The sequence below is a fragment of the Catellatospora coxensis genome, assembly GCF_016862635.1.
In the GTDB taxonomy this organism is placed as follows: domain Bacteria; phylum Actinomycetota; class Actinomycetes; order Mycobacteriales; family Micromonosporaceae; genus Catellatospora; species Catellatospora coxensis.
The window spans coordinates 1-95,122 of the sequence record NZ_BONI01000033.1 but is presented as its reverse complement, the minus strand read 5'-3'; the positions used below and the strand labels follow the sequence as shown (position 1 = coordinate 95,122).

At 71.8% G+C, this 95,122-nt stretch carries 90 protein-coding genes; 41 read left to right on the top strand and 49 right to left on the bottom strand.

What is annotated here, in order from left to right; genetic code table 11:
- Positions 1 to 91: 91 nt before the first annotated feature.
- From Cco03nite_RS20290 to Cco03nite_RS20275, 4 genes are read left to right on the top strand one after another with little or no spacing between them, the layout of a single operon-like run.
- Positions 92 to 775: a DUF6789 family protein gene (locus Cco03nite_RS20290; RefSeq protein ID WP_203693720.1), complete on the top strand. Its 684-nt coding sequence runs from the start codon at positions 92 to 94 to the stop codon at positions 773 to 775.
- On the top strand, positions 720 to 1,943 hold the full coding sequence (locus Cco03nite_RS20285; protein WP_203693719.1) for a hypothetical protein: 1,224 nt from the start codon (positions 720 to 722) through the stop codon (positions 1,941 to 1,943). The genes Cco03nite_RS20290 and Cco03nite_RS20285 overlap by 56 nt, the downstream gene beginning before the upstream one ends.
- Entirely contained in the window at positions 1,940 to 2,860 is a 921-nt protein-coding gene (locus Cco03nite_RS20280; RefSeq protein ID WP_203693718.1) for a pre-toxin TG domain-containing protein, read from the top strand. The genes Cco03nite_RS20285 and Cco03nite_RS20280 overlap by 4 nt, the downstream gene beginning before the upstream one ends.
- Entirely contained in the window at positions 2,860 to 3,174 is a 315-nt protein-coding gene (locus tag Cco03nite_RS20275) for a hypothetical protein (protein ID WP_203693717.1), read from the top strand. Before Cco03nite_RS20280 ends, Cco03nite_RS20275 begins: the two co-directional genes overlap by 1 nt.
- A 103-nt stretch (positions 3,175 to 3,277) precedes the next feature.
- Here the strand turns inward: Cco03nite_RS20275 and Cco03nite_RS20270 are convergent, their stop codons facing one another.
- Positions 3,278 to 3,931 carry a class I SAM-dependent methyltransferase gene (locus tag Cco03nite_RS20270; RefSeq protein ID WP_203693716.1) on the bottom strand — a complete coding sequence of 218 codons (654 nt, stop codon included), beginning with the start codon at positions 3,929 to 3,931 and terminating at the stop codon, positions 3,278 to 3,280.
- Positions 3,932 to 4,047: 116 nt separating this feature from the next.
- Here Cco03nite_RS20270 and Cco03nite_RS20265 point away from each other — a divergent pair, with 116 nt between their 5' ends.
- The gene (locus tag Cco03nite_RS20265; RefSeq protein WP_203693715.1) at positions 4,048 to 4,647 is read left to right on the top strand and encodes a helix-turn-helix domain-containing protein; all 600 of its coding nucleotides are present in this window, start codon (positions 4,048 to 4,050) and stop codon (positions 4,645 to 4,647) included.
- Positions 4,648 to 4,797: 150 nt separating this feature from the next.
- Complete coding sequence (locus Cco03nite_RS20260) at positions 4,798 to 5,265, top strand: RrF2 family transcriptional regulator (protein WP_203693714.1); 468 nt, start codon at positions 4,798 to 4,800, stop codon at positions 5,263 to 5,265.
- A gap of 92 nt (positions 5,266 to 5,357) precedes the next feature.
- Here the strand turns inward: Cco03nite_RS20260 and Cco03nite_RS20255 are convergent, their stop codons facing one another.
- The 4 genes from Cco03nite_RS20255 to Cco03nite_RS20240 are packed head-to-tail and all read right to left on the bottom strand — an operon-like array spanning position 5,358 to position 9,016.
- Positions 5,358 to 6,329, bottom strand: coding sequence for a sulfate/molybdate ABC transporter ATP-binding protein (locus Cco03nite_RS20255; protein WP_203693713.1), 972 nt, complete (start codon positions 6,327 to 6,329; stop codon positions 5,358 to 5,360).
- Positions 6,326 to 7,153, bottom strand: coding sequence for a sulfate ABC transporter permease (locus tag Cco03nite_RS20250; protein ID WP_203693712.1), 828 nt, complete (start codon positions 7,151 to 7,153; stop codon positions 6,326 to 6,328). The genes Cco03nite_RS20255 and Cco03nite_RS20250 overlap by 4 nt, the downstream gene beginning before the upstream one ends.
- A complete protein-coding gene (gene cysT, locus Cco03nite_RS20245) occupies positions 7,146 to 7,994 on the bottom strand; it encodes a sulfate ABC transporter permease subunit CysT (RefSeq protein ID WP_203693711.1) in 849 nt (282 codons plus the stop codon). The genes Cco03nite_RS20250 and cysT overlap by 8 nt, the downstream gene beginning before the upstream one ends.
- Entirely contained in the window at positions 7,991 to 9,016 is a 1,026-nt protein-coding gene (locus Cco03nite_RS20240) for a sulfate ABC transporter substrate-binding protein (RefSeq protein WP_203693710.1), read from the bottom strand. Before Cco03nite_RS20240 ends, cysT begins: the two co-directional genes overlap by 4 nt.
- Positions 9,017 to 9,439: 423 nt before the next feature.
- On the opposite strand from Cco03nite_RS20240, the gene Cco03nite_RS20235 reads away from it, so the two are divergent.
- The gene (locus Cco03nite_RS20235) at positions 9,440 to 10,267 is read left to right on the top strand and encodes an alpha/beta fold hydrolase (RefSeq protein WP_203693709.1); all 828 of its coding nucleotides are present in this window, start codon (positions 9,440 to 9,442) and stop codon (positions 10,265 to 10,267) included.
- A gap of 19 nt (positions 10,268 to 10,286) precedes the next feature.
- Positions 10,287 to 10,586 carry a putative quinol monooxygenase gene (locus tag Cco03nite_RS20230; RefSeq protein ID WP_203693708.1) on the top strand — a complete coding sequence of 100 codons (300 nt, stop codon included), beginning with the start codon at positions 10,287 to 10,289 and terminating at the stop codon, positions 10,584 to 10,586.
- Positions 10,587 to 10,630: 44 nt separating this feature from the next.
- On the opposite strand, the gene Cco03nite_RS20225 is transcribed toward Cco03nite_RS20230, so the two are convergent.
- Complete coding sequence (locus Cco03nite_RS20225; RefSeq protein WP_203693707.1) at positions 10,631 to 11,386, bottom strand: alpha/beta fold hydrolase; 756 nt, start codon at positions 11,384 to 11,386, stop codon at positions 10,631 to 10,633.
- A gap of 59 nt (positions 11,387 to 11,445) precedes the next feature.
- On the opposite strand from Cco03nite_RS20225, the gene Cco03nite_RS20220 reads away from it, so the two are divergent.
- Positions 11,446 to 14,496, top strand: a complete 3,051-nt coding sequence (locus Cco03nite_RS20220; RefSeq protein WP_239167503.1) for an AfsR/SARP family transcriptional regulator — start codon at positions 11,446 to 11,448, stop codon at positions 14,494 to 14,496.
- A 1-nt stretch (position 14,497) separates the two neighbouring features.
- On the opposite strand, the gene Cco03nite_RS20215 is transcribed toward Cco03nite_RS20220, so the two are convergent.
- The 5 genes from Cco03nite_RS20215 to Cco03nite_RS20195 form a co-directional block, all read right to left on the bottom strand.
- Entirely contained in the window at positions 14,498 to 15,052 is a 555-nt protein-coding gene (locus tag Cco03nite_RS20215) for a dihydrofolate reductase family protein (protein WP_203693706.1), read from the bottom strand.
- A gap of 96 nt (positions 15,053 to 15,148) precedes the next feature.
- Positions 15,149 to 15,988, bottom strand: coding sequence for an oxygenase MpaB family protein (locus Cco03nite_RS20210; RefSeq protein ID WP_203693705.1), 840 nt, complete (start codon positions 15,986 to 15,988; stop codon positions 15,149 to 15,151).
- A 2-nt stretch (positions 15,989 to 15,990) separates the two neighbouring features.
- On the bottom strand, positions 15,991 to 17,214 hold the full coding sequence (locus Cco03nite_RS20205) for an MAB_1171c family putative transporter (RefSeq protein ID WP_203693704.1): 1,224 nt from the start codon (positions 17,212 to 17,214) through the stop codon (positions 15,991 to 15,993).
- Positions 17,144 to 17,668 carry an ImmA/IrrE family metallo-endopeptidase gene (locus tag Cco03nite_RS20200; RefSeq protein ID WP_203693703.1) on the bottom strand — a complete coding sequence of 175 codons (525 nt, stop codon included), beginning with the start codon at positions 17,666 to 17,668 and terminating at the stop codon, positions 17,144 to 17,146. The genes Cco03nite_RS20205 and Cco03nite_RS20200 overlap by 71 nt, the downstream gene beginning before the upstream one ends.
- An 11-nt stretch (positions 17,669 to 17,679) precedes the next feature.
- The gene (locus tag Cco03nite_RS20195) at positions 17,680 to 18,084 is read right to left on the bottom strand and encodes a hypothetical protein (protein ID WP_203693702.1); all 405 of its coding nucleotides are present in this window, start codon (positions 18,082 to 18,084) and stop codon (positions 17,680 to 17,682) included.
- Positions 18,085 to 18,693: 609 nt separating this feature from the next.
- Between Cco03nite_RS20195 and rho the strand changes: the two genes are divergently transcribed.
- Entirely contained in the window at positions 18,694 to 20,010 is a 1,317-nt protein-coding gene (gene rho, locus Cco03nite_RS20190) for a transcription termination factor Rho (protein WP_203693701.1), read from the top strand.
- Positions 20,011 to 20,059: 49 nt separating this feature from the next.
- Here the strand turns inward: rho and Cco03nite_RS20185 are convergent, their stop codons facing one another.
- From Cco03nite_RS20185 to Cco03nite_RS20175, 3 genes are read right to left on the bottom strand one after another with little or no spacing between them, the layout of a single operon-like run.
- A complete protein-coding gene (locus Cco03nite_RS20185) occupies positions 20,060 to 21,526 on the bottom strand; it encodes a family 43 glycosylhydrolase (RefSeq protein WP_203693700.1) in 1,467 nt (488 codons plus the stop codon).
- 13 nt (positions 21,527 to 21,539) lie between these two features.
- Positions 21,540 to 23,003: a family 43 glycosylhydrolase gene (locus tag Cco03nite_RS20180; protein WP_203693699.1), complete on the bottom strand. Its 1,464-nt coding sequence runs from the start codon at positions 23,001 to 23,003 to the stop codon at positions 21,540 to 21,542.
- Between the two features lie 12 nt (positions 23,004 to 23,015).
- Positions 23,016 to 24,413 carry a glycoside hydrolase family 43 protein gene (locus Cco03nite_RS20175; RefSeq protein ID WP_203693698.1) on the bottom strand — a complete coding sequence of 466 codons (1,398 nt, stop codon included), beginning with the start codon at positions 24,411 to 24,413 and terminating at the stop codon, positions 23,016 to 23,018.
- A 545-nt stretch (positions 24,414 to 24,958) separates the two neighbouring features.
- Between Cco03nite_RS20175 and Cco03nite_RS20170 the strand changes: the two genes are divergently transcribed.
- The 5 genes from Cco03nite_RS20170 to Cco03nite_RS20150 all read left to right on the top strand — a co-directional run bounded on the left by Cco03nite_RS20170 (position 24,959) and on the right by Cco03nite_RS20150 (position 29,496).
- Positions 24,959 to 25,696, top strand: a complete 738-nt coding sequence (locus Cco03nite_RS20170) for a hypothetical protein (protein WP_203693697.1) — start codon at positions 24,959 to 24,961, stop codon at positions 25,694 to 25,696.
- Between the two features lie 218 nt (positions 25,697 to 25,914).
- Entirely contained in the window at positions 25,915 to 27,159 is a 1,245-nt protein-coding gene (locus Cco03nite_RS20165) for a cytochrome P450 family protein (protein WP_203693696.1), read from the top strand.
- A 183-nt stretch (positions 27,160 to 27,342) separates the two neighbouring features.
- On the top strand, positions 27,343 to 27,966 hold the full coding sequence (locus Cco03nite_RS20160) for an RNA polymerase sigma factor (protein WP_203693695.1): 624 nt from the start codon (positions 27,343 to 27,345) through the stop codon (positions 27,964 to 27,966).
- Positions 27,963 to 28,757, top strand: coding sequence for a hypothetical protein (locus tag Cco03nite_RS20155; protein WP_203693694.1), 795 nt, complete (start codon positions 27,963 to 27,965; stop codon positions 28,755 to 28,757). The genes Cco03nite_RS20160 and Cco03nite_RS20155 overlap by 4 nt, the downstream gene beginning before the upstream one ends.
- Positions 28,758 to 28,875: 118 nt before the next feature.
- Positions 28,876 to 29,496: a hypothetical protein gene (locus tag Cco03nite_RS20150; protein ID WP_203693693.1), complete on the top strand. Its 621-nt coding sequence runs from the start codon at positions 28,876 to 28,878 to the stop codon at positions 29,494 to 29,496.
- A gap of 56 nt (positions 29,497 to 29,552) precedes the next feature.
- On the opposite strand, the gene Cco03nite_RS20145 is transcribed toward Cco03nite_RS20150, so the two are convergent.
- From Cco03nite_RS20145 to Cco03nite_RS20135, 3 genes are all read right to left on the bottom strand, one after another.
- Complete coding sequence (locus tag Cco03nite_RS20145) at positions 29,553 to 30,320, bottom strand: metallophosphoesterase family protein (protein ID WP_239167502.1); 768 nt, start codon at positions 30,318 to 30,320, stop codon at positions 29,553 to 29,555.
- A gap of 86 nt (positions 30,321 to 30,406) precedes the next feature.
- The gene (locus Cco03nite_RS20140; protein ID WP_203693692.1) at positions 30,407 to 32,422 is read right to left on the bottom strand and encodes an FAD-dependent oxidoreductase; all 2,016 of its coding nucleotides are present in this window, start codon (positions 32,420 to 32,422) and stop codon (positions 30,407 to 30,409) included.
- A 233-nt stretch (positions 32,423 to 32,655) separates the two neighbouring features.
- Complete coding sequence (locus tag Cco03nite_RS20135; RefSeq protein WP_203693691.1) at positions 32,656 to 33,396, bottom strand: SAM-dependent methyltransferase; 741 nt, start codon at positions 33,394 to 33,396, stop codon at positions 32,656 to 32,658.
- A gap of 209 nt (positions 33,397 to 33,605) precedes the next feature.
- Between Cco03nite_RS20135 and Cco03nite_RS20130 the strand changes: the two genes are divergently transcribed.
- The gene (locus Cco03nite_RS20130) at positions 33,606 to 34,403 is read left to right on the top strand and encodes a methyltransferase domain-containing protein (RefSeq protein ID WP_203693690.1); all 798 of its coding nucleotides are present in this window, start codon (positions 33,606 to 33,608) and stop codon (positions 34,401 to 34,403) included.
- Here the strand turns inward: Cco03nite_RS20130 and Cco03nite_RS20125 are convergent.
- Complete coding sequence (locus Cco03nite_RS20125) at positions 34,390 to 35,508, bottom strand: substrate-binding domain-containing protein (protein WP_203693689.1); 1,119 nt, start codon at positions 35,506 to 35,508, stop codon at positions 34,390 to 34,392. The two genes, Cco03nite_RS20130 and Cco03nite_RS20125, sit on opposite strands and share 14 nt — an antisense overlap.
- Before the next feature lie 98 nt (positions 35,509 to 35,606).
- On the opposite strand from Cco03nite_RS20125, the gene Cco03nite_RS20120 reads away from it, so the two are divergent.
- Complete coding sequence (locus tag Cco03nite_RS20120; RefSeq protein WP_239167501.1) at positions 35,607 to 36,056, top strand: MarR family winged helix-turn-helix transcriptional regulator; 450 nt, start codon at positions 35,607 to 35,609, stop codon at positions 36,054 to 36,056.
- A 426-nt stretch (positions 36,057 to 36,482) separates the two neighbouring features.
- Here the strand turns inward: Cco03nite_RS20120 and Cco03nite_RS20115 are convergent, their stop codons facing one another.
- Positions 36,483 to 38,093 carry an ADP-ribosyltransferase domain-containing protein gene (locus tag Cco03nite_RS20115; RefSeq protein WP_203693688.1) on the bottom strand — a complete coding sequence of 537 codons (1,611 nt, stop codon included), beginning with the start codon at positions 38,091 to 38,093 and terminating at the stop codon, positions 36,483 to 36,485.
- 226 nt (positions 38,094 to 38,319) lie between these two features.
- Between Cco03nite_RS20115 and Cco03nite_RS20110 the strand changes: the two genes are divergently transcribed.
- Positions 38,320 to 38,994, top strand: a complete 675-nt coding sequence (locus tag Cco03nite_RS20110; RefSeq protein WP_203693687.1) for a macro domain-containing protein — start codon at positions 38,320 to 38,322, stop codon at positions 38,992 to 38,994.
- A gap of 71 nt (positions 38,995 to 39,065) precedes the next feature.
- Here the strand turns inward: Cco03nite_RS20110 and Cco03nite_RS20105 are convergent, their stop codons facing one another.
- Positions 39,066 to 40,328, bottom strand: a complete 1,263-nt coding sequence (locus Cco03nite_RS20105) for a D-alanyl-D-alanine carboxypeptidase family protein (RefSeq protein WP_203693686.1) — start codon at positions 40,326 to 40,328, stop codon at positions 39,066 to 39,068.
- Between the two features lie 247 nt (positions 40,329 to 40,575).
- On the opposite strand from Cco03nite_RS20105, the gene Cco03nite_RS20100 reads away from it, so the two are divergent.
- Positions 40,576 to 41,994 carry a hypothetical protein gene (locus Cco03nite_RS20100; protein ID WP_203693685.1) on the top strand — a complete coding sequence of 473 codons (1,419 nt, stop codon included), beginning with the start codon at positions 40,576 to 40,578 and terminating at the stop codon, positions 41,992 to 41,994.
- On the opposite strand, the gene Cco03nite_RS20095 is transcribed toward Cco03nite_RS20100, so the two are convergent.
- The 12 genes from Cco03nite_RS20095 to urtA all read right to left on the bottom strand — a co-directional run bounded on the left by Cco03nite_RS20095 (position 41,934) and on the right by urtA (position 52,613).
- Positions 41,934 to 43,133 (bottom strand): hypothetical protein, encoded by a 1,200-nt coding sequence (locus Cco03nite_RS20095; protein ID WP_203693684.1) that lies wholly within the window; start codon positions 43,131 to 43,133, stop codon positions 41,934 to 41,936. The two genes, Cco03nite_RS20100 and Cco03nite_RS20095, sit on opposite strands and share 61 nt — an antisense overlap.
- 68 nt (positions 43,134 to 43,201) lie before the next feature.
- Complete coding sequence (locus Cco03nite_RS20090; RefSeq protein WP_203693683.1) at positions 43,202 to 43,918, bottom strand: urease accessory protein UreD; 717 nt, start codon at positions 43,916 to 43,918, stop codon at positions 43,202 to 43,204.
- On the bottom strand, positions 43,918 to 44,655 hold the full coding sequence (ureG, locus tag Cco03nite_RS20085; RefSeq protein WP_203693682.1) for an urease accessory protein UreG: 738 nt from the start codon (positions 44,653 to 44,655) through the stop codon (positions 43,918 to 43,920). Before ureG ends, Cco03nite_RS20090 begins: the two co-directional genes overlap by 1 nt.
- Complete coding sequence (locus tag Cco03nite_RS20080) at positions 44,645 to 45,352, bottom strand: urease accessory protein UreF (protein ID WP_203693681.1); 708 nt, start codon at positions 45,350 to 45,352, stop codon at positions 44,645 to 44,647. The genes ureG and Cco03nite_RS20080 overlap by 11 nt, the downstream gene beginning before the upstream one ends.
- Entirely contained in the window at positions 45,352 to 47,058 is a 1,707-nt protein-coding gene (locus Cco03nite_RS20075; protein ID WP_275412062.1) for an urease subunit alpha, read from the bottom strand. Before Cco03nite_RS20075 ends, Cco03nite_RS20080 begins: the two co-directional genes overlap by 1 nt.
- A 160-nt stretch (positions 47,059 to 47,218) precedes the next feature.
- On the bottom strand, positions 47,219 to 47,488 hold the full coding sequence (locus Cco03nite_RS20070) for an urease subunit beta (protein WP_239167500.1): 270 nt from the start codon (positions 47,486 to 47,488) through the stop codon (positions 47,219 to 47,221).
- 32 nt (positions 47,489 to 47,520) lie between these two features.
- Positions 47,521 to 47,823 (bottom strand): urease subunit gamma, encoded by a 303-nt coding sequence (locus Cco03nite_RS20065; RefSeq protein ID WP_155375192.1) that lies wholly within the window; start codon positions 47,821 to 47,823, stop codon positions 47,521 to 47,523.
- Between the two features lie 11 nt (positions 47,824 to 47,834).
- Positions 47,835 to 48,527, bottom strand: coding sequence for an urea ABC transporter ATP-binding subunit UrtE (gene urtE / locus Cco03nite_RS20060; protein ID WP_203693724.1), 693 nt, complete (start codon positions 48,525 to 48,527; stop codon positions 47,835 to 47,837).
- On the bottom strand, positions 48,527 to 49,297 hold the full coding sequence (gene urtD / locus Cco03nite_RS20055) for an urea ABC transporter ATP-binding protein UrtD (RefSeq protein ID WP_203693679.1): 771 nt from the start codon (positions 49,295 to 49,297) through the stop codon (positions 48,527 to 48,529). The genes urtE and urtD overlap by 1 nt, the downstream gene beginning before the upstream one ends.
- A gap of 31 nt (positions 49,298 to 49,328) precedes the next feature.
- A complete protein-coding gene (gene urtC, locus Cco03nite_RS20050) occupies positions 49,329 to 50,420 on the bottom strand; it encodes an urea ABC transporter permease subunit UrtC (protein ID WP_239167499.1) in 1,092 nt (363 codons plus the stop codon).
- Positions 50,417 to 51,304 carry an urea ABC transporter permease subunit UrtB gene (urtB, locus tag Cco03nite_RS20045; protein WP_203693678.1) on the bottom strand — a complete coding sequence of 296 codons (888 nt, stop codon included), beginning with the start codon at positions 51,302 to 51,304 and terminating at the stop codon, positions 50,417 to 50,419. Before urtB ends, urtC begins: the two co-directional genes overlap by 4 nt.
- A gap of 64 nt (positions 51,305 to 51,368) precedes the next feature.
- Positions 51,369 to 52,613: an urea ABC transporter substrate-binding protein gene (urtA, locus tag Cco03nite_RS20040; RefSeq protein WP_203693677.1), complete on the bottom strand. Its 1,245-nt coding sequence runs from the start codon at positions 52,611 to 52,613 to the stop codon at positions 51,369 to 51,371.
- Between the two features lie 494 nt (positions 52,614 to 53,107).
- On the opposite strand from urtA, the gene Cco03nite_RS20035 reads away from it, so the two are divergent.
- The 9 genes from Cco03nite_RS20035 (at position 53,108) to Cco03nite_RS19995 (ending at position 59,851) form a co-directional block, all read left to right on the top strand.
- Positions 53,108 to 53,440: a PadR family transcriptional regulator gene (locus Cco03nite_RS20035; protein WP_203693676.1), complete on the top strand. Its 333-nt coding sequence runs from the start codon at positions 53,108 to 53,110 to the stop codon at positions 53,438 to 53,440.
- Positions 53,437 to 54,270 (top strand): hypothetical protein, encoded by an 834-nt coding sequence (locus Cco03nite_RS20030; protein WP_203693675.1) that lies wholly within the window; start codon positions 53,437 to 53,439, stop codon positions 54,268 to 54,270. The genes Cco03nite_RS20035 and Cco03nite_RS20030 overlap by 4 nt, the downstream gene beginning before the upstream one ends.
- A gap of 164 nt (positions 54,271 to 54,434) precedes the next feature.
- Positions 54,435 to 54,578, top strand: coding sequence for a hypothetical protein (locus Cco03nite_RS20025; protein WP_203693674.1), 144 nt, complete (start codon positions 54,435 to 54,437; stop codon positions 54,576 to 54,578).
- Positions 54,579 to 54,606: 28 nt separating this feature from the next.
- Positions 54,607 to 55,902, top strand: a complete 1,296-nt coding sequence (locus Cco03nite_RS20020; protein WP_373314279.1) for a sensor histidine kinase — start codon at positions 54,607 to 54,609, stop codon at positions 55,900 to 55,902.
- Positions 55,899 to 56,579 (top strand): response regulator, encoded by a 681-nt coding sequence (locus Cco03nite_RS20015; protein WP_203693673.1) that lies wholly within the window; start codon positions 55,899 to 55,901, stop codon positions 56,577 to 56,579. Before Cco03nite_RS20020 ends, Cco03nite_RS20015 begins: the two co-directional genes overlap by 4 nt.
- A gap of 81 nt (positions 56,580 to 56,660) precedes the next feature.
- Complete coding sequence (locus tag Cco03nite_RS20010; protein WP_203693672.1) at positions 56,661 to 57,554, top strand: ABC transporter ATP-binding protein; 894 nt, start codon at positions 56,661 to 56,663, stop codon at positions 57,552 to 57,554.
- Positions 57,551 to 58,642 carry an ABC transporter permease gene (locus tag Cco03nite_RS20005; protein WP_203693671.1) on the top strand — a complete coding sequence of 364 codons (1,092 nt, stop codon included), beginning with the start codon at positions 57,551 to 57,553 and terminating at the stop codon, positions 58,640 to 58,642. Before Cco03nite_RS20010 ends, Cco03nite_RS20005 begins: the two co-directional genes overlap by 4 nt.
- A 207-nt stretch (positions 58,643 to 58,849) precedes the next feature.
- Positions 58,850 to 59,107: a hypothetical protein gene (locus Cco03nite_RS20000; RefSeq protein WP_203693670.1), complete on the top strand. Its 258-nt coding sequence runs from the start codon at positions 58,850 to 58,852 to the stop codon at positions 59,105 to 59,107.
- Positions 59,108 to 59,131: 24 nt separating this feature from the next.
- Entirely contained in the window at positions 59,132 to 59,851 is a 720-nt protein-coding gene (locus Cco03nite_RS19995; RefSeq protein ID WP_203693669.1) for a hypothetical protein, read from the top strand.
- A 13-nt stretch (positions 59,852 to 59,864) separates the two neighbouring features.
- On the opposite strand, the gene Cco03nite_RS19990 is transcribed toward Cco03nite_RS19995, so the two are convergent.
- The gene (locus Cco03nite_RS19990) at positions 59,865 to 60,851 is read right to left on the bottom strand and encodes a hypothetical protein (RefSeq protein ID WP_203693668.1); all 987 of its coding nucleotides are present in this window, start codon (positions 60,849 to 60,851) and stop codon (positions 59,865 to 59,867) included.
- A gap of 162 nt (positions 60,852 to 61,013) precedes the next feature.
- On the opposite strand from Cco03nite_RS19990, the gene Cco03nite_RS19985 reads away from it, so the two are divergent.
- From Cco03nite_RS19985 to Cco03nite_RS19975, 3 genes are all read left to right on the top strand, one after another.
- Positions 61,014 to 61,586 (top strand): hypothetical protein, encoded by a 573-nt coding sequence (locus Cco03nite_RS19985; RefSeq protein WP_203693667.1) that lies wholly within the window; start codon positions 61,014 to 61,016, stop codon positions 61,584 to 61,586.
- 1,548 nt (positions 61,587 to 63,134) lie between these two features.
- Positions 63,135 to 64,025, top strand: a complete 891-nt coding sequence (locus tag Cco03nite_RS19980) for a S8 family peptidase (protein ID WP_203693666.1) — start codon at positions 63,135 to 63,137, stop codon at positions 64,023 to 64,025.
- Positions 64,026 to 64,224: 199 nt separating this feature from the next.
- Positions 64,225 to 65,112, top strand: a complete 888-nt coding sequence (locus tag Cco03nite_RS19975) for a cyanobactin maturation protease PatG family protein (RefSeq protein WP_203693665.1) — start codon at positions 64,225 to 64,227, stop codon at positions 65,110 to 65,112.
- Positions 65,113 to 65,521: 409 nt separating this feature from the next.
- On the opposite strand, the gene Cco03nite_RS19970 is transcribed toward Cco03nite_RS19975, so the two are convergent.
- Positions 65,522 to 66,517 (bottom strand): Vgb family protein, encoded by a 996-nt coding sequence (locus Cco03nite_RS19970; protein ID WP_425546893.1) that lies wholly within the window; start codon positions 66,515 to 66,517, stop codon positions 65,522 to 65,524.
- 628 nt (positions 66,518 to 67,145) lie between these two features.
- Here Cco03nite_RS19970 and Cco03nite_RS19965 point away from each other — a divergent pair.
- The 5 genes from Cco03nite_RS19965 to Cco03nite_RS19945 all read left to right on the top strand — a co-directional run bounded on the left by Cco03nite_RS19965 (position 67,146) and on the right by Cco03nite_RS19945 (position 72,841).
- Positions 67,146 to 67,718: a hypothetical protein gene (locus tag Cco03nite_RS19965; RefSeq protein ID WP_203693663.1), complete on the top strand. Its 573-nt coding sequence runs from the start codon at positions 67,146 to 67,148 to the stop codon at positions 67,716 to 67,718.
- A gap of 177 nt (positions 67,719 to 67,895) precedes the next feature.
- On the top strand, positions 67,896 to 70,781 hold the full coding sequence (locus Cco03nite_RS19960) for an AbfB domain-containing protein (protein WP_203693662.1): 2,886 nt from the start codon (positions 67,896 to 67,898) through the stop codon (positions 70,779 to 70,781).
- Positions 70,782 to 70,884: 103 nt separating this feature from the next.
- Positions 70,885 to 71,067, top strand: coding sequence for a hypothetical protein (locus Cco03nite_RS19955; RefSeq protein WP_203693661.1), 183 nt, complete (start codon positions 70,885 to 70,887; stop codon positions 71,065 to 71,067).
- Between the two features lie 141 nt (positions 71,068 to 71,208).
- The gene (locus Cco03nite_RS19950; protein WP_203693660.1) at positions 71,209 to 72,237 is read left to right on the top strand and encodes a beta-ketoacyl-ACP synthase III; all 1,029 of its coding nucleotides are present in this window, start codon (positions 71,209 to 71,211) and stop codon (positions 72,235 to 72,237) included.
- Between the two features lie 37 nt (positions 72,238 to 72,274).
- Complete coding sequence (locus Cco03nite_RS19945; protein ID WP_275412063.1) at positions 72,275 to 72,841, top strand: DUF6000 family protein; 567 nt, start codon at positions 72,275 to 72,277, stop codon at positions 72,839 to 72,841.
- Positions 72,842 to 72,866: 25 nt separating this feature from the next.
- Here Cco03nite_RS19945 and Cco03nite_RS19940 read toward each other — a convergent pair whose 3' ends face one another.
- The 8 genes from Cco03nite_RS19940 to Cco03nite_RS19905 form a co-directional block, all read right to left on the bottom strand.
- A complete protein-coding gene (locus Cco03nite_RS19940; RefSeq protein WP_203693658.1) occupies positions 72,867 to 74,069 on the bottom strand; it encodes a cytochrome P450 in 1,203 nt (400 codons plus the stop codon).
- 55 nt (positions 74,070 to 74,124) lie between these two features.
- On the bottom strand, positions 74,125 to 74,982 hold the full coding sequence (locus tag Cco03nite_RS19935; RefSeq protein WP_203693657.1) for a sulfotransferase family protein: 858 nt from the start codon (positions 74,980 to 74,982) through the stop codon (positions 74,125 to 74,127).
- A gap of 158 nt (positions 74,983 to 75,140) precedes the next feature.
- A complete protein-coding gene (locus Cco03nite_RS19930; RefSeq protein WP_203693656.1) occupies positions 75,141 to 76,529 on the bottom strand; it encodes an FAD-binding oxidoreductase in 1,389 nt (462 codons plus the stop codon).
- Between the two features lie 4 nt (positions 76,530 to 76,533).
- Positions 76,534 to 77,709, bottom strand: coding sequence for a hypothetical protein (locus tag Cco03nite_RS19925; protein ID WP_203693655.1), 1,176 nt, complete (start codon positions 77,707 to 77,709; stop codon positions 76,534 to 76,536).
- Positions 77,710 to 77,747: 38 nt separating this feature from the next.
- A complete protein-coding gene (locus Cco03nite_RS19920; protein WP_203693654.1) occupies positions 77,748 to 78,581 on the bottom strand; it encodes an ABC transporter permease in 834 nt (277 codons plus the stop codon).
- Positions 78,578 to 79,345, bottom strand: coding sequence for an ABC transporter ATP-binding protein (locus tag Cco03nite_RS19915; RefSeq protein WP_203693653.1), 768 nt, complete (start codon positions 79,343 to 79,345; stop codon positions 78,578 to 78,580). The genes Cco03nite_RS19920 and Cco03nite_RS19915 overlap by 4 nt, the downstream gene beginning before the upstream one ends.
- The gene (locus Cco03nite_RS19910; protein WP_203693652.1) at positions 79,342 to 80,616 is read right to left on the bottom strand and encodes an amidohydrolase family protein; all 1,275 of its coding nucleotides are present in this window, start codon (positions 80,614 to 80,616) and stop codon (positions 79,342 to 79,344) included. Before Cco03nite_RS19910 ends, Cco03nite_RS19915 begins: the two co-directional genes overlap by 4 nt.
- On the bottom strand, positions 80,613 to 81,854 hold the full coding sequence (locus Cco03nite_RS19905; RefSeq protein WP_203693651.1) for an ABC transporter substrate-binding protein: 1,242 nt from the start codon (positions 81,852 to 81,854) through the stop codon (positions 80,613 to 80,615). Before Cco03nite_RS19905 ends, Cco03nite_RS19910 begins: the two co-directional genes overlap by 4 nt.
- Positions 81,855 to 82,076: 222 nt before the next feature.
- Here Cco03nite_RS19905 and Cco03nite_RS19900 point away from each other — a divergent pair, with 222 nt between their 5' ends.
- Both Cco03nite_RS19900 and Cco03nite_RS19895 read left to right on the top strand, forming a co-directional pair.
- A complete protein-coding gene (locus Cco03nite_RS19900) occupies positions 82,077 to 84,596 on the top strand; it encodes a sensor histidine kinase (protein ID WP_203693650.1) in 2,520 nt (839 codons plus the stop codon).
- Positions 84,597 to 84,614: 18 nt separating this feature from the next.
- Complete coding sequence (locus Cco03nite_RS19895) at positions 84,615 to 85,049, top strand: roadblock/LC7 domain-containing protein (RefSeq protein ID WP_275412060.1); 435 nt, start codon at positions 84,615 to 84,617, stop codon at positions 85,047 to 85,049.
- Here the strand turns inward: Cco03nite_RS19895 and Cco03nite_RS19890 are convergent.
- On the bottom strand, positions 85,046 to 85,894 hold the full coding sequence (locus tag Cco03nite_RS19890; RefSeq protein WP_203693649.1) for a hypothetical protein: 849 nt from the start codon (positions 85,892 to 85,894) through the stop codon (positions 85,046 to 85,048). The genes Cco03nite_RS19895 and Cco03nite_RS19890 overlap by 4 nt on opposite strands.
- A gap of 177 nt (positions 85,895 to 86,071) precedes the next feature.
- Here Cco03nite_RS19890 and Cco03nite_RS19885 point away from each other — a divergent pair, with 177 nt between their 5' ends.
- The gene (locus Cco03nite_RS19885) at positions 86,072 to 86,266 is read left to right on the top strand and encodes a hypothetical protein (RefSeq protein ID WP_155375159.1); all 195 of its coding nucleotides are present in this window, start codon (positions 86,072 to 86,074) and stop codon (positions 86,264 to 86,266) included.
- Between the two features lie 113 nt (positions 86,267 to 86,379).
- Here the strand turns inward: Cco03nite_RS19885 and Cco03nite_RS19880 are convergent, their stop codons facing one another.
- Positions 86,380 to 87,966, bottom strand: a complete 1,587-nt coding sequence (locus Cco03nite_RS19880; protein WP_203693648.1) for a carbohydrate ABC transporter permease — start codon at positions 87,964 to 87,966, stop codon at positions 86,380 to 86,382.
- Between the two features lie 125 nt (positions 87,967 to 88,091).
- On the opposite strand from Cco03nite_RS19880, the gene Cco03nite_RS19875 reads away from it, so the two are divergent.
- Positions 88,092 to 88,649: an SMI1/KNR4 family protein gene (locus tag Cco03nite_RS19875; protein WP_203693647.1), complete on the top strand. Its 558-nt coding sequence runs from the start codon at positions 88,092 to 88,094 to the stop codon at positions 88,647 to 88,649.
- Between the two features lie 39 nt (positions 88,650 to 88,688).
- Here the strand turns inward: Cco03nite_RS19875 and Cco03nite_RS19870 are convergent, their stop codons facing one another.
- Together Cco03nite_RS19870 and Cco03nite_RS19865 are read right to left on the bottom strand one after the other, a co-directional pair.
- A complete protein-coding gene (locus Cco03nite_RS19870) occupies positions 88,689 to 89,294 on the bottom strand; it encodes a tyrosine-protein phosphatase (RefSeq protein WP_203693646.1) in 606 nt (201 codons plus the stop codon).
- Between the two features lie 177 nt (positions 89,295 to 89,471).
- Positions 89,472 to 90,893 carry an aldehyde dehydrogenase family protein gene (locus Cco03nite_RS19865; protein WP_203693645.1) on the bottom strand — a complete coding sequence of 474 codons (1,422 nt, stop codon included), beginning with the start codon at positions 90,891 to 90,893 and terminating at the stop codon, positions 89,472 to 89,474.
- Positions 90,894 to 91,059: 166 nt separating this feature from the next.
- On the opposite strand from Cco03nite_RS19865, the gene Cco03nite_RS19860 reads away from it, so the two are divergent.
- Entirely contained in the window at positions 91,060 to 91,893 is an 834-nt protein-coding gene (locus Cco03nite_RS19860; RefSeq protein ID WP_203693644.1) for a helix-turn-helix transcriptional regulator, read from the top strand.
- Positions 91,894 to 91,997: 104 nt separating this feature from the next.
- On the opposite strand, the gene Cco03nite_RS19855 is transcribed toward Cco03nite_RS19860, so the two are convergent.
- The 3 genes from Cco03nite_RS19855 to Cco03nite_RS19845 all read right to left on the bottom strand — a co-directional run.
- On the bottom strand, positions 91,998 to 92,873 hold the full coding sequence (locus tag Cco03nite_RS19855) for an alpha/beta fold hydrolase (RefSeq protein WP_203693643.1): 876 nt from the start codon (positions 92,871 to 92,873) through the stop codon (positions 91,998 to 92,000).
- Positions 92,874 to 92,875: 2 nt separating this feature from the next.
- A complete protein-coding gene (locus Cco03nite_RS19850) occupies positions 92,876 to 94,096 on the bottom strand; it encodes an acyl-CoA dehydrogenase family protein (RefSeq protein WP_203693642.1) in 1,221 nt (406 codons plus the stop codon).
- Positions 94,097 to 94,100: 4 nt separating this feature from the next.
- Positions 94,101 to 95,122, bottom strand: a 1,022-nt coding sequence (locus Cco03nite_RS19845; protein WP_239167498.1) for a phosphotransferase family protein, incomplete at its 5' end; no start/stop codon positions are given.

Below are 95,122 nucleotides of genomic sequence, written 5' to 3'. Positions count from 1 at the left end.
CTTAACTCCGCCCTGACCGCCTGCCGGGAGCTCGCTGTCGGCTCGCTGACACTGTGCCCCACTGATGGGCGTGAGTTCCTAACGTATCGGCGTGGCTGATCGCGGACCCCGGCTCCGACCAGAGTGGACAGTCGCCGCGGTCTTCCTGGCCAGCGGTGCGGCCCTGCTGGTGTACATCCTGTCGGGCGTCTCCCTGCGCTGGACCTTCCTGACCCTCGCCCTGGCCGCGGCCGCCGTGGCGACCGTCGTCATCCGGCGGCTGCCCGCCGAGCGCCGGGCCAAGGTGCTGCGCCGGATGGCGGTCGGCGCGGTCGCCGGGTTCGCGGCGACGATCGCCTACGACGCGGTCCGGATCGCCCTGGTCGAGTTCGCCGGTCTGCGGCTGCGCCCGTTCGAGGCGTGGCGGCTGTTCGGACTGGCTCTGGCCGAGACCGATCAGGACGCCACCTGGGTGTTCTGGCTCGGCGTCGCGTTCCACCTGTGCAACGGCGTCGCGTTCGGGGTCGCGTACACCGTCGCGTTCGGACGGCGCGGCATCTGGCCGGCCATCGTCTGGGCGCTGGTCCTGGAGACCTTCATGGTCTCGGTCTACCCGGGCTGGCTCGGGCTCAAGGCGCTTGACGAGTTCCTGTCGGTCAGCATCACCGGCCACCTCGTCTACGGCGTCGTGCTCGGCTGGCTCGCCAAACACCTGCTCGGCAGTTCCCGATGGGGAGAGAATGACCGCGATTCCGGGGCCGACGAGCCCGCCCGATCCGCTGACCCGGCTCGCTGACGGCATCTGGGTCGGCGTGCCGCTGACCCTGCGCAAGCTGTCGGCCGGCCTGGCGATGTCCACCGTGGACGGCCTGTACCTCGCCGCCCGCCCGGTCGTCGGCCTGATCACCGTGCCGGCCGTGTTCCTGACCGGCCTGGTCGTCGGCGTGTTCCACCCCGGTTTCGAGTACGTGTTCACCGAGTCGCTGGGGCTGCTGCTGCTCATCGCGCTCGTCGGGGCGGTCAGCGGCGCGCTCGGCTCCTACCTGACCCTCGGGTTCGCCCTCGGCGACCTGGCCCTCGGCGCGCACCCGCAGTGGGACACCTGGCGCACCGACACCCTGCTCGACATCCCCGCGCAGTACGGTTCCCAGCTGCTCACGTACGCGCTGTTCGCGATGCTGGCGGTCGGCGTGCCGATCGCCGCCAAGTCGTTCGCCGCCGAGTTCCTGCTGCCGCCGAGCGTGCCCCGGGCGGTGCGGGCGCTGGTCGGCCTCGGCGCGCTCGTGGTCATCTCGGGGCTGCTGGTCTGGGTGTGGACCCAGTCGGCGCCCCTGCTGGTGCGGCCCGTGTTCGTCTGGGCGGGGGCCCGCCCGACCGTCGAGGCCATGTCGACGACGCAGGAGAGCGGCGGCTGGATCGTGTTCCTCGCGGTCGCCGCCACCGCCGGCCGGGCCGTCGCGCAGGCGATCCTGGCGAGCCCGATCGGCAAGGGCGGCGGCCCCGACCGGATGACGCAGCTGGAGGACCGGTTCCGCACCGACGTCCCGGTGCAGCCGCTGGCCGGCCGCATCCCGCTGGTGCTGCGGCTGCTGATCCGCGCCGCGATCCTCACCGCGCTGCTGTCCGGCCTGTACGCCGCCTACTGGCAGGCCGGGCTCACCTTCGGTGTGCTGTTCGTCGCGCAGGTCATCGCCAGCCCGCTGCTGCCGCTCGACTTCGGGGCGTACGCCCGCTTCATCGCCAAGATCCCCCGGATCATCCGCCTGATCGTCGTGATGGTCCCGGTGTACCTGCTCGGCGCGGTCGTCGTGCCGATGTTCCTGGACCAGACCAGCTTCTTCCCGTTCCTGCTGCTGGCGATCGTGTCGGCGGTGCTGATGACCCTGCTCAGCCCGCACGCCCGGGAGGCGCCGCCCGCGCCGCCGCAGCCTGCCGCCGCGCCGGGCGCCGAGGAGCCGAAATGAGAACGACGACACGTGTGCTGGCCGGTGCCGCGCTCGGCGCGGGCGCGGCGGTGCTGCTGCTGCCCGGCGCGGCGTACGCCGACAACTGCGGGAGCATGTCCGACTGCTACTACACGGCACGGGCGGCGCTGGCCGCCCTGGTCGGCCTGTCCGTGCTGTTCGGCGTGCTGCTCAGCATCGGGCTGGACTTCGTCCCGGTGGTCGGCACGGTCAAGGGCGTCATCGAGGCGATCACCGGCAAGGATCTGATCACCGGCCAGGAGTTGGCCTGGTGGGAGCGCCTGCTCGGCATCGTGCCCGTGGTCGGCGGCATCGCCGGTGTCGCGGCCGGCATCTCCAAGGGCGCCCGGGCCATCGACGACGTCGCCGACCTCGGGCGGGCCGTGGACCGGGCCGCGGACGCGGCCGAAGCCGCCCGCGACGCCGAACGCGCCGCCGAGGCGGCCCGCGAAGCGGAACGTGCCGCCGAGGCCGCCCGCGAAGCCGATCGCGCGGCGGACGCGGCCCGGGAAGCCGAGCGTGCCCGGGAGGCCGAGCGGGCGGCGGAGGCGGCCCGCGACGCCCACCAGCGCGACCTGGGCATGGACCCGGCGACGGGACGGTATCGCGCAGCCGAGGGTGAGACGGCGCTGCGCGTCGAGGACGCCACCGGCGTGGAGCTGAGCCGCTCCACCGACCCGAAGGTGGACTGGGTCGACAACGCCACCGGCAAGACCTACGACGCCGTGGGCAACTTCCCCTCCCGGCACTTCGACCAGCAGTGGCCGAACCTGCAGACCAGGATCGTCGACCACCTGGCCAAGGCCGACTACGTGCCGGTCGACGTCTCGCAGTTCACGCCCGACCAGATCGCTAAGGTACAGAAGTTCATCACTGACAACGGCCTCGCGCCCCGAGCATTCCTGGTAGGCAACTGATGTCCGGAACGATCGCGGTCGCCCCCGACAAGCGCTGGTCGGCGGCCGGGTGGCTGTTCGAGTGGGCGGTCGAGGCGCTGGCCGAGGACCTCGACGACGACGCCGCGGTCGCGACACTGCGCGAGATCATCGACGACAACCTCGGCTGGCTGGGCCTGGACGACCTGTCCCCGGCCACCCGCGCCGAGGTGCTGCGCCGCATCAGGACCGAGCTGGTCGACCGCGCGGACCGGGAGCTGCCGCCGGCGCTGCCCAACCGGTCCGAAGCGGTCGACCTGCTGCGCGACCTCAGCCGCCTGGCCGAAACCGCCTGACCCCCACACCCCCGCCCCACCCGCCGCAACTCTTAAGGCGTCGCGGCCTTGAGCGCCCGTGAAGCCGCGAGTGTTTAAGAGTTGCGGCAGGTGGGGGCGGGTGTCAGGGGAGTCTGCGGGCGCGCAGCACGGTGTCGTGGAGGGTGTGCCCGTGGCCGTGGTGCCCGTGGTCGCCGTGGCCGTCGGGTCCGGTGGCCGGGCGGTGCCGGGATTCGGCGGCGACGATCTCCCACTGGTCGGGGTCGAGTACGGCTGCGACCTCGTCGGCGGTGAAGTGCACGTCGCGTACGGCGGCGTCCGAGACGCCGGGCCTCCGGTCCGACGGGTGGTGGCCGACGATCAGCAGGGTGCCGCCCGGGGCGACCGCCGCCGCGAGCCGGGCGGCCAGCGACTCGCGGGACGCGGCGGGGTGCACGTAGTGGGAGCAGACCAGGTCGTACCGCTGCGCGGGCGGCGTCCAGCCGGACAGGTCGGCCCGCCGCCACTCGATCCTTCCCGCGACCGTCTCACCGGCTGCCTGCGCATGCGAGCGTGCGTGACGCAGCGCGGACTCGGCGATGTCGACCGCCGTGACCTGCCAGCCCCGGGCGGCGAGCCAGATCGCCTCGGCTCCCTCGCCGCACCCGGCGTCCAGGGCCGTGCCGGGCGTCAGTGCCGAGGTCTCCGCGACCAGGTGCGGGTTCGGCGGCCTGCCGTGGCCCGCGGTGTGGCCGTGGTAGCGGTCCTCCCAGTACGCCTTGCTGAACTCCTCGGTCATGGCGATCCCTTCCGCGGTGCCGGTGCCTGGCCACGGATGGATCGTGGCCAGGTGACAACCATGCGAGACGATCGCCGAGTTCGCAAATTATGTTGCCGATCTGGCAAAGTGGGAGCATGGACGACGACCTTGATCAAGCCCTGGGTGCGGTCGGGCCGCGGCTGCGCGCGCTGCGCCAGCAGCGGGAGACCACGCTGGCCGACCTGTCGACGGCGACCGGGATCTCGGTGAGCACCCTGTCCCGGCTGGAGTCCGGCTCCCGGCGGCCGACCCTGGAGCTGCTGCTCCCGCTGGCCCGGGCGCACGGCGTCACGCTCGACGAGCTGGTCGACGCCCCGCCGACCGGCGACCCGCGCATCCACCTGCGCCCGGTCACCCGGCACGGGATGACCATGCTGCCGCTGACCCGCCGCGCGGGCGGGATCCAGGCGTACAAGCTGGTGATCCCCGCCGAGAGCCGCCGCCGGCATCCGGAGTTGAAGACGCACGAGGGCTACGAGTGGCTGTACGTGCTCAACGGCCGGCTGCGCATGGTCCTGGGTGAGCATGACCTGGTGCTGTCGCCGGGCGAGGCCGCCGAGTTCGACACGAGGGTGCCGCACTGGTTCGGGGCGGCCGGACCGGAGCCGGTCGAGTTCCTGAGCCTGTTCGGCACCCAGGGGGAGCGTGCCCACCTGCGCGCCGCGCCGAAACTCAAGGACTCCACCGAGCGCTGACGGCGGCCGCCGTCGAGATCGGATCGTGACCGCCATTGCCCCGTACGCGTAACGCCTATATTATCTATCGAAGTTATAGGAATATGCGGACACGCATGCAACGCGCGCCTGCTGCCGGTCGCGCCGTCACGAGCAGGAATCCATGGGGCCGTGCACATTTCAGCGCGACACGACTATGCGGTGCAGGCCATGCTCGCCATCGCCGCGGCCGGCGGCGGTCCGGTGAAGACCAGCGATCTGGCCGTCATGCAGGGCATCCCCGTCAGTTACCTGCCGTCGATCCTCGCCGACCTGCGCCGCGCCGAGCTGCTCAGCAGCCGCCCCGGCACCGACGGCGGCTTCAGCCTGGCCCGGCCGATCGCGCAGATCAGCGTCGGCGACATCATGCGGGCGGTCAGCGGGGCGCTGGCCAGCGTGCGCGGCCGACCGCCGCACACCATCACGTACACGGGGGCGGCCACCGCGCTGCCCGGCCTCTGGAGTTCGGTCCACACGTTCACCAGCGACCTGCTCGACAGGACCACCCTTGACCGGCTGCTCGATACCGACCGGGAGCTCGCCGCGGCGAGCCCCGATCCGGACCGGGCAAGCGGTGGCGCCGGCGGACACCGGCCGTGACGGGGCGGGCGGGGTCCGTGCAGAAGGGAGCCTCCGAGCGGGCGGCCGCCGGGTCGGCGTGTGCCGGCCCGCCCGGAGGTGCTCCCGTCGGCTCAGACCGCGTCGAGCAGCCGGACCGGGGCGATTTCGGGGGCGATCCGCACCTGCACCTCCGACCCGACCTCCACGCCCAGGGACAGGAACTCGTTGCGGGTGAGGGTGACGACGACGGGCTGCCCGCCCACGGCGACCTCCACCCTGATCTCGAAGCCGACCCGGGTGATCCGCGTGATGCGGCCCGCGACCGCGTCCGGCTCACCGCCGCCGGTGAGCAGTTGCAGGTCGTGTGGCCGGACCAGCCGGTCGCCCAGCTCGGTGACCGGGCCGAGGAAGCGCATGACGAAGTCGTTGGCGGGGGTGTCGTAGAGCGCGTCGGGCGAGCCGATCTGCTCCACGCGGCCCTCGTTGATGACCACGATCTCGTCGGCGACCTCCAGCGCCTCCTCCTGGTCGTGCGTGACGAACACCGTCGTCACGTGGACCTCGTCGTGCAGGCGGCGCAGCCAGTCGCGCAGCTCCTTGCGCACCTTGGCGTCGAGCGCGCCGAACGGCTCGTCGAGCAGCAGCACGGTCGGCTGCACCGCCAGCGCGCGGGCCAGGGCCATGCGCTGGCGCTGCCCGCCGGACAGCTGGGAGGGCAGCCGGTCGGCGAACTGCGCCAGGTGCACGAGCTTGAGCAGCTCGTCGACCCGCTCGCGGATCTCGTCCTTGGGCCGCTTGCGGATCTCCAGTCCGAACGCGACGTTGCGCGCGACGCTCAGGTGCTTGAAGGCCGCGTAGTGCTGGAACACGAACCCGACGTTGCGCTTCTGCGGCGACAGCTTCGTCGCGTCCACGCCTTCGATCTCGATGCGGCCGCTGTCGGCGGTCTCCAGCCCGGCGATGATGCGCAGCAGCGTCGACTTGCCGCCACCGGACGGGCCGAGCAGCGCGGTGAGCTGCCCGGACGGGATGCTGACGGAGACGTTGTCGAGGGCGACGAAGTCTCCGAAACGTTTGGCGACGTTGACGATCTCGATACTCAACGGTCTTCCTTCGGCCGAATGACTGAGACGATGATGATGCAGGCCACCGCCACCAGGGCGAGCAGGAACGCGGTGGCGTACGCGCCGCCCTTGTCGAAGTTGAGGTACTTCTCCTCGACGACCAGGGTGGCGGTGCGGGTCTCGCCGAGCACGTTGCCGGAGACGACCTTGACCGCGCCGAACTCGCCCAGCGACCGGGCCAGGCTCAGCACGACGCCGTAGACGACGCCCCACTTGATCGACGGCAGGGTGATCCGGCGGAACGTCTGCCAGGCGTTCGCGCCCAGGCTGCGGGCAGCCTGCTCCTGCTCCTCGCCGACCTCCTCCAGCACGGGCACCACTTCGCGGATCACCAGCGGCAGCGCCACGAACACCGTGGCCAGCACGATGCCGGGGGTGGCGAAGATGACCTGGAAGCCGGCACTCTCCAGGGCCGGTCCGAACCAGCCGGTCCGGCCGCCGTAGACGAGCACCAGGGCCAGGCCGACGACGATCGGCGACACCGACAGCGGCATGTCCAGCAGCGCGCTGAGCAGCCGCTTGCCCGGGAAGTCGTACCGGACGAGCAGCAGCGAGATGCCCACGCCGAACAGCGTGTTGATGACGACCGCGATGATCGCGACCTGCACGGTCAGGCTGATCGCGTGCACGATGTCGGGATCGTCGAGGATGCCGTTGATGTTGTCCATGCCGTCGGCGAAGGTGTTCTTGCCGACCAGGTACACCGGCCACGCCACGAGCAGGAACAGGTAGGCGATGACGAGCAGGCGGACCAGGTAGGTGACCGGGCCGCGCCGGGTGCGGGTGCTGGGGTGGCTAGCCACGGCGCACCATCCTGCGCTGGATGACGTCGAGCAGCACGATGACCGCGAACGAGATCGCCAGCAGGATCGTGGCGACCGCCGCGGCGCTGTCCAGGTTGTCGTTCTCGATGCTGCTGAGGATGCGCACCGAGGTGACCTCCGTCTTCATCGGCAGGTTGCCCGACAGCAGCACCAGCGAGCCGTACTCGCTGACCCCGCGGGCGAACGACAGCGCCGCGCCCGCGGCGATCGCGGGTGTCAGGCTGGGCAGGATGATGCGCCGGAACACGGTGAAGCGGCTCGCGCCCAGCGACATCGCCGCCTCCTCCACGTCGCGCTCCAGCTCGGCCAGCACCGGCTGCACCGTGCGGACCACGAACGGCAGGGTGACGAACAGGAAGGCGAGGAAGACGGCGGGGCGGGTGTTGGCGATGTCGATGCCGAGCGGGCTGGTCCTGCCGTACAGCGACAGCAGGACGAGTCCGGCGACGATGGTCGGCAGGGCGAACGGGATGTCGATCAGGATCTCCAGGGCGCGCTTGCCGAAGAACCGGTCCCGGACCAGCACCCACGCGATCATGGTTCCCATGACGATGTTCACCAGCGTCACGGCGAACGCGGTGCCAACGGTGAGCTCGATCGCCGCGGCGGTCTGCTCGTTGGTCACCGCCTGCCAGAACGCGCTCCACCCGCCCGCCGACGCGGTTACCACCACGGCGGCGAGCGGGATGAGCACGAGCAGGCTGAACCACATCATCGCCACGCCGAACCCGAGTCCGGAGGCTCGGGTCAGCGGGCGGCCGGCCCGGACCGGCCGGCGAGAGGTCGCCGGCCGGTCCGGGGAGAGCGCGGTCGAGGTCACTTAGCCTTGCCCGAGGCTGCGATGACCTTGACGATGATGCCCTCCTTCTCGTCGAAGAACTTCTTCGACAGAGCCGACCAGCTCTCGAAGTCCTTCGACACGGTGAGCAGCTTCTGCGGCGCGGGGAACGGGTTGGCCGGGTCCTTGGCGCCCTGGACGCCGGTGGTGTCGACGCCCTCGATGATCGGCCGGAAGCCCTTGAGGGCGAACTGGCGCTGGCCGTCCTTGCTGAGCACGAAGTTCAGCCAGTCCTTGGCCTTGGGGTCGGCGTTGGTGAGGATCGCGCCCGGGTTCTCGATCAGGATCGTGGTGGCGGGAACGACCCAGTCGAACTTCTCGCCCGCCTGGGTGGCCAGGATGGCCTCGTTCTCGTAGGCCAGCAGCACGTCGCCGGTGCCGCCGAGGAAGCTGGTCGTGGCGTCGCGGCCGCTGCCGGGCAGGGCGACGACGTTGGCGAACAGCTTGGTCAGGAACTCGGTGGCCTGCGCGTCGGTGCCGCCGTTGGCGGTCACGTGGCCCCACGCGGCGAGCGCGTTCCAGCGGGCGGCGCCCGAGGAGGCCGGGTTCGGGGTGACGATCTGGACGCCCGGCTTGATCAGGTCGTCCCAGCCCTGGATGTTCTTCGGGTTGCCCGCGCGCACCGCCAGCACCACGATCGAGGAGGACACGATGCCCTTGTTCGGGCCGGCGTTCCAGTCCTTGGCGACCAGGTTCGCGTCGACCAGGCGGGTGACGTCGCTGGAGACCGAGAAGTGCACGTAGTCGGCCTTGAGGCCGGCCACGACGGCCCGGCTCTGGTCGCCGGACGCGCCGTACGACGTCTGGAACTTGACGCCCTTGCCGGCCTCGGTCTTGTTCCACTCGGCCGCGATCGCCTTGTTCGCCGCCTCCGGCACCGCGAAGCCGACGATGTTCAGCGTGGTGCTCGATCCCGTGGTGCCGCTGTCGCCGCCGCCGCAGGCCGACAGTGCCAGGACGGCGGTGGCGGCGAGTGCGGCGGCTGCTCTGATCCGGTTCTTCATGCGGAACCTGTCCTCCTCGAGCGCAAATGCGCATACCGAATAACGCCGAAAGCCCGGCGTGATCGGTAGTCATCAATGTTTGGGGGTGCATTTCGGTGATGGCGCATGGTCGGACCGGCACGTGCGACGTCGGGCTCCGCTGCCACGACCGCCGGCGGGGATGCCCGGTGGACGTGATCCGGAACGACCACGAAGCGAATATCCCACTAATCCGCTAGACTTTCAATGGTTTGCCGGGCGGGACCCGGGCATACAAGACAAATGCCCGAATTTGCGAAATAATGACTGGCCGAACGGCCGACGGGTCGTCTCCCCGCCGCTGAACCGACAAGTCCGACAAGTCCGTGATGCTAGCTTCGGAGGGGTCGGCCCGACGGGGTGCCGCGTACGCACTGCCAGTCTTCGCTTGCAGGGAGTCGCCACATGAGCACCGGTATGGTCACCACCAAGGACGGAACCCAGATCTTCTACAAGGACTGGGGCACGGGACAGCCCGTCGTGTTCAGCCACGGCTGGCCGCTCACCGCCGACGCCTGGGACGACCAGATGTGGTACGTCGTCTCCAACGGCTTCCGGGCCGTCGCCCATGACCGGCGCGGCCACGGCCGCTCCAGCCAGCCGTGGGAGGGCAACGACCTCAACACCTACGCCGACGACCTCGCCCAGGTGATCGAGAAGCTCGATCTGCGCGACATCGTCCTGGTCGGACACTCCACCGGCGGCGGCGAGATCACCCGCTACATGGCCCGCCACGGCACCGACCGCGTCGCCAAGGCCGTGCTCGTCGGTGCGATCCCGCCGCTGATGCTGCAGACCGACGCCAACCCCGAGGGCCTGCCCCGCAGCGTCTTCGACGGCCTGCGCGAAGGGGTCGAACGCGACCGCTCGCAGTTCTGGAAGGACCTCAGCGCCCCGTTCTACGGCGCCAACCGCGACGGGGCGAAGGTCAGCCAGGGCCTGCGGGACGCGTTCTGGCTGATGGGCATGACGGTGGGCTTCAAGGGGGCGTACGACTGCATCAAGGCGTTCTCCGAGACCGACCAGACCGAGGACTGCAAGAAGATCGACGTGCCCACGCTGATCATCCACGGCGACGACGACCAGATCGTGCCCATCGTCGCCTCGGCGATGAAGTCCTCGAAGCTGATCAGGGACAACACGCTGCACGTCTACAAGGGAGCGCCGCACGGACTGACCGCCACCCACCAGGACGAGTTCAACGCCGACCTGCTGGCCTTCCTCAAGGGCTGACCTGAGAAGGGGGCACGGCGTGCTCACGTTGGGTTTTCTCGTGGAGATCGAGGCGAAGCCCGGCCGGGAGGGCGAGGTCGCGGAGTTCCTGCGGCAGGCCAAGGCGCTGGTTGACGCCGAACCCGGCACGATCGTCTGGTACGCCTTCCAGGTCGGGCCGACCTCGTTCCGCATCTTCGACGCGTTCAACGACGAGGACGACCGCCAGTTCCACCTGGCCGGGAAGGTGCGCCAGGGCCTGGAGGCCCGCGCGGACCTGTTCGACCCGCCGCCGAGGATCAACCCGGTGGACCTGCTGACGTACAAGATGCCGTCCTGACGGCATCGCTGATGGAGCCTCGCCACCCGGCGGGGCTCCATCAGTCAGATCTCGTCCAGGAACTCGTCGATCATCGGGGCCAGCCAGCCGGCCCGCTGCGGCACGCCGGTGTGCGCGGTCCCGGGCAGCACGGCCAGCCGGCACGCCGGCAGCCCGGTCAGGTCGCCGACCACACCACCGCCGAGCAGCCGGAACATGCGAACGGCATGCTCGGGGCGCACGATGTCCGAATCGGCCAGCACCAGCATCGTCGGCGCGGCCAGCGCGCGGATCTGTGCGGGCGTCCACCGCGGCAGGTTCGCGTCCAGCACCTTCATCTTGGTGACCAGCCGGGCCCAGCCCGCCGGGTCCGGCGCGGTGCGCAGATACTCCTCGTGGAACTCCGAACCGTGCAGGTGCTCGGGTCGCAGGTCCGCGATGCCGTCCAGCAGCCCCGGGTGCAGGCCCGCGTCGTCGAAGCTCACCGACGCCAGCACCAGCCGCCCCACCCGGCCGGGGTGGTCGGTGCCCAGCCGCAGCGCGACCGCCGCGCCCATGCTCCAGCCGAACACGTCCGCCCGCGCCACGCCCAGCCGGTCGAGCAGCTCGACCACGTCGGCGGCGAAGGCCTCCACCGTCAGCGCGCGGTCGATGTCGGCGGTGCGCCCGTGCGCCTGCAGCTCGACGGCGATCACCCGCCGGGTCCGCGCCAGCAGCGGCAGGATCATGCCGAACGACGTGCCGATGCCCGACAGCGCGCCGTGCACCAGCACCAGCGGGCGGCCGCCGCCCGCGCCGTGTACCTCGTGATAGATCTCCATGCCCGTACGATGCGCCGGCGCGCTTACGGTCCGCTTCCGCCCGCCTTACCGCCGCTAGGATGATCGCCGTGCAGTTCGGGGTGCTCGGGCCGCTCGCCGTCACCACCGACCGCGGCGAGCCGGTGACCGTGCCCGGGGTCAAGGTCCGCCAGCTGCTCGCCGACCTGCTCGCCAACCGCAACCAGGTCGTCTCGGCCGACCGGCTGATCGACGACCTGTGGGGCGAGGACGCGCCCGCCGACCCCGGCGCGGCGCTGCAGGTGCGGGTGTCGCAGCTGCGCAAGGCCCTCAACGACGCCGAACCCGGGGCCCGCGACCTGGTCGAGTCCCGGCCGCCCGGTTACCTGCTGCGCACCGACGCCGTCGACGCCCACCGGTTCGCCGAGCTGGCCGACTCCACCGACGCGGACCGCCTGGCCGCGGCGCTGGCGCTGTGGCGCGGCGACGCGTACGCCGACGTCGCCGACGACGAGTTCGCCCGCGCCGAACGCGCCCGCCTGGCCGAGCAGCGCCTCGCCGTGCACGAGCGCCTCGCCGAGGCGCGATTGGCCCGCGGCGAGCACGACCTGGTCGCCGCCGACCTGGCCGACCTGGTGACCCGGTTTCCGCTGCGGGAGGGCCTGCGGGCGCTGCAGCTGCGCGCGCTGTACGCCGCAGGCCGCCAGTCCGAGGCCCTGGACAGCTACGCCGACCTGCGCGACCGGCTCGCCGAGGAGCTCGGCCTCGACCCGGGGCCGGAGCTGGTCGCGCTGCACCGCCGCATCCTCGAACACGACGCCGCTCTGGCCGCCCCGCCGCGCGCCGCGATCGTCCGCAACAGCCTGCCCGCCCAGCTCGACGAGCTGGTCGGCCGCGCCGAGGCGCTGACCGAGCTGCGTACGCTGATCCCGGTGCGGCGGCTGGTCACGCTGATCGGGCCGGGCGGGGTCGGCAAGACCCGGCTGGCCACCGAGGCCGCCCGTGAGCAGTCCTTCCCCGACGGTGTACACCTGGTCGAACTCGCTCCCCTGCCGACCGGGGCGACGGACGTCGCCGAACAGGTGCTGGCCACGATGGACCTGCGCGAGTCGGCGGGCGCCAGCGTGTCGGCCGTCGATCGGCTGTGCGCGGCGCTGGCCGGAAGACGGGTGCTGCTCGTGCTCGACAACTGCGAGCACGTGATCGAACCGGCTGCCACGCTGGTCGCCCGCCTGCTCCGGGACGCGCCGGAGCTGCGGGTGCTGGCCACCAGCCGCGAACCGCTCGGCCTGACCGGCGAGCTGCTGTGGGAGGTGCCGCCGCTGGCGCTGCCCGACGGCGGCGACGACCTCGACACGGTCCGGCGCTCGGCGGCGGCGCGGCTGTTCGCCGTACGCGCGGCGGCGCAGCAGCGCGGCTTCCGGCTGGACGGGAAGACGGCTCCCGCCGTGGCCCAGCTGTGCCGCCGCCTGGACGGGCTGCCCCTGGCTCTGGAACTGGCCGCGACCCGGGTGCGGGCGCTCGGGGTGCAGGGTGTCGTGGACCGGCTCGACGACCGGTTCCAGCTGCTCACCACGCAGCAGCGGGACATGCCGCCGCGGCAGCGTACGCTGACCGCGGTCATCGGCTGGAGCTGGGACCTGCTGGACGAGGCCGACCGGGCGGTGCTGGCCCGGCTCGCCGTGTTCCGCGACGGCTGCGCGCCGCAGGCCGCCGAGCAGGTCTGCCGGACCGATCTCGACACCCTGGCCCGGCTGGTGGACCGGTCGCTGGTGGTGCTGGACGAGCACCCGGCAGGCCCGCGCTACCGGCTGCTCGAATCGGTGGCCGCGTTCTGCCTCGAACGCCTCGACGACCCCGACGCCGTCCGCGCCCGGCACGCGGCGTACTACACCGACCTGGCCGAACGCGCCGACCCGCAGCTGCGCGGCGCGGGACAGCAGCAGTGGCTGGCCCGGCTCGACGCGGAGGCCGCCAACCTGCGCGCGGCCCTGGCGCACGGCGGCGGCCTGCGCCTGGCCAACGCGCTGACCTGGTACTGGTTCCTGCGCGGCCGCCTCACCGAGGCCCGGCAGGCGCTGACCTCACCCGGCGACGCGGCGCAGCAGTCCCGGGCGGCCGCGTGGCGGATCGGGTTCGCGCTGCTGCAGGGCGAGGCGATCGTGCCCGGCGAGATCCGGGCCGCGCTGGCCGGCGACCCCGACGGCCGGGCCACCTGGTTCACCGCGAACGCGGTGCTCGACCGCGCCGACGTCGCGCTCGCGTCCGAGCTGCTGGACGCGGCGACCGGTGACCGGTGGACCGAAGCGGTCGCGCTCAGCACGCGGGCCAAACTCGCCCACGCCGCCGGGGACCTGGCCGCGCTGGAGCACGCCGCGACGCGCAGCGCCGCCCTGTTCGCCGAGCTCGGCGACCGGTGGGGCCGCTTGCAGGCCAACGACTGGGTCGGCGGGCTGGCCGAGATGCGGGGTGAGCACGACCGGGCGATCGCCCTGCACCGGGAGGGCCTGGGCTGGGCCGAGGAGCTGGCGCTGTGGCCGGAGGTGTGCAGCAAGCTGTCCTGGCTGGCCTGGCTCGCGGTGCAGACCCGCGACCACGCGGCCGGCCGCGAACTCGCCGAACGCGCCTACCGGATGGCCGTCGAGCAGGGCATGCCGAGCGCGATCGTCTTCGCCGAGACCAGCCTGGGCATGGCCGCGCGCCGGGCGGGCCGGCTCGACGTGGCGGCCGTGCACCTGACCCGCATCGCCGAGCAGGGCCGCGCCGAGCGGCAGCCCACGTTCTACCTGCCGATGATCCTGGTCGAGCTGGGTCACGTCGCGGAGCAGGCAGGCGATCGTGCCGCCGCGCTCGCCCTGCACGTCGAGGCGTACGACGCCGCCGAGGCGATCGCCTCCCCGCGCGACGCGGTCTTCGCGCTGGAGGGTATGGCGTCGGCGGTGGACCTGCCCGAGGTCGCGGCTCGGCTGCTGGGTGCGGCCGCCGCAGCACGGGCCACGGCGCAAGCCCCTGCCTCCCCGGTCGAGCGCGACGACACCGACCGGGTGACGGAGCGGCTGGTCGCCGTGCTCGGCGCGGACCGGTACGCGGCCCTGCTCGCCGAGGGCACGGCGCTGAGCCCGGGACAGGCCCGGGCTCAGCTCGACGGGTAGGTCACTCGGCGGCCTTCGGCCGGTACGAGACGATGACGACGCCGCTCTTCATGACCTTGGTGTCGACCAGCTCGAACGACGCCTTGACGTCCTTGAGCGGGGTGGTCAGGCTGTCGCCGCCCTCCAGCACCGGGCAGATCCAGAAGCGGACCTCGTCGACCAGCCCGGCCCGGATGAGCTGCGTGGTCACCGAACCGTACCCGTACTGCAGGATGTCCCCGCCGTCCTGCGCCTTGATCCGGGCGACCTCTTCGACCAGGTCGCCCTGCAGGACCTCGCTGTTCTTCCACGCGGGGTCGGTCAGCGTGGTCGACGCGACGTACTTCTTCACGTTGTTGAAGTAGGCCGCGCCGGTGCTCGGGTCGCTCTCGTCGCGGTTCGGCCAGGCCGCCGACATGCCGTCGTAGGTGGCCCGGCCCATCAGCAGCGCGTCGGCGGTGCTGGTCTGGAAACCGGCGAACGCGGCGGCCTCGTCGTCGAAGTACGGCACGGTCCACATGGGGTTCTCGATGACGCCGTCGAGAGTGATGTAGGTCGAGTTGATGAGCTTGCGCATCGGAGTCTCCTGGATGTCGGTGGTGCTCGCTGTCTGCACCACGAACATTGCCCGGTCGTGCTTACGGTTCGCTTCAGGTCGCCCTACGGCCGCCCGTCAGCGCCGCGCGGCCGGCCGCACCGGATCGGGTCCCAGCTGCTCGATCGTGTACCCGCCGGGGTAATTGCGGCTGGGCTGGCCCGGGGTGAAGACGTCCCTGGTCGCCGGCCGCAGGCGTCGCTTGACGGCGCCGGCCCGCAGCAGTCCGTGCACGGCGGCGCGGATCACCGGGTTCGGCTTCGGCACGCCGAGCGCCCGCCGGACGTCGTCGTCGAGCAGCGCGTCGCCGGCCGCGCCCGCCCAGCGGCGCAGCACCTTCGGGAAGCGGCTCGCCAGCACGTCCCGGGTGGCGTCCATCAGCCTGGTCGCCGCCTCGTCGTAGGCGAAGTTGTCGCGCTCGTAGGCGTTGAACCACCGCTCGAACTCCGCCCACGTCGCCGGGACGTCGCGGATGTTCATGAGCTTGCCGACCTCGATCCAGAAGTGCCAGGTGGCGGTGCGTTCGGCGGTGGTGAGCCGGCGCGGGCCGTACCGGTCGATCCAGCGGGTCGGGATGAAGATGAAGGTGCCCAGCGTGTAGCGGTACTCGTCGGCGGTGATGTCGTACACGCGGTGGATGCGGTTGAGCGCCGAGATGACCTGCCGGCTGCGCGGATGGTGGGGGCCGTGGGCGATCACCTCGTACATCATCAGCCCGGTGTCGTCGGTCCGTTTCGTGGACCGCTCGGTCATCTCGCCGGTGTCCAGCAGCAGCCGCGCGGCCGCCGGCACCGCGAACGTCCGGTAGAACGCGAGGTTGAGCCCGATGCGCACGTCCGCCGCGAACTCGCGCAGCGCGAGATGCCGGTAGATCGCGTGGTGGTCGACGGCAGGGTCGAGGTGCTGGAGTCGCGACATGGTCAGTTCCCCACGGGCTGGTCGGCGGCGTGGCCGCGGCGCAGCGCCAGCTCGGCCAGGACGAGTTCGATGATGCGGGAGCGGTAGGTCTGGGCCAGCCGCGCCAGCCACACCGCCTCGCGGTCCATGGCCACCTCGACCATCTCCACATGGACCTGGTGGCCTGGCTCGCCCGCGCGTTCGGCCCGCAGCGCGTCGGCGACCTGGGCGGCCTGCGCGACCAGGAGCACCGTGTCGGCGTCGAAGCCCTGCTTCACGGCCTCGGCCGCGCCGACCCGGTACGCGAGATCGTCCAGCCAGGGCCGCAGCTCGGACAACCCGTCGTGGACCTCGATGGTGCGCTGCATCAGCCGCCGCCCGTTGCCGTACCAGTTGACCAGCCAGCCCGCGGTGCCGTACCGCACTGGGCCTTTCAGGACCTGCGGGTACTCGGCGGCCAGGTCGCGGTAGAGCGGCTCCATGCGGTGGCACAGCCAGGCCTGGCGGCAGCGCCGCACGAACTCGATCACGGCGGTGGTGACGAGCGGGACGATCGCGCCGAGGCAGAGGAACACCACCCCGATGCAGACCAGCGCCAGGCTCAGCGGCGTGTGCGCGGGGAACCGGTGCCCGGTGAGGCCGGCCAGCCCGTCCACCGCCGCCATCAGCTGGTATGCCAGGCCGAACGCGGTGCCGACCGTGAACAGCCGCAACCCGACCCGGGTCTGCGGCGTGACCACCATCCGCGAGTAGCGGACGCTCAGCCGGCACAGGTCCAGCAGCACCCACGAGTACGCCAGGGCGTAACCGACCGAGTAGAGCGCCACGGTGCTCCGGTCGATGTTGTCCAGCCGCCAGCTCGACGGGGTGTCGGCGACCTCGGGCGTGAGCGCGAACAGCACGACGAGGACCGCGATCGCCGCGCCGGTGATCGCGGCCCGGTAGCGGGCCGCGGCGCGGGCCCCGCCGGCGCCGCGGGTCCAGCACAGCATCATGATCTGGGCGAAGAACGCGGCGACCAGCCCGAGGCTGTGGCTGATCACGATCGCGGTGTTGTGGTGGCCGGTCAGCGAGCTGATCGCCTGGTACACGGGGTGAATGGTGACGACCTGCGCCGCGCTGCCGAGCAGGTTCCAGGCGAGCAGCGCCTTGCCCGCGGGGGTGCGCGCCTGCGGCCTACGGGCGAGGACCGAGCCAACGACGACGGCGGCGAGCAGGAACGCCCCGCTGGTCAGCCAGGGAATCAACGGTCACTCCTTGATCCAGTGTCTTCATCACCCGCAGCACGTCCTCGGGCACCTTGGGGGCCGGCAGCGCGGCCTGTTCGAGGATCAGCTCCGCCAGGGTCTCGGCGCGGATCTCCTCGTCGTCGCTGTAGCCGTGCGGCAGCACGGACTCCTCCGCCAGGGCGGTCGTGGGGTGGCCGCGGTGCCCGAGCCAGATGTGCGCCACCTCGTGGCAGACGATCACCGACCGGTGCAGCGGGGTCGCGGTGCGCTCGTAGACGATGTAGTCCTGGTGCGCCGCAGCCACCCAGCAGCCGGTGACCCCGCCCGCCGTCGGCCACGGGATCAGGATGATCGGGCGGCGGCGCCGCTGCCCGAGCCACTCGACCAGCGCTACCACGTCCCAGGGGTCGGGGATGGCCAGACCGTCGAGCGCGGCGCGGCACTCGGCGTCGACCTCGCGGCTGGCTGGCATAGGCCGACAGTCTAAATCGGCGCGTCGTCGGTCACGCCGGGCCGGGTGGCCGCGCGAGCCTCCAGCTCGGCGATGTGATCCAGGACACCGTTGAGCATGGCCAGGCCCGCCGGTGAGATGGTCCGCGCCCGCATCGCGAAGGACCAGACCTCGGGGTCGACGGTGCCCGAGCCGGCCGGCATGAGGTGGTTGTCGTCCATGCCGAAGTGCCTGGCCAGCCGCATGAGGATGCCCGCCTGGGTCTTCTCCGGCGGGGTGTTGCCCTTGCGCAGATCGAAGATCAGCGTATGGGAGCAGCCGACCGCCGCGGCCACCTCGCGGTCGGTGTAGCGCTTCGCCGTGCGCGGGTTGGTGCTCGTGTCGAAAAGCCTGGTCAAGCGCTCGGCGACCGTTCCTGGGCCGGTGTTCTCGCCCATGACGCCCCTAGTCATCTGAAGCTGACGCCAACCACCGAGCTGTTAGCTGTGGTTGACAGAATCCATAGTCGACAGCCTATGCTGTCGGGGTCCAAGACTCAATTCGCCAGAGCACGGCCCGAAAGCCGTGCGCTTTCGGCGTTTCGCGTCCGGACGAACAGGACCGCGCGGGGCCGCACCCGCGCGGGGCGGCAGGCGTTCGCGGGGGAGTGCCTGCACAGCGGCGTAACGGGGGCACAAGGGGAGCGGCCCGCGCGGCCACTCTCCTTGTGACGCGCCCGCGGGCGTGACCCCCGTCCCGCAAGATCGCCGGACGAGGCCGGATCGCGGCCGTGTCGGCGTGCCGGTTGCCCCGACCGTCCCGGTGGGGTACCTTTGATCAAGCATCTCTCGATGCAGGCGTGGAGTTCCCGCCCCGAGGATGCCCCTTCCCCGAGAACCGGCCGCGCATTCCGCGTCCGCCGGGACCGGTTTCCACCGCACCGCCGCCTCAGCCGCTGAACCCTCCGCACCACACCGGAGACGCAGCCCGGCAGACGTGATCAGGCGCTCGGTGCCCATCGCGCCCGGCACGCCCGTGCCCTGGCGCACCGTCTCCGAGGAGTACCCATGACCGATCTCGACCTGCGGCCCGCGGCCGCGACGAGCCTTGCCGACGCGACGGGCGCGACGGGACCCGCCGCCACCACCCGACGCCGGCGCACGACGGCGCGCCCCCGCGTGACCGCGCAGGACCGCGCCGAGCACGATGCCGCCGAGCCGAGCGCCGAACCCGCCGCGGCGGCGGCGATCAGCGGCGTCGTCGACGTCCGCGACAAGCACCACTTCGTGCGGCTCACCGGCTACCTGCCCGACCCGGGCGACCCGTACCTGCCGCCCGGCCTGGTCCAGCGCCTGGGCCTGCGCCGCGGCGACCTCGTCACCGGCGCCGCCGCGCAGCCGGCGACCGTCCGGCGGTCCGGCTCCGGCGAGCGCGCCGACCAGCGCCGCGCCCAGCGGCCCACCGTCACCACGATCGACACCGTCAACGGCGAGCCCGGCGAGCAGATGCGCGACCGGCCCGACTTCTACGCGCTCACCCCGATCTACCCGCGGGAGCGCATGCGCCTGGAGACCACCCCGGACGTCCTGACCACCCGGGTGATCGACCTGCTCACCCCGATCGGCAAGGGCCAGCGGGCCCTGGTCGTGTCGCCACCCAAGGCGGGCAAGACCATGGTGCTGCAGGCGATCGCCCACGCGCTCGCGGTCAACCACCCCGCCGCGCACGTCATGGCGATCCTCATCGACGAGCGCCCGGAAGAGGTCACCGACATGCGCCGCACCGTACGCGGCGAGGTGATCTCGTCGACGTTCGACCGGCCGCCGGCCGACCACATCGCGGTCGCCGAACTGGCCATCGAGCGCGCCAAACGCCTGGTCGAGCAGGGCCGCGACGTAGTCGTGCTGCTCGACTCCATCACCCGGCTGGGCCGCGCCCACAACCTCGCCGCGCCGTCCAACGGCCGCATCATGTCCGGCGGCATCGAGGCCGGCGCGCTGCACGCGCCCAAGCGTTTCCTGGGCGCGGCCCGCACCATCGAGGGCGGCGGCTCGCTGACCGTCATCGCCACCGCGCTGGTGGAGACCGGCTCGCTGGGCGACACCGTCATCTTCGAGGAGTTCAAGAGCACCGGCAACGCCGAGCTGCGGCTGCTGCGCGGGCTCGCCGACCGGCGGGTCTTCCCGGCCGTCGACGTCGACACCTCCAGCACCCGCCGCGAGGAGCTGCTGGTCGGCCCGCAGGAGCTGGAGCTGGTCCGCCGGCTGCGCCGCGCCCTGCACACCATGGACAGCCAGCAGACCGGCGAACAGCTGGTCGACCGGCTGCGCAAGACGGGCAGCAACGCCGAGTTCCTCATGCAGCTCGCCCGCAGCACGCCCTGACCTGCCGCGGCGGGCGCCGGCGCAGGTTCGCGCCGACGCCCGCGGAGGCCTAGGAGATACGCCAGTGCTGGGCGTTGTTGTTCAGGCAGGTCCACTGGCGCACTTCCGCGCCCGGGGTGGTGGCCCAGTTGTAGTCGTCCAGGCAGAGGCCGCTGTGCCGGTTGACGAGCGTCGAGTAGCCGCCCGTGACCGCGTTGACCTGCCATTGCTGGACGGCCAGGCCGTTGCAGGTCCACTGCCGCACCTCGGCGCCGGGGGTGGTCCCGAAGTTGTAGTCGTCGAGGCAGAGCCCACTGAGCCGATTGCTGATCTGGTAGTAGCCGTTGTCGAGCGGGGTCACGTACCAGTCCTGATTGGCCTGCGTGCCGCAGGTCCACTGCCGCACCTCGGCGCCCGGGGTGGTCACCGAGTTGTAGTCGTCGAGGCAGAGGTTGCTGTGCCGGTTGCGGATCTCGACCGGGGTGGCGTTGGACTCCCCGGACGGGCCGGGCTGGATGGTGGACAGGGAAGCGGGCACGCCCAGGTTGGGGGTGCCGTCGGAGTTCCAGGAGATCTTCTGCACGCGGGTGGTGCGGGTGGTGCCGCAGCCCTGCGAGGAGGAGCTGTTGGCGTGGTACGCGATCCAGGTCTCCGTGCCGTCGGGTGAGGTGAAGAACGAGTGGTGGCCCGGCCCGTACACGCCGTTGGCGTCGCTGCGCTGGAAGATCGGGTTGGCGGCCTTGGTCCACGAGGACGCCGCGAGGGGGTCGCCGCCCCGGTATTCGAGCATGCCCAGCTTGTAGTTCGGCCCGTTGCAGTGGCTGGCCGAGTACGTGATCCAGGTCCGGCCGTTGCGCTGCAGCGCGAACGCGCCCTCGTTGACGGCCCCGTTCTGGGTCTCCCAGGACAGCGTCGGCGCGGAGATGCGGGTGCCGTACGCCCCTGCCGTCCACGGGTTGGTCAGCGGGGAGATGTACAGCGACTGCAGGTTGTCGCTCGGGTGGAACGCCGAGAACATCACGTAGTTCGCGCCGTTGAGCTTGAGGATCGCGGCGTCGATGGCCCAGCCGTTGTTGGGCATCAGGTTGAGGATGCCCCGGATGGTGTACGGCCCGAGCGGGTCGGTCCCGGCGCTCTCGGCGACGTGGGTGCGCCGCGCGCCGCCGCTCTGCTCGACGGAGTAGTACAGGTACCACCGGTTGTTGATCATTTCGAGGTGCGGGGCCCACATCGTCGTGCCGCCGGTGCGCACGACGACCTGCTCGGGCGCGCCGCGCAGCGCGGAGATGGTCCGCGAGCGGCGCATCACCACGTCGGAGGACCAGGTGGTCGCTACGTAGTAGTAGTAACCGTTGTAGTACGTCAGCGTCGGGTCGCCGCTGTTGGGCACGTCGACGGCCGGGTTGCGGAAGGTCGGCCCGGGTGCGGCGTCGGCCCGGCCGGGGTGGACGACGACGGCCATGGACACGCCGAGCAGGACGGCTACGACGAGCGACAGAACGCGCCGGGTGATGGCACGTGGCCAGGTCAGCAACATGGTCACTCCAAGGTCATTCGAGGACGAAGGTGGCGTCGGCGCGCCCGACGGTGTCGGTGACCGCCTGCACGTACAGCAGGTAGTTGCTGTGCCGCAGGTAGCGGCCGGCGTAGGTCTGCGACTCGAACGACACCGCCGACGAGCTCGCCAGGCCCGCGCGCTGGAAGAAGCTCGCGTCGGCGCGGAACGCCGCCGTGCCGTCGTTGCGGTCCACCCACGCCTCGCCGTTGCTGCGCTGGCGCAGGAAGTAGCCGGGGAAGTTGGTCGACTCCAGCGAGACGCTGCCGCCGCCGTTGAGGCCGGTGACGATCCGGAACTGCGAGTCGGCCAGGTTGGTGACGTTGGTGTCGATCCGGGCCCGGTACTCCCAGTGGCGCACGAAGCGGTCCGGGAAGTTGTAGGACTTCAACCGGACCGGGTGTGCCCCGTCGGGGATCGGGACGCCGAAGTTCGGGGTGCCGTCGGCGTTCCAGTACAGCTTCTGCAGCCGGGTGCGCCGGTTCGGGTCGTTGAGCGGGTCGCCGCTGATGTCGCGGTAGTTGCGGTCGTGGTAGACCAGGATGTCGCTGGCCCCGTCCTCGGACACGGTGAACGAGTTGTGGCCCGGCCCCCACTGTCCGGTGGCGGAGTTGCTGGCGAACACCGGGTTCTGCGACTTGGTCCACGACGACGCGCTGAGCAGGTTGCTGCCCGCCGTCGCGGTGAGCATGCCCAGGCAGTAGTTGGCGTCGGTGGCGCTGGCCGAGTACGTCATGAACAGCTTGCCGTTGCGCTGGATGACGGTCGGTCCCTCGGCCACCTTGTAGCCGCGGGTCTCCCAGGCCAGCGTGGGTATCGTCAGCCGGGTGGTCGCGCCGGTGATCGTCCACGGGTTGGCCAGCCGCGCGATGTAGAGGTTGGTGTTGGTGGCGATGCCGGGCTCGGCCTGCGCCCAGATCAGGTAGCGGACGCCGCTCGCCACGAAGGTCGACGCGTCCAGGGAGAACGTCTCCCACGGGGTGCGGATCTGGCCCTTCTCGGTCCAGCTCGCGGTCAGCGGGTTCGCGCCGGTGCCCTCCAGGACGTACATCCGGATCGCCCAGACGTCGTTGGTCGCCCCGGCGGCGAAGTAGACGTACCACCTGCCGTCGATGAAGTGGATCTCCGGGGCCCAGATGTGCGCGCCCATGATGCCGCTGCTGTGCTTGCGCCAGATCACCGTCTCCGGGGCGCTGGACAGGCCCTGCAGCGTGGTGGCCCGGCGCAGGACGATGCGGTCGTACTCGGGCACCGTCGCGGTGAAGTAGTAGTAGCCGTCGGTGTGCTTGTAGATCTGGGCGTCGGCGCGCTGGTTGACCAGCGGGTTGGTGTAGCTGACCGCGGGCGATGCCGAGGCGGCGGACGCGTGCAGGCCGGTCGCGGCGAGCGCGCACAGCACCGTCATCGCGGCGAGCCGCCACCAGCGCCGCGGCGCGGCTGCTGCGGGAAGCGGGGACATGTCCTGGTCCTCTCAGTAACCGAGCTGGAAGGTGGCGTCGGCCCGGTCGGCGGCGGGCGAGCCGGAGCCGAGTACGTCGATGCGCAGCAGGTAGTTGCTGTGGCGCAGGTAGCGGTCGGGGAAGTTGTGCGAGCGGAACGAGGCCCAGCCGCTGTTGGCCAGGCCCGCGGTGCGAGTGAAGGTCGCGTCGGCGGCGAACTGCGCCGTGCCGTCGTTGGCGGCCAGACCGACCACGTAACCGCTGTGGCGCAGGTAGTTGCCGGGGTAGTTGACCGACTCGAACGACACCCCGGCCGAGTTGGCCAGGCCCGGCCGCAGCCGCCACTGGCTGTCGGCGTACGGGTCGAACGGGTACGGGTCGATGCGCCCGACCCGGTTGGCGTGTCGGATCAGCCGGTCCGGGAAGTTGTACGACTTGAGCCGGTTCCAGGCCGGCGCGCCCCAGCGGGAAAGCAGGTTGGCGTGCTCGGTGGCGGTGATCGCCGCGATGGTGGCGTGCTTGGCGTTGAGCGGCTGGGTGTACGCGGCCTTGTCCAGCGCGGTCCACGCGTTGGCGTTGACGTCGCCGCTGCGCCAGACGTAGAACTCGCCGTTGACGGGGCTGTAGGAGTCGCCCCACAGCCACCACTCGTTGCGGTCGTTGGCCTTGACCACGATCGGGGCCTCGATGCCGCCGCTGACCACGCCGCTGGTGTACGTGCTGAAGCTGTTCGGGTTGAGCGTGCTCGACCGGGCGCCGTAGAGCCGGCCGTCGGCCATGTTCTTGTAGTACAGGTAGTTCACGCCGCTGCCCAGGTGGAACGTGGCGTCCAGGACGTTGAAGCCGGGGTCGAAGAACAGCTGCGCGGAGCCGACGTTCACGAAGTCGCTGGTGTAATTGACCATGAACACGTCGCGGGTGCCGTTGTGCGCGGAGTAGACGATGCCGTACTGGCCGCGGGCGCTGTCCCAGAACGCCTCCGGCGCCCAGGTGTGCGTGTTCATGGTGTGCATCCGCACCCGCCGGTAGCCGGTGAAGCTGCGCAGGTCGACCGAGTCCCAGACGTGGATGTACTGGTTCGGCTGGGTGAAGTCGGTGCCGGTCAGGTCGGTGGCGAGCACCACGAACGTGTCGTCGCGTTTGCGCAGGATGAACGGGTCGCGCAGGCCGCCGGTGCCGGCGGTGGGCGTGGCCACGGCGTTGTTCTGGTTGAGCGGGGTCCAGTTCAGGCCGTCGGTGCTGACGGCCAGGTGCAGGCCGTAGTTGTTGGCCAGCCGGTTGGGCGACTCGGTGAAGTAGCCCATCACGTAGCCGGTCAGCGGCCCGGCGGCGTGGGCAGGGGAGCCGGTGGCGGCGATGGTCAGCCCGCCGGCCGCGGTGGCCGCGGCCGTGGACAGCAGGCCGGTCAGCAGCTCGCGTCTGGTGGTCATGGGGATCCTTCCGGGGGAGCGGGCACCCGCGGGCCGCCGGGCGGCTGCCGGGTGCGGGCACAGGTGTCATCGGGGCCGATGCCGTCGGCATCGGTCCTGATTGCGGAGAGAGTCGTTGTTTTGAGGCGGTTTCGGCGATCTATTCCTTGTTAGCGCTAACATTCGTGGCCAGGGTGCGGCGTCGTCGAAGATGGACGGTTGCCGCAGGGATCGGAGCCTGCGGTGGTGAACGGGCGTTGCGCCGGTGCCACGTCGCTGGGTGGCTGCGGTGTTTCCCAACCCTGCCCTGAGATCGGTGTTCGACGATCCCGGGCGCGCCGTGGATCTGAGGTTAGGGCGTCAGGCGAACGCTCACAAGGGTTGTCCGTCATCTTCCCGAAACTTTATCGACGGTCGATCCCGGCGGCCGGGTGTGCGTACGAAGCGGATCTCCGGCCGTTCGTGGGTGTCGGCGGCCCGCCTTCGTGCCCTAGCTTCTGTGGGCCGACCACGTGATCACCGGGGGTCGGCCGGTGCACATCGAGGAGAATGCGGGGAACGGGCACATGCAGGAACACTCGGACGGCGTCGAGGCCGTGCCGCCGGTGGGCAGGCCCCGGCGCGCGGTGTGGGCGGTGTCGGCGCTGGTCGCGGTCCTGGCGGTCGGCGCGGGCGCGGTCTGGTTCGCGTCCGGCGGCGACGAGGAGACCCCGGCCGCCACCGAGCCGGCCGCGTGGAGCACGTCGGAGGCGTCGGCCGCGCCGACCCCGTCCGAGCTGCCTTCGGCGTCGCCGACCCCGTCCCCGTCGGCTCAGCCCTCGGTACAGCCGTCGCCGTCGAAGTCGCCTACCAAGGTCCCGGTGAGGATCACGCTGCGCGTGCCGTCGACGCTTGACGGCATCGCCAAGTCGACCGAGAGCGTCGGTCCGGTGCCCACGGAGCTCAAGCAGCGATACGTGCAGGCCAAGTGGGTGTCCGGGGCGTACGGCGACGCCGAGTCGGCTGGCGGGAAGAAGATCGCCTTCTACGCGGCGACCTCGACCCGGCTCAAGTCGCCGGCCACCGAGATGCAGTGGCTGACCCAGAACATGGCCGACGACGGGTTCGCCGGCTTCTTCTCCGTGTCCACCGGCTCGTTCGGCGGCGCGGCGAAGTGCGGTCACCAGGAGGTCCTCGGCAGCGTCTACATGTGCGCGTGGGCCGACAGCGGCAGCATCGGCATGGTCATGCTCTGGGACTACGACCAGAACGAAGCCAAGGCGGCCTTCCCCCGCGTCCGCGCCCAGATCGAACGCCGCGCCTGACCCACCCGCCGCCACCGCCTGGCGCAACTCTCAAAAACTCGCGCCCTCGGAACGTGTCCGAGGGCGCGAGTTTTTAAGAGTTGCCGCACGGGCGGCGGGGCGCGCACGGGCGGGCGGGGTGGCGGGGTGGCGGCTTGCAGGGGTTGTGTCCGTTTCGTATAAGATCGCCAAGTTTGTGCTGGTCAGGGGCTTGCGATCTGAGTGGGGAACGTATGGGTATGCCGCCAGGGGACGCCGACGTGCAGTTCGCGGCGGGACCGTGGACCTCGCTGGACGACGTACCCCCGGAGCTGCTGCGTGATCGCAACAGCGACCCGTACCCCTTCTTCGCGTGGCTGCGCCGGAATGCGCCCGTGCTGCACGAGCGCAAGCGCAGCGGCCTGTCGGTGTGGCATGTGGCGAGTCACGCCGACGTCCGGGCGCTGCTGTCCGACGCCCGGCTCAGCAAGCGCCCCGAGCTGGTGCCCGCCTACGTTCCCGGCCCGGCGGGCCTGAACCGGCACCTCGTGCACGCCGACCCGCCCGAGCACACCCGCCTGCGCCGCCTGGTGAATGCGGCGTTCATCCCGCGCCGGGTCGCCGCGCTGGAGCCGCTGATCACGCGAACGGCGCAGGACCTGCTCGCCAGGCTGCCCGAGTTCGGCGTGGTCGACCTGATCGAAGAGTTCGCGATGCCGCTGACCTTCAACCTGATCTGCACGATCCTCGGCGTCCCCGACGCGCTGAACACCGCACGTACCAGGCAGATCCTCGCCGCGACCGTGATCCCGTCGGCCGACGCCGCGCGCCGGGCGGTGCAGGAGCGGGAACTGCGCGAGTACCTGCTCGCGCTGGTCGCCCACAAGCGCGCGCACGCCGCCGCGGGCGTCGCCGAGGCCGACCTGCTCGGCGCGCTGGTCGCCGCGCACGACGGCAGCGACCACCTCGGTGAGGAGGAGCTGATCGGCACCGCGTACCTGCTGCTGCTCGTGGGGCACGACACCACGGTCAACCTCATCGGCAACGGCATGCTCGCGCTGCTGCGCCACCCTGGCGAACTCCTGCGGCTGCGGGAGGAGCCCGACCTGATGCCGAGCACGATCGAGGAGCTGCTGCGCTACGACTCGCCCGTGCGCGACGCGACCTTCCGGGTCAGCACGGCGCCGGTCGAGCTGACCGGCGGCGTGATCCCCGCAGGCGCGATCGTCAGCCTGCTCATCGGCTCGGCCAACCGTGACGCGGCCTGGTTCGCCGAGCCCGACCGCCTCGACCTCGCCCGGCAGCCCAACGACCACCTGGCCTTCGGCCGCGGACCGCACTTCTGCATCGGCGCGGCGCTGGCCCGGATGGAGGCCCGGGTCGCCTTCGGCCTGCTGCTGGCGCGCTGCCCGCGGATCAGCCTCGCGTTCCGCGTCGAGGACCTGACGTGGCGACCGTCGCGGGTGATGCGGGGCCTGGAACGCCTTCCGGTCATGCTGGGATAGCGGAGGAGCGTCGTGTTCGTCGAAGTGAAGATCGCTGGTTCGGGACAGCTGACCAGCAACAGCGATCTTCGCCCGTTGGCGGCCCGGGACCGCAGATGGATATGGTCGGTGAGCACCATACGGGGCGGGCTCGGTGGCCTGGATCACAGGAACTGGCGTGGTTCGCCGGACAGAGAAGTGGTCATGGAGTCGAGTCTGCGCGCCCGGATCCGGGCGGGTGATGCCGGCGCGTTCGCCGAGCTGTTCGACCAGTACGCGCGGTCGGTCTACAACCACGCGTTCCGGCTCACCGCCGACTGGTCCACCGCCGAGGACGTCATGGCCGCCACGTACCTGCAGGCCTGGCGTTCCCGGGACCGGATCGGCGACGAGGGCGGCTCGCTGCGGCCGTGGCTGCTCGGCATCGCCACCAACGAGGCGCGCAACCACACCCGCAGCAACCGCCGCTACCGGGCGGCCGCGTCGGCGCTGCACGCGGCCGAGTTCACCGCCCCCGACCACGCCGACGAGGTGGCCGGGCGGCTCGACGACAGCGGCCGGATCACCGCCGCCATCGACGCGCTGGCGTCCCTGCGCCGTCCCGAGCGTGAGGTGATCACGCTGTGCCTGTGGGAGGGCCTGGACTACGAGTCGGCGGCGCGGGCGCTGGGCATCCCGGTCGGCACGGTGCGCTCGCGCCTGTCCCGGGCCCGGACGAAACTGCGCAAGCTCGTCGACGAGACACCCCGCGCATCCCGGAACCCGGCCGGTCCTGCCGGACAGATGAAGGACAGCACCCGTCGTCTGGCAGAGGAGGGCCACCTGTGAAGCACCCGCCGCTGGATCCGTCCGAGTGGGCGGAGCTCGCCGAGCTGCTGCCCGACCCCGGTCACCTCGAGCTGCCCCCGGGCCGGCACGAGCTGCACCGCGCACGCCTCCTCGCCGCGATCACCGAGCCGGAGCACGCCCCCGCGCCCGCCCCCCGGGCACCCCGCCGGGGCCTGCTGCGGCCCGCGCTCGCGACGGCCGCGCTGGTCACCGTCGCGGGCACGGTCACGGCGGTGGTCGCGACGAACGGCCGCGAACCGGTGGTGGCGATCCCGACGCCCGCCGCCTCCGGGCCCGCCGCGTCGACGCCCACGCCGGAACCGACCGGCGGCGGTGTCGTCGCGAAGATCCGGGCGTACGGCACCGTCCGCCAGCTCACCGACACCGCCGATCTCGTGGTGCGCGGCGAGGTGCTGAGCGTCGACGGGGCCGGACCCGACCGCACGGCCGTGTTCGGTGTCGCCGAGGTGCTCTACCGGCTGCCCCGGCTGCCCGCGACCGCCGTGATCACGGTGCGTGCGCCCGAGACGCCGCCGATCGGCATGTCCCGGCTGGAGGCCGGCCAGCACACCGTGCTCTACCTGGCCGCCGACGACCCGCAGGCGGCGGTGCCCGCGTATGCCACGCTCAGCGGCGACTTCGGCGTGTTCGACGTCGTCGGCGACGCCGTCACGGCGCGCTCGCCGGCCATGTCGGTGTCGGGGCTGCGGGAGGAGGACGCGACCGCCCGCGACCGCAGGTTCACCGCCACGCTGGCGGAGCTGCGCGCGCTGGCCCGCGAACGCGCCTGAGATTCTTGCCCGAAATCGGGAACTCGATCACGGCGGCGCACAGATAGATGGCGTAAGCAGCGCCGCGACCCGGGCGAGAACCGTCCGGGCCGGCGCCGACACGCTGAGGAGCGTTTCCATGGCAAGGATCGAGCACCCCCACCGCACCCGCGTCCTGGCGGGGACCGCGGCGCTGCTCGCGGCGGCGGCGCTGGCCGCCTGCGGCAGCACCGACCCGGCCACCCCGGCGGCCGCCCCGACGACGGCTGCCGTCGCACCGAGCGACGCCGCGCCGACCGAGGCCGCGCCGCCGGTCAACGCCAAGCTGCGGGGCTTCACCACGGTGAAGGAGCTGACCGCCACCGCCGATCTCGTAGTACGCGGCGAGGTCGAGGCGGCCGGGTTCCGGGTCGACGAGGTGCTGCGCGCGGCGAACGGAGCCGCCGCGAAGGCCGGCGATCGGATCACCCTCACCGGCCTGAACGGGCGGGTCGTCGACATGGCGCACATGTCGAAGCTGGAGCCCGGCCAGAAGGTCGTCCTTTACCTGGCCAAGGACGCCACGGCCGCGGCGACGTTCAGCACGCTGACCGGTGACTTCGGCGTGTTCGACGTGACCGGCTCCGACGACGCCGCAGTCGCGACCACCCGCTCGCAGGCGATGGCGGTCACCGGCCTGCTCGCCGAGGACCCGGCCGCTGCGGGCAAGGGTTTCCGCACTACCCTCGGCCAGCTGCGCGCCGTCGCCGCCCAGGCCTAGCGCCAGCTCGCGGGAACGGCGTGCGCCGCGCCGTTCCCGCGCCGCACCTCCGGTGATCAGTCGGCGAAGACGCGGCTCTCGGCGTCGGCGATGATCTCGGCCGGGGTCGGCGGGGTGAGCAGGTAACGCACCGTCGTGTCGCCGCTCGGGTCGCCGGTCGTGCGGCACCGGTCGACCGCCTCCTGCACGTCGTACCACGTCTGGCGCAGTTGGACCTCGGGTCCGAGCAGCGTCCAGTACGCCGTGCCGGGTGCGCCCAGGTGGTAGGGCAGGCCGACGCTGCCCGGGTTCACGCTGCGCCGGCCCGCGACCTCGCGGTCGAACTGCAGGTGGGTGTGCCCGGTGACGATCACGTGCTCCTCGGTGCCGCGCGACAGCTCGGCGAAGCGCTCCTCGGACGTCTCGGGCGTGACGCATTCGGTGTCGTCGCGCGGCGAGCCGTGGCAGAACCGCACCGGGCCCAGGCCCGCCACGTCGATGACGACGTCGAGCGGGAACGTCGCGAGGAAGTCCACCGCCTCCTCGGTGTGCTGGCGCACCATCCACGGATCGCGGGGACGGGTGTGCTCGCGCTCGCCGCGGGCCAGCTCCACGACGGCGCGGTCGGCGTTGCCGCGTACGAACACCGCCCGCCGCCCCAGCTCCTGCACCAGGTCCACCGTCGTCTGCGGCTCGGGACCCCAGGTCAGGTCGCCCAGGAACACGATCAGGTCGACACGGGCGGCGGTCAGCTCGTCGAGCACGGCGAGCAGGGCGGGCACGTTGCCGTGCACGTCGGCCAGGACCGCGACCCGCGACACCGGGCCGAGACGGGGAGTCGTCACGCGGCCGATCCTCTCACGGCCGCGGCACGCCGCGTCCAGGCTCGGGCGAACCCGGGCGTGACCGCGGCGTGCCGTGCCAGGCGGGGTCAGGCCGGGACGAAGCGGGCCGCGTCGGCGACGACGTACCCGTTGGTGGCCTCGGTGCGGATGAGCACGCTCGCGCCGGTCGGGGACGAGCCCGCGGGCAGCGTGAACGTGCCCAGCGACACCCACTGGCCGCCGCCGGTGCGCTGGTCGACGGTGCGGGTGGTGACGGTGCCGCCCGCGCAGACGTCGACAGGGACGTTGCTGGCCCGGTTGGTGTGCGACGTCCAGCGCAGGAACACCTGGTAGGACCCGGTCGTGGGGATGGTCGGGGTGAACCGGAGCCGGTTGACGCCCTTGTTGGTGTTGTCGTCGTGCTCGTAGTCGGGCCCGTGGTATCCGGCGACCGAGGTGGAGGTGAGCCAGACGCCCGCCCGGGTGACCCCGGCGGACGTGGAGCTGTCGACGATGATCTCGCCGGGTGCGGTCAACGGCCAGGTCAGCAGCTGCCCGTCGGCGCGCAGCCGGGCCTGCAGCGTCGCGATCGGCACCTGCTGCACCGCAGACCCGGCCGCGATCGCCAGGTGCGCGGCCGTCGGCGCCGACTGGGCGAGGATCATGAAAACGGGTTCCATCCGGATCGAGCCGTACGCGATGTGGCTCGCCGACAGGCACACCGGGACCAGCAGGTTCGTGCACTGCGACTCGTACGGCACGATCGCCCGGTAGCTGATGCCGAACGGCTGCGGCACGGCGATCTGCACGTCGCCCTCGTTCTTCAGCCCGCCCGCGACCACGACGCGCTGGCAGTTGTGCGAGTCCATGGTGTAGCTGGCCAGCCCGACCGAGTCGGCCGCGACCCGCCCGCCGCGGCAGTCGGCCTCCGTCATGACGTACGCCGACACCAGACGCCGCGCCTCGCGCACGTACAGCTGGGTGGGCCAGCCGCCGTTGCCGGTGAACTCGTCCGCAGCCAGTCCCCACGACGCGGTGGCGCTGCGGATAGAGACGGGCAGCCTAGGGTCGTTGGCCAGGAACCACATCAGTCCCTGCTGGTAGACGCGGTGCTCCTCGACCAGGCTCGCGCGGGCCGCGTAGGACGCGGTCGGGTAGGCGTAGTTCTGGCCGATGAAGTCGGTCGAGAACGCCCCGTCGTTGTTGGAGTCCGTCTTGCCGCCGCCGACCTGGTGCGTGGTGAAGAACGGCCCGGTGTATCCGGCCTGCACGTACCGCGCCAGCGGCTCGTAGCGGATCGCGTCGTAGCCCGCGGGCTTGGCGAACGGGATCCGGTTGGCGGCCTGGGTCAGGCACATCCGGAAGTTGTACGCCTGGATCCGCCCGTCACCGCTGCCCGCGGGCGCGACCGGGGCGGCCGAGATGCCGGGCAGCAGCCCGCTGGCCGCGCTGCCCGGGGTGGCGTACGGGTCGACGAACCGGTTGAACTGGTGCGCGTTGCGCAGCTGCACCCCGTTGATCGTCTCGCCGTACACGCTGTTGGCCTCGCGGCCCGCGGTCCAGCCGACCCCGGCCCGCGCCATCAGGTCACCCTCGTACGTCGCGTCGACGAACATCGGGCCGCGGAACACCTGCCCGTTGTCGCAGACCACCTCGCTGATCCGGTTGCCGGCCATGGTCACCGAGGTCATCCGGTTGTTCAGGTAGACCGGCACGCCCGCCTCGGCCAGCAGCTCGTCGAAGATCACCGCGGCGACGTGCGGCTCGAACGTGAACCGGGCGGGGGAGGTGGGGGTGACGGCGGTGCCGTTGTACTTCGCGTACACCCGGCGGTAGAACTCCGCGGCCAGGCCGCCGATGGCGGCCTTGACGCCGCTGTCGGTCATGCCCAGCCCGCCGCTCGACAGGCCGCCGACGTGCGAGCCGGGCTCGACGATCACCGCGCTGCGGCCCAGCCTGCGTGCGGTCACCGCGGCGGCGATCCCGGCCGAGGTCGCCCCGTAGACCACCAGGTCGGCGGTGACGACGGCGGCGGCCAGCGCGGGCAGCGAGACGGCCGGGACGGCGGCGACCACGAGGGTCGCGGTGCCCAGGCGCAGGACATGACGGCGGGTGTACGGCATGAGAACGCTCCTGATCGGCCGACGATCGGTCAGGGGAGCGCGCCGCCGCACCCGGCACTCAGGATCATGCGCCCATCGACCGCTGTCAAGCCGCGCCGCTTCGTGATCGCTCGACTTGCCAGGCAACCGTGCGTATCTTGAGCCCGCATACGCCCATGTGCCAGACAAGTCGAGCGATCATGGCCGCGCCGCGCCGGGCCGCCGGGCGGGTCGCCCGGCGGCCCGGTGGCGGGTCACTTGATGGCGATGCCGCCCCAGAAGGCGTCGGGGACCTGCTCGGGGGTGCCGTCGGGGCGCCAGTCGGCGACGGGGACGATGCCGTCGGCGGTGAGCTGCCAGCGGCCGAGCAGCTTGCCGAAGTCGGCGGGCTCGCGCATGTGGAAGCCGGGGCCCATCATCGCCAGCGCCTCGGGATAGGCCGACAGCTCCATCGCGTCGAAGTCGAACGCGAGCCGGCTGCCCGCCGGGACCAGGTCGTACATCTCGTCCAGGGCGCGGGCGAGGGTCGCGTCGTCGAGGAACGCCGCCAGGCCCAGGAAGATCAACCCTACGGGGCGGGTGGCGTGGTCGGGCAGCGCCCGGTCGAGCGCGGCGGGGTCGATGCCGCGCGGATTCGCGGCGTCACCGAGCACGTAGTCCACGCCCGGACGCCCGGCCAGCAGCTCGCGCCCGGCCGCGACGATCTCCGGGTCCACGTCGGTGTAGAGGACCCGCGCGTCCGGCACGGTCTCGTGCACGTTGCCCTGGGCGGGGATGCCCGCGCCGAAGACGAGGAACTGGTCCACGCCCTCGGCGGCCAGTTGCCGCGCCGCGCGGCCGGAGAACGCCCGCAGCGAGCGGAAGATCTCCGCACACGGCCCGTACGCGCCCTCGAAGGCCTGCGCGGCGGCGACGTCGATCGGGTGATGCCGGTTCCCGCCGAGCCAGTAGTCGATCATCCGGGCGGTGCTCGGGGCCTGCGGCTCCGTCGTCATGGTCTTCTCCTTTAGCGAAATCGCGGTCCTCAGTCTCGCACCGTCGTGACCGGACGGTTCCGTCGCGGCCGTGCCTGCGGCTTCACCGGCCCGCCCCGCGGAAACGCCCCACCCGCCCGCATCGCCCCCGAAAACCGCTTCTGACGTCGTACGGAGTATTCGCGTGTTCCGGGGTGCCCGGCGACTGAACAACCGTTACGGTCGAACCCATGAGCAACGTGACCCGTGACGTGTTCGACGACAAGGTGTCCGCCTGGCGGCAGTGGCAGGACGCGCCCTGGGGCCGGTTGCGCTACACCCTCGCCGAGCACAACATCGCCCGCCACCTCGACGGACGCCGGCTGCACATCCTCGACGTGGCCGGCGGCAACGGCGTCGAGGCGGTCCGCTACGCCGTCGCCGGGCACCAGGTCACCCTGGTGGACTACTCGCCCCAGATGCTGGTCTCGGCACGCTCGCTGGCCGAGTCCACCGGCGTGGCGCACCGGGTCACCGTCATCGAGTCCGACGTCGCCAAGCTCGGCGACGTGGTCGAGCAGCAGGCCTACGACCTGGTGCTGTGCCACAACCTGCTGCCGTACGTGGCCGACGTCGAGTCGACGCTGTCGACGGTGCTGGCCCCGCTGCGCGAGGGCGGCCTGCTCAGCGTCATCGCGGGCAACGCGCACTCCGAGCCGCTGCGCGCGGCCATCCGCGACATGGACCTGACCGCGGCGTACGAGTCCATCGACGCCGCCGAGCGGTTCACCCACACGTTCAACACCCCGGTCTACCCGCGTACCGCCGACGAGGTGTGCACCGCGCTGCGCCGCATCGGCGCGGGCGTGCTCGGCCACTACGGCATCCGCTCGGTGTGCGACTACATCCCCGACGACGAGCGCAAGTACGACGCGTCGTTCTTCGCCGAGCTGGAGCGCCTGGAGATCGCGCTGTCGGACCGCATGCCGTTCCCGCTGACCGCGCGGCTGTTCCACGTGATCGCGAGCGTGCCGGTCACAGCTGGGTGAGCACGTTGAAGTCGAGCCGGTCGGCCTCGGCTAGGTAGATGCGCTGCCGGGCGTGCCGGCGGCGCATCGCGATCGCCCCACGCGGCCCCTCGTAGGTGACCGTGTCCGCGCCCGACCCGATGGCCCGCACGTCCAGCGAGCCCGCCCGGTTGATCAGCGCGGCCAGCAGCAGCACACCCTCGTAGCAGGACTCGCCCAGGCTGCCCGGCTGCGGCGCCTCGACGCCGAAGCGGCGCGCGTACTGGCCGTGGAAGTCCAGGTTCTCCGGGGTCACCAGCGTCGCGAAGAAGCCCGCGGTGCTGAACAGGCCACGCGTGGCGTGCGCGCCGCTGGCCATCAGCATGTTCTCGTCCATCAGCGTGCTCAGCCGCAGGCAGCGCTGGTCCAGCCCGGACGCGGCGAAGGCCCGGTTGAAGCGCACCGCGTCGTTGCCGACCAGCAGCATCAGCACCGCGTCGGCGGCGCTGCGCTCGATGCGGCGCAGCACGTCGGCGAAGCCGTGCACGCCCAGCGGCAGGAACGCCTGCCCGCACACCTGCGTGCCGGACTCCACCGCGTACCGGTGGGCGGCCGCCGCGGTCCGGCGCGGCCACACGTAGTCGTTGCCGACGACGAACCAGCGTCTCACCCGGTGCTCCCCGCCCAGCAGCCGCATCGCGGGCAGCAGCTGCTCGTCGGGGGTCTCGCTGGTCAGGTAGACGCCTTCGGTGCGCTCGCCGCCCTCGTACAGGGCCGTGTAGACATACGGCACGCGGTGCGCGATGCGGGGCGCGAGGGCCTGGCGCACCGAGGAGATGTGCCAGCCGGTCACCCCGTGCACCGCGCCGAGCGACACCAGCGCGTCGACCTCCGCGGCGACCCGCTCCGGGGCGGCCCCGCCGTCCACCGGCACCAGGCTCAGTTCCCGCCCCAGCACCCCGCCATTGCGGTTGACCTCCTCGACGGCAAGCTGCGCGCACAGCTCGCAGGTCGGGCCGAAGATCCCGGCCGGGCCCTGCATCGGGAACACCAGTGCCACGTGCACCGTCTGCCCGAGGGTGCCCGCGTTCCGGCCGGGCAGTCCGGGGACGACCAGGCCGGGTAACCGCTGCGGCGGTACGGGCATGGGCACATGTTCCCGTGACCCGCGCATGATCTCCAGACGGTTCCCGCACTCGAAGCCATTCTGTAGCATGAGTCACGTCCACCGGTCGAGGAGGGACTTTGTCCGCCCCAGCGCCCCACGGTCCGACTCCCGATCTGCTGCACCTGCTCACCCAGGCTGAGCGGTTGCTGCAGCGGCGGCTGTCGGCGATCCTGCGTGCCGAGCAGTGCTCGCCTGAGGCGTGGCGGGTGCTGACGCTGCTGGCCGCGGAGGGCGGGCGGCCGATGACCGAGGTCGCCGACGGCGCGTTCCTGCCGCCCGGCACCCTGACGAAGGTCGTCGACCAGCTCGTCGAGCACAGCCTGGTGTACCGCCGGGTCGATCCGCTCGACCGCCGCCGCATCCGCGCCTACCTCAGCCCGCGCGGCCGCCAGCTGCACGACCGCATCGCGGCCCAGGTGCGGGGGAGCGTCGGCGAACTGGCCATGCCCGAGGCCGAACGCGACCAGCTCGCCGCATTGCTGGGCTCGCTCACCGCGGCGCTGTCCCGCCAGCCCGCCGCCGCCTGAGCGCCCATTGCCACGTCGATAGACCTGGCTTAATATGAGGCTGCAGTGGGCGGGAGCGTTTCCACGGCTCGGGCAGGCACAGGGCCGTTCCGCGATGACATCGGGCGAAGGGCCACGGCGTCCGAGGTCCACCTCGGCACCGGAGTGTCGGTCGCGGGACGCGAGGATCGCCTGCGCCTTCCCCCGGCCCGGCTCGTGACGCACGCGGTGCACCACGCCACTTCGCCGACTGATGCTCGATGCCTTCACCGGCTTCCCTGACCCGTCCCGGTGCCCGGGGGTACAGCCCGCGCACCGGGACGCCTTCGTCGCCCGCACGCTTCCGGTCAGGCCGTGATCCACAGTCCAATTAGGTCCGGCGCGGGCTGCTGACAGCCACGGCGCGCCCGCCCGCGCGGCGGCGGGCGGGCGGGCCGTCCCGGTCGATCAGGCGACCATGCGCTGCTCGGCCAGCTCGGTCAGCCGCACCGTGCACAAGCCGCCGCGCTCGGTCTGCACGTCGGTCACCGTGAGCTGCGTGCCGGGCGCGAGGATGAACTCCTCCTCGCCGGTGAACGCCGAGAAGCTGCGGATGCCCACCGCCCGCGCCGGCGTCACCTCGAAGATGGTCCGCTTGCCCCGGCTGCCGAGGAACGCCCGCGCCACCCCGAGCTTCGAGGTGCACGACGACACACCCCACCAGGTCACCGTCTGGCCCACCGGGTACTGCGCCCGCAGGTCCAGCGCCACCCCGCGCCACAGCGGCTCGGTGCGCGCGGGCAGCCGCGACACGGCCGAGAACAGCAGCCGCAGGTACGGCAGGTACGGCGTGATCCGGGTGCGGTCGGGGTGGCGCAGCGTGGCGTTGATCTGGCGGTAGAACGCCGACTCGCACGTGTACAGGTACAGCGCCGCGACCTCGTCGGCGGTCAGCCCGCCGGTTGCCTGCTCGGCCTGCCTGCGGCCGAAGTCGTGCGAGCTCTCCACATACCAGTCGAGCCCGGACAGCAGTTTGGCGGCCGGGGCGACGGCTTCGCGGAAGTCCATCAGCGGGGTGTCGAAGACGCCGGTGATCGCGGGCAGCGCCAGGCCCTCGTCCTTGACGCTGGCGAGTCGCTCCAGGTAGAGCTTGTGCAGCTCCATGGTGGACGCGATGAACGCACCCATCCGGTCGGCGGTGTCCGCGTCGGCGCCCTGGCCGGCGCCGGTGTTCCAGCCCTTGCTCGGCAGCCAGTCGACCTCGTCGGCGCCGAGTTCCCGCAGTGCCTCGTTGACCGTGGCGAAGTGCTCGCCGTCGCAGAAGATGTCGCCCTGCGCCGCCGGGTTGGGGTGGTCGATGTGCCGGACCTCGACCTCCGGATACTTCTTCTGCAGCCGTACCACCAGGTTCTTCAGGCCGCGGGCGTGCGCGCCCCACCACGCGAACACGACGCCGCGGTCCTGCTCGTCGGCGTGCTGCTTGGACCGCAGGATCTCCTCGACGAGCTTCTCGACCACCGGCCGCCAGAACGCGGTGTGCTGGTCGACGCCCATCGCGCCGTCGCCGCTGGCCGTCAGCGACGCGTTGAGCAGCAGCACACCCTGGGTCAGCATCGCCTGGAACCACTCCGGCGGCTGCACGGTGTCGTGCTGGCGCAGCAGCTTGCGGATGTCGGCGATCGGCGTCTTCTTCGGGATGCCGTGCTTCCACATCGCCGCCGCCTTGATGATGCAGCGGATCGTGATGACCTTGCCGAACTGGCTGTCGTTCCAGTCGTGGAAGGTGTTGTCGAACATGGCGATGCCGGTCGCGCTCTCCGGCCGGGGGTACGGGTTCTGCCCGAAGACGACGACCTTCCACTTGTGCGGCGGGTTCGGCTTGAGCGCCTGGAAGGTCAGCTCGCGGACGGGCACGACCTGCGGGCCGCGACCCGGGCCGATGAAGGTGGCCGCGCCGGGCTGCGCCTCGATGACCGGCTTGAGCAGCGGCAGCCACGGCTCGCCGCCGCCGTTGAACAGTTCGGCGAGGCCGAGCGGGTCGTCCTGCCCGGCCGGCGTCGGCGCGGCGTTGTCGCTCATGGTGTGCTCCCGGGGGCGGCCGTGCCGGCTGGCACGGTGATCGGCTTGGGCTCCGCGCGCGGCGACCCGAAGATCAGCCGCGCCAGGCGGACCGGACGCTAACACCGGGCCACGACAACTCGCGGACGTCCGTTCGATCACGACCCGGCCGCCGGGATTTCGTCGGTGCGGCCCGCTATCTTTCGAGCCGCTGGACCCACCCCCTTCCCCGTGACCGGAGCGAACCATGACTGTCAGCGAGATGAAGCCCCAGCTCAAGGTAGTGCTGAGTGACGTCAACACGAAGGTGGTGCAGGCGTGGCAGTCGGCGTTCGCCGACACCCCCGAGGTCGAGATCTCACGCGGGTCGATCATCGACCGGCGTGTCGACGCGTGGGTCAGCCCGACCAACTCGCTGGGCGACATGAACGGCGGCGTGGACGCGGTCATCAAGCGGCACCTGGGCGCGGGCATCCAGTTGCGGGTGCAGCGGGCGATCCGGGACGGGTTCGGCGGGTCGCTGCCGATCGGCAGCGCGGTGTGCGTGCCGTCGGGCGCGGCCAACCCGAAGTTCCTGATCTCGACGCCGACGATGAACCAGTCGGCGGAGAACGTGCGCGAGACGCTCAACGTGGCGCTGGCGTGCGCGGCCGCGTTCCAGGCCGTGCACCTGCAGAATGAGCGCGAGCCCGGCAGCATCACCTCGATCGCGCTGGTCGGCATGGGCGCGGCGACGGGCAAGGTGCCGCCGCAGGTGTGCGCGAACCTGATGTGGGCCGGTTACACGCTGTTCCAGGACTACTCGTTCGCCGGCTACGACGAGCTGCGCTCGACGATCTGCGGCCAGCTGGGCGACATCGAGAGCCGCCCCGTGCAGCGGGTGCGGATCACGCCCCCGGCGCGGTCGGCCGGGCGCCGCTGAACGACGATCCGCGGCCACCGGGCCCTCACCGGCCCGGTGCCGCGGATCGCGCTTCGGTGTCGGCCGACCGGTCAGCGCCGCGTATGGTTGCCGCGCCGTCGCCGGGCGGCCGCCGAGAGCACCAGCCCGGCCGCCGCGATCACCGCGCCGAACGCGAGCAGCGGCGGCGTGCCCGTGCCGCCCTCGCCCGCGAGGGCGTTCGTGCCGGTGCCCGGGGTGTCGGCGGCCTGGGCCGCCGCCGACGGGTTCGCCGCAGCCGCGCCCCCGTCGACCAGCCGCCCGACCGAGGCGTCGGCGGGCTGGGCGAAGCCCCAGTCGAGCAGCGCCGCGCCCTGTTCCCAGCCGCGCAGCGGCACGTATTCGGCGCCGAGCACGCTGACGACCAGCCGCCGCCCGTTGCGCTCGGCCGCGCCGACATAGGTGTGCCGGGCCAGGTCGGTGTAGCCGGTCTTGCCGCCGAGCGCGCCCGGGTAGTTGTCGATCAGCAGGTTCTGGTTCTGGATCTGGAAGCCCTTGTGGTGCTTGCCCTGGTCGGGGATCTGCGTGTACCGGGTGAGGGCGTACTTGCGGAACAGCGGCTCGGCCAGGCACGCCCGCATGATCAGGGCGAGGTCGTAGGCGCTGGTGAACTGGCCGGGCGCGTCCAGGCCGGACGGGGTGACCGCGTGCGTCTGGAACGCGCCGAGCTTCGCGGCCAGCTCGTTCATCTCGCGGACCCCGGCCTCGGCGGAGCCGGCGCCCAGGCGGGCCAGCACGTTCGCGGCGTCGTTGCCGGAGGCGAGCAGCAGCCCCAGCCACAGCGTCTCCACCGTGTACCGGCCGCCCTCGATCAGCCCCGCCGAGGAGCTGCCCGGCTCGATGTCGACGTCCTCGCGGGTGATGGTGACGACGCGTTTCGGGTCGAGCCGCGCGATCATGGTCGCCGCGAGCAGCAGCTTCTGCACGCTGGCCGGGGTGGCGTACTCGTGGGCGCCGCACGCGCCGAGCACCGCGCCGCTGTCGAGGTCGGCGACCAGCCAGGAGGTGGCGGTGACCGCGGGCGGCGCGGCGGCGGAAGCGGGCACGGCCAGCCCCGCGGTGGCCAGCTCGTCGCCGCCGACGGTGCGCAGGACGGGGTCGGCCGAGGGCGGGGACGGGCGTGTCGGCGCGGACACCCGCGGCCCGGCGGGCTTCGGGCAGGGCGCGACGCGCCAGGAGGCGGCGTGCGCGGGCGCGGCCCGGCCGGGGGAGACGTGCGCCTTCGCGACGCCGGGCGCGGCGACGAGCGGGATCGCCAGCGCCGCGGTGGCCACCGCGAGAGTGAGGCGCTGCCGTGAAGGCGCAAATAGGTTCATGTACGGCAGACTAGCCAAAACCGCCCGTAAGCGAAGATGTCTTCGTGAAATTGTCTCGGCCGCCGCCGGCGGTGCGGGTTGCGGCACCACCGGCGGCGGCCCGATCTCCGAGGCCCCCGGGCCGTCGCCGCCTCGGCGGTGTGGTGGGGGCCCGCCGTCCGGTGTGGATTGTGAGCGGTCACAAAGGGTCGGTAGAGTCGCCCCGGATCCGCGCCCGGTTCGGTCGGCGGCAGACCTGAGGACACGTATGAGCATCGGCGACACCCCGTCATCCAGCGCCGGTCGGCACCGGGGCCGCGCGTCGAAGCGGCGGCTGCTGCTGGTCGCCGCCGGACTGTCCGCGGTCGCCGTGCTGGCCACGGCCGCCCTCACCGCCGCCGCGGGCGGCCCGGGTTCCTGGTTCGGGTCCGACCCCGCGGCCCCCGCGCAGGCCCAGGGTCCGGCCACCCCGGACCCGTCGGCGTCGGCGTCGGCGACTACGAGCCCCGCCGCGTCGCCGTCGGCGCAGCCGGTCGGGCCCTGCGCCCGGGTCGCCGGGCCGAAGCCGGTCGTGAAGGTCACCGAGGTCAAGCTGAGCGCCGCCGTCACCGGGTACGGCCGCGAGGGCGACACCGAGCCGCTGCCCATGGCGATCGCGGAGCGGCCCGCAGGCGGCTCCTGGCTGGCCTGGCTCGGCACCAACGGGCGGGTTCACCTCGGCCGGCTCGACTGCGACGACAAGCTCATCGGCACCCCCACCAGCTTCGTCGGCATCGACCTGCAGGACGTGCACGCCGACCGCACCGGCGGGGTCGTGCTGCTGACCCGCAAGGGCGACTGCGGCGGCGGCAAGCTCTGCGGCGGCTCGTCGAGCCCGTGCAAGACCATGTACATGGTCCGGTTCGACGACACCGGCCGCCAGGTGTGGGAACGCCAGGTCACCAACCTCGGCGGCGGCCGCACCGGCTACGACGACGGCGCGCGCTTCGTCTGGTGGTACCAGCACCACGGCCGGCTCGCCACCGACGGCAAGAACTACGCGGCGTACTTCGGCGTCGCCATCACCGTGCGCAACGGCTCCTGCGTCGACATCCACGAGGGCGACCGCATGCAGGTCGTCGACGCGAACGGCAGACTGGTGTCCGGGCACCGCGACAGTTTCGAGGTCGGGTGCAGCCACAGCTGGACGACGCGCATCGTGTGGGATCCGCGGACCAGCCATTACGCGATGGTGTGCGCGACCGACAACGCGTGCCGCATCGCGCAGCCGGACCCGTACCGGACCGTGGCGGCGGGAACCTGCGACGGCAGCCTGTTCGGCGGTGACCTGGTGCTCGCGCCGAGCCGCGGTTACTGGACGGCGTGGAGCCAGGGCGGCGGCGTACGGCTGGAGCGCTTCACCACCGGCAAGTCGAACCTCACGATCAAGACCGCGGCCCGATCGAGCCACCCGCACCTGGTGAGCTACGGAACCGGCCGGATGCTGCTCGCCTGGGCGTCGGGCTCGGCGATCGCCGCGCAGGTGTACGACGCCGCCACCGGCAAGACGGTCGGCGCGAAGTTCACCGCCAACGTCCGGGACCACGACTACCAGGCGTTCAAGGCATACTCGGACGGCAGCGCGGCCTACCCGGCGGCGGGCGGCGGCAAGTCGATCCGGATCGCCCGGGTCCTGCCGCTGGCGTGAACGGCCGGTCCGGCCGCGGACGGTGTCGCGGCGGCGGGCGGGTCGAACACCGCGAGCCGGGGGTCGGCGGCCAGCGTGGTGACCTGCTCGCCGAGCGGTGTGTACTGGGCGCTGGCCGGCAGCGCCGCGCGCACGTCGGGCGTGTTCGTGATCGTCACCAGGACCATGCTGTGGCCCGTGTAGACCGCCACCGACCACCAGTCCGCATCGGCGCCCAGCCGGTGTCCGGCTTTCACCGCCTCCGGCGTCTCGTGCACGCCGTACTGCTCGACGACCAGGCCCTCCTCGGTCACCGTCGACAGGCGGCAGATGGTGAGCCGGGCGCAGTGCCGTTCGTCCGGGCGGGCCGTCGTCGGGGCCACCGAGATCGTCACGGTGCCCTGCCCGCTGGCGGTGGTGATCCGCACCGCGACCGTCAGCGCCGCCGGACCGATCGCCGGGTCGAGCAGCGCCGCCAGCGGCCGGTCGTCCCCGCGGTCGTCGAGCCCCAGGTCGACCCGCTCCAGCCCGCCCGGGTTCACCTTGGTAAGGAAGTACGCCGCGACCTCGCAGCCGAGCCGCTCGCGGCGCACCTGCTCGGGCAGGATCGATCTGGTGCGCAGGGGCAGGTCGCCGGTCAGCGCCGTCAGCCGGTCCATGCCGCCCTCGCCGGCCTCGCTCGCCGGCCGCCCCGACGGCGTGGCGGTGCCCGACGGCGGCGACGGCAGCCCGGCCATGCAGTCCTCGGCCTCGGGCAGCGGCGCCCCGCCCGGGACAGGCCGCAGCATGATCAGCGCCGCACCTGCCGCGATCAGTCCGAACACGGTAACCACCGCGGTGACGGCACGTCGCACCCGTAGCCGGGCCCGGCCGACCGCGATCAGCTCGTCGGACGTGAACGGGGTCGGCGGTGCCAGCAGGTCGGGGCCTGTCTCCGTCTCGGTGACGTGACGGCGCAGCAGCCGGAGCAGCGCCTGCTCGGCGTGGATCTCCGGGGGCTCCCGGTCGGGGCTGCTCCCGCGCAGGTAGACGTCCAGCAGGACCTGCCGGGTCAGCCGGTCGGCGGTGGCCCAGTCGCCGCAGCGGCCGTACGCCAGCCGCCGTAGCCGTCCGGCGTAGACGGTGACGAAGTCGGTGTAGTCGGCCTCCCAGTCGCGCACGTCCGTCAGTGAACACGCTCGATGACGGGCGCGTCATCCCCCGGATGGAGAGCGCTCTCCGCTCGGCGTCACGCGCCGAGGAAACCGCGCAGCGTGTGCGCGTCCGGTGCGGTGGCGCTGACCAGCGTCGCGGGGCCGGTCAGCGGCATCCGTACCGCGGTGGCGCCCAGCATGGCGGGCGGCGCGGGCGCGGCGGCGGGGTCGACGAGCAGCAGCGAGCCGGTCGCCCGTGCCCCGCCGAGCACGGCCGGGCCGTCCCAGCCGGGCGTGCCCGGCCCGATCGTCAGCGACTGGCGCAGCAGGGGAGCGCCGTCGTAGTCGACCGACGTGCTGACCACGGCGTCACCGGGCTGTTCGTCGTGCCGCCCGCAGATCAGCTCCTCCCGCCACACCAGCCGGCCCCCGCCCGCCAGCTCCACGGTGGATGTCGCCTGGTGGCGGCAGCCCGCGGCGGCGACCAGCTGCTCCGGCAGCCAGCGCAGCTCGCCACCCGCCGCGACGGTCGCGACGACGGTCGTGCGGGACGGCGCACCGTCCCGGCCGGGCAGGGCGATCGAGGCGGCGACGGAGCGTACGCACAGCGACGCGCCCTCGCCGACCTCGATCTCGATGCGCAGGTCGTCGCCGCCGAGCGGCCCGGCGGCGCTGCCGATCAGGTGCACCGTCGCCGCCGCCGAGCCGTCCGGGGTGTGCCGCAGTTGCAGGGGCGGCTCGCCGCGCAGGCGCGCCAGCCGGGTGCCGCCGCGGCCGTCGGCCTCGGCGACGATCCTGGCCAGCGCCCGCATCAGTGCGCCCCGGCGTGGACGTGGTCGTGGCCGTGGACGCCCACGGCGTGGGCGACGACGTGGCGTACCCAGTCGGCGACCTGGCTCGCGTGCGGGTCCTGCGCGATGGACTGGAAGATCGTCGGCAGCGTGCCGCGGCGGGCGCGGGCGTCGCGGTCCATCACGGACAGGTCCGCGCCGACCAGCGGGGCGAGGTCGGTCTTGTTGATGACGAGCAGGTCCGCGGTGGTGACGCCGGGCCCGCCCTTGCGCGGCACCTTGTCCCCGCCCGCCACGTCGACGACGAAGATCTGCTGATCGACCAGGCCCTTGCTGAACGTGGCGGTGAGGTTGTCGCCGCCGCTCTCGACCAGCACCAGGTCCAGTGGTCCGAGCGCTTCTTCCAGCTCCTCGACGGCGTCGAGGTTGGCGGAGATGTCGTCGCGGATCGCGGTGTGCGGGCAGCATCCGGTCTCGACCGCGCGGATGCGGGACGGGTCGAGCACCCCGGCCCGCTTGAGGAAGTCGGCGTCCTCGGTGGTGTAGATGTCGTTGGTCACCACCGCCAGCCGCAGCTCGCCGGCCAGCGCCCGGCACAGGGCGGCGACGAGCGCGGTCTTACCGGACCCGACCGGCCCGCCGATGCCGATGCGCACCGCCCGGTCCAGTCGCGGCAGCGGCGGGTGCGGGTCGACGCCCGGCTCCGGGTGGGTGTGGGGCACCGTTTCGTCGTGGTCGTAGGCGTGGTCAGCTCGCAAAGAGACGCACCTCCCAGGTGGCGTGCAGTTCGGCGGAGATGTCGGCCAGCGGCGCCGCGTGGGCCGGCAGCTCCTGCGGGGACTTGTGGGCGACCGCCGCGGCGGCTGCCGCGATCTCGTCGCATACGCCGGCCATCCTGGCCAGCAGGTTCTGCACCTGGTACGGGTCCAGCCCGAGCAGCCGCACCGCCGCACTGGCCGGCCCGGTGAGCACCCCGTACGCCGCGACCTGCGCGGCCTCCTCCGTGGACAGTCCCGCCGCGGCCGCCGTCACGCCCAGCGCCAGCGGCTGGTGCGGCCCGTCCGCATGCTTCGGCAGGTGCCCGTACACCTCACTGGGCCAGGTGTTCCGCCCCGCCCGCAGCAGCGCCCTGCCCTGCCGCCGCGACGCCAGCCGCAGCGCCGGCGACACCGTCCGCGCCTCCAACTCCCGATCGAGGGAAAGGAAGGGCACCTTCACATCGCTATGTGTACTGCAAGGTGCCCTTCCCATCCGCGCAGCGGACAGGTGGGTGGCGGCGGTGAAGGCGGCGGTGACGGGGGCGGCGTAGGAGAGGCGGCCGTGCAGGAAGGCTTCGAGACCGGGCAGGTCGGTGACCCGGCCGGCCGCGACGGCCGCTTCGAGGCCGCTGGAGTGGGCGTGGCCGCCGGACGGGAACCGCCCGTCGGCCAGCAACAGGTACGCGGTGCGGTGCATCAGAAGAGGAAGTACCGCTGGGCCATGGGCAGGACCGTGGGCGGGTCGGGGTCGACGACCTCGCCGTCGATGCGGACGGTGAACGTGTCCGCGTCGACCTCGATGCGCGGCATCGCGCCGTTGTGGGGCAGGTCGGCCTTGCCGCGCGAGCGCACGTCGGCGACGGGCACCATTGCCCGCTTGACGTCCAGTTCCAGGCCCGCCTCCAGGGCCGCCGGGGCGACGAAGGCGAGTGAGGTCTTCGCGGGCACGACGCCGTACGCGCCGAACATCGGGCGGGGCAGCATCGGCTGCGGGGTGGGGATGGACGCGTTCGCGTCGCCCATCTGCGCGTACGCGATCATGCCGCCCTTCATCACCAGGTGCGGCCGGACCCCGAAGAACGCCGGGTCCCAGACCACGAGGTCGGCGAGCTTGCCGGGCTCGACGGAGCCGATCTGCTCCTCCAGGCCGTTGGCCATGGCCGCGCAGATGGTGTACTTCGCGACGTACCGCTTGGCCCGGTTGTTGTCGGCCGACGAGTCACCGGCCAGCGAGCCGACCCGGTCCTTCATCACGTGCGCGGTCTGCCAGGTGCGCAGCACGATCTCGCCGATGCGGCCCATCGCCTGCGAGTCCGACCCGATGATCGAGATCGCGCCGAGGTCGTGCAGCAGGTCCTCGGCGGCCATCGTGGACGGCCGGATGCGGCTCTCCGCGAACGCCAGGTCCTCCGGCACGGCCGCGTTCAGGTGGTGGCACACCATCAGCATGTCCAGGTGCTCGGCCAGGGTGTTTCGGGTGTAGGGCCGGGTCGGGTTCGTCGACGACGGCAGGATGTTGGGCAGGCTCGCCACCGTGATGATGTCGGGCGCGTGGCCGCCCCCGGCCCCCTCGGTGTGGTACGAGTGGATCGCCCGCCCGTTGATCGCGGCCAGGGTGTCCTGCACGAACCCGGCCTCGTTCAGGGTGTCGGTGTGGATCGACACCTGCACCCCGGACGCGTCCGCGACCCGCAGGCACGCGTCGATCGCCGCGGGCGTGGTGCCCCAGTCCTCGTGCAGCTTGAACCCGCCCGCCCCCGCCCGCAGCTGCTCCCACATGGCCTCCTCGGAGACCGTGTTGCCCTTGCCGAGCAGCAGCACGTTCACCGGGAACGTGTCCAGCGCCTCGAACATGCGGGCCAGGTGCCAGGCGTTCGCGGTGACGGTGGTGGCCTTGGTGCCCTCGGCCGGGCCGGTGCCGCCGCCGACCAGCGTCGTCACCCCGCCCGCCAGGGCCTCGTGCACGAGCTGCGGGCAGATGAAGTGCACGTGCGTGTCCACGGCCCCGGCGGTCACGATCTTGCCGTTGCCCGCGACGACCTCGGTCGCCGGGCCGATGACCAGATCAGGGTGTACGCCGGGCATGGTGTCGGGATTGCCGGCGCGTCCGATCGCGACGATCCGGCCGTCGCGGATGCCGATGTCGGCCTTGACGATGCCCCAGTGGTCCAGGATCACCGCCCCGGTGATGACGGTGTCCAGCGCGCCCTGCGCCCGGGTGGCCCGCGACTGGCCCATCGACTCGCGGATCACCTTGCCGCCGCCGAAGACGGCCTCGTCGCCGCCCGCGCAGCGGTCCTCCTCGACCTCGATGAGCAGGTTCGTGTCGGCGAGCCGGATACGGTCACCGGTGGTGGGGCCGTACAGCGCCGCGTACCGCTCGCGGCTGACCAGGATCGTCACAGACTCTCCCCTGACTGGCGGGTGGCGGGACGGGCGGGTGCGACGCGGGCGCTTTCCATCGACGTTGGCCTATTGCGTCGAATTCCACGGCTCATTTTTCGTCGGGATAGGCCAACGTCGATGGCGGGCGGGAGGGGGCGGTGCCGAGGGGGAGTGCGGGTCACAGGTGGCCTCCGCATTCGCCGCGTAGGCCGGGGACGATGCGTGCGCCGCCCAGCGGGACCAGGTCGACCTCGCGGGTCACGCCGGGCTCGAACCGCACGGCGGTGCCCGCGGGTACGGCGAGCCGTTGTCCCCAGGCGGCGGTGCGGTCGAAGGACAGGCCTGGGTTGGCCTCGGCGAAGTGGTAGTGGGAGCCGACCTGCACCGGCCGGTCTGCGGTGTTGACCACGGTCAGCGTGGTGATCGGCCGGTCGATGTTGATCTCCACGGGGCCCTCTCCGAAGAGGATCTCGCCGGGGATCACCGGATCGGGTGGTGCACGGTCACCAGCTTGGTGCCGTCCGGGAACGTGGCCTCCACCTGCACCTCCTTCAGCATCTCGGGGACGCCGGGCAGGACGTCCGCGCGGGTGAGCACCTGGGCCCCCGCGTCCATCAGGTCCACGACGGTGCGCCCGTCGCGGGCGCCCTCCAGCAGGAAACGGGTGATGATCGCGACCGACTCGGGGTGGTTGAGCAGCAGGCCGCGGGCACGGCGCCGCTCGGCGACGTCGGCCGCCACGTGGATGAGCAGCCGTTCCTGCTCATGCTGGGTGAGGAACATGAACCGTCCTTCTACACGGTGAGGGCAGCGCGTACGGCGGGTTCGGCGCCGGTGCCGCCCGCGCCGGATGACGTCACTCTGCCGGATTCGAGCACGTGGTAGCGGTGCGCCGCGCGCAGCGCGAAGCCCAGATGCTGCTCGACCAGCAGCACCGACAGCCCGTCCACCCCGGCCAGGGACAGCACCGCCTGCTCGATCTCGGCGACGACGTTGGGCTGGATGCCCTCGGTCGGCTCGTCGAGCAGCAGCAGCTTCGGCCGGGTGATCAGGGCGCGGGCGATGGCGAGCTGCTGGCGCTGCCCGCCGGACAGCAGCCCGGCCCGGCGGCGCAGCAGCCCGTGCAGGGCCGGGAACAGGTCCAGCGCCGACGCCATGGCCTGCCTGCCGCCGCGCCGCCCGTCGGCGACCAGCTGCAGGTTCTCGGCCGTGGTCAGGTGCGGGAAGCACTGCTGGCCCTGCGGCACGTACGCCATGCCGCGCGCGACCCGCACGTGCGGTGGCAACTTCGTGACGTCCTCGCCGCCGAACAGCACCATGCCCTGCTTCGGCCGGAGCAGGCCGATCGCGGCCCGCAGCAGCGTGCTCTTGCCCGCCCCGTTGTGCCCGAGCACGGCGGTCACCGTGCCGTCGTCGACGGTCACGTCGACGCCGTGCAGCACGGTGCTGCGCCCGTACCCGGCGAACACGCCCTCGATCCGCAGCATCACGCCTCCGCTCCCTGCGCCACCGGCTCGTCCGAGGCGTGTCCGAGGTAGACCTCCTGCACCTTCGGGTCGGCCTGCACCTGCGCGACGGTGCCCTCGCTGAGCACCTTGCCCGCGTGCAGCACGGTGACGGTGCGGGCGAAGCGGCGCAGGAAGTCCATGTCGTGCTCGATCACCACGACGGTGCGCTCGCCGGCGACCTTGCCGAGCAGCTCGCCGGTGGCCTCCCGCTCCTCGTGGCTCATCCCGGCGACGGGCTCGTCGAGCAGCAGCAGCCGGGCGTTCTGCACCAGCAGCATGCCGATCTCCAGCCACTGCTTCTGCCCGTGCGCCAGGGTGCCGGCGAGCGCGTCGCGCCGGTCTGCCAGCCCGATCGTCTCCAGCGTGTACGCCACGTCGTCGGGCACCGCCCCGCGCCGGCGCAGCATCGCCCACGGGCTGCGGCCCGCGCCCGCCGCGATGTCGAGGTTCTGCAGCACCGTCAGCTCCTCGAACAGGGCCGCGGTCTGGAACGTGCGGCCCACGCCCAGCCGGGCGATGCGGTGCACCTCCCGCCCGAGCAGCTCCTGCTCGCCGAACAGGGCCGAGCCGGTCGCCTTGACCAGCCCCGTCACCGCGTCGACCAGGGTCGTCTTGCCCGCGCCGTTCGGCCCGATGAGGAACCGGATGTCGCCCGGGGCCACGTCCAGGTCGACGCCGTCGACCGCGACGAACCCGTCGAACGCCACCCGCAGCCCGCGGATGCGCAGGCCGCCCGCTGTCTCGCTCATGCCCTGCCCCTTCCTGCCGCACCGATGTGGTTCACGCCGCCGCCTCCTTCACCAGCACCGGCTGCTCCGCCGGTGGCGCGGGTGGCACCGCGGCCTCCCGGCGGCGCTTGACCAGGCCCCACAGCGAGGCCAGGCCACCCGGCAGGAACGCCACCACCAGCACGAACATCGCGCCCTGCAGGTAGGTCCAGGTGCCCGGGAAGCGCTCCGACAGGGCCGTCTTCGCCCAGGCCACGGCGACCGCGCCGAGCACCGGGCCGAGCAGCGCCGCCCGGCCGCCGACGGCGACGCCGATCACGAACTCGATCGACGGCACGATGCCGATGAGGGCGGGGGAGATGATGCCGACCGCGGGCACGAACAGCGCCCCGGCCAGGCCCGCCATGCCGGCGGCCACGACGTACGCGACGAGCTTGACGTTGGCGGGGTTGTAGCCGAGGAAACGCACCCGCTCCTCGGAGTCGCGCACCGCGACGAGCAGCTCGCCGTAGCGGGAGTGCATGAGCTGCCGGGTCAGCGCGAGCAGGGCCAGCAGCACCCCGGCGATGATGAAGTAGACCATGCGCTGGTTGACCGGGTCGTCGAGGTCGTAGCCGAAGAAGCCCTCGATGTCGGTGAGGCCGTTGGTGCCGCCGGTGGTGCCCTGCTGTCCGATCAGCAGGATCACCATGGCGGCGGCCAGGGCCTGGCTGAGGATCGCGAAGTAGGCGCCGCGCACGCGCCGCCGGAACACCAGCGAGCCGAGCCCGAACGCGACCAGCATCGGCAGCAGCACCGTGGCGGCCAGCGCGAACACCGGGTTCGCGAACGGGGCCCACCACGCGGGGAGCTCGTCGAGCTGCCCGTACAGCTGCATGAAGTCGGGCATGTCGCCCTCGCCCGCGTCGGCGAGCTTGAGATGCATGGCCATCGCGTAGCCGCCCAGGCCGAAGAAGACGCCCTGGCCGAGGGTGAGCAGGCCGCCGCGGCCCCAGGCCAGGCCGATGCCGACGGCGACGATCGCGAAGCACAGGTACTTGGCCAGCAGGCTGAGCCGGAAGTCGGTCAGCAGCGCGGGGGCGGCCGCGAACAGCACCACCGCCCCGAGCCCGAAGCCCAGCCAGGCCCGCACGCGCGGGCTCACGCCAGGCTCCTGGTCCGCAGCGTGAACAGGCCCTGCGGCCGCCATTGCAGGAACGCCACGATGGCGATGAACACGATCACCTTGGCGACGCTGAGCGTGGTCAGGTACTCGACCATCGCCTGCAGCATGCCGAGCACGAAGGCCACGATCACGCTCCCCTTGAGCTGCCCGATGCCGCCGACCACGACGACGAGGAAGGCGTCGATGATGATGTTGGTGCCCATGGTCGGGCCGATGGGGCCGAGCAGGGTCAGCGCGACCCCGGCGACCCCGGCCAGGCCGGAGCCGATGAAGAAGGTGAGCCGGTCGACGCGCCCGGTCGGGATGCCGGAGACGGCGGCCAGGTCGCGGTTCTGCACCACGGCGCGGATCCGGCGGCCCAGCGGGGTGAACTTGAGCGCGGCGGTCAGCGCGGCGACGGCTAGCACGACCAGGCCGAGGATGAACAGGCGGCTGTTGGCGATGCTCAGGTCCGCGCCGAGCGAGGTGCTCTCGGTGAGGATGTCCGGGGCCGCGGTCTGCACGTTGGGCGCGCCGAAGACGTCCCGGGCCAGCTGCTGGAGCATCAGCGAGACGCCCCAGGTGACCAGCAGGGTGTCCAGCGGCCGGGTGTACAGGCGGCGGATCAGCGCCCATTCCAGCAGCACGCCCATCGCGCCCGCGACGGCGAAGGCGATGGGCAGGGCGACGAGCAGCGACAGGCCCGCGTCGGTGATGGTCTGCTGCAGCACGTACGTGGTGTAGGCGCCGGCCATGATGAACTCGCCGTGCGCCATGTTGATGACGTTCATCTGGCCGAAGGTCAGGGCCAGGCCGAGCGCGATGAGCAGCAGCACCGCGCCGATGCTGACGCCGGTGAACAGCTGCCCGAGGATCACTGTCATGCGTTGCCGCCTTGGGACGGGGCGGTGGAGCGGCCACGTGGACCGCTCCACCGCCGACGGTGGGTCAGGACAGGCCGGTCGCCCAGGTGTAGCCCTTGAGGTACGGGTCCGGCTTGACCGGGCCGCCGGAGTTCCACACCTCGGTGATCAGGCCGTCGTCGCCGATCTTGCCGATGCGCGCGGTCTTGTGGATGTGCTGCGTCGCGCCGTCGATGGTGACCAGGCCCTCGGGGGCCTCGAAGGTGACGCCGTCGGAAGCGCCCTTGACCTTCTCCACGTCGAACGAGCCGGCCTTCTCGACCATGGCCTTCCACAGGTAGACCGACACGTACGCGGCCTCCATCGGGTCGCTGGTCGGCTTGTCCGCGCCGAACTTCGCCTTGTACGCCTTCACGAACTTGTCGTTGGCCGCGCCCGTGGTCGTCTGGTAGTAGTTCCACGCCGTGAGCTGGCCCGCGAGGTACTGCGTGCCGATGCTCTTGACCTCCTCCTCGGCGATCGACACCGATACGACCGGCATCGACGCGGCGGTCAGGCCCGCGGACTTGTACTCCTTGAAGAAGGCCACGTTGCTGTCGCCGTTGAGGGTGTTGAACACGGCCTCGGCCTTGGACGCCTTGACCTTGTTGACGATCGTGCCGAACTCGGTGCTGCCCAGCGGGGCGTAGTCCTCACCGAGCACGGTCAGACCGTTGGCCTCGGCGTACGCCTTGATGATCTTGTTGGCGGTGCGGGGGAAGACGTAGTCGCTGCCGACCAGGTAGACCGACTTCTTGCCCTGCGCCTTGAGGTAGTCCAGGCCGGGCACGATCTGCTGGTTGGTGGTCGCGCCGGTGTAGAAGATGTACGGCGACTGCTCCAGGCCCTCGTACTGCACCGGGTAGAACAGCAGCGCCTTGTTCTCCTCGAAGACCGGCTTGACGGCCTTGCGGCTGGCCGAGGTCCAGCAGCCGAACACGGCCGCGACCCGGTCCACCTTGATCAGTTTCTCGGCCTTCTCCGCGAACGTGGGCCAGTCCGACGCGCCGTCCTCACCGACCGGTGCGATCTTCTTGCCGAGCACGCCGCCCGCGGCGTTGATCTCCTCGACGGCCAGCATGATGGCGTCGCGTACGGTCACCTCGCTGATGGCCATGGTGCCCGACAGCGAGTTGAGCAGGCCCACCTTGACGGTGTCGCCCGAGGTGTCGGCGGTGACGCCGCCGGCGGTGTCGTTCTCGCCGGTCTTGCTGCCGCAGGCGCTGACGGCCAGCGCGGCGGCCAGGGCGACGGCGCCGGCCGCGAGCCGGCGTCGGGGGAATCTGAGCATGGTGGGGTATCTCCCTGTTTCGGCGGAGCACAGGTCAAGGGGGAGAAGCACCTGGGCGCAGGACGTCGGCGTCCTCGGCGTGGCGCATGCCGGCCCGTGGCGGTGCGGAGATCGGTCCTATGCGGATGCCGGCAGCGCGCAGCGGAGGCTTCGTCCGGTTGTGCCGGCCCGTGGGCGTCCGCCTGAATGCCAGGCACGGACAGCGTCGGGGAGCGGAGTTTCAGTTGTGTTTCATTGCCGTTGATATGGCGTATCTGTACGTGTGAAATCCAGCTGCTGACCTGCGAAAACAGCAAAAGCCGACACCACTGGGCCGCATCGGGGTGCGGCCTTGGCGTCGGCTCTGCGAGCTATTCGGACTGAGGTGTCGGCTCCGCCGCGTCAGCGGAGAAGCTTCACACAAGAAGTATCTTGAGCGCTCCCGTGTCCTGTCAAGACAGGCGAGGCGGATCCATGCCCCCCAAAGACGACGGACCCTATGTAGAGTCTCTACCATGAATGCCGAACTGCGTATGACGGTGCCGGTGGCCCGCGTGCTCGCGGCCCTCGTCGCCGATCCCACCGGCGACCACTACGGAATGGCGCTGATGCAGGCATCCGACCTGCCCAGCGGCACCCTGTATCCGATCCTCGCCCGGCTGACCGAGGCCGGCTGGCTGGACAAGCGCTGGGAGGAGGTCGACCCGTCCGAGGCCGGCCGACCCGCCCGCGCGTACTACCGGCTCACCCCGGCGGCGCTGCCCGTCGCCCGCCAGCGCCTCGCGGAACTGCACGAGCGCACGCGCCCGGCGTCGGCGCACACCGTGACCAAGGAGGCCACCGCATGATCAGGCGCGTCTGCAACAGGTTCCTCACCGCCGCGGCCCGGCGCTGGCCGGCGGAGCTGCGCGACGAGATGCTCGCCGAGTGGCGGGCGGAGCTGCACGCCATGCCCGGCACCGCCCGGCGGCTGCGGTACGCGGCCAGCCTCGCCGCGTCGCGGCCGCACCGTGCGGAGGCGGTGGCGGTCCGGCCGGGTCGGAGCTTCGCGCACGCGGTGCTGTCGCTCGTGCTGGTGATGGGGATGGCGGTGCTGTGCGTCCGGATCACCATCGACTGGTACACCGGGTTCAGCGAGGAAACCATCGCCTGGCAGGCCTGGGCCGCCGCCGGTGGCCTGGTGATCGCCGTCGGGCTCGGGATCATCTGCGCACGGGTCACCACGGGGGTGACGCAGCTGATCCGGCCGGTGTTCACACCGCTCTGGATCTGCGGCATCGTATACACGATGTCGCTGTCCTGGCCCTTGGTGGAGGGCTACCAACTGACCCGGTCGGCGGTGATCGACCAGACCTGCTGGCTGCTCAGCGCGGTTGTGCTGTGCGCGCTGGCCGGCCGGATCGCCCGGTCCGGGCGGGTGGCGCTCTCCTGGGCGGTCGTCGGGGTGGCCGTACTCGTCTCGTTCTACTTCGCGCACATGCACAACACCCTCAGCCACTTCGACTCACCAGGGATGGAGATGTTCTTCGACGGCGCGTTCCTGCGCGGATACCTCGTCGCCGTCGTCACGCAGTGGTTCCTGCACCTCACCATCTTCCTGCTCGTCTACGCGCACAGCCTGGTGCTACGGCACCAGGCCGGGCAGGCGCAGGTGTCGCTGCCGCCCGTGCCCGCCTGATCCCGGGATCGCCCGGCCGCGCCGATCGCCACTCCACCGGACGATCGGCGCGGCAGGGTTTCGCCGTCCGAACGCGACCATCGGCGGCTCCCGGGCACGGGCCCGCGCCCGTACCATGACGCCATGCCGGCATCCAGGGCGCCATCGACCACGGCCGGTGCGGCATGAGCCGTGATTCCGGGCCCGGGGACGACCTCGAACCGCTGGGCGAGGACGAGTTCGAGGAGCTGTACGAACCCGGCGCCGTCGAGGCGCGGCTGGGCACGGCCGTCGCGGACCAGGTCTCCTCGGGCACGGAGTTGGCGTAAGACGGTGCCCCTGTGTCAGGGTCGCTGCGTGACCACCCTGGCGACCCCCGACGGCTGGCGACGCCCCGGCCCGACCGCCGAGCAGCGGCGCGCCGACCTGTTCATCGGGCTGGCCGTCACCGCGCTGGCGCTGTTCAACCTGACGCTGACCACCAGCGCGGGCGTGTTCCAGCTCGGTCCTCCGCCGAGCGTGCCGGAGCAGGTGTTCTGGGCGGTCGCGGTGACGCTGCCGCTCGCGGTGCGGCGCCGGTGGCCGATCGTCGTGACCCTGGTCGTCTCGGCGGCGTTCATCGTCGCGCAGGTGCGGGCCGCCCCGGAGATGCAGCTGGCGACCGGGTCGCTGTTCTGCTCGATGTACACCGCCGGGGCCTGGGCCGGTGACCACCGGCGTTCCCGGCAGGTGCGCGCGGGCATCATCGCGGCGATGCTGGGCTGGCTGGTGGTGTCGATCTGGCTGTCGGTGGACTCGGTTCCGGCGGACGCGTTCGAGGACGCGGCCGGGCCGGTCCCGCCGCTGCTCGCCACGATCGTCAACGCGGTGCTGGTCAACGTGCTGATGTTCGGCTTCGCGTTCTTCGCCGGCGAGACGGCGTGGGTGGCCGCGCGGCGGCAGCACCAGCTGGAGGTGCAGGCCGAGGAGCTGCGCCGGGCCCGCGACGAGGTGGGGGAGCGGGCGGTGATGGTCGAGCGGCTGCGCATCGCCCGGGAGCTGCACGACGTCGTCGCCCACCACGTGTCGGTGATGGGGGTGCAGGCTGCGGCCAGCCGCCGGGTGATGGACAAGGACCCGGTGCGGGCGCGTACGGCGCTGGAGGCGATCGAGCAGAGCGCCCGCACCGCCGTCGACGAGCTGCGGCGCATGCTCAGCCTGCTGCGCCGGGGCACGGGCACCGACGAGGGCCCGGCCACGGTCGGCGTCGAGCGGGCCGAGCGCCTGCTCGACGGGGCCCGGGACGCGGGCCTGACCGCCCGGTTCGGGGTGTTCGGCACGCCGGTGCCGCTGCCGGACTCGCTGTCGCAGGCCGCGTACCGGATCGTGCAGGAGTCGGTGACCAACACCCTCAAGCACGCCGGGGCGAGCACCATCGATGTGCGGATCCGCTACCTGGCGCAAGAACTGGAGGTGGAGGCGACCGACGACGGCCGGGGCGGGCGGATGGCGGACGGCGGCCTCGGCCTGATCGGTATGCGCGAGCGCGTCGCCGCGCACGACGGCACCCTGGAGGTCGGCCCGCGGCCGCAGGGCGGCTTCCGGGTGCGGGCCAGGTTCCCGCTCGCGGCGCAGCCGACGTGCCCGGCTGAGACGGCGGAGGCGGTGGCATGACCGGGGCAGAGCCGGGCGTGATCCGGATCCTGGTGGCCGACGATCACCGGCTGGTGCGTACCGGGTTCCGGGTCATCCTGGAGACGGAGGACGACCTGACGGTGGTCGGCGAGGCCGCCGACGGGGAGCAGGCCGTCGCGCTGGCCGCCTCGACCGCGCCCGACGTGGTGCTGATGGACGTGGAGATGCCCGGGGTCGACGGGCTGGAGGCGACCCGCCGCATCACCGGGGCGGGCGACGGGCCGGCGGTGCTGATCCTGACCACGTTCGACCGCGACGACTACCTGTTCGCCGCGTTGCAGGCCGGGGCCAGCGGGTTCCTGCTGAAGAACGGCTCGCCGGAGGCGCTGATCGAGGCGGTGCGGGTGCTGGCGCGCGGCGACGCGCTGCTCGCCCCGGAGATCACCCGGCGGGTCATCGCGAAGTTCGCCCGGCCCGTCGCCGCCCCGCCCGCGGGTTCGGCGCAGGAGCTGAAGGAGCTGACCCCGCGCGAGTACGAGGTGCTGGTCCTGCTCGCCGGCGGCGCGACCAACGCGGAGATCGCCACCCGGCTGTTCCTCGGCGAGGCCACCGTGAAGACGCACGTCAGCCGGGTGCTGGCGAAGCTGCGGCTGCGCGACCGCACCCAGGCGGTGGTGTTCGCGTACGAGCACGGCGTGGTCACCCCGGGCGGCTGATCCGGATCCTCCTCGCGGCGGAGGGAAGATCGATCCCCGGGCGGACGGCAGCCCGCCCCGGCACACCTAGCCTCTGCGGGTATGACGAAAGTGCTACGCCTCGACGCGGTGAGCCGCAGGTTCGGCGACCGGCAGGTGCTCGACGGGGTGTCCTTCGACGTCACCGCCGGGCGCATGACCGGGTTCGTCGGCGCGAACGGCGCGGGCAAGACCACCTCGATGCGCATCATCATGGGCGTGCTCGCCCCCGACGCGGGCGAGGTGACCTGGGACGGCTCCCGGCTGACCCGCCAGGTTCGCCGCCGGATCGGCTACATGCCCGAGGAGCGCGGCCTCTACCCGAAGATGACCGTCCGTGACCAGCTGGTCTACCTGGGCCGCCTGCACGGCCTCGGCGCCGAAGCGGTGCGCCGCAACGCCGAGGACCTGATCGAGTGGCTGCGCCTGGGCGAGCGCGCGGGCGACCCGCTGGAGAAGCTGTCGCTGGGCAACCAGCAGCGCGCCCAGATCGCCGCGGCGCTGATCCACGACCCGGACATCCTGGTGCTCGACGAGCCGTTCTCGGGCCTCGACCCGCTGGCCGTCGACACCGTCGTGGAGGTGCTGCGCGACCGGACGAAGCGGGGCGTGCCGGTGCTGTTCTCCAGCCACCAGCTCGACGTGGTCGAGCGGCTGTGCGACGACCTGGTCATCATCGCCGGCGGCCGGATCCGCGCCGCCGGCCCGCGCGGGCGGCTGCGCAGCGAGCACGCCCTGCCCCGGTACACGCTGACCGTCGACGGCGACGCGGGCTGGCTGCGCGACCAGCCCGGCGTACGGCTGCTCGACCTCGACGGCGCGCACGCGGTCTTCGAACTCGACCCGTCCGCCGACGACCAGCAGGTGCTCCAGGCGGCGCTGAGCCGTGGCCCGGTGCGCGCGTTCGGCCCCGTCACCCCGTCCCTCGCAGAGATCTTCCGGGAGGTCGCCCAGTGAACACCTTCGAAGCCGTGCGCATCGTGGCCGCCCGCGAGGTGCGGGTGAAGCTGCGCGACAAGGCGTTCCTGTTCAGCACGGCGTTCTTCCTGCTGTTCGCGATCGGGGCGACGGTGGTGCCGGCGATGTTCGCCGACGGGGCGTCCACGGTCGCGGTGAGCGGAACCGCTCCTGCCGCCCTCGACGCCGCCGGGCTCGACGTGCGCTCCGTCGCCGACGACGAGGCCGCGCGAACCCTGGTCCGCGACGGCGAGGTCGAGGGGGCGCTGCTCGCCGACGGCACCGTGATCGCCCTGACCGACGCCCCCAATGACCTGGTCAACGCCCTGAGCACCCGGCCGGCCGTCGAGCTGCTCGACCCGAGCGCCGTCGACGACACGCTGGCGATCCTGGTGCCGATGGTCTTCGCCATGATCTTCTTCTTCGTGTCGCTGACGTTCGGCCTGCAGATCGCGCAGAGCGTCACCGAGGAGAAGCAGACCCGGGTGGTGGAGATCCTGGTCGCCTCGGTGCCGGTGCGGGTGCTGCTGGCGGGCAAGGTGCTGGCGGGCGCGGCGCTGGCCCTCGGCCAGATCGCGCTGATCGCCGTGGTCGCGCTCGCCGGGATGCGGTTCTCCGAATCCGGCGGCGCGCTGCTGACCCTGCTCGGGCCCGCGATCGGCTGGTTCCTGCCGTTCTTCCTCGTCGGCTTCGTCATGCTGGCGGCGCTGTGGGCCGCGGTCGGCGCGCTGGCCAACCGGCAGGAGGACCTCAACGGCGCGTCGATGCCGCTGCAGATCCTGGTCCTGCTGCCGTTCTTCGGCGTGGTGATGTTCAACGGCGACCCGGTCGTGATGAGGGTCCTGTCGTACGTCCCCTTCTCGGCCCCGGCGGCGATGCCGGTGCGGCTGTTCCAGGGCGACGCGGCGGCTTGGGAGCCGGTGCTGGCGCTGGTCGTGCTCGCCGTCAGCGCGGTGGCCGTGCTGTCCGTCGGCGCCCGCCTCTACGAGGGCTCCCTGCTGCGCAGCAACGGCCGCACCTCGCTGGCCACCGCCTGGCGCGACCGCGAGGCCCGCCGCCTCGCCGACCTCGAAGCCGAATCCGCCTGACCCACCCCACCCCCACCCGGGTGATCATGAACTTATGGCACGGTTCGACGGCGTGTCGACGGCACAACTTCATGATCACCCCGGGTGTGGGTCCGACCGGGCGGCGCAGTTTCTGCGGGGATAGCGCACGGGGAAAGCCGTCTGGCGATGGGAATGTGCGGTTTTGACACGTTCGCTCGTTACTTGATCGTGCGGGAACGTGAGGGCGTGTCGATCAGGCTCGTGATCAGGAGCGAGGGCAGGACGTACGTGCGTGTGACCTGGCTACGCAACCGGCATGCGGCGCTGTCCACGTCCCGGGCGGGCCGGGCGTACCTCGCCGCGGTGCGCGACCTGCAGGTTGCCGTGGGAAGGCTGCGCGCCGCGGGGGCCTATCCGGGCGGGACCGACCAGGTCACGGCGTACCGTCAGGTCCGCTCGGCCTGGCTCGCGGTCATCCTGTCCCGGCACCGCCTGCAGCGCTGACACACGATTCGAGGAGACCGCACCGTGCCCGTGCACCCGCTGGCCGACCCGCTCGCCGAACTCGACGGGCAGCAGGCGCAGTTCGACTGGGACGCCCACGACGTGATGCGCCTGGACGAGCGCTACCGGGCCCGGCACCTGCCCCTGCTGGACGAAGCGCCCCGCCCCGCGCCGCACCCCGGTGAGCTGCGTGAGGCGGAGTACTGGCCGCCGATCCGGTCGGTGGTCCTGCCCGTCGACGACGCCGCCCTGCGCGCCGACGCGGTGTTCGCCGCCTTCCTCGACGAGCTGCGGGACGCGCTCGGGCCGCAGGTGTGGTGGCCGGGGCTCGCGCTGCGCGCCGACCGGGTGCACACGACCCTGGCTCCGGAACTCGACCCGGCCACGACGCTGCCCGGCGCGCCGCTGCCCCCGATCAACCTGATCGTGCGGGGCCCCTGGGTCGGCCGCCACAACACCGGCCGCGTCTACCTGCCCGTGCAGGCCGCCGACGGCACCTCGGTCCGGCGGCTGGAGGCGGTCCGTGCGCTGGTGGGAGCCGAGCGCCGGCCGATGCTCGCCGGCTACCTGCAACTGACCGGCGACCTGACCGGCGAGCCGTACGCGGCCATGCGCCGGCTGGTCCGGCACTACCAGACCCGGGTGCGGGTTCCGATCACGCCGTCCGAGCTGTGGCTGATGGACACGATGGACGACCTCGTGCTGCGCTCCCGCATCGTGCAACGCGTCCCCTGCGGCGCATGACCGCCCCGGTCCCTCAGCCCAGCTCGTCCAGCAGGTGCGGGGTACGCAGGTTCGGCGCGACCTGCGCGCGGCGCTCGACATAGGTCACCAGCACGGTCGGGAACAGCAGCATGGCGACCGGCAGCTCCAGGGCGGCCGACGCCGCCACCGCCGCGAACGCGAACCCCGCTCGTTCGCCGATCGTGCCGCCGAACCCGGACATTGCGGCCGCCCCGTCGATCACCTGGTTGTAGCGGTACGCGAGGAACAGCACGACCCCGGGCACCGCCAGGCGCACGACAGCGGGCCAGAACGCGCTGTTCACGGTGTCGAAGGCCCGCACCAGCGGCCTGCGGTGTTCGAACAGGACCGCCGGGCCGACCATTCCCGCGATCATCACCAGGTAGCCGAGCACGATCACCGCGGGCACCAGACCGGCGAACGAGAAGGCGGAGGCGAAGCACAGCACGACCAGGAACACGACGACGAAGGCCAGCACGTAGGCGACCAGGCTCCAGGCGAACATCGCCGGCACCCGGCGTAGGCCGAACCACAGGGCGCGCGAGAGCTGCACGGGCAGTCCCGCCGCCTGGCGCACCGCCGACCAGGTCGCCGCGGCGTACCCGAGCAGCCGGAACGGCAGCGCCACGACCAGCATGAGGCAGACCACCATCAGGACGCGGACGGTGAGCTTCTCGGCCAGCACGTCGTCCACGGCCGCGGCCCGCGCGAGGTCGCTGTCCCAGAGCGCGAGCAGGCCCCCGACCGCGAGCGCGTACAGCACGAAACCCGGCAGCGCGTGCGTGATCGCGAAGATGGCGAGCTGCTGCTGCCAGCCGCGCCGCAGCACGCCGGCGACCTTGCGCGCCCAGCCGGTCAGGCCCTCGCCGGGCAGGTTGACCAGCACTTCGGGACCGCTGGCCCGCTCGACCGGGAACGCGTCGTCGGGAGGCAGGAAACCGCTGCTCGGAACGGCGCCCGGGAGCGGCTGGGGGTCGTTGATGGACAACGCGTACTCCATGATCGCGGGGTGGTGGCGGCCAGTGTGTCACGTGTCCATCACGGCCGTCGTCCGCACGGCCGGACCGGCGGACGCGCGCCTTCGGCATGGCACACGCCAAGTGCGGCTCGTCGCGACGGCCGCGCGATAAGGTCACCCCAGCAAGATCCGGTTGGGGGGCCGATGGACGTGCTGGACGTGGAGTCCGCTGAGCAGGCGACGCAGCCCGACGGCGGCCGGGCGCGTCACCGGCGGCCGCGCGGACGACACCGCAGGCTGCGCGCCGGTCTGGCGTTGGTCGTGACCGTCCTGCTGTCGCTCTGGTACGCGCTGTCGCGTGAGCACACGCCGCACGACCCGCGCGCGTACCCCGGCAGCCAGTCGCAGGACCTGCCCGGCACGCTGCACCGCTACCATCTGGGCCTGCCGGACTGCGCCGCGCGCGGCGTGCGCTTCTACCGGTACGCCGAGTGGGAGGCGGACTCGTTCTACCTGCACTTCACCGGCGACCGGCACTGCATGAACCAGTTCCTGGTGCTCAACGGCATGTTCCTGACCGGCGGGCGGACGGAGACGGCGGGCCTGCCGTTCGACGCGAAGACGACCGCGGGCTTCGGCTGGCCGCAGGACCCCGAGCGGCGCTACCGCTCGGTCCGGCACCGGCCGCTGCTCGGCGGGGTGCTCGTGGACGTGGCGGTCGCGCTGTACGAGTCCGGTGACGCCGCCGAGGTGTACCTGCACGCCGGCATCGTCTGACCCCGGCGCGCAGGCAGGGCCCGGCTACGGCTGCAGCCAACGGGAATCAGTCACGTGCGGCCGGTGCTCGGGGGCGCGGGTCGGCCTGGCCGCAGACCGGTAGAAAGACTGTGGGGCCTTTGGGAGGGCTTGGCGTAGACGACCAAAGCCATACCTGAAGGCCCCACCCTCGTCACCTCGACACACCGAAACGGGCTCAGGCTCTGCCACATCTCAACCGGCGGCCAGCCCTCTGACCTCACCATTTAACGGGCGCTAAGACTCACTCCGACGCTGCTGCAACTCTTCTGGCGGCACCGGCTGCGGATTGAGCAGCACCTCCGGCGGATCGGTTGCCGCCGCGACAAAGTACTCGGAGTACAGCAGCGGCGGACCAGCGAAGAGCCCGCTCGCTGCACTGATCGTAGCTGGCATGACATACGCCGGCTGAAGATAGCTCTGCGATTCCCGTCATTCACCGCAGAAGCCGCCCTTGTTCGATTGAAAGGCCGCTATCTCGGTAATCACCAGACCGCCCGTGACGCAGATTCAAGACAGATGATCGCCCCACAGGATATCCCGTGTGATATCGCCATCAGGTGTATCGACGGAATTCGGTACATGACAACCGACTGCCCAGACGGCTCGGGCGACACGGTCGCAATAGGCTCGTGCGACAACACTCGCCTGATTCAACTACTTGGTCGTGGTCGTAGGTTGAGACGTATCAACCTCAGCCGATAATACGAATGCGGCCTTAGGCTTTGCTTCTGCTTAGACGGGGTCTCGTTGGCAGACACATGTGGCACCGCTTGTTGCTGGTAAGGTGTGAATACCGTCGACAAGTGGTGCCACAAGCGTTTCCAGCTCTCATCCCCGAACACCGAATCGCCACCAGGCCGCGGTTACCGGCGGCTGCACGCTGTACTCGCCGCGATTCTCCGTGTGGTATGAGCCGATCCTGATGGGCCCCGCCCCCTCGTTCGGCCTCGGCAGCTCCGCCATCACCCACCGCCGTTTCGCCAAATCGACTGACTCCCCAGGCATCACCCCTGCACCTTGACGTGCTCGACTGCTCAGGTTGGCCGGGCAGATCGAATCACCCCGCGCCGCCGTCGGCTCGATGAGCGTCCGCCGAGCGCCAATAGCGGACCTGATCGGCCCGTCCCCGGCCGGGTTGGACAACCGGGAGGACGCCGCGGAACACGGGTATAGGACGCTGCACGTGGGGGGCCTCCTTGCCTCGGGGTGGTCGACTTGTCGCTCCGGCGCTTCGAGGGCTAAGCCATCGCCGATCACTTGCCGGTCACGCGATCGCGCGCCTGTCCCTCCTGGCTGACTTCGCAATGCGCGCCCTGTTGGCCGATCCCCGCCACGTCCCCCGCCGCCCGCAACGAGCAGAACTGCAATTGAATGCGCTAGGTCGCCTGCACATTGGAGAATGCGTGTTGCCGTTTGCGGCATGTCGCCGAGACAACCGAGGTAGCGTCAAAATTGCCATAGTGGCTCGCTCGGCAGCTACGGCGGCTCAGCATCTGCCTAAACGAGAACGAGAGCAGAGTCATTTCGATGGAACCATTCGAGCTGGTTCGTCTGACGCAGTTGATGAGCATGACCCGCGGTCGCCGCGACGTGGTGGTCGGTGTGCTCGACGGCCCCGTTGACAGCGATGTGCTCGGCACGGCCCACGCCGGCTCGGTGCTGACGCCGGCCACGGCGGTCGCTGACGGGCGTGGGTTCGTTCCGGGCCCAGCTTGTCGACATGGCACCCTCATCGCCAGCATGCTGGTGGCCCCCAGTACGAGCCGCATGGCACCGATCTGCCCAGACGTCACTCTGCTTATCAAGCCGGTATTCCGTGAGCGCAGCATGGACGACCCGCGACTCGCCTACGCAACGCCGGACGACGTAGCTGCGGCGATCGTCGAAGCCGCCGACGCCGGCGCCACGATCATCAACCTCAGCGCTGCCATTGACCGCCCTGGCGTCGGACAGGAGCGCGAACTACAGCTGTCGCTGGCACATGCGGCCTCACGAGGAACGATCGTCGTGGTCGCCGCCGGCAACCAAGCCTCGGTAGGGGGTACCGCGTTGACCGGCCATCCGTGGGTCATACCGGTGATCGGTTACACCCGCGACGGCCGGCCGGCCGGGTACTCCAACCTCGGTGCTTGCATCGGCCGTCGCGGGCTCGGTGCCGCCAGCGAACGGATCTGCGGGCTCGGACCCGGCGGGCGTCCAGTGACGGCATCGGGCACCAGTCTCGCCACGGTGTTCGTGACCGGGGCGATCGCCCTGCTGCGCTCGCTGTTCCCAGATGCCAGCGTCGCGGAAGTCAAGCACGCGACCATCAGCGGGTCGCCCCGCCGTACGGGCGTCACCCCACCGCTGCTTGACGGCTGGCGCTCATATCAGCTGCTCGCGGCTATGCGAGCCGGACTCCGGAAGGTGACCCGATGACTCAGGAGAAACGGCGCCCGCGGAGCATCCGGCTGCCGGGCTTTATCAAGGACGAGGATGTCGGCCTCGGTGATGTGATCAAGCGTGCTACATCGCTGGCTGGTGTCAAACCGTGTGGCGGCTGTGCCAGGCGAGCCAGGCTGCTTAACAGTTGGGTCGTGTTCACCCGGCGGCGTTGAACCAGAGAGGAAGGACGGACATGGACCTGATCGACGAGGAAGCCGAGACACCGGCGCTGCCAATTCCGACATCACCTGGGATGCCTGCCGTATCGCCGGCCCCACCCGTGATGCCGGAGCTGGCTGCGCTTGCGTCGACGACGTTCGTCTACGCCATCGGGCAGATCGAGGCGAGATTTCCCAGTCTGGCTGTGGAAAAGGAGTTCGCGCAGGCCCTCGCCCAAAGTGAGACCGACGGCCAGACCGACGGGCAAGCACTGCGATCGGTGCTGTCCGACCGCAGCTTCCGTTACCTCGCCCGCCAGATGTGCTGGGTTTTGTTGATTGAAGGCCTGGAGACATACCTGCTCGTGCCGCAGGACTCGACCGACCTCGAGCTGCTGACTGACGCGTTACGTTCGGGGCCCCGGACCACGGACGTCGATGTCGTCATCGGGGTCCGGATGGGCATCGCAACGCCCGAGATGTGCAGCGGGCTGGCGCTGCCCATCGTAGCGTTCGATCAAATCTATTCCTTCGATCGCGACGACTTCGTCCAGTCCATCCCATGCCCTGACGGGCGCTCTGGCGACGAGAAGTTCCGCGACGTCGCGGAGGAACTGTTCGACCGGATCGGGCAACTAGCCGACAACGCTGGCGCGACCGATGAACATCGCGCGCTGAACTACCTGGCCGTACGTTACCCGGCCGTCTACGAACGCGCAGCCCAGGCCTACGGCAGCGGAGCCACCTTGTCGGGGGTCGAGGTGAGACGTTCCCGACTGAGCGGGAGCCGGTCCATCGTCGACGTTATTTTCTCGTACACCGATAGGCGTACCGACGTGACCGAGCGACATTTCACCCGCGTTGACGTAACTGAGGAGTTCCCCTTCCTGGTCACGAAGATGTCGCCCTTCTACGATCGCTGAAAGGCCATTCGCGGTGGACAGGCGGGCAGTGCCTCCGTACGCGGTCTAGATGGGACGGCACGCGGCCCAGAGGTCCGACATCACTTCACCCGTCGCCGCGCAGTCGGGTTGTATGCACTGCCAGCGTTGGCAGTGGCAGTCCGGCCCTCGCCGGTCGGCGGTGCGCGCTGCCGATAGCGGCGTCACGATCAGGCCTAGCAACTACGTGGGCGGCGATCGAAACGAACACCAAAGTTCGAGTGCGGGCACAAATCGATCTGGCACGCAATGATGTTCCGACCAAGAGGATCGAGAGTGAGCCGAATGATCTCAGCCCGCCGGCACGTCAGCTTTGCGGCAATTGGCACCTTACTGATCACCGCTTTCGGGTTGCCATCCACAGCGGCCAAGGCTTCGGCTGCCGGCCTTGCTACGCCGTGCCCGTCAAGACGATTTTGCCGACGCGGTTGCCGTCGTATTCCATGAACCAGAGATTGCCGTCCGGCCCAGCAGTGATACCGAACGGTCCGCACCCAGCTGTCAGACCAGTCGAGTACTCGGTGATCACTCCAAGCGGCGTTATCCGCCCGACCCGGTTGCCGTTGAACTCGGTGAACCACAGGTTGCCGTCCGAACCGACCGCGATTCCCGCCGGAGAGCTGTTCGGCGTGAGTCCGGTGGAGTACTCCGTGATGGCTCCCGTCGATGGCGCGATCTTCCCAATTCGGTTGCCGTCATACTCGGTAAACCACATGTTGCCATCGGGGCCCGCCGTGATGCTGGTCGGCCCGGAGTCGGGTGACAGACCATCACAGGCCGAGAACTCGGTGATCGCCCCGGTCGAGGGAACGATCCTGCCGATCCGGTTGCCTTTGTACTCGGTAAACCATAGTGTGCCCGCCGGTCCGGCGGCGATATAGGCCGGACCACCCCCCGGCGTAAGCCCGCTGAAGTACTCGGTGATGGCACCGGTCGACGGCATGATCCTGCCAATCCGGTCGCCCTGCCCCTGCGTGAACCACAGATTCCCGTCAGGCCCGGCGGTGATGCCGAGCGGGTATCCGTTTGGCGTGAGACCGGTCGCATACTCCGTGATGGCACCGGTGGCGGGGACGATTCTGCCGATCCGGTCGCCGAAAGCCTCGGTGAACCACATATTGCCGTCCGGTCCGGCGGTGATCGCACCAGGGATGCCACCCAGGCTCAGACCCGCCGAGTACTCGGTGATGCCACCGGTCGCCGGCACGACCTTGCCGATGCGGCCGTACTCGGTGAACCACAGGTTCCCATCTGGTCCCCCGGCGATGATCTCTGGAAAGCTGCCCGGTGTCATGCCAACGCCGTATTCGGTGACGACACCAGGCAAGCTGCCGCCGCAGGCACCCGATGATCTGGTCTCTGCCCTTAGCGCCGGTGAGACGGTCATAAACGGAGCGCGGTCGACATCGGTAGCCGCTCCTCGAGCCTTCATAGTTTCACTGACCGACATTTCAGGCACACCCCCCACGTGTTCGGCTGTGACGCGCCAATACCGGTTACCGGGGACCTCGTCCTGCAAAGCTTTAAATCCGAACGCGCCGGTGGTCCGGCATCGCGCATCGGATCGCACGCGCGATCATGACAACGATAGTGCTCGCGGCGAGCTTGCGGTGGCAAGTTACCCACTTCGGACCACGTGCAACATGCGTAGTGCAATTGCGCGTCGGCTCATCCGGCAGTTCCATGCGGCGGTCCAAGGGTCATCGGGCCGCTGTCAAGTCCGGGTTGTCGGCGACGGCGATGACACTGCTGTGGCGCAGAGGCGCACGGCACACACAGTGACCCCCGACGTGTGCTCGGACACGCGGCCGCTTTCCCACATGAGTCGTGGCGACAGTGGAAATGATCATCGGCAACATGTAGGCACCCGCGGGTTTCAAGAGAACGAGATCTATCTGCGTAAACGGTTGCCCGCCGCCCGGGACACTCTGGATGGGAGCGTGCCCATTGATCTACGCTCATCGCTGCGCCCTGCCCGGGGTGCGCCCCCCGCGAACCGAACCGAGGTAACCGGTATGACCGAAAACCCGTCCGCCCCCGATCCCATGTCGACTCCCGAAGGCGTACCCACACAGGCCTCCGCCTGGCGCAACGGGCTGACCGCCGTCACCGCGCTGCTCGCCGCCGCGCTCATCGTCCGGGGACCAGGCGACCTGGCCGACCTGCACGTGGCGGTGCAGGTGCTCGTCGCGGCGCTGCTGGTGGCGGGTTTCGCGCTGCTGGTGCGCGCGATCCTGGTGGCCGCCGCCGCGGCGACGGCCGGATCCGTGGCCGGTGAGGTGGCGGGCGCCCGGCGGTTTGCCGTGGCAGGGGTGGCCCTGGTCGGGTTCGCCGTGCTCGGGGGATGGCTGGCCCCCGCCGCGCCCGCCTCCGCCGAGCTCATCCAGCTCACCTACGACCACGGGATCATCTGCGGTCTGGTCTCGCTGGAACCCGACGGTTATGTCACCGTGCTGCCCGACCCGGGTCAGCCGGAGAACCGGATCACCGCGAAGGCCCGCACGCTGGTGCCGATCTCCTCTATCCACGGCATGACCGAGGTCGGCGTGTGCGAGCCGCCCGCGACCCTGCCCACGCCCGCTCCCTGACGCCCGTCGGCGACCGTCCCGGCGCGACCTCGCGCCGCCCGTGCCCGGCGACGGCCGGCACGGGCGGCAGCGGTCGGGCGAAACGTTTCGGAATTCGTTGACTCCCGGGTACGCGCACGTTAAGAAGTGACGGCAGTGAATGTGATCGCTCACATCCCGCCGTCCCTGGAGGAGCACATGCAGCATCGAGCACGGCCCATCCTGCTCGCCGTCGTCCTCACCGCCGGGCTGGCCACCGTGCCGGCCGCGCCCGCCGCGGCCGCGCCGACCGCATGGCTGACCGTCGACGCCGGCCACACCACGGCCGCCGTCAACAGCACCCAGTTCGGGCACATCGTCGAGGACATCAACCACTCCGTCGAGGGCGGGCTCAACGCCAACGTGGTCCGCAACGCCACCATGAAGGAGAACGGCATCTCCTCCTGGTCCCTGCTCACCGCGGGCGGCGGCAGCGGCTCGGTCGCCCTGGACACCGCGGGCGGCCTGAACGCGGCGAACCCGAACTCGCTGCGGCTGAGCATCGGCGCGAACGCGGCAGGCCAGCGCGTCGGGGCCGCCAACGCCGGGTTCTACGGCGTCGGCGTGCGCCCGTCGGCGACGTACCAGGTCTCCTTCTTCGCCCGAGCCGATCAGGCCTTCGGGCCGGTCACGGTCAGCCTGGAGAGCAACACCGGCACCGTGTACGCCAGCGCCTCGGTCGGCACGGTCGGCACCGGCTGGGCCCGGTACACCGCCACGCTGACCGCCCCGGCGTCCGCGCCGGTGTCGACCGCCAACCGGTTCGTCGTGTCCGCCAACGGCGCCGGCGCGGGCCGCACCCTGTGGCTGAGCGTGGTGCAGTGCAACGCGCCGACCTTCGCGCCCACCGGCAACATCCGCGCCGACCTGCAGCAGAAGCTCGCCGACACCAAACCGGGCTTCATCCGGGTGCCCGGCGGCAACTACCTCGAAGGCAACGTGATCGCCAACCGGTTCGCCTGGAAGAACACCATCGGCGCGGTCGAGCAGCGCGCCGGCCACCAGAACGACGCCTGGGGCTACTGGTCCACCGACCACTTCGGCCTGCTCAACTACCTGCTCATGGCCGAGCAGGCCGGGGCCGAACCGCTGCTGGGCGTGTTCGCCGGATACACCCTCAACGGCAGCGTGACCCCGCAGAACCAGCTCGCGCCGTACATCCAGGAGGCGCTGGACGAGATCGAGTACATCACCGGCAGCACCAGCACCACCTGGGGCGCGCGGCGCGCCGCCGACGGGCATCCGGCCCCGTTCCCGCTGCGCTACGTCGAGATCGGCAACGAGGACTGGTTCGACGGCAGCGGCAGCTACGACGGCTACCGTTACCCGATGTTCTACGACGCGATCAAGGCGGCGTACCCGCAGCTGCAGATCGTCGCGTCGATGCCGGTGACCTCGCGGCCCATGGACGTCATCGACGACCACTACTACAGCGGCAACCCGGCCGGGATCGCCGCGCTGGCCACCCGCTACGACAGCGCCGACCGCAACGGCCCGAAGGTGCTCGTCGGCGAGTACGGCGTCACCAACGGCAGCTCCACCAACCCGACCGGCACCCTGTCCGGCGCGATCGCCGAGGCCGCGTTCATGACCGGCCTGGTCCGCAACGCCGACCTGGTCATGGGAGCCGCGTACGCCCCGGCGCTGACCTCCGTCGACAACTGGCAGTGGTCGTCGAACCTGATCGGCTTCAACGCGGTGTCGTCGTACGGGTCGCCGTCCTACCACGTGCAGCAGATGTTCGGCACGCTGCTCGGCGACCACGTGGTGCCGGTGCAGCTGACCGGCGCGTCCCCGGACGTGCGCGCCGTGGCCACCCGCACCGTCTCCGGAACGGTCTACCTCACCGTGGTCAACCCGACGGCGAGCGCCGTCGAGACGCAGCTGACGATCAGCGGTGCGAGCAGCGTCGGCGGCACCGCGACGGTCACCACGCTGACCGGTGACCCCAACGCCCGCAACAGCATCTCCGCCCCGAACACCATCGCGCCGACCACCACGACCACCGCGGCCGGGCCGAGCTTCGTGCGCACCTTCCCCGCGAACTCGGTCGTCGTGCTCACCCTGTCGACCACCGGCTCGGCGACCCCGCTGCTGGCCGTCGGCAAGGGCGCGTCGCTGCGGGCCACCACGCCCGGCTACACCGACCGGTCCGTACGCCACTCCGGCGGCGTCGCCGTCACCTCGGTCATCACCGCCGCGAGCACCGCGACCGACAAGAAGAACGGATCCTTCCTGGTACGGGCCGGGCTGGCCGGCAGCGGCTGCTACTCGCTGGAATCGCGGGACAACCCGGGCAGTTTCCTGCGGCACTACAACTACCAGGTGCGGCTGGCCGCCGACGACGGCAGCGCCCAGTTCGCCGCCGACGCGACGTTCTGCGCCGCCGACGGCAACAGCGGGCAGGGCGTCTCGCTGCGGTCCTACAACTTCCCGACCCGCTTCCTGCGCCACCACGCCAACCAGGTGTGGATCGCGAGCAACGGCGGCACCCTGCCCAGCGACTCGGCCGTCAACTGGGCGCAGGACACCACGTGGCGGCTCACGTCGGCCTGGTGGCGCAGCGACGCGAACGTGACCGCCGGGTCGTACCAGTCGCTGCAGGCGACCACGCCCGGCTTCACCGACCGGTACGTGCGCCACCAGGGCTACCTCGGCTACACCGCGCAGGTCACCGGCGGGTCGAGCGGCACCGTCAAGCAGGACGCGACGTTCCGGATCGTCGCGGGGCTGGCCGACAACTCCTGCTACTCGTTCGAGTCGCGCAACTTCCCCGGCTACTACCTGCGGCACTCCGACTACCGGATCCGGCTCGACGCGTACGCCGCCACGCCGCTCTACGCGGCCGACGCGACGTTCTGCGCGCAGCCGGGCAACAGCGGCACCGGGCTGTCCTGGCAGTCGTACAACTTCGCCAACCGCTACCTGCGGCACTACAGCAGCGAGGTGTGGGTGAGCGGCAACGGCGGCACGCTGGCCGCCGACGCCCCGGCGAACTTCGCCGCCGACACCAGCTGGCTGACGGCCGCGCCATGGGCCCCGTGACACCCCGCTGAACAGGCAGGCGCCGCCCGCGTCGCGGCGCCTGCCTCAGCTGACCGTCGGCCGGCCGCCTCGGGTCTGGCGCGGATCGCCTACCGTCCGCGTCATGGAATGGTTTCTGGTTTTCGCGGGTGCGGCGGCACTGCTGATCGTGACCATGGTGGTCGTCGGGGCGAGGCGCAGCAGGCGTCGCAGCCACCTCGACCCCTCCCGGGACGGGTACTTCGGCGATCGTGAGGCCCGCCCGCCGCACGGCCCGTTCGACTCGAACACCGACAGCTCGTTCTGAGCCGAGCGTGGATCTTGGTGTCGGCGAGGTCACGCCTGGATAACACTGTCGCCACCATGCCCTGCGGTGCCGGGCGAGCGCGGTGATAATCACGATCCGCGCCATCGGGGGACCCCCGCCACGATCCAGGAGCCGCACACGATGCCAGCACAGACGCCCGCACCGGCCGGACGCGGGATCACCGTTCCGGACCTGGTGTCCCATGCCCGCATCCTCGGCCTCGGCGGCTACCGGCCGCGCCGGGTCATCACCAACGAGGAGATCTGCACCTGGATCGACTCGACCGACGAATGGATCCGGACCCGGTCCGGGATCACCGAACGGCGCTGGGCGGGGTCCGACGAGACGCTGGCGTTCATGTCCGTGCAGGCGGCGTCCGCCGCGCTCGCCGACGCCGGAGTCGACGCGGCCGACATCGGCTGCGTGATCCTGGCGACGGTGTCGCACCTCGAACAGACCCCGGCGCTCGCCCCGCAGATCGCCCATCAGCTCGGCGCGGTGAACGCGGCGGCTTTCGACCTCTCCGCCGGGTGCGCCGGGTTCTGCCATGGAGTGGCGCTGGGCCGGGACATGATCCACAGCGGCAGCGCCCGGTATGTCCTGGTGATCGGCGCGGAACGGCTCACCGACCTCATCGACAAGAACGACCGGGCGACCGCGTTCATCCCCGGCGACGGCGCGGGGGCCGTGGTGATCGGCCCGTCGGAACAGCCGGGCATCGGGCCGGTCGTCTGGGGCGCGGACGGCAGCCAGGCGGGTGTGATCAGCCAGACCCGCGACTGGAAGTCCTTCGCCGACGACCCGAGCGGGCCGCGGCCCATCTGGCAGATGTCCGGCCAGCAGGTGTTCCGGTGGGCCTCGTACGAGATGGTGCCCGTCGCGCAGCGGGCGCTGCAGGCGGCCGGGATCACCGTCGACGACCTCGACGCGTTCATCCCGCACCAGGCCAACCTGCGCATCATCGACGCGATGGTCCGGGCCCTCAAGCTCCCGGCGGACGTGCCGGTGGCCCGCGACATCGCCGAGGCGGGCAACACCTCGGCGGCATCGGTCCCGCTGGCCATGGAGCGGATGCGACGCGACGGCCAGGCCCCCAGCGGGGGCACGGCGCTGCTCATCGGCTTCGGCGCCGGGCTCTCGTACGCCGCACAGGTCGTGACCCTGCCCTGATGGCAGGGAAGCGCATGCCCCGTACCGCCGTTACGTCCTGGGCCCGCGCGACAGCGACCGCCGGTACCTCAAACTGCTCGGCGGCGGCAGTTTCGTCGACAACCTGCCCGCCGAGCAGGCCATGGAGCTGATGCGCGGGCTGTGGGCGGACGCCCGGCGCGTCGGCGACGACGAACTCGCCGCGATGCTGCGGTTGCCCGACTGGCGTCCACGCCTGACGGCCGCGTGGCTGATCGGCCTGGACCGGCGCACCCGGTTCCGGGCCGAACTGGCTGAACTGCTGCTCGCGAGCCAAGTCGCCTACGCCGGCAAGGGCTACGCGTTCGCGCTCGCGCGGTTCGGCGAACCGTCCGACGCCGAGGTCCTCGTCGCGTACCTGGAGCGTTACCTGCCGTCGGGGCTGCCCTACGACCAGGGCTACGTGCTGGACTCACTGGTGTATCTCGACGACCGGCTGGGCACCGGCCATGCGGCGCGGGTCGTTGATCCCACCGGGCCGTGGTGGCAGCCCTGGTTCGGCGTCGACGACCCGGGTGGGTTCGGTGCTCGGATCGCCAAGGTCTCCGCGTACGCCGACGCGACCATGCCCCCGGCCGGGGATTGAGGCCGTCGCGCAGGCTCCATGTGCGTCAGGCGAGGATGACCGGCAGGTGGGTGTGGCCGCGCAGCGTCAGCTGGGCGCGGTACGCGGGCTCGCCGGAGAGCGCCAGCCGGGGGAAGCGGGCCAGCAGGCGGGGGAACGCGATCTGCGCCTCGGTGACGGTGAGCAGGGCCCCGGGGCAGAAATGCAGGCCCGCGCTGAAGGTCAGGTGCGCGTTGTCGGCGCGCTCGGGCTGGAACGTGTCCGGGTCGGCGAACCGGGCCGGGTCGCGGTTGGCCGCGCCGAGCAGCACCAGCACCGAGGAACCGGCCGGCACGGGGACGCCGTCGACCTCGGCGTCCACCGCGGTCCACCGCGTCGTCAGCTGGGCCGGCGCTTCCAGGCGCAGGAACTCCTCGACGTAGCCGGGCGCGAGTTCCGGCTGCTCCCGTAGCCGCTGTGCCGCGTCCGGGTGGCGCAGCAGCACTTCGAGGCCGTTGCCGAGCAGGTGGGTGGTGGTCTCGAACCCGGCGTTGAACACCAGCACCAGCGCCGACAGCAGCTCCTCGTGGGTCAGCGGGTCGTCGTCCTCGCCCGCGGCGGACAGCACGGTCACCAGGTCGTCGCGGGGGTCCTGCCGCCGCTGCCGGACCAGGTCGGTGAAGTACGCGCTGAGTTCGGTAGCGGCCTTGTCCGCCACGGCGAACTTGTCGGCGCCGCCCGCGTCGAGCACCGCGCCGATCGCCGACACGTGCGGCTGGAACCACGGGCGGTCCTCGGCGGGCACGCCGAGCAGTTCGCCGATGACGTTGGAGGGCAGCGGGAAGGCGAACTCCTTGATGAAGTCGACCTCGCCGTCCTGCTCGGCGAGGCGATCGAGCAGGTGGTCGACCTGCCGGGTGACGGTCTCGGCCAGGGCGGCGACCCGGCGGGCGGTGAACTCGCGCGTGATCAGGCGGCGCAGGCGGGCGTGCTGGTCGCCGTTGATGAACATCATCGAGTTCATCAGTACGGTCAGCGACGGGTGTTCGTGCCAGGTGGGCAGCTGTCGGGCGAGCTGTTCGGCGTCCAGGACCCGGAAGGCCGGGTCGCGCAGCACGCGGCTGACCGCGTCGTAGCCGTGCACGACCGCCGCGTAGTGGCCGGTCAGTGGGGCGACCGGGCCGACGGCGTGCAGGGCTGCGTAGTGCGGGTACGGGTTGCGGCGGCCCTCTTCGGTGTGCAGGGCCTGGAGCGTGGCAGCGGCGGACACCCGTCACATCATATTGATGAATGTGGATGTAGTGCGCCAGTGTCGGATGTGCGACTCACGTTGAGTAGCCGAACTGCTGCACGATGTCGCCGTACCGCGCGGTGATCGCCTTCAGGTGCACCTCGCTCAGGTGGTTGCGCCAGTCCCCGGCCACCCCGCGCCGGTAGTGGCTGTGCACGTCCTCCTGGCCCGGCCGGCGCCCCTGCGACAGCCGCTCGAAGGAGAACCGGGCCAGGGCTCCCGCGACGTGCGCCTGCGGCAGGCGGCGCAGCGGCACCGGCGGCAGGAAACGGCGGGCCCGGGCCAGCGAGCGCGGCGTCTCGCGCCGGTCGGCCAGGTTCCAGGTGGACGCGGCGTGCCGGAGCCGCTCGAACCCGCCCGGTGCGACCAGGTCGAGGTGGGTCAGCGCACGGGTCCAGGTCGCGTACGGGTCGGCGACCATGTCCTCCATGCGCAGCTCCAGCACGCCCGGGTTGGCGTAGTTCCACTCGCACATCGGGTCCAGGAACACTCCGCTGAACTCGATCTCGGCGAGCAGCCCGGCCTCGACGTCGACCTCGGACAGCACGCGCCGGTGCGCGACGAGTTCGTGCCACACGATGCCCATCAGCTGCTCGGGGTGGCTGTTCCGGTGGCTGAAGTAGCCCGAGACGATGATGTCGCGCGGGTCGCGGATGACGTTGAGGCCCCGCAGCGGCGGCAGCGTCTCGAACTGGGCCTGGGTCACGTTCGTCATCACCAGCAGGTCGGGCTGCTCGGCCCGGACGTAGTCGCCGACGCTGGCGTGCCCGGCCCACTGGTCGGGCACGTGCACGGTGAGCACCTTCAGGCCCAGCGCGTGGGCCGCGTCGTGCAGGATGCTGCGCGCCCAGGTCGAGGCGGTCTTGTGGCGTCCGAAGAAGGCGCGCAACATTGAGTGCTCCACGTGTCGACGCAAAGTTACAGTCGCACGTGTCTATCTGTATCCGCGCCGCCGTGTCAAGGCTGAGATCACTCGACTTGCCCGGCACCTGCGCGTATCTTGCGGCGTCATACGCTCAGGTGCCTGGCAAGTCGGATGATCGACGGCGGTCAGGCCGGTTCGTCGAGGGGGAGCTTGCCCGGGTTGAGCAGGCCGTCGGGGTCGTTGGCGGACGCGGCGGCACGGATGCCGGGCAGGGCAGGGCCGCCCAGCAACCAGGTGTGCGGGTCGACGACGTGCACGCCCAGCTCGCGCAGCCGCTGGACGCCGGCGTACAGCGTCGCCGCGTCGTGGAACGGAGCGAGCAGCAGGCCGCCGAAGCCCCGTCCGTACGTCGGGTCGGCCAGGTTGGGGAACGGGCGCATGCCGTCCAGGTGCAGCATCCCGCCCGGTAGCGCCGCGCGGACCGCGTCCGGGTCGGTGATCAGCGGTGTGCCGCCGACCTGCAGATGGCACAGCTCGGGCCGGGCTCTCTTGGCCCGCAGCGTGACATGGTTGAACGACAGGGTCGACACATAGCCGACCGCGCGGGCATCGACCTTGTCGATCCGCCCGCCGTGCGCGGTGACGAGCGCCGCGACGGCGTCCACGAGCGAGACGTCCACCACCGCCCGCAGGCTGTGCCGGCCCTCGGGCAGCGCCGGGTCGGCGGGGTAGGTGGCGATCAGCGCGGGCTCGTCCAGCGACACCATCCGTGGCGCCGGGTCGAGGCGCAGCAGGCCGAGCCCCGCCTGGGTGGCGTCCGCGCCGTCGGGGAACGAGGCGAGCACCGCGGTCCAGTCCCGGGCCGGGGCGAGCTTGACGGTGGCGGTGGCGATGATCCCGGTGACGCCGTACGCGTGCAGGTACGGCAGGCACTGCGCGCCGTACACCCGGCGGGGCTGGTCCTGCGGTGGGCAGCCGACCACCTCCAGCGCCCGCACGAAACCCTCCCAGAGCCAGCCGTGCTCGATCGAGCCGAGCCCGCCCGCGCCGCCGCCGAGGAAACCTCCGATGGTGCTGCCGACGGTGGTCGGCATCATCGCAATCTCCTGGCCGGTGCGCCGCGCCGCGGCCTCCAGGGCGACGAACGTCGCGCCCGCCTGGGCATGGATCCAGCCGGTGCCCACTTCGAGGACGCGGTCGGCTTCGCTGAGGTCCACGACCAGCCCGCCCGCGAGCGGCACTGCCTGGCCGTAGTTGCCGGTGCCCCGGCCGCGGGGCACGACCGGGACGCCGTGGGCGTGCGCGAGCCGCACCGCGGTCTGCAGCTGCTCGGTGGAGCGCGGCAGCACCACGACGTCGGCGAGGCGTTCGGGCAGCACGGCCGACAGCAGCGGCGACAGGTAGGCCCCGTCGCGGGAGGCGGCCAGACGCGCCGACTCTCTCGTGGTGACCCGGTCGGCCGGCAGGGCAGCGGCGAGCGCGTCGAGGAAAGCGGCGAGAGCCGCCGGGCTGGGGGCCCGGCGGCTCGCCCGCTGCGCGACGTGCGCCAGCGGTGGTGGTTCGACGGTGCTCACGAGGTCAGCTCAGCCCGATCGCCGGGTCGATGAACTCGTTGGTCACCAGGTCCTGTGCGGTCAGGCCCGCCTTGACCTCCTTGCGCTGGCCCGAGTAGATCGGGCCGACGATGCCGATGACCTGCTTGACCCGGTCGACGTCGAAGTCGCCCAGGGTGGCGTTGCCGCCGTTGCCGACGATCTTCAGTTTGAGCTGCTGCTCGACGCTGAACGCCGCCTGCTCCTTGCTGTACGGGAAGCCCTTGTACGCGTCGTTCAGCTTGATGATCAGCTCGTTGGTCGCCGCGAAGTTCTTCACGTACTCCACCTGCGAGCGCTGGATGATCGGCACCAGGCGCTTGAGGCACGCGGCGTGCTCGGCCTTCTTGTCCGCGCGCACCACCACGGCCTCAGGGTAGATCGGGTAGCCGGTGTCGTGGATGAGCTGGAACTTGACCGGCTTCTTCCACTGCGGCAGAGCCTTCTCGTAGATGAACGGCTCGTTGGTGGCGAAGCCCTGCTGGGCGATCTTGCCCTTCTCGGCCAGGAAGCGGGTCGGGCTGCCGTCGTACGCGCCGTCGACCTGTCCCCGGCGCAGGGTGCCGCTGCCCGTCAGGTAGTCCATGTAGGTCGCGCCGTTGAAGAACAGCACCTTGGTGTCGGTCTTGCCGATGTCGACGATCGAGTTGAAGCCCGGGTTCGCGGCCGGGTCCCACATGATCATGTAGGGCGCGATGTCGAACGGGGCGACGACCGCGACGACGGGCTGCTTGGCAGACAGGCCGATGGCGTCGTCGGTGGCCACCTGGCCGAGCATGATCGACGGGTCGGCGTACATCTGCGCGCCGGCGTTCTGGAAGCCGATCGCCGGGCCGCCCGCGCGGATCTCGATGTTCACGCCGGTGCTCTGCCCGCCGGCCATCAGCGGGCCGGTGACCTTCTTCGCCGCGGCGTCGACGGTCGGGGTCGGCCCGAGCAGGTGGTAGAGCGCGCCGTGCTCGGCCTCGGGCGTCCACGCCGCCTGGACCACCACGGTCGCGGGGCACACGGCGGCGAGGTCGGTGGAGCCGCTGCCCGCGCTGGGCGCCGGCGGCGTGGCGGGGTCGGCGGACTGGCAGCCCCCGGCGAGCAGCATCGCGACCAGCGCGGTCGCCGCGCCGGCGCGCTGCAGCGGCCTTCGCGAGGCGGGAAGGGTGTTCATGTATCTCCTTCGTGGAGTTGTGGGGGTGAGTGAGAGGGTCAGTGGGCCGCGCCGCCGGTGTCGGTCCGGCGGTGCTGCTGCGAGGAGTGCCAGGCGGTGGCCCGCCGGGCCAGCACACCGAAGAGCCAGAAGACGGCGACGCCGAACGCCGAGGCCAGGAACACGGCGGCGAAGAGCATCTCGGACTGCAGCCGCCTCGGGTACACGTAGATGAGCTGGCCGAGGCCGGGTTCGCCCTGCTGGAAGAAGAAGTCGCCGACGATCGCGCCGATCACCGCGGCCCCGGCGGAGATGCGCAGCCCGGTGAGGATCGCGGGCAGCGCCGCGGGCAGCTGCAGCTTGACCAGCCGGGTCAGCCGCCCGGCGCGGTGCAGGGTGAACAGGTCGTGCAGCGCCGGGTCGACCGAGCGCAGGCCGAACAGCGAGTTAGCCACGATCGGGAACAGCGCGATCAGCACGCAGGTCAGGACCCGGCTGGGGAAGCCGAAGCCGAACCAGAACCCGAACAGCGGCACCAGGGCCAGGATCGGCACGGTCTGCAGCGCCACCGCGTACGGGTACAGCGAGCGCTCCACCCAGCGGGCCTGGCTCATCAGGATCGCCAGCGCCAGGCCGAGCACCGCGGCGCAGATCAGCCCGGTCACCGCGACCTCGGCCGACAGCCGCAGCCCGGCCAGCAGCTCGGCGAGGTTGACCGGGTCCAGGAAGCCGACCTTGACGACCTCGTGCGGCGCGGGCAGCAGGAAGCGCCGGTCGGCGTCGATCAGCACGTAGCTGCCGAAGTACCAGGCGGCCAGCACGATCGCGGCCACCGCCGTGGGCGGGGCGAGCCGCCGGGACTGCCGGGCCAGCCGGGTCGGGACGGGTGTCATGCGGCGACCTCGATCCGGTCGGCGGCGCCGCCCTGCAGCAGGGCGGTCACCTGCGAGGTCAGCTCGGTGAAGGCGGGGGAGAAGCGCACCTCGGGCAGGCGGGGGTACGGCAGCGGCACCGCGACCTCGCCGACCAGCCGCCCGGGACGGTCGGCCATCACCAGCACCCGCTGCGACAGGTAGACGGCCTCGGCGACGGAGTGGGTGACCAGCAGGCCCGCGAACGCGTCCGCGGCGAAGAGCTCCTGCAGGTCGTCGCCGAGCCGGGCGCGGGTGATCTCGTCGACGGAGCCGAACGGCTCGTCGAACAGCATCAGGTCGGGCCGGCCGGTCAGGGTGCGGGCCAGTGACACCCGCATCCGCATGCCGCCGGACAGGGCGCCAGGCAGCTTGTCGGCGGCGTGCGACAGGCCGACGCGGCGCAGCGCGTCCTCGGCCCGTTCGCGGCGCTCGCGCGGGGGGACCCCGGTCAGCTCGCCGGCCAGCTCGACGTTGCGCCGTACGCTGCGCCAGGGCAGCAGGGTCGGGTCCTGGAACACGAAGCCGAGCCGGTCCGAGGCACGCGTGACCGTGCCGGTGGTCGGTTTGAGCAGCCCGGCGGCCAGCCGCAGCAGGGTGCTCTTGCCGCAGCCGGAGGGCCCGACCACGGCGGTGAACTCGCCGGCGGCCAGGTGCAGGGTCACCCCGTCGAGGGCGAGGGTGCCGCCGGGATATCGCACCCCGACCGCCTCCAGCGTCAGGGCGGGGATGCCGTCGTCGGTCACGCGGTACGTCCTATCTGTGCAGAGTCCGGCTGTGCGGGATGGTCGTCCGGGCCGTGCCGGGTGACCGTGGTGCGGGCGACGATCCGCCCGCCGTGGACCACCAGCCGGTGCGCGGTGGCGGTGGCCAGCGCCTCGCGCAGCGAACCCGCGCGCACGGCCAGCAGCTCGGCGGGCGATCCCGGCGCGACGGCCACGGGCGGCAGGCCGGCGGCGCGCCGGGCCTGCGCGCTGACCGCGTCGTACGCCGTCTCGGGGGTGTCGTGGCCGGCCAGCACCAGCAGCGCGGCCGTCTCCAGGGGGTCGCCGCGGCCCAGGATCTGGAACGGGTCCTGCAGGTTGTCGCCGCCCGCGGCGACCGTGACGCCCGCGGCGCGCAGCGTGCGCAGCGCGGTCAGCCCGCGCGGGACGGCCCGGTCATGGTCACGTCCCTGCAGGTACAGGTTGGTCTGCGGCAGGCACGCCACGGCGATCCCGGCGCGGGCCACCTTGTCGGCCAGCCGCCCGGCCCGGTCGGGGTCCATCATGCCGAGGCTGACGCAGTGTCCCGCGAGCACGCCGTGCGGGAACCCGGTCGCGACGACCGCGTCGGCCAGCAGCTCCAGCGAGCACGGCTCGGGTTGCAGCCACTCGTCGACGTGCAGGTCCAGCGGGACACCGTGGCGTGCGGCCAGGTCGAGGCAGATCTCGACACACCCGGCGGGGTCGGGGTCGAGCCCCGGGCACGCCCCGACCGCGTCCGCGCCCGCCGCCAGCGCGTCGGCCAGCAGCGCGCGGTTGCCGGCCCCGGCCGCGCCGGTCAGCGGCACCGCCGCGAACGCGGTGACCTGCACCGCGCAGCGCCCGGCGGCCGCGTCGCGCACCGCGAGCACCGCCTGCAGCGCCCGCAGGCCGATCCCCTCGCCGAGGTCGGCGTGGGTGCGCACGGCTGTCGCGCCATGGTCGAGGTAGCCGTCCAGGGCCGTGCGGGACGAGCTCTCGACCTGCTCGCGGGTCAGCGACGGCCGGTACGCCAGCCAGGCGGTGACCGCGCCGAACAGGTCCCCGGCCGGGTTGGGCACGGCGTCGGCGCTCAGCGCCTTGTCCAGGTGGGCGTGGATCTCCATCGGGGCGGGCAGCAACAGCTGACCGGCCAGGTCGACGACCCGCGCGCCGGTCGCGTCCACGGTGCCGGCCGGTTCCACCCGCTCGATCGTCGCGCCGTGCACCCGCACGTCGACGCGGCGTCCGTCGGCCAGCAGCGCGTTCCGCAGCAGCAGCGGCAGGCCGGTCACGGCTTCGGCTCCGGGCTGCTCCAGCGGGCCCGCGTCGACGCCAGCTCGATCGGGTACACCAGCCGGTAGCCGCGGTCCTGCCACTGCTCGACGACGGCGGCGGCGAACTGGTTCTGCCCGTCGTCGCCGAAGCGCACCCCGTCCCACGGCATGATCAGCTGTACCGCGGACAGCGACGTGCGGCGCAGCGCGGTGCGGATCGCCGCCGGGTCGGCCGAACCGGCCGTGTCGACGGCCGCGGCCAGCGCCATCGTCGCGGTGAACGCGTCAGCGGCGACCGCGCTCATGGGTTTGCCGTTGCGCCGCTCGTACAGCTCCGCGACGAGCCGGGCGGTCGGGTCGCGCTGGGCGAGGTCGGCCGACCACGGCACCGCGCGCAGCAGCGCGGCTCCGCTGTCGGGCCGCTCCAGCGACCGGAAGCCCTGGCCGAGACCGACCAGCGTCGGCCGCCCGGTGGTCTCGCCGACGGCGTCGGCGACGGCCCGCGCCCCAGCCGCCGTCTGCGCCCACGCCACGACCGTGTTCTCGGGTTTCTCGGCGAGCTGGTCGTGCAGCCGCTTCGCGTCGGTGGCGCCGGCGGCCATCGTCAGCGACAGGGTCACCGGCACACCCGCGCGGCGCGCCAGGTCGCGCAGGCTCGTCACGGCCGCCGAGGATCCGCCCCGCCCGGACTCGGTGATCAGGGTGATCCCGCCCGACCCGGCCCCGCGGCGGGCCAGCAGCGCGAACGCCGCCTCGGTGAGCCGGCTGTCGCTCGGCCCGATCCGGAAATACCAGTCGATGCCGAGTTCGGTGAGGTAGTCGTCGCTGCTGCGCGCGTCGAGCAGCGGCACCCGCAGGCGCTGCGCCTGGCTGGCGGCGGACTCGGCGATATCGGCGGACTCCGCCAGCACCAGGCCTGCCACGTGCTCCTGCTCGGCGAGCGCGGTCAGCGCGGCCGACGCGGTCTCGACCTGCCCGGCGGTGTCCCGGGCGGCCAGGCTCAGCCGTGCGCCGCGCCGGCCCGGCAGGCCGGTGCCCGCCGCCAGCGGCAGCGGCAGGTCGGGGTGGGCGTCGTTGACGATGTCGACGGCCAGCCGCGCCCCGTTCACGGCGTCGACGCCCCAGCTCGCGTCGGGGCCGCTGAGCGGCGCCAGCACGCCGACCGCCAGTGGCTGCGGGTTGTCCGGGGTGGACGTGCACCCGGCGATCAGCAGGGCGACCGAGGCCAGGCAGCACGCCAGGCGCAGCGGATTCATGGATGCACGCTCCGATGTGGAAACCAGCCGGTGCCGATGATCGTGGACCGGGGTATCTTTTCGTGCGCGCCTGAGAGTTTCAAGCCCCGGCGTCGGATGTGTTCCGTTAAATAAGTTCATCCCGGATGCTCTTGCTGCGGCGACACAGCCGACGGTTAGATGTACGCAGCAAGACCTAGATCACTCTGATGTGGACTGAGCAAAGTGTACGGAGGTCGTCCGGTGACGGATCAGGAGCGTCACAGTCGGCGGGCGACCGGCGCGCACCGCCGCTCATCGCCGCTGCGTACGCGGCTCTGGCGGGTGCCGACGAAGCTCGCCGCGGTGCTCACCGTGCCGCTGCTGGGCTTCCTGGTGGTCGCCGGCGTGCAGATCTCCGACTCCGTGCGCACCGCCGCCGACCTCGACGCCTTCTCCCGGCAGGTCTCCCTCGGCGACGAGATCACCACCCTGGTCCACGAGCTGCAGAACGAGCGCGACCGCACCGTCGGCATGCTGGTCTCGCTGTCGTCGGGCGGCTCCCCGGCCCGGGACGTCGCCGGGCTGGCCCCCGAGCGCACCGCGGTCGACCGCGCCGCCGCCCGCTGGCGTTCGGCCGCCGCGGAACTGGCCGCCGAAGCCGCGCTGGCCGTGCCCTACCGGACCGCCCAGGACCGGCTCGACGAGGTGGCCCGGCTGCGCGCCGGGGTCGCCGGCGGCTGGCTGCGCGCCCAGGCCGCGTTCGACGCGTACTCCGGCGTCATCGCCGCGCTGCACGCGCTGCTGCCCACCCCGGCCGACGTCGGCGGCGACGCCGCCCTGGGCCGCCAGGTGCGCGGCTTCACCAACCTGGCCCGCGCCAAGGAGCTCACCGCCCAGATCCGCGGCCGGCTGTACATGCTCTGCTACGGGGCCGCCTTCGAGTCCGCGCCCGGCGCCCGCATCGCGCAGGCCCGCGCCCAGCGGCAGGCCGCGCTGGCCGGCTTCCGCGCCGACGCCGCCCCCGCGCAGGTCGCCCGCTTCGAAGACGTCGTCGCCGGCCAGGCCGTACGCAACGCCAACCGCCTCGCCGAGACGATCGTCGCCGCCGACCCCGCCGCCGGGGTCGACCCGCAGCAGTGGTGGTCGGCCAGCACCACCGAACTCGAACAGCTGCGCACCGTCGAGCAGGACCTGCTGGCCGGCGCGTCCGAAGCCGTCGCCGCGGCCAGCGGCAGCCAGTGGCTGACCACCCTGTTCGGCTCGCTGGTCACCATCGTGCTGCTGCTCGCGGCACTGCTCATGTCCATCGTGATCGGCCGCAACATGGCCTCGACACTGCGCTCGCTACGCGCCCAGGCCCTGATCGTCGCCGAGGTCGCGCTGCCCAGCGTCATCGAGCAGCTGCGGCTGGCCCCGACCGCCGCGCCGCCGGTGCACGTCGAGCCGATCGTGGTCGGCTCGCAGGACGAGGTCGCCGAGGTCGCCGAGGCGTTCACCGCCGTACACCTGAGCGCGGTGCGCCTGGCCGCCGAACAGGCCAGCATGCGCCGCAACGTCAACGAGATCTTCGTCAAGCTGTCCCGGCGCAGCCAGACCCTGGTCGAACGCCAGCTCCAACTGCTCGACACCATGGAGTCCGCCGAGGTCGACCCGGACAAGCTCGGCAACCTGTTCCGGCTCGACCACCTCGCCGCCCGCCTGCGCCGCAACGACGAGAACCTGCTCGTGCTCGCCGGCGGCGACACCGCCCGGCACTGGAACCGGCCCAAGGACCTCAACACCATCGTGCTCGCCGCCACCGCAGAGGTCGAGCACTACCAGCGGATCCACCACGACACCCCCGACGGCGTGTTCGTCGTCGGCCACGCCGTCGCCGACGTCGTCAACCTGCTCGCCGAGCTGCTGGAGAACGGCACCGCGTTCTCCCCGCCCGACACCACCGTGCAGGTGCGCGGCAACGCGCTCGACGACGGCTCGGCCGAGCTGGTCGTCATCGACGACGGCATCGGCATGTCCGCGCAGCTGCTCGCCGAGGCCAACAGCCAGGTGTCGGAGCCGGTCAGCATCGACACCTCCGCGGCCGAGCGGATGGGCCTGGTCGTCGTCGGGCACCTGGCCCGTCGGCACGGCATCGACGTGCGGCTGACCTCCGGCATCCGCGGGGTCACCGTGCGGGTGCTACTGCCCGAGGCGCTCATCGCGCCCGCACCCACCGACGAGCCGGGCCTCACCCCGCCGGAGGCCGACTCCGGCGACGCCGCGCTGTCCAGCCTGCGCCGCCGCGTGCCGACCAGGTCGGAGGACGTGCTCGCGCCCGAACGCCGAGCACCGAGCATCTGGTGGAGCCGCGACGCCGACGAGCAGACCGGGCCCGCGCCCGCAGCCGAGCCCGCACCGCAGCCACCGGCGCTGACCAAGGCCGGGTTGCCCGCCCGCACCCGCCGGTCCGTGCCGGAGGCGGCGCAGGCGGTGACGACGCGGTACGAGGCCGACCCGGACGCGCTCGGCGACACGCTGACCAGGCTCTACGCGGGCGTGCGGCGCGCCGAGGCGGAAGACGCCGCCGGCCAGGCCTCGGCCCCGCCGGTGGTGCCCGTACAGCGGACCTCACCGGAGTCCGCCGCGGTGCCCGAATCACCGGCCTCCACCGAGCCACCGGCATCGGAAGAGGTGCCGGCTGCAGAAGTGCCGCCGGCCCTGACCGGGCCCGAGCCGGAACAAGACGACGCCGAGGGGCGGACCGAGGCGGAGCGGCAGCTGACCCAGCCGGCCGGCAAGTGACAGGGAGAGTGGACCGAAATGGCGATCAGCGCAGCGGCGCGTGACTTCAACTGGCTCATCAACGGATTCGCCGAACGCGTGGCCGGTGTCGTGCACACCGTGGTCGTCTCGTCGGATGGCCTGCTCGTGGCCGCGTCGGACCGGTTGCCCCGCGACAGTGCCGACCAGTTCGCGGCGGTCACGTCGAGCCTGGTCAGCGTGACCAAGAGCGCGGCGGGCCTGTTCGACGGCGACTCGGTGCGCCAGACCGTCGTCGAGATGGGCCGGGGTTTCCTGCTGGTGATGCCGATCCGCGACGGTTCGATCCTGGCCTCGCTGACCGCGGCCGGGGCCGACGTGGGCGTGGCCGGGTACGAGATGGCCAAGCTGTGCAAGCAGGCCGGCGAGGTCCTCACCCCGGCGATCCGCGCCGAGTTGCAGCAGTCGCTGCCGCAGATCCAGCAGGTCGGCTAGGTCTCAGCACCGGCGAGTACCCGCCGTAGTTCCGCCATCGCGCGATCGGTGCCCCAGCGCGCGAGTTCCGGCCAGGTGTACGCCTGGCGCAGCTCTTCGACCGCGTGGACTCCGATCAGGTAGCCGATCCGGTCGGGCAGGTGGTGCCCGCCGTTGAGGTTCAGGTAGCGCCGCTGGACGCCGAGGTCCGTTGCGTCCAGGCAGGCCAGGATCTCCGCGCGGGCCTCGGGCAACCGCCGCTCGCACTCGGCCATCCAGCCGTCGTATCCAGGGCCGAACCACAGGTGCTCGGCGATTCCGTACTCCGGCAGCAGTTCGACGGTCAGCCGGGTGGCGAATCCTTCGGCGAAGATTCCGTGCCCCAGCGGGCCGTCCTGCGGCCACGGCGTGGCGGGCATCGGCAGTTGGATGGCGTGCGCCATCTCGTGCGTGGCGAGGATCCTTGCCGCGTCGGCGTCCGGGATCTGCTCGACCGCCAGGAACAGCGTGTGCCGGCCGTCGACTTCGCTGACCCAGCCGTTCGACCTGGCCATCCCGACCATGCTGATGCACGGCACGGTCAGGTCCTGGGCTTGCAGCACCGGAGCCACCAGCCGGGCGGCCTCCTCGATCCAGGCCGTGGCGAGGGGCGCGTTGGCCTTGATCCGATCGACGAGTTCCCGGTAGCGGGCGAGCGCGAGTGTGGGGTCCGGCTCACCACCGCCGCGCGTGACGTCGTGCACGACCTCCGGATGGCGGGCGACGTAGTCCCGCCACAGGGCGAGCCGCCGCTCGGCGGAGGCGTTCGCGGCCTGCTGCCAGAAGTCGAGGAACGCAGGTACCAGATCGCGTACGGCGGCGGGCATGGCGCGATGGTATCTGCGTGCGGCTACATCTTTTCTGATGTGACCACATCAGAAAAGATGTAGCCGTTGGACCAGCGTCCTAGATATCGGCGCTCGCGGTTTGCCTCTGCCGTTTGATCTCCGACGGACCCGTGCGACGATGATCGTTCGTTCGCTCGTCAACGGGTTGGAGTGGTCATGCGCTGGGTGTGGCTGGTGCTCGGAGTGCTGCTGGTGCTGTCCGGGATCGTGTGGACCCTGCAGGGTCTGGATCTGCTCGGCCAGTCCGGCGGCATGAACGGGCAGAAGATCTGGGTGGTCATCGGCCCGATCACCGCGGTCGTCGGTCTGCTGCTGGTTCGGCTCGGGCTGCGGCGACCGGCCGGCCAGTAGTTCGGTGAGGTAGTTGGGCGGTCTTGGCCGTTCCTACCGACACTTCTCCCAGCACGCGGAGATGGTCGCGAAGGACGCGCTGGTGACGTGTGCGCCAGGTGTCCAGGAACGGATCACCGGCCCGTGGCGAGGTCCTCGGCGGGGGCAGCGGTGCCGGCCGCGTCGGCGTCGGTGGTCCGGCCGGTGCGCAGCGCGAGCCGGTCCAGCACCAGGACCTGTACCGCGCCGATCGCGGCCGCGACGAGCAGGCAGACCGGCAGCGGATACAGCCAGCCGGTCGGGATGCCGCCGTCGCCACCCGTGTAGCGGAAGCTTGTGATCGCCTGCATCACGACGACCTGCATCGGGGCGCTGTCGGGCTGGAAGCCCGCGATGAGCGGCCACAGCGTGTCCTGGGCCTGGACGACCCACGTCAGCAGGCCCGCCAGCCCGACGACCGGCAGCGCGAGGGTCCACCGGACGCCCCGGAACAGCAGCGCCGACCCGAACAGCACCGGGATGGTCAGCGACGCGGGCGGGATCAGGAACAGGAACTCGCTGCCGTCCTCGGCCCGGTGCATCCAGGCGTCCGGGGCGAGCCCGGCGAGCCCCACGAACAGCCACGGCGCGAACGGCAGCAGCAGCAGTTCGCTGCGGTCGCCGAGCGGCCGCAGCGCGCCGATGCCGTATCCGGCCAGCGCCGCGCCGAGCACCCCGACGACCGTGGAGATCAGTGGCGGCAACCAGGTGTAGGACAGGTGCGTCAGCACGTTGCCGCCGACGGCCTCGGTGTCGAAGCTCATCGAGCTGAGCAGCCACGGGGTGAGCCCGGCCAGGCCGAGCAGCAGCAGGCCGCCGGTGACGACGGAGGCGGCCACCCGCCACCCGGCGTTGCCGGCCGGAGCCGTCTCGCTCGTGGGCTGGTCGGCCGTGACCACTCGGGCCCGGGCCAGGATCAGCCAGAGCGCGACGCCGATGCCGAGCACGCCGAGCACCAGCCACAGCAGGACCGCGTCGGCCGAGGCCACACCCACCCGGAAGGTCCGGTACGCGTTGTCGAAGATGAGCACCGACGGCGACGCGTAGCGCGGCCCGTCGGGCAGCCGGCCCAGCAGGTACGGGAAGCCGAACGACTGCAGGCCGATCGCCAGCGACGAGGCCGCGACGACGCCGGTGACCAGCAGCACGCCGGGCACGGCGTCGCGGGGGCGGGTCGAGCGCCGGAACACCAGCAGGTATGCGGTCGCGCCGAGTCCGATGACGAGCCCGAAGAAGGTCAGGTACTGGGCGAGCAGCGGGTTCAGCCCGCCGGGCTCGTCGAACGCGATCACCCAGGCGAGGGCCGTGCCGGAACCGGCGAGGGCGGCCATCGGCAGCGCGAACGCGATCCGGGCCGTCCACCGGCCGGCCCGGCCGGCGCGTGCGGCGAGGTAGGCCAGCGTGCCACCGGCGCCGACCGCGGTGAGCGTCACCAGCGCGGCGAAGACCAGCGGCCAGACCAGCGAGCCCGCGAAGTCGGAGAACGTGGCCGAGTAGTTGTCGAGCCCGACCGGATCCGCGTCCTCGCGCAGCATGTCCACGTCGGTGAAGCTCGCCAGCACGGTCCGCACGGTCGGCACGACGTATCCGCTGATCAGCAGCACGAGCGCCGGTATGACGGCCAGCAGGCCGAACAATACGCTCGCCGGGCGGGTGGAGGTCTTCGGCGCAGAGTCGGTCACAGCAGCCGATCCTAGTGCTCGCCTGCGACATCGTCATCCGCGTGAGACCGAAGTGGACAGACGGCCGCCGTCGCCTCGGGTCGCCGTGCCTCGGGCGTACGGGGGACAGGCAGGCAGCCCCCGAAGTGCTTGAATTCCTCATGCCGTTCTCCTCCACCCTCGCGGCGATCGACGGCTGGCTGGCCGAACACGCGCCGCTGACCGTGCGCGACCTGCCGCCGCCGGCGACCCGCGAGCAGCTCGCGGCGGTGCGCGCGCACCTGGGCGTCGACGTGATCAAAGAGGTGGAGGAACTGCTGAGCTGGCACGACGGCGCGGGCGTGGCCACTCCGCCGTTCTGCCTCGCGCCGGGGTTCGTCTTCCTCGGCGCCGCCGACATGATCGCCGTGTCGCGGCGGCGTATCGCGGCGGACGCCGACCGGCACTGGCACACCTGGCACCGGCAGTGGCTGCCGGTCGCGTCCGGCAGGCGCGGCACGTGCCTGGCCGTGGACCACAGCGACCGCGACACCCACGGCCACGTCACGATCGTGTCCGAGCAGGAGTCTCGCGACGCCCCGAAGACCTGGCCGGACCTGGGCGCGCTGCTGTCGCGCTCGTACGAGGCGATGCGTTACGGCAGCCCGTTCCTGAAGTCCCGGCGCTCGGTGCACGACGGCCGCCTCGACTGGGAGGAGGCCTGACGACCACGTTCGTGGACCGGCGGCGAGGTCGGCTGCCGGTCACCGCAGCCTCTCGTGCACCGACCGTTGCGTGTGGTGATCGGTGCCGGTCAGGAGCAGGTACGGCTCGACGCCGCCGTAGCGTTCGTCGAGGTGGGCCAGCGTGTTCAGCATCGGCTGGGGCGAGCATCCTTCGGTGCGGGCGTAGTCGTCGGCGATCAGGACGTCGTCGACCCCGGCGAGCCGGAGCAGCAGGGCCACCAACACACCGGTGCGGTCCCGGCCCGCGTGGCAGTGCACGACGACAGGCCCCGGCGGAGCCTGCGCCACCGAACGGACCGCCGCGCCGATACGCTCCAGGTTGTGGTCGAGCATCGGCGCGTACGAGTCCGGCGGCGGCATGTAGTCAAGTACGTCGTTGAGCATCGGCACGTGGCGGTAGACGGGGTGGCCCGCGAACGGGCTCGGCTTGCCCTCGATCTCCCATGACCACCGCAGATCGACGACGCGGCTGACCGCCGCGCCGACCGCCTGGACCGTTCCGGCCGCAAGCCGGTGGTGGCTGCCGGTCCGCCACAGCGCGCCCGCGCGGATCTGCCCGCCGTCAGCCGTAGGCAGCCCGCCGAGCTCGCGAGCGTTGCGGCATCCCGTCCAGTCCAGGCCCATGCGGCGATGGTAGTGCTCGGCGCCGATCCGTGGATCATGGTATTCCGGGCGGCGCGGCTTCCCACGGTGATGCGATCTTGCGCAAGATCGCCGTTTCCGGTCATCGAGTGAGGTCTGCTCAGGTGGTGACCGGAAACGGCGATCAAGCATGTGTCGGGCGGGACGGGGCCGCCGCGATCAGCGCTGGATGGACTTGGTTTCCAGGTATTCCTCCAGTCCGAAGTGGCCGAACTCGCGGCCGTTGCCCGACTGGCGGTAGCCGCCGAACGGGGCCAGCGCGTTCCACGGCGCGCCGTTGATGTCGACCTGCCCGGCCCGCAGCCGCCTGGCCACCGCCAGCGCGTGCTCGGGCTCGCCGAATACGCCACTGGTCAGGCCGTACATGGTGCTGTTGGCGACGGCGACCGCGTGGTCGTCGTCGGTGTACGGGATGATCGTGAGCACCGGCCCGAAGATCTCCTCCTGGGCGATGGCCGAGTCCGGGTCCACGTTCGCGAAGATCGTCGGCCGGACGTACGCGCCGTCGAGTCCCTCCGGTCGTCCGGGCCCGCCGAACACCAGCTTCGCGCCGTCGGCGATGCCGCGTTCGATGTACCCGTCGACCTTGCGCCGGTGCTCCTCGGAGACCACCGGCCCGAGCCGGGTCGCCTCGTCGGTCGGCACACCGACGGTGTACTGCGCCGCCGCCGCGACCGCCAGCTCGACGATTTCGTCGTGGCGGGCCGCGGGGACCAGCATGCGCGGCCACGCGCCGCAGACCTGGCCGCTGTTGGTGAACACCATCATCAGGCCCTTGTCGACGGCCTTGGCCAGGTCGGCGTCGTCGAGGATCACGTTCGCGCCCTTGCCGCCGAGTTCGAGCGCGACCCGCTTGACGGTCTGCGCGGCGACGGCCGAGATCCGCCGCCCGGCCCGGGTGGAGCCGGTGAACGAGATCATGTCGATGTCGGGGTGCGCCGAGATCGCCTCGCCGACGACCTCGCCGGTGCCGTACACGACGTTGAACACGCCCGCCGGCAGGCCCGCCTCGGCGGTGACCTCGGCGAGGATCCGCGCCGTCAGCGGCGCGACCTCCGACGGCTTGAAGACCATCGTGTCGCCGGCCACCAGGGCCGGAGCGAGCTTCGACACGATCTGCTGCAGCGGGAAGTTCCACGGTGTGATCGCGCCGACGACACCGATCGGCTCGCGCACGATCAGCGAGTTGCCGACCTGCTCGGTCCACGCGAAGTCGGCGGCGAGCGCCGCGAAGGAGCTCGTCACCGCGACCGGGAAGCCGATCTGGGCGGTACGGGACATGGTGATCGGGGAGCCCATCTCGGCGGTGATCGTGACGGCGATCTCCTCGGCGCGGGCCTGCAGTCCTTCGCCGATGCGCCGTACGGCGGCGGCCCGCTCGGCCGGGTCGGTGGCGGCCCAGCCGGGGAAGGCGGCACGGGCGGCGGCGACGGCCTGGTCGACGTGCGCGGAGGTGCCGGCGGGCGCTTCGGCGACGAGCTCGCCGGTCGCCGGGTTCGTCACGGGGATGGTGTCGCCGGAGCCGGCGACTACGCGGCCGCCGATCCAGTGGCCGATCGGGGTGTGTGCTGGGTTGTTCATGGGTTCGACTGTGCTGCCGCCACGAGGCCGTAACCAGGCACAACCTGTCCGTGGCTGAGCGCGGCGGGCCCGTACAGGATCGGGTTGCCCGGGTGTGAGACCCGTCGCGGTGGAAACAGGTCTGACCTGGGCGTTGTTGGCAAGATCAGAGGAACGGAGCCGCGTCATGCAACGGGAACGACTCGCCGAATTCCTCCGGACCAGGCGCGAGGCGCTGCAGCCGGAGGACGTCGGGCTGCCGCGCGGGCAGCGGCGGCGCACCGGCGGGCTGCGCCGCGAGGAGGTCGCGGCGCTCAGCGGCATGTCGACCGACTACTACAGCCGGATCGAGCAGCAGCGCGGGCCGCACCCGTCGGAGCAGATGCTCGCCGCGATCGCCCGCGGCCTGCGGCTGTCCCTGGAGGAGCGGGACCACCTGTTCCGCCTCGGCGGCCACGCCGTGCCGCGCAGGGTGCTGCGCGCCGACCACATCAACCCCGGCATGATGCGGGTCCTCGACGGGCTCGACGGCGCCGCGGCCCAGGTGGTCAGCCACCTCGGCGAGACGCTGAAGCAGACCGGTCTGGCGGTGGCGCTGCTCGGGGACGAGACGGCCTACACCGGGCTCGCCCGCAGCCTGCACTACCGGTGGTTCACCGACCCGGCGACGCGGGAGCTGTACGAGCCGGAGGACCACCCGGTGCACAGCCGCCAGCTCGCCGCGGACCTGCATCGCGCGTACACCCGTGACGGCCGCCGGTCGCGCGCGGACGCGATCGTCGGCGCGCTGCTCACGGCCAGCCCGGAGTTCGCCGACCTGTGGCGCGGGCATCCCGTGCCGGGGCCGTACTGCGTGGCCAAGCGCCTCCGGCACCCGCAGGTCGGTCCGATCGAATTGCAGTGCCAGATCCTGCTCGACCCCGACCAGTCCCAGTCGCTGCTGGTCTACACCGCGACGCCGGGCAGTGAAAGCCACGAGAAGCTGCGGCTGCTGTCGGTGACCGCGGGCGTGCCCGTGTGAGCCGGCCCGCGGCCGGAGTGCGGCCGCAGGGCCGCTGGTCAGCACCCGTGCAGTGTTGGGAAGGGCACCTTCTACATCGCAAAGCGATGTGAAGGTGCCCTTCCTTACTTCAAGGCGCGGAGCCAGGGGAGGAGGTGTTCGGAGAGCTCGTGGGGGTGTTCGAGTTGGGGGACGTGGCCGGAGTCGAGTTCGACGTAGGTCCAGTGGGGTAGGCGGGCGGCGACCGCGCGGGCGGAGCCGATGGGCACATGCCGGTCGTGTACGCCGTGGGCGAGCAGGACCGGCATCCGCAGGGACTCCATGGCGCGCCAGTAGCCGTCGGGGCGGGCCAGCAGGCGCAGCAGGGACCGGCTCGCGCCGAGGTACGCGGCGTCGCGGCGCGGGTTGGCGGCGGTCATCTCCTCGTCGAGCGCGACCGCGTCGGCGATGATCTGCTCGGGCACCCGCGATGAGTCGACGCAGGTCAGGGCCAGCGTCTCCGCGATGCGCCGCCGGGCGGGCACGGTGGCCAGGCGGCGGCGCATGGCCCAGCCGGCGACCCCTGGGACGAGGTTGACCAGGAACAGCCGCCGGATCTCCGGATCGATCTTGACTTTCGGGGCGAGCGGCACGCTCGGGTCGACCAGGGCCAGGCCGCGCACCGCGTCCGGGGCCGCCGCGGCGGTCAGCGTGGAGATCATGCCGCCCATCGAGTTGCCGACCAGCACCGCGGGCTCGCCGACGACCTCGGTCAGGTAGCGCCGCAGCAGCTCGGCGTTGGCGGTGACCGTGGTCGGTCCGGCCGCCGCGCCCGTGCGGCCGAACCCCGCCAGATCAAGAGCCATCACCCGGGCGTACGGCGTCAGCAGCGGGGCGAGCCGCGTCCAGTTCAGGTGTGAACCGCCCAGCCCGTGCACCAGGACGACGGGCGGCGCGCCGGGACGCCCGCCGAAGTCGACGTGGTGCACTGGCCCGCCGAGGTCGGCGTACGCGCTCTGCAAGGTCAGCTCCGCTCCGCGCCGTACTTGCGCAGTTCCCGCTTGGCCAGCGAGGCCTTGTGCACCTCGTCGGGGCCGTCGGCCAGGCGCAGCGTACGCGCGCCGGCCCACATGTGCGCGAGCGGGAAGTCCTGGCTGACGCCGCCGCCGCCGTGCACCTGGATCGCCTTGTCGATCACCCAGCCGGCCATCTCCGGCACCACGATCTTGATGGCCTGGATCTCGGTGTGCGCGCCCTTGTTGCCGACGGTGTCCATCAGCCACGCGGTCTTGAGCACCAGCAGGCGGGCCTGCTCGATACGCACCCGGGCCTCGGCGATCCACTCGCCGACGACACCCTGCGCCGACAGCGGCTTGCCGAACGCGACCCGCTCGGTGGCCCGCCGGCACATCAGCTCCAGGGCCCGCTCGGCCATGCCGATCAGCCGCATGCAGTGGTGGATGCGCCCCGGGCCGAGCCGGGCCTGCGCGATCGCGAAGCCCTCGCCCTCGCCCGCGATCAGGTTCGAGGCGGGCACCCGTACGTCGGTGAAGGTGATCTCGGCGTGGCCGCCGTGCCAGCCGTCGTCGTAGCCGAACACGTGCATGCCGCGCTTGATCTCGATGCCGGGGGTGTCCCGGGGCACCAGGATCTGGCTCTGCTGGCGGTGCCGGTCGGCCGCCGGGTCGGTCTTGCCCATCACGATGAAGATCTCGCAGCGCGGGTTCATCGCGCCTGACGACCACCACTTGCGCCCGTTGATGACGTACGAGTCGCCGTCGCGCTCGATGCGGGTGGTGATGTTGGTGGCGTCGGAGGAGGCGACCTCGGGCTCGGTCATGCAGAACGCCGACCGGATCTCCCCGGCGAGCAGCGGCTTGAGCCAGCGGTCCTGCTGCTCGGCGGTGCCGAACATGGTCAGCACCTCCATGTTGCCGGTGTCCGGGGCGTTGCAGTTGATCGACTCCGGGGCCAGGTGCGGGCTGCGCCCGGTGATCTCCGCCAGGGGCGCGTACTGCAGATTGGACAGCCCTGCGCCGAGCGGGTGGTGCGGCAGGAACAGGTTCCACAGGCCGCGCTTGCGGGCCTCGGTCTTCAGCTCCTCCATGACCGGCGGCGTGGTCCACGGCGCGATCTCGCCGAGCTGGTGCTCGGCGACGGCCTCGGCCGGGTAGACGTGCTGCTCCATGAAGTCGAGCAGCTCCGCGCGCAGCTGCTCGGTGCGCTCGTCGTACGAGAATTCCATGGTCTTACGCCTCCTGCAGCGTACGGTGACCGAGCTTGATCAGATGCGGGACCATCGCGCCGACCCGGTCGAAGCCTTCGCCGACCGTCTGCCCGGCGAGGTACCGGTAGTGGATGCCCTCGAGGATCCCGACGAGCTTGTAGTGCGCGAACGCGACGTACCAGGGAAGGTCGGACAGGTCCGCGCCGCGCCGGGCGGCGTAGCGCTGCGCCATCTGCGCCGCCGGCGGGAAGACGCCCGCCGGGGGAGCGTCGCCGAACAGGCCTTCCATCACCGGCTCGGTCCACATGCGCCAGTAGCACAGGAACAGGCCCAGGTCGGCGAGCGGATCGCCGATGGTCGCCATCTCCCAGTCGAGCACCGCGACGATCTGGTCGCCCGGCCCGACGATGCAGTTGTCGAGCCGGTAGTCGCCGTGCAGGATCGACACCTGCGCGGCCTGCGCGGGCATCCGCGCGACCAGGTCGTCGTGCAGCTCGGCCAGGCCGGGCAGCTCGCGGTTGTGCGAGTGCTGCAGCTGGGTGCTCCAGCGGCGCAGCTGCCGGGCCAGGTATCCCTCCGGCTTGCCGAAGTCGCCGAGGCCGACCGCGGCCGGGTCGACCGCGTGCAGGTCGGCGAGCACGTCCATCAGCGCCAGCGACAGCGAAGCGACCCGCTCGGCGCCCAGCGTCGCGGTCTGCCCCGCGGTACGCCACACCGTCCCGTCCACGTGCTCCATCACGTAGAACGGCGCCCCGATCACCTCGGGGTCCTCGCACAGCGCGACCGTGCCCGGCACCGGCACCCGCGTCCCGCCCAGCGCCGAGATCACCCGGTACTCCCGGGACATGTCGTGGGCGGTGGACAGCACGTGCCCGAGCGGCGGGCGGCGTACCACCCAGCGCCGCGCGCCGTCGGCGACCCGGTAGGTCAGATTGGACTTGCCGCCGGGGATCAGCTCGCCGGTCAGGTCTCCGTCGACCAGCCCCGGCCGGGCACGGTCCAGGAAGGACCGCAGCGCGGAAAGGTCCAGCCCCTTCGGATCGG

Bases quoted from the DNA above. Each gene is read 5' to 3' on its own strand.
- Cco03nite_RS20285 (WP_203693719.1), top strand. From the start codon at position 720: ATGACCGCGATTCCGGGGCCGACGAGCCCGCCCGATCCGCTGACCCGG.
- Cco03nite_RS20280 (WP_203693718.1), top strand. From the start codon at position 1,940: ATGAGAACGACGACACGTGTGCTGGCCGGTGCCGCGCTCGGCGCGGGC.
- Cco03nite_RS20275 (WP_203693717.1), top strand. From the start codon at position 2,860: ATGTCCGGAACGATCGCGGTCGCCCCCGACAAGCGCTGGTCGGCGGCC.
- Cco03nite_RS20270 (WP_203693716.1), bottom strand. From the start codon at position 3,931: ATGACCGAGGAGTTCAGCAAGGCGTACTGGGAGGACCGCTACCACGGC.
- Cco03nite_RS20265 (WP_203693715.1), top strand. From the start codon at position 4,048: ATGGACGACGACCTTGATCAAGCCCTGGGTGCGGTCGGGCCGCGGCTG.
- Cco03nite_RS20240 (WP_203693710.1), bottom strand. From the start codon at position 9,016: ATGAAGAACCGGATCAGAGCAGCCGCCGCACTCGCCGCCACCGCCGTC.
- Cco03nite_RS20235 (WP_203693709.1), top strand. From the start codon at position 9,440: ATGAGCACCGGTATGGTCACCACCAAGGACGGAACCCAGATCTTCTAC.
- Cco03nite_RS20225 (WP_203693707.1), bottom strand. From the start codon at position 11,386: ATGGAGATCTATCACGAGGTACACGGCGCGGGCGGCGGCCGCCCGCTG.
- Cco03nite_RS20220 (WP_239167503.1), top strand. From the start codon at position 11,446: ATGATCGCCGTGCAGTTCGGGGTGCTCGGGCCGCTCGCCGTCACCACC.
- Cco03nite_RS20215 (WP_203693706.1), bottom strand. From the start codon at position 15,052: ATGCGCAAGCTCATCAACTCGACCTACATCACTCTCGACGGCGTCATC.
- Cco03nite_RS20210 (WP_203693705.1), bottom strand. From the start codon at position 15,988: ATGTCGCGACTCCAGCACCTCGACCCTGCCGTCGACCACCACGCGATC.
- Cco03nite_RS20200 (WP_203693703.1), bottom strand. From the start codon at position 17,668: ATGCCAGCCAGCCGCGAGGTCGACGCCGAGTGCCGCGCCGCGCTCGAC.
- Cco03nite_RS20195 (WP_203693702.1), bottom strand. From the start codon at position 18,084: ATGGGCGAGAACACCGGCCCAGGAACGGTCGCCGAGCGCTTGACCAGG.
- rho (WP_203693701.1), top strand. From the start codon at position 18,694: ATGACCGATCTCGACCTGCGGCCCGCGGCCGCGACGAGCCTTGCCGAC.
- Cco03nite_RS20185 (WP_203693700.1), bottom strand. From the start codon at position 21,526: ATGTTGCTGACCTGGCCACGTGCCATCACCCGGCGCGTTCTGTCGCTC.
- Cco03nite_RS20180 (WP_203693699.1), bottom strand. From the start codon at position 23,003: ATGTCCCCGCTTCCCGCAGCAGCCGCGCCGCGGCGCTGGTGGCGGCTC.
- Cco03nite_RS20175 (WP_203693698.1), bottom strand. From the start codon at position 24,413: ATGACCACCAGACGCGAGCTGCTGACCGGCCTGCTGTCCACGGCCGCG.
- Cco03nite_RS20170 (WP_203693697.1), top strand. From the start codon at position 24,959: ATGCAGGAACACTCGGACGGCGTCGAGGCCGTGCCGCCGGTGGGCAGG.
- Cco03nite_RS20165 (WP_203693696.1), top strand. From the start codon at position 25,915: ATGCCGCCAGGGGACGCCGACGTGCAGTTCGCGGCGGGACCGTGGACC.
- Cco03nite_RS20160 (WP_203693695.1), top strand. From the start codon at position 27,343: ATGGAGTCGAGTCTGCGCGCCCGGATCCGGGCGGGTGATGCCGGCGCG.
- Cco03nite_RS20150 (WP_203693693.1), top strand. From the start codon at position 28,876: ATGGCAAGGATCGAGCACCCCCACCGCACCCGCGTCCTGGCGGGGACC.
- Cco03nite_RS20140 (WP_203693692.1), bottom strand. From the start codon at position 32,422: ATGCCGTACACCCGCCGTCATGTCCTGCGCCTGGGCACCGCGACCCTC.
- Cco03nite_RS20135 (WP_203693691.1), bottom strand. From the start codon at position 33,396: ATGACGACGGAGCCGCAGGCCCCGAGCACCGCCCGGATGATCGACTAC.
- Cco03nite_RS20130 (WP_203693690.1), top strand. From the start codon at position 33,606: ATGAGCAACGTGACCCGTGACGTGTTCGACGACAAGGTGTCCGCCTGG.
- Cco03nite_RS20125 (WP_203693689.1), bottom strand. From the start codon at position 35,508: ATGCCCGTACCGCCGCAGCGGTTACCCGGCCTGGTCGTCCCCGGACTG.
- Cco03nite_RS20115 (WP_203693688.1), bottom strand. From the start codon at position 38,093: ATGAGCGACAACGCCGCGCCGACGCCGGCCGGGCAGGACGACCCGCTC.
- Cco03nite_RS20110 (WP_203693687.1), top strand. From the start codon at position 38,320: ATGACTGTCAGCGAGATGAAGCCCCAGCTCAAGGTAGTGCTGAGTGAC.
- Cco03nite_RS20105 (WP_203693686.1), bottom strand. From the start codon at position 40,328: ATGAACCTATTTGCGCCTTCACGGCAGCGCCTCACTCTCGCGGTGGCC.
- Cco03nite_RS20100 (WP_203693685.1), top strand. From the start codon at position 40,576: ATGAGCATCGGCGACACCCCGTCATCCAGCGCCGGTCGGCACCGGGGC.
- Cco03nite_RS20090 (WP_203693683.1), bottom strand. From the start codon at position 43,918: ATGCGGGCGCTGGCCAGGATCGTCGCCGAGGCCGACGGCCGCGGCGGC.
- Cco03nite_RS20080 (WP_203693681.1), bottom strand. From the start codon at position 45,352: ATGCACCGCACCGCGTACCTGTTGCTGGCCGACGGGCGGTTCCCGTCC.
- Cco03nite_RS20065 (WP_155375192.1), bottom strand. From the start codon at position 47,823: ATGTTCCTCACCCAGCATGAGCAGGAACGGCTGCTCATCCACGTGGCG.
- urtE (WP_203693724.1), bottom strand. From the start codon at position 48,527: ATGCTGCGGATCGAGGGCGTGTTCGCCGGGTACGGGCGCAGCACCGTG.
- urtD (WP_203693679.1), bottom strand. From the start codon at position 49,297: ATGAGCGAGACAGCGGGCGGCCTGCGCATCCGCGGGCTGCGGGTGGCG.
- urtB (WP_203693678.1), bottom strand. From the start codon at position 51,304: ATGACAGTGATCCTCGGGCAGCTGTTCACCGGCGTCAGCATCGGCGCG.
- urtA (WP_203693677.1), bottom strand. From the start codon at position 52,613: ATGCTCAGATTCCCCCGACGCCGGCTCGCGGCCGGCGCCGTCGCCCTG.
- Cco03nite_RS20035 (WP_203693676.1), top strand. From the start codon at position 53,108: ATGAATGCCGAACTGCGTATGACGGTGCCGGTGGCCCGCGTGCTCGCG.
- Cco03nite_RS20030 (WP_203693675.1), top strand. From the start codon at position 53,437: ATGATCAGGCGCGTCTGCAACAGGTTCCTCACCGCCGCGGCCCGGCGC.
- Cco03nite_RS20025 (WP_203693674.1), top strand. From the start codon at position 54,435: ATGAGCCGTGATTCCGGGCCCGGGGACGACCTCGAACCGCTGGGCGAG.
- Cco03nite_RS20015 (WP_203693673.1), top strand. From the start codon at position 55,899: ATGACCGGGGCAGAGCCGGGCGTGATCCGGATCCTGGTGGCCGACGAT.
- Cco03nite_RS20010 (WP_203693672.1), top strand. From the start codon at position 56,661: ATGACGAAAGTGCTACGCCTCGACGCGGTGAGCCGCAGGTTCGGCGAC.
- Cco03nite_RS19990 (WP_203693668.1), bottom strand. From the start codon at position 60,851: ATGGAGTACGCGTTGTCCATCAACGACCCCCAGCCGCTCCCGGGCGCC.
- Cco03nite_RS19985 (WP_203693667.1), top strand. From the start codon at position 61,014: ATGGACGTGCTGGACGTGGAGTCCGCTGAGCAGGCGACGCAGCCCGAC.
- Cco03nite_RS19980 (WP_203693666.1), top strand. From the start codon at position 63,135: ATGGAACCATTCGAGCTGGTTCGTCTGACGCAGTTGATGAGCATGACC.
- Cco03nite_RS19975 (WP_203693665.1), top strand. From the start codon at position 64,225: ATGGACCTGATCGACGAGGAAGCCGAGACACCGGCGCTGCCAATTCCG.
- Cco03nite_RS19970 (WP_425546893.1), bottom strand. From the start codon at position 66,517: ATGACCGTCTCACCGGCGCTAAGGGCAGAGACCAGATCATCGGGTGCC.
- Cco03nite_RS19965 (WP_203693663.1), top strand. From the start codon at position 67,146: ATGACCGAAAACCCGTCCGCCCCCGATCCCATGTCGACTCCCGAAGGC.
- Cco03nite_RS19960 (WP_203693662.1), top strand. From the start codon at position 67,896: ATGCAGCATCGAGCACGGCCCATCCTGCTCGCCGTCGTCCTCACCGCC.
- Cco03nite_RS19955 (WP_203693661.1), top strand. From the start codon at position 70,885: ATGGAATGGTTTCTGGTTTTCGCGGGTGCGGCGGCACTGCTGATCGTG.
- Cco03nite_RS19950 (WP_203693660.1), top strand. From the start codon at position 71,209: ATGCCAGCACAGACGCCCGCACCGGCCGGACGCGGGATCACCGTTCCG.
- Cco03nite_RS19935 (WP_203693657.1), bottom strand. From the start codon at position 74,982: ATGTTGCGCGCCTTCTTCGGACGCCACAAGACCGCCTCGACCTGGGCG.
- Cco03nite_RS19925 (WP_203693655.1), bottom strand. From the start codon at position 77,709: ATGAACACCCTTCCCGCCTCGCGAAGGCCGCTGCAGCGCGCCGGCGCG.
- Cco03nite_RS19920 (WP_203693654.1), bottom strand. From the start codon at position 78,581: ATGACACCCGTCCCGACCCGGCTGGCCCGGCAGTCCCGGCGGCTCGCC.
- Cco03nite_RS19905 (WP_203693651.1), bottom strand. From the start codon at position 81,854: ATGAATCCGCTGCGCCTGGCGTGCTGCCTGGCCTCGGTCGCCCTGCTG.
- Cco03nite_RS19895 (WP_275412060.1), top strand. From the start codon at position 84,615: ATGGCGATCAGCGCAGCGGCGCGTGACTTCAACTGGCTCATCAACGGA.
- Cco03nite_RS19890 (WP_203693649.1), bottom strand. From the start codon at position 85,894: ATGCCCGCCGCCGTACGCGATCTGGTACCTGCGTTCCTCGACTTCTGG.
- Cco03nite_RS19885 (WP_155375159.1), top strand. From the start codon at position 86,072: ATGCGCTGGGTGTGGCTGGTGCTCGGAGTGCTGCTGGTGCTGTCCGGG.
- Cco03nite_RS19870 (WP_203693646.1), bottom strand. From the start codon at position 89,294: ATGGGCCTGGACTGGACGGGATGCCGCAACGCTCGCGAGCTCGGCGGG.
- Cco03nite_RS19865 (WP_203693645.1), bottom strand. From the start codon at position 90,893: ATGAACAACCCAGCACACACCCCGATCGGCCACTGGATCGGCGGCCGC.
- Cco03nite_RS19860 (WP_203693644.1), top strand. From the start codon at position 91,060: ATGCAACGGGAACGACTCGCCGAATTCCTCCGGACCAGGCGCGAGGCG.
- Cco03nite_RS19850 (WP_203693642.1), bottom strand. From the start codon at position 94,096: ATGGAATTCTCGTACGACGAGCGCACCGAGCAGCTGCGCGCGGAGCTG.